This window comes from Mycobacterium europaeum, assembly GCF_034555895.2.
GTDB classification, from domain to species: domain Bacteria; phylum Actinomycetota; class Actinomycetes; order Mycobacteriales; family Mycobacteriaceae; genus Mycobacterium; species Mycobacterium europaeum.
Map to the genome: position 1 here is coordinate 3,709,550 of NZ_CP157315.1, position 113,128 is coordinate 3,822,677.

112 protein-coding genes and 2 pseudogenes (2 of these 114 cut by a window edge) are annotated in these 113,128 nt (G+C 69.5%); 43 read left to right on the forward strand and 71 right to left on the reverse strand.

Features of this window, described 5'->3' with window-relative positions; genetic code table 11:
- Positions 1–2,354, forward strand: the 3' portion of a protein-coding gene (locus U8D42_RS16930) for an ATP-binding cassette domain-containing protein (RefSeq protein WP_322859590.1). The gene continues 175 nt to the left of window position 1, outside the view; the window shows 2,354 of its 2,529 coding nt (coding positions 176–2,529); its start codon lies off the left edge, out of view; its stop codon occupies positions 2,352–2,354.
- 2 nt (positions 2,355–2,356) lie between these two features.
- Here U8D42_RS16930 and U8D42_RS16935 read toward each other — a convergent pair whose 3' ends face one another.
- From U8D42_RS16935 to U8D42_RS16960, 6 genes are all read right to left on the reverse strand, one after another.
- A complete protein-coding gene (locus U8D42_RS16935) occupies positions 2,357–2,920 on the reverse strand; it encodes a pentapeptide repeat-containing protein (protein ID WP_322859589.1) in 564 nt (187 codons plus the stop codon).
- Positions 2,917–3,513, reverse strand: coding sequence for a GTP-binding protein (locus U8D42_RS16940; protein ID WP_431523780.1), 597 nt, complete (start codon positions 3,511–3,513; stop codon positions 2,917–2,919). Before U8D42_RS16940 ends, U8D42_RS16935 begins: the two co-directional genes overlap by 4 nt.
- Positions 3,494–3,871: a DUF742 domain-containing protein gene (locus U8D42_RS16945; protein ID WP_085242218.1), complete on the reverse strand. Its 378-nt coding sequence runs from the start codon at positions 3,869–3,871 to the stop codon at positions 3,494–3,496. The genes U8D42_RS16940 and U8D42_RS16945 overlap by 20 nt, the downstream gene beginning before the upstream one ends.
- A 6-nt stretch (positions 3,872–3,877) precedes the next feature.
- A complete protein-coding gene (locus U8D42_RS16950; protein ID WP_090422760.1) occupies positions 3,878–4,300 on the reverse strand; it encodes a roadblock/LC7 domain-containing protein in 423 nt (140 codons plus the stop codon).
- Entirely contained in the window at positions 4,297–7,026 is a 2,730-nt protein-coding gene (locus tag U8D42_RS16955) for an ATP-binding protein (RefSeq protein WP_322860129.1), read from the reverse strand. Before U8D42_RS16955 ends, U8D42_RS16950 begins: the two co-directional genes overlap by 4 nt.
- Positions 7,027–7,276: 250 nt before the next feature.
- Positions 7,277–7,882 (reverse strand): class I SAM-dependent methyltransferase, encoded by a 606-nt coding sequence (locus U8D42_RS16960; RefSeq protein WP_085242215.1) that lies wholly within the window; start codon positions 7,880–7,882, stop codon positions 7,277–7,279.
- Positions 7,883–7,899: 17 nt separating this feature from the next.
- Between U8D42_RS16960 and U8D42_RS16965 the strand changes: the two genes are divergently transcribed.
- A complete protein-coding gene (locus tag U8D42_RS16965; RefSeq protein WP_085242214.1) occupies positions 7,900–8,364 on the forward strand; it encodes a tRNA (cytidine(34)-2'-O)-methyltransferase in 465 nt (154 codons plus the stop codon).
- A gap of 9 nt (positions 8,365–8,373) precedes the next feature.
- Here U8D42_RS16965 and U8D42_RS16970 read toward each other — a convergent pair whose 3' ends face one another.
- From U8D42_RS16970 to U8D42_RS16980, 3 genes are all read right to left on the reverse strand, one after another.
- Positions 8,374–9,018, reverse strand: coding sequence for a nitroreductase family protein (locus U8D42_RS16970; protein WP_085242213.1), 645 nt, complete (start codon positions 9,016–9,018; stop codon positions 8,374–8,376).
- An 88-nt stretch (positions 9,019–9,106) separates the two neighbouring features.
- Positions 9,107–9,466: a hypothetical protein gene (locus U8D42_RS16975; protein WP_090423392.1), complete on the reverse strand. Its 360-nt coding sequence runs from the start codon at positions 9,464–9,466 to the stop codon at positions 9,107–9,109.
- A 283-nt stretch (positions 9,467–9,749) separates the two neighbouring features.
- Complete coding sequence (locus tag U8D42_RS16980; protein ID WP_322859587.1) at positions 9,750–13,031, reverse strand: error-prone DNA polymerase; 3,282 nt, start codon at positions 13,029–13,031, stop codon at positions 9,750–9,752.
- A 167-nt stretch (positions 13,032–13,198) separates the two neighbouring features.
- Here U8D42_RS16980 and U8D42_RS16985 point away from each other — a divergent pair, with 167 nt between their 5' ends.
- Entirely contained in the window at positions 13,199–14,542 is a 1,344-nt protein-coding gene (locus U8D42_RS16985; RefSeq protein WP_322859586.1) for a wax ester/triacylglycerol synthase domain-containing protein, read from the forward strand.
- A 41-nt stretch (positions 14,543–14,583) separates the two neighbouring features.
- Positions 14,584–15,711, forward strand: a complete 1,128-nt coding sequence (gene otsB, locus U8D42_RS16990; protein WP_322859585.1) for a trehalose-phosphatase — start codon at positions 14,584–14,586, stop codon at positions 15,709–15,711.
- Here otsB and U8D42_RS16995 read toward each other — a convergent pair.
- A complete protein-coding gene (locus tag U8D42_RS16995) occupies positions 15,708–16,580 on the reverse strand; it encodes a MaoC/PaaZ C-terminal domain-containing protein (protein WP_085242209.1) in 873 nt (290 codons plus the stop codon). The genes otsB and U8D42_RS16995 overlap by 4 nt on opposite strands.
- Positions 16,581–16,664: 84 nt before the next feature.
- Between U8D42_RS16995 and U8D42_RS17000 the strand changes: the two genes are divergently transcribed.
- From U8D42_RS17000 to U8D42_RS17010, 3 genes are all read left to right on the forward strand, one after another.
- Positions 16,665–17,378, forward strand: a complete 714-nt coding sequence (locus U8D42_RS17000) for a histidine phosphatase family protein (protein WP_322859584.1) — start codon at positions 16,665–16,667, stop codon at positions 17,376–17,378.
- Between the two features lie 91 nt (positions 17,379–17,469).
- Complete coding sequence (locus U8D42_RS17005; RefSeq protein ID WP_322859583.1) at positions 17,470–19,467, forward strand: SDR family oxidoreductase; 1,998 nt, start codon at positions 17,470–17,472, stop codon at positions 19,465–19,467.
- Positions 19,468–19,510: 43 nt separating this feature from the next.
- Positions 19,511–20,251 (forward strand): 2OG-Fe dioxygenase family protein, encoded by a 741-nt coding sequence (locus tag U8D42_RS17010; protein WP_322859582.1) that lies wholly within the window; start codon positions 19,511–19,513, stop codon positions 20,249–20,251.
- A gap of 25 nt (positions 20,252–20,276) precedes the next feature.
- On the opposite strand, the gene cmaA1 is transcribed toward U8D42_RS17010, so the two are convergent.
- Positions 20,277–21,164 (reverse strand): cyclopropane mycolic acid synthase CmaA1, encoded by an 888-nt coding sequence (cmaA1, locus tag U8D42_RS17015; RefSeq protein WP_322859581.1) that lies wholly within the window; start codon positions 21,162–21,164, stop codon positions 20,277–20,279.
- Positions 21,165–21,203: 39 nt separating this feature from the next.
- Between cmaA1 and U8D42_RS17020 the strand changes: the two genes are divergently transcribed.
- From U8D42_RS17020 to U8D42_RS17030, 4 genes and pseudogenes are all read left to right on the forward strand, one after another.
- Positions 21,204–22,253, forward strand: coding sequence for a nucleoside hydrolase (locus U8D42_RS17020; RefSeq protein WP_322859580.1), 1,050 nt, complete (start codon positions 21,204–21,206; stop codon positions 22,251–22,253).
- The gene (locus U8D42_RS17025) at positions 22,234–22,692 is read left to right on the forward strand and encodes a hypothetical protein (RefSeq protein WP_322859579.1); all 459 of its coding nucleotides are present in this window, start codon (positions 22,234–22,236) and stop codon (positions 22,690–22,692) included. The genes U8D42_RS17020 and U8D42_RS17025 overlap by 20 nt, the downstream gene beginning before the upstream one ends.
- 45 nt (positions 22,693–22,737) lie before the next feature.
- A complete protein-coding gene (locus U8D42_RS29380) occupies positions 22,738–22,962 on the forward strand; it encodes a hypothetical protein (protein ID WP_431523781.1) in 225 nt (74 codons plus the stop codon).
- Positions 22,935–23,354: pseudogene (locus U8D42_RS17030) on the forward strand (alpha-hydroxy-acid oxidizing protein); the annotation flags it as partial. The gene U8D42_RS29380 and the pseudogene U8D42_RS17030, both read left to right, overlap by 28 nt.
- A gap of 4 nt (positions 23,355–23,358) precedes the next feature.
- On the opposite strand, the gene U8D42_RS17035 reads toward U8D42_RS17030, so the two are convergent.
- From U8D42_RS17035 to guaA, 3 genes are all read right to left on the reverse strand, one after another.
- Positions 23,359–24,903 carry a DNA polymerase Y family protein gene (locus U8D42_RS17035; RefSeq protein ID WP_322860128.1) on the reverse strand — a complete coding sequence of 515 codons (1,545 nt, stop codon included), beginning with the start codon at positions 24,901–24,903 and terminating at the stop codon, positions 23,359–23,361.
- Positions 24,904–24,941: 38 nt separating this feature from the next.
- The gene (locus U8D42_RS17040; protein WP_322859578.1) at positions 24,942–25,631 is read right to left on the reverse strand and encodes a hypothetical protein; all 690 of its coding nucleotides are present in this window, start codon (positions 25,629–25,631) and stop codon (positions 24,942–24,944) included.
- Between the two features lie 272 nt (positions 25,632–25,903).
- Positions 25,904–27,463, reverse strand: a complete 1,560-nt coding sequence (guaA, locus tag U8D42_RS17045) for a glutamine-hydrolyzing GMP synthase (RefSeq protein WP_348636924.1) — start codon at positions 27,461–27,463, stop codon at positions 25,904–25,906.
- 115 nt (positions 27,464–27,578) lie between these two features.
- On the opposite strand from guaA, the gene U8D42_RS17050 reads away from it, so the two are divergent.
- Both U8D42_RS17050 and U8D42_RS17055 read left to right on the forward strand, forming a co-directional pair.
- A complete protein-coding gene (locus U8D42_RS17050) occupies positions 27,579–28,319 on the forward strand; it encodes a beta-phosphoglucomutase family hydrolase (RefSeq protein ID WP_322859576.1) in 741 nt (246 codons plus the stop codon).
- Positions 28,316–30,682 (forward strand): glycoside hydrolase family 65 protein, encoded by a 2,367-nt coding sequence (locus U8D42_RS17055; RefSeq protein WP_322859575.1) that lies wholly within the window; start codon positions 28,316–28,318, stop codon positions 30,680–30,682. Before U8D42_RS17050 ends, U8D42_RS17055 begins: the two co-directional genes overlap by 4 nt.
- 3 nt (positions 30,683–30,685) lie before the next feature.
- On the opposite strand, the gene U8D42_RS17060 is transcribed toward U8D42_RS17055, so the two are convergent.
- Complete coding sequence (locus tag U8D42_RS17060) at positions 30,686–31,252, reverse strand: TetR/AcrR family transcriptional regulator (RefSeq protein ID WP_322859574.1); 567 nt, start codon at positions 31,250–31,252, stop codon at positions 30,686–30,688.
- 60 nt (positions 31,253–31,312) lie between these two features.
- On the opposite strand from U8D42_RS17060, the gene U8D42_RS17065 reads away from it, so the two are divergent.
- A complete protein-coding gene (locus tag U8D42_RS17065; protein WP_322859573.1) occupies positions 31,313–32,215 on the forward strand; it encodes a TauD/TfdA dioxygenase family protein in 903 nt (300 codons plus the stop codon).
- 122 nt (positions 32,216–32,337) lie between these two features.
- Here the strand turns inward: U8D42_RS17065 and U8D42_RS17070 are convergent, their stop codons facing one another.
- From U8D42_RS17070 to guaB, 3 genes are all read right to left on the reverse strand, one after another.
- A complete protein-coding gene (locus U8D42_RS17070) occupies positions 32,338–34,083 on the reverse strand; it encodes a GMC family oxidoreductase (protein ID WP_322859572.1) in 1,746 nt (581 codons plus the stop codon).
- A gap of 130 nt (positions 34,084–34,213) precedes the next feature.
- Positions 34,214–35,341 carry a GuaB3 family IMP dehydrogenase-related protein gene (locus U8D42_RS17075; protein WP_085242196.1) on the reverse strand — a complete coding sequence of 376 codons (1,128 nt, stop codon included), beginning with the start codon at positions 35,339–35,341 and terminating at the stop codon, positions 34,214–34,216.
- Positions 35,342–35,348: 7 nt separating this feature from the next.
- A complete protein-coding gene (guaB, locus tag U8D42_RS17080; RefSeq protein ID WP_322859571.1) occupies positions 35,349–36,947 on the reverse strand; it encodes an IMP dehydrogenase in 1,599 nt (532 codons plus the stop codon).
- Positions 36,948–37,110: 163 nt separating this feature from the next.
- Here guaB and U8D42_RS17085 point away from each other — a divergent pair, with 163 nt between their 5' ends.
- Complete coding sequence (locus U8D42_RS17085; RefSeq protein ID WP_046186907.1) at positions 37,111–37,518, forward strand: DUF5319 domain-containing protein; 408 nt, start codon at positions 37,111–37,113, stop codon at positions 37,516–37,518.
- Positions 37,519–37,532: 14 nt separating this feature from the next.
- On the opposite strand, the gene U8D42_RS17090 is transcribed toward U8D42_RS17085, so the two are convergent.
- The 3 genes from U8D42_RS17090 to U8D42_RS17100 all read right to left on the reverse strand — a co-directional run bounded on the left by U8D42_RS17090 (position 37,533) and on the right by U8D42_RS17100 (position 39,768).
- Positions 37,533–38,288 (reverse strand): anti-sigma-D factor RsdA, encoded by a 756-nt coding sequence (locus U8D42_RS17090; protein WP_208859431.1) that lies wholly within the window; start codon positions 38,286–38,288, stop codon positions 37,533–37,535.
- A complete protein-coding gene (locus tag U8D42_RS17095) occupies positions 38,275–38,850 on the reverse strand; it encodes a sigma-70 family RNA polymerase sigma factor (protein ID WP_085242193.1) in 576 nt (191 codons plus the stop codon). Before U8D42_RS17095 ends, U8D42_RS17090 begins: the two co-directional genes overlap by 14 nt.
- A 90-nt stretch (positions 38,851–38,940) precedes the next feature.
- A complete protein-coding gene (locus U8D42_RS17100; protein WP_322860127.1) occupies positions 38,941–39,768 on the reverse strand; it encodes a hypothetical protein in 828 nt (275 codons plus the stop codon).
- Positions 39,769–40,123: 355 nt separating this feature from the next.
- Here U8D42_RS17100 and whiB3 point away from each other — a divergent pair, with 355 nt between their 5' ends.
- The 3 genes from whiB3 to U8D42_RS17115 all read left to right on the forward strand — a co-directional run bounded on the left by whiB3 (position 40,124) and on the right by U8D42_RS17115 (position 41,853).
- Complete coding sequence (whiB3, locus tag U8D42_RS17105; RefSeq protein ID WP_085242191.1) at positions 40,124–40,432, forward strand: redox-responsive transcriptional regulator WhiB3; 309 nt, start codon at positions 40,124–40,126, stop codon at positions 40,430–40,432.
- A 76-nt stretch (positions 40,433–40,508) separates the two neighbouring features.
- Positions 40,509–41,279 (forward strand): superoxide dismutase family protein, encoded by a 771-nt coding sequence (locus tag U8D42_RS17110; RefSeq protein WP_322859570.1) that lies wholly within the window; start codon positions 40,509–40,511, stop codon positions 41,277–41,279.
- A 172-nt stretch (positions 41,280–41,451) separates the two neighbouring features.
- A complete protein-coding gene (locus U8D42_RS17115; protein ID WP_322859569.1) occupies positions 41,452–41,853 on the forward strand; it encodes a hydrogenase in 402 nt (133 codons plus the stop codon).
- A gap of 190 nt (positions 41,854–42,043) precedes the next feature.
- Here U8D42_RS17115 and groL read toward each other — a convergent pair whose 3' ends face one another.
- The 13 genes from groL to glmS form a co-directional block, all read right to left on the reverse strand.
- A complete protein-coding gene (gene groL, locus U8D42_RS17120) occupies positions 42,044–43,672 on the reverse strand; it encodes a chaperonin GroEL (protein ID WP_322859568.1) in 1,629 nt (542 codons plus the stop codon).
- 87 nt (positions 43,673–43,759) lie between these two features.
- Entirely contained in the window at positions 43,760–44,062 is a 303-nt protein-coding gene (gene groES / locus U8D42_RS17125) for a co-chaperone GroES (protein ID WP_007167930.1), read from the reverse strand.
- A gap of 200 nt (positions 44,063–44,262) precedes the next feature.
- Positions 44,263–45,285 (reverse strand): tRNA (adenosine(37)-N6)-threonylcarbamoyltransferase complex transferase subunit TsaD, encoded by a 1,023-nt coding sequence (tsaD, locus tag U8D42_RS17130; protein ID WP_322859567.1) that lies wholly within the window; start codon positions 45,283–45,285, stop codon positions 44,263–44,265.
- On the reverse strand, positions 45,282–45,749 hold the full coding sequence (gene rimI / locus U8D42_RS17135; RefSeq protein WP_322859566.1) for a ribosomal protein S18-alanine N-acetyltransferase: 468 nt from the start codon (positions 45,747–45,749) through the stop codon (positions 45,282–45,284). Before rimI ends, tsaD begins: the two co-directional genes overlap by 4 nt.
- Complete coding sequence (gene tsaB / locus U8D42_RS17140; protein ID WP_431523782.1) at positions 45,746–46,369, reverse strand: tRNA (adenosine(37)-N6)-threonylcarbamoyltransferase complex dimerization subunit type 1 TsaB; 624 nt, start codon at positions 46,367–46,369, stop codon at positions 45,746–45,748. Before tsaB ends, rimI begins: the two co-directional genes overlap by 4 nt.
- A complete protein-coding gene (gene tsaE, locus U8D42_RS17145; protein WP_322859564.1) occupies positions 46,366–46,830 on the reverse strand; it encodes a tRNA (adenosine(37)-N6)-threonylcarbamoyltransferase complex ATPase subunit type 1 TsaE in 465 nt (154 codons plus the stop codon). Before tsaE ends, tsaB begins: the two co-directional genes overlap by 4 nt.
- Positions 46,823–47,875, reverse strand: a complete 1,053-nt coding sequence (locus U8D42_RS17150; RefSeq protein ID WP_322860126.1) for an alpha/beta fold hydrolase — start codon at positions 47,873–47,875, stop codon at positions 46,823–46,825. Before U8D42_RS17150 ends, tsaE begins: the two co-directional genes overlap by 8 nt.
- Before the next feature lie 52 nt (positions 47,876–47,927).
- Positions 47,928–49,103: an alanine racemase gene (alr, locus tag U8D42_RS17155; protein ID WP_322859563.1), complete on the reverse strand. Its 1,176-nt coding sequence runs from the start codon at positions 49,101–49,103 to the stop codon at positions 47,928–47,930.
- Positions 49,104–49,329: 226 nt separating this feature from the next.
- A complete protein-coding gene (locus U8D42_RS17160) occupies positions 49,330–50,712 on the reverse strand; it encodes a glutamate decarboxylase (RefSeq protein ID WP_322859562.1) in 1,383 nt (460 codons plus the stop codon).
- A gap of 15 nt (positions 50,713–50,727) precedes the next feature.
- Complete coding sequence (locus U8D42_RS17165) at positions 50,728–52,149, reverse strand: NAD(P)H-hydrate dehydratase (RefSeq protein ID WP_322859561.1); 1,422 nt, start codon at positions 52,147–52,149, stop codon at positions 50,728–50,730.
- Positions 52,150–52,194: 45 nt separating this feature from the next.
- Positions 52,195–52,872 carry a rhomboid-like protein gene (locus tag U8D42_RS17170; RefSeq protein ID WP_322860125.1) on the reverse strand — a complete coding sequence of 226 codons (678 nt, stop codon included), beginning with the start codon at positions 52,870–52,872 and terminating at the stop codon, positions 52,195–52,197.
- Between the two features lie 74 nt (positions 52,873–52,946).
- The gene (locus tag U8D42_RS17175) at positions 52,947–53,846 is read right to left on the reverse strand and encodes a DUF4436 domain-containing protein (RefSeq protein ID WP_322859560.1); all 900 of its coding nucleotides are present in this window, start codon (positions 53,844–53,846) and stop codon (positions 52,947–52,949) included.
- A 91-nt stretch (positions 53,847–53,937) separates the two neighbouring features.
- Positions 53,938–55,803, reverse strand: a complete 1,866-nt coding sequence (gene glmS / locus U8D42_RS17180) for a glutamine--fructose-6-phosphate transaminase (isomerizing) (RefSeq protein WP_085242169.1) — start codon at positions 55,801–55,803, stop codon at positions 53,938–53,940.
- Between the two features lie 642 nt (positions 55,804–56,445).
- Between glmS and U8D42_RS17185 the strand changes: the two genes are divergently transcribed.
- The 4 genes from U8D42_RS17185 to U8D42_RS17200 are packed head-to-tail and all read left to right on the forward strand — an operon-like array spanning position 56,446 to position 59,000.
- Complete coding sequence (locus tag U8D42_RS17185) at positions 56,446–56,667, forward strand: Rv1535 family protein (RefSeq protein ID WP_085242168.1); 222 nt, start codon at positions 56,446–56,448, stop codon at positions 56,665–56,667.
- 23 nt (positions 56,668–56,690) lie between these two features.
- Complete coding sequence (locus U8D42_RS17190; RefSeq protein ID WP_090422739.1) at positions 56,691–57,530, forward strand: dienelactone hydrolase family protein; 840 nt, start codon at positions 56,691–56,693, stop codon at positions 57,528–57,530.
- Positions 57,531–57,555: 25 nt separating this feature from the next.
- On the forward strand, positions 57,556–57,906 hold the full coding sequence (locus U8D42_RS17195) for a nuclear transport factor 2 family protein (protein ID WP_322859559.1): 351 nt from the start codon (positions 57,556–57,558) through the stop codon (positions 57,904–57,906).
- Positions 57,907–57,956: 50 nt separating this feature from the next.
- Positions 57,957–59,000, forward strand: coding sequence for an LLM class F420-dependent oxidoreductase (locus U8D42_RS17200; RefSeq protein ID WP_322859558.1), 1,044 nt, complete (start codon positions 57,957–57,959; stop codon positions 58,998–59,000).
- Positions 59,001–59,004: 4 nt separating this feature from the next.
- Here U8D42_RS17200 and U8D42_RS17205 read toward each other — a convergent pair whose 3' ends face one another.
- From U8D42_RS17205 to rplM, 5 genes are all read right to left on the reverse strand, one after another.
- The gene (locus tag U8D42_RS17205; protein ID WP_322859557.1) at positions 59,005–60,363 is read right to left on the reverse strand and encodes a hypothetical protein; all 1,359 of its coding nucleotides are present in this window, start codon (positions 60,361–60,363) and stop codon (positions 59,005–59,007) included.
- Positions 60,364–60,365: 2 nt separating this feature from the next.
- The gene (locus U8D42_RS17210; protein WP_322859556.1) at positions 60,366–60,695 is read right to left on the reverse strand and encodes a type VII secretion target; all 330 of its coding nucleotides are present in this window, start codon (positions 60,693–60,695) and stop codon (positions 60,366–60,368) included.
- 43 nt (positions 60,696–60,738) lie between these two features.
- Positions 60,739–62,076 carry a phosphoglucosamine mutase gene (glmM, locus tag U8D42_RS17215; protein ID WP_322859555.1) on the reverse strand — a complete coding sequence of 446 codons (1,338 nt, stop codon included), beginning with the start codon at positions 62,074–62,076 and terminating at the stop codon, positions 60,739–60,741.
- Positions 62,077–62,227: 151 nt separating this feature from the next.
- Complete coding sequence (gene rpsI / locus U8D42_RS17220; RefSeq protein ID WP_090423388.1) at positions 62,228–62,707, reverse strand: 30S ribosomal protein S9; 480 nt, start codon at positions 62,705–62,707, stop codon at positions 62,228–62,230.
- A gap of 17 nt (positions 62,708–62,724) precedes the next feature.
- The gene (rplM, locus tag U8D42_RS17225; RefSeq protein WP_085242160.1) at positions 62,725–63,168 is read right to left on the reverse strand and encodes a 50S ribosomal protein L13; all 444 of its coding nucleotides are present in this window, start codon (positions 63,166–63,168) and stop codon (positions 62,725–62,727) included.
- A 442-nt stretch (positions 63,169–63,610) separates the two neighbouring features.
- Here rplM and U8D42_RS17230 point away from each other — a divergent pair, with 442 nt between their 5' ends.
- Entirely contained in the window at positions 63,611–64,948 is a 1,338-nt protein-coding gene (locus tag U8D42_RS17230; RefSeq protein WP_322859554.1) for a deoxyguanosinetriphosphate triphosphohydrolase family protein, read from the forward strand.
- Here U8D42_RS17230 and U8D42_RS17235 read toward each other — a convergent pair.
- From U8D42_RS17235 to U8D42_RS17280, 11 genes and pseudogenes are all read right to left on the reverse strand, one after another.
- Positions 64,945–65,220 carry a hypothetical protein gene (locus U8D42_RS17235; protein WP_322859553.1) on the reverse strand — a complete coding sequence of 92 codons (276 nt, stop codon included), beginning with the start codon at positions 65,218–65,220 and terminating at the stop codon, positions 64,945–64,947. The two genes, U8D42_RS17230 and U8D42_RS17235, sit on opposite strands and share 4 nt — an antisense overlap.
- 408 nt (positions 65,221–65,628) lie before the next feature.
- Entirely contained in the window at positions 65,629–66,072 is a 444-nt protein-coding gene (locus tag U8D42_RS17240; protein WP_322859552.1) for a hypothetical protein, read from the reverse strand.
- A 441-nt stretch (positions 66,073–66,513) separates the two neighbouring features.
- Positions 66,514–67,557 (reverse strand): hypothetical protein, encoded by a 1,044-nt coding sequence (locus U8D42_RS17245; RefSeq protein WP_322859551.1) that lies wholly within the window; start codon positions 67,555–67,557, stop codon positions 66,514–66,516.
- A 151-nt stretch (positions 67,558–67,708) separates the two neighbouring features.
- The gene (locus U8D42_RS17250; protein WP_322859550.1) at positions 67,709–68,107 is read right to left on the reverse strand and encodes a hypothetical protein; all 399 of its coding nucleotides are present in this window, start codon (positions 68,105–68,107) and stop codon (positions 67,709–67,711) included.
- Positions 68,104–68,346, reverse strand: coding sequence for a hypothetical protein (locus U8D42_RS17255; RefSeq protein WP_322859549.1), 243 nt, complete (start codon positions 68,344–68,346; stop codon positions 68,104–68,106). Before U8D42_RS17255 ends, U8D42_RS17250 begins: the two co-directional genes overlap by 4 nt.
- A 79-nt stretch (positions 68,347–68,425) precedes the next feature.
- Complete coding sequence (locus tag U8D42_RS17260; protein WP_322859548.1) at positions 68,426–69,205, reverse strand: hypothetical protein; 780 nt, start codon at positions 69,203–69,205, stop codon at positions 68,426–68,428.
- 85 nt (positions 69,206–69,290) lie between these two features.
- Positions 69,291–69,506: a hypothetical protein gene (locus U8D42_RS17265; RefSeq protein WP_322859547.1), complete on the reverse strand. Its 216-nt coding sequence runs from the start codon at positions 69,504–69,506 to the stop codon at positions 69,291–69,293.
- 486 nt (positions 69,507–69,992) lie between these two features.
- Positions 69,993–70,169 (reverse strand): annotated as a pseudogene (locus U8D42_RS29385) (hypothetical protein); the annotation flags it as partial.
- Positions 70,166–70,312, reverse strand: a complete 147-nt coding sequence (locus U8D42_RS17270) for a hypothetical protein (protein ID WP_322859546.1) — start codon at positions 70,310–70,312, stop codon at positions 70,166–70,168. The pseudogene U8D42_RS29385 and the gene U8D42_RS17270, both read right to left, overlap by 4 nt.
- A 1,306-nt stretch (positions 70,313–71,618) precedes the next feature.
- The gene (locus U8D42_RS17275) at positions 71,619–71,948 is read right to left on the reverse strand and encodes a hypothetical protein (RefSeq protein WP_322859545.1); all 330 of its coding nucleotides are present in this window, start codon (positions 71,946–71,948) and stop codon (positions 71,619–71,621) included.
- Positions 71,945–72,154, reverse strand: a complete 210-nt coding sequence (locus tag U8D42_RS17280; RefSeq protein WP_322859544.1) for a hypothetical protein — start codon at positions 72,152–72,154, stop codon at positions 71,945–71,947. Before U8D42_RS17280 ends, U8D42_RS17275 begins: the two co-directional genes overlap by 4 nt.
- A 315-nt stretch (positions 72,155–72,469) precedes the next feature.
- Between U8D42_RS17280 and U8D42_RS17285 the strand changes: the two genes are divergently transcribed.
- On the forward strand, positions 72,470–73,039 hold the full coding sequence (locus tag U8D42_RS17285) for a hypothetical protein (RefSeq protein WP_322859543.1): 570 nt from the start codon (positions 72,470–72,472) through the stop codon (positions 73,037–73,039).
- A gap of 579 nt (positions 73,040–73,618) precedes the next feature.
- Positions 73,619–73,741, forward strand: a complete 123-nt coding sequence (locus tag U8D42_RS17290; RefSeq protein WP_322859542.1) for a hypothetical protein — start codon at positions 73,619–73,621, stop codon at positions 73,739–73,741.
- 635 nt (positions 73,742–74,376) lie between these two features.
- On the opposite strand, the gene U8D42_RS17295 is transcribed toward U8D42_RS17290, so the two are convergent.
- The 5 genes from U8D42_RS17295 to eccCa form a co-directional block, all read right to left on the reverse strand.
- Positions 74,377–75,876 (reverse strand): recombinase family protein, encoded by a 1,500-nt coding sequence (locus U8D42_RS17295; protein WP_322859541.1) that lies wholly within the window; start codon positions 75,874–75,876, stop codon positions 74,377–74,379.
- Positions 75,877–75,945: 69 nt separating this feature from the next.
- Positions 75,946–76,242, reverse strand: coding sequence for a WXG100 family type VII secretion target (locus tag U8D42_RS17300; protein WP_322859540.1), 297 nt, complete (start codon positions 76,240–76,242; stop codon positions 75,946–75,948).
- A gap of 16 nt (positions 76,243–76,258) precedes the next feature.
- Positions 76,259–76,576 carry a WXG100 family type VII secretion target gene (locus U8D42_RS17305; RefSeq protein WP_322860124.1) on the reverse strand — a complete coding sequence of 106 codons (318 nt, stop codon included), beginning with the start codon at positions 76,574–76,576 and terminating at the stop codon, positions 76,259–76,261.
- A 49-nt stretch (positions 76,577–76,625) separates the two neighbouring features.
- Positions 76,626–77,858, reverse strand: coding sequence for a type VII secretion-associated protein (locus U8D42_RS17310; protein ID WP_322859539.1), 1,233 nt, complete (start codon positions 77,856–77,858; stop codon positions 76,626–76,628).
- Positions 77,855–81,544: a type VII secretion protein EccCa gene (gene eccCa, locus U8D42_RS17315; protein ID WP_322859538.1), complete on the reverse strand. Its 3,690-nt coding sequence runs from the start codon at positions 81,542–81,544 to the stop codon at positions 77,855–77,857. The genes U8D42_RS17310 and eccCa overlap by 4 nt, the downstream gene beginning before the upstream one ends.
- A gap of 77 nt (positions 81,545–81,621) precedes the next feature.
- Between eccCa and eccD the strand changes: the two genes are divergently transcribed.
- Both eccD and mycP read left to right on the forward strand, forming a co-directional pair.
- Positions 81,622–83,043, forward strand: a complete 1,422-nt coding sequence (eccD, locus tag U8D42_RS17320; RefSeq protein WP_322859537.1) for a type VII secretion integral membrane protein EccD — start codon at positions 81,622–81,624, stop codon at positions 83,041–83,043.
- Between the two features lie 23 nt (positions 83,044–83,066).
- The gene (gene mycP, locus U8D42_RS17325) at positions 83,067–84,338 is read left to right on the forward strand and encodes a type VII secretion-associated serine protease mycosin (protein ID WP_322860123.1); all 1,272 of its coding nucleotides are present in this window, start codon (positions 83,067–83,069) and stop codon (positions 84,336–84,338) included.
- Here the strand turns inward: mycP and eccB are convergent.
- Positions 84,309–85,673: a type VII secretion protein EccB gene (eccB, locus tag U8D42_RS17330; protein WP_322859536.1), complete on the reverse strand. Its 1,365-nt coding sequence runs from the start codon at positions 85,671–85,673 to the stop codon at positions 84,309–84,311. The genes mycP and eccB overlap by 30 nt on opposite strands.
- Positions 85,674–85,791: 118 nt before the next feature.
- On the opposite strand from eccB, the gene U8D42_RS17335 reads away from it, so the two are divergent.
- The gene (locus tag U8D42_RS17335; RefSeq protein ID WP_322859535.1) at positions 85,792–86,649 is read left to right on the forward strand and encodes a cutinase family protein; all 858 of its coding nucleotides are present in this window, start codon (positions 85,792–85,794) and stop codon (positions 86,647–86,649) included.
- 57 nt (positions 86,650–86,706) lie between these two features.
- Positions 86,707–87,327, forward strand: a complete 621-nt coding sequence (locus U8D42_RS17340) for a cutinase family protein (protein ID WP_322860122.1) — start codon at positions 86,707–86,709, stop codon at positions 87,325–87,327.
- Here the strand turns inward: U8D42_RS17340 and truA are convergent.
- The 8 genes from truA to infA all read right to left on the reverse strand — a co-directional run bounded on the left by truA (position 87,324) and on the right by infA (position 92,066).
- Positions 87,324–88,184: a tRNA pseudouridine(38-40) synthase TruA gene (gene truA, locus U8D42_RS17345; RefSeq protein WP_322860121.1), complete on the reverse strand. Its 861-nt coding sequence runs from the start codon at positions 88,182–88,184 to the stop codon at positions 87,324–87,326. The two genes, U8D42_RS17340 and truA, sit on opposite strands and share 4 nt — an antisense overlap.
- Complete coding sequence (gene rplQ / locus U8D42_RS17350; RefSeq protein ID WP_322859534.1) at positions 88,162–88,800, reverse strand: 50S ribosomal protein L17; 639 nt, start codon at positions 88,798–88,800, stop codon at positions 88,162–88,164. The genes truA and rplQ overlap by 23 nt, the downstream gene beginning before the upstream one ends.
- Before the next feature lie 119 nt (positions 88,801–88,919).
- The gene (locus U8D42_RS17355) at positions 88,920–89,963 is read right to left on the reverse strand and encodes a DNA-directed RNA polymerase subunit alpha (protein WP_068059401.1); all 1,044 of its coding nucleotides are present in this window, start codon (positions 89,961–89,963) and stop codon (positions 88,920–88,922) included.
- A gap of 77 nt (positions 89,964–90,040) precedes the next feature.
- Positions 90,041–90,646, reverse strand: coding sequence for a 30S ribosomal protein S4 (gene rpsD, locus U8D42_RS17360; RefSeq protein ID WP_085242151.1), 606 nt, complete (start codon positions 90,644–90,646; stop codon positions 90,041–90,043).
- A 10-nt stretch (positions 90,647–90,656) separates the two neighbouring features.
- The gene (rpsK, locus tag U8D42_RS17365) at positions 90,657–91,073 is read right to left on the reverse strand and encodes a 30S ribosomal protein S11 (protein ID WP_007167901.1); all 417 of its coding nucleotides are present in this window, start codon (positions 91,071–91,073) and stop codon (positions 90,657–90,659) included.
- A 6-nt stretch (positions 91,074–91,079) separates the two neighbouring features.
- The gene (gene rpsM / locus U8D42_RS17370) at positions 91,080–91,454 is read right to left on the reverse strand and encodes a 30S ribosomal protein S13 (protein ID WP_007167900.1); all 375 of its coding nucleotides are present in this window, start codon (positions 91,452–91,454) and stop codon (positions 91,080–91,082) included.
- Between the two features lie 234 nt (positions 91,455–91,688).
- Positions 91,689–91,802: a 50S ribosomal protein L36 gene (rpmJ, locus tag U8D42_RS17375; protein ID WP_003879483.1), complete on the reverse strand. Its 114-nt coding sequence runs from the start codon at positions 91,800–91,802 to the stop codon at positions 91,689–91,691.
- Positions 91,803–91,844: 42 nt separating this feature from the next.
- Complete coding sequence (gene infA, locus U8D42_RS17380; protein ID WP_003418601.1) at positions 91,845–92,066, reverse strand: translation initiation factor IF-1; 222 nt, start codon at positions 92,064–92,066, stop codon at positions 91,845–91,847.
- Positions 92,067–92,341: 275 nt separating this feature from the next.
- Here infA and U8D42_RS17385 point away from each other — a divergent pair, with 275 nt between their 5' ends.
- The 10 genes from U8D42_RS17385 to U8D42_RS17430 all read left to right on the forward strand — a co-directional run bounded on the left by U8D42_RS17385 (position 92,342) and on the right by U8D42_RS17430 (position 103,835).
- Positions 92,342–94,027: an FAD-dependent oxidoreductase gene (locus tag U8D42_RS17385; RefSeq protein WP_085242150.1), complete on the forward strand. Its 1,686-nt coding sequence runs from the start codon at positions 92,342–92,344 to the stop codon at positions 94,025–94,027.
- Positions 94,028–94,031: 4 nt separating this feature from the next.
- A complete protein-coding gene (locus tag U8D42_RS17390; RefSeq protein ID WP_085242149.1) occupies positions 94,032–95,507 on the forward strand; it encodes an ATP-binding protein in 1,476 nt (491 codons plus the stop codon).
- Between the two features lie 29 nt (positions 95,508–95,536).
- Entirely contained in the window at positions 95,537–96,391 is an 855-nt protein-coding gene (locus tag U8D42_RS17395) for an LLM class F420-dependent oxidoreductase (protein ID WP_322859533.1), read from the forward strand.
- A gap of 22 nt (positions 96,392–96,413) precedes the next feature.
- A complete protein-coding gene (locus U8D42_RS17400; protein ID WP_322859532.1) occupies positions 96,414–97,280 on the forward strand; it encodes an LLM class F420-dependent oxidoreductase in 867 nt (288 codons plus the stop codon).
- 26 nt (positions 97,281–97,306) lie between these two features.
- Positions 97,307–98,302, forward strand: a complete 996-nt coding sequence (gene rfbB / locus U8D42_RS17405) for a dTDP-glucose 4,6-dehydratase (RefSeq protein ID WP_322859531.1) — start codon at positions 97,307–97,309, stop codon at positions 98,300–98,302.
- A gap of 1 nt (position 98,303) precedes the next feature.
- On the forward strand, positions 98,304–98,912 hold the full coding sequence (gene rfbC / locus U8D42_RS17410) for a dTDP-4-dehydrorhamnose 3,5-epimerase (protein WP_322859530.1): 609 nt from the start codon (positions 98,304–98,306) through the stop codon (positions 98,910–98,912).
- 230 nt (positions 98,913–99,142) lie between these two features.
- Complete coding sequence (locus U8D42_RS17415; protein ID WP_322859529.1) at positions 99,143–100,321, forward strand: acyltransferase family protein; 1,179 nt, start codon at positions 99,143–99,145, stop codon at positions 100,319–100,321.
- Between the two features lie 85 nt (positions 100,322–100,406).
- Entirely contained in the window at positions 100,407–101,531 is a 1,125-nt protein-coding gene (locus U8D42_RS17420) for an acyltransferase family protein (RefSeq protein WP_322859528.1), read from the forward strand.
- Positions 101,532–101,631: 100 nt separating this feature from the next.
- The gene (locus tag U8D42_RS17425; protein WP_090422725.1) at positions 101,632–102,723 is read left to right on the forward strand and encodes an acyltransferase family protein; all 1,092 of its coding nucleotides are present in this window, start codon (positions 101,632–101,634) and stop codon (positions 102,721–102,723) included.
- Positions 102,720–103,835, forward strand: coding sequence for an acyltransferase family protein (locus U8D42_RS17430; protein ID WP_322859527.1), 1,116 nt, complete (start codon positions 102,720–102,722; stop codon positions 103,833–103,835). The genes U8D42_RS17425 and U8D42_RS17430 overlap by 4 nt, the downstream gene beginning before the upstream one ends.
- On the opposite strand, the gene U8D42_RS17435 is transcribed toward U8D42_RS17430, so the two are convergent.
- The 7 genes from U8D42_RS17435 to U8D42_RS17465 are packed head-to-tail and all read right to left on the reverse strand — an operon-like array spanning position 103,792 to position 108,836.
- Positions 103,792–104,184: a hypothetical protein gene (locus U8D42_RS17435; protein WP_322859526.1), complete on the reverse strand. Its 393-nt coding sequence runs from the start codon at positions 104,182–104,184 to the stop codon at positions 103,792–103,794. The two genes, U8D42_RS17430 and U8D42_RS17435, sit on opposite strands and share 44 nt — an antisense overlap.
- Positions 104,181–105,104, reverse strand: a complete 924-nt coding sequence (locus U8D42_RS17440; protein ID WP_322859525.1) for a metallophosphoesterase family protein — start codon at positions 105,102–105,104, stop codon at positions 104,181–104,183. The genes U8D42_RS17435 and U8D42_RS17440 overlap by 4 nt, the downstream gene beginning before the upstream one ends.
- Positions 105,101–105,493, reverse strand: coding sequence for a cupredoxin domain-containing protein (locus tag U8D42_RS17445; RefSeq protein WP_322859524.1), 393 nt, complete (start codon positions 105,491–105,493; stop codon positions 105,101–105,103). The genes U8D42_RS17440 and U8D42_RS17445 overlap by 4 nt, the downstream gene beginning before the upstream one ends.
- A gap of 30 nt (positions 105,494–105,523) precedes the next feature.
- The gene (locus tag U8D42_RS17450) at positions 105,524–106,225 is read right to left on the reverse strand and encodes a ubiquinol-cytochrome c reductase iron-sulfur subunit (protein WP_322859523.1); all 702 of its coding nucleotides are present in this window, start codon (positions 106,223–106,225) and stop codon (positions 105,524–105,526) included.
- Entirely contained in the window at positions 106,222–106,770 is a 549-nt protein-coding gene (locus U8D42_RS17455; RefSeq protein ID WP_322859522.1) for an RNA polymerase sigma factor, read from the reverse strand. The genes U8D42_RS17450 and U8D42_RS17455 overlap by 4 nt, the downstream gene beginning before the upstream one ends.
- A 45-nt stretch (positions 106,771–106,815) precedes the next feature.
- A complete protein-coding gene (locus U8D42_RS17460) occupies positions 106,816–108,243 on the reverse strand; it encodes an FAD/NAD(P)-binding protein (RefSeq protein WP_322859521.1) in 1,428 nt (475 codons plus the stop codon).
- A gap of 20 nt (positions 108,244–108,263) precedes the next feature.
- Entirely contained in the window at positions 108,264–108,836 is a 573-nt protein-coding gene (locus tag U8D42_RS17465; protein ID WP_085240482.1) for a TetR/AcrR family transcriptional regulator, read from the reverse strand.
- A gap of 85 nt (positions 108,837–108,921) precedes the next feature.
- Between U8D42_RS17465 and U8D42_RS17470 the strand changes: the two genes are divergently transcribed.
- The 4 genes from U8D42_RS17470 to mmsB all read left to right on the forward strand — a co-directional run.
- Positions 108,922–109,800 (forward strand): SDR family oxidoreductase, encoded by an 879-nt coding sequence (locus tag U8D42_RS17470; protein WP_322859520.1) that lies wholly within the window; start codon positions 108,922–108,924, stop codon positions 109,798–109,800.
- Positions 109,801–109,885: 85 nt separating this feature from the next.
- On the forward strand, positions 109,886–111,406 hold the full coding sequence (locus U8D42_RS17475; RefSeq protein WP_322859519.1) for a CoA-acylating methylmalonate-semialdehyde dehydrogenase: 1,521 nt from the start codon (positions 109,886–109,888) through the stop codon (positions 111,404–111,406).
- A gap of 5 nt (positions 111,407–111,411) precedes the next feature.
- Positions 111,412–112,572, forward strand: coding sequence for an acyl-CoA dehydrogenase family protein (locus U8D42_RS17480; RefSeq protein ID WP_322859518.1), 1,161 nt, complete (start codon positions 111,412–111,414; stop codon positions 112,570–112,572).
- 10 nt (positions 112,573–112,582) lie between these two features.
- On the forward strand, positions 112,583–113,128 hold the 5' portion of the coding sequence (gene mmsB, locus U8D42_RS17485; protein ID WP_090423384.1) for a 3-hydroxyisobutyrate dehydrogenase. Its footprint extends 330 nt past the window's final position; only the first 546 of its 876 coding nucleotides appear in the window; it begins with the start codon at positions 112,583–112,585; its stop codon lies beyond the right edge, outside the window.

Consider the following 113,128-nt stretch of genomic DNA (forward strand, 5'->3'; position numbering starts at 1 on the left):
CGCTGGACAACCATTCGCTGAACGGGATCTACCTCAACGGCCAGCGGGTGCCCCTGGTCGACATCGAGGACGGCCAGACCCTCAACATCGGAAAGCCCGACGGCCCCCGGATCACGTTCGAAATCGGCCACCACACCGGGACCGTGGGCATGCTCCCGCCGACCACGGAGTCGATCCCGGTCATCACACCGCCCGGCGACGCGCACCCGGCCCCCCCGACCGGCCAGCGGCCACCGGCCCCACCGCCGCGCCCCTGGCAGGGCCCGAACCGCACCACCGCCGTGCCGATCGTGCGGCCCGACGCCGCGACACGGTCGGTGCCGCAGACCGGCGGCCCGCCCCAGGCGAATCCGCCGACCGAGATCGGCGTGAGCGGCCAGGTCGCCGAGTTCCCGACCACGCGGGTGCAGAACCTCGGACCCGAATCCGAGCGGGTGACCGAACGACCGGGCCGCGCCGCCTGGATCGGCCGCGCGCTCGACAACGACATCGTCATCCACGACGTGCTGGCGTCACGCCATCACGCGTTTCTCACGCCGACGCCGGCGGGCACCGAGATCCGCGACGCCAACAGCAGCAACGGAACCTTCGTCAACGGGCTCAAGGTGGCGGCGGCGGTGCTGTCCGAAGGCGACGTGGTGACCATCGGGAACGTCGACCTGGTGTTCTCCGGCGGCATCCTGGTCCGCCGCCAGGAGGCGGCGGCGCGCACCGGCGGCCTGGAGGTGCGCGGCGTCGACTTCAGTGTCGGCGGCAAGAATCTGCTGGAACGGATCTCGCTGACCGCCCGCCCGGGCACGCTGACCGCCCTCATCGGCGGGTCGGGTGCGGGCAAGACCACGCTGTCGCGGCTGATCGCCGGGTACGCCACCCCGACCTCCGGGTTGGTCACCTTCGAGGGCCACAACATCCACACCGAGTACGCGTCGCTGCGGACCCGGATCGGGATGGTCCCGCAGGACGACGTCGTGCACCGCCAGCTCACGGTCAACCAGGCCCTCGGCTACGCGGCCGAGCTGCGGCTGCCGCCGGACACCACCAAGGCCGACCGCGAAGAGGTCGTCGCGCAGGTGCTCGACGAACTCGGGCTGACCCAGCACGCGGGCACCCGGGTCGACAAGCTCTCCGGCGGGCAGCGCAAGCGCGCCTCGGTGGCGCTCGAGTTGCTGACCGGGCCGTCGCTGCTGATCCTCGACGAGCCGACCTCGGGGCTGGACCCGGCGCTGGACCTGCAGGTGATGACCATGCTGCGCCAGCTGGCCGACGCGGGCCGGGTGGTGCTGGTGGTCACCCACTCGCTGACCTACCTCGACGTGTGCGACCAGGTGCTGTTGATGGCGCCCGGAGGGAAGACCGCCTTCCTCGGGCCGCCGGACCAGATCGGCGCCGCCATGGGGACCACCAACTGGGCGCAGATCTTCGCGAAGGTCGGCGCCGACCCCGACGAGGCCAACCGCCGTTTCCTGGCGCAGAACAAACCGCCGCCGGCCGTCCAGACGGAGGCGCCGGCCGACCTCGGTGTCCCGCCGCGCACCAGCACCCGTCGCCAGTTCTCCACCGTCGCCCGCCGCCAGGTGCGCCTGGTGGTCGCCGACCGCGCCTACTTCGTGTTCCTGGCGCTGCTGCCGTTCGTGATGGGCGCGCTGTCGCTGACCGTTCCCGGCCACACCGGTTTCGGCTACGCCGATCCGACGAGCGACTCGGCCGGCGAGGCCGCGACGATCCTGACGCTGCTCACCATGGCCGCGGCCTTCATGGGCACCGCACTGACCATCCGCGACCTGATCGGCGAGCGGCCGATCTTCCGGCGCGAGCAGGCGGTCGGGCTGTCGACCACGGCCTACCTGCTGGCCAAGATCGCGGTGTTCTGCGTGTTCGCCGTCGTCCAGGCGGCGATCGCCACGGCCATCGTGGTGATCGGCAAGGGCACGCCGACGCGCCCGGCCGTGCTGCTCGGCAACCCGACGCTCGAGCTGTTCGTCGCCGTCGCCGCGACCTGTGTGGCCGCGGCGATGCTGGGCCTGCTGCTGTCGGCGCTGGCGCGCTCCAACGAGCAGATCATGCCGCTGCTGGTGGTGTCGCTGATGGGCCAGATGGTGCTGTCCGGCGGGATGGTGCCGGTCACCAACCGGATCTTCCTCGACCAGCTGTCCTGGGCGGTGCCGTCGCGGTGGGGGTACGCCGCGCAGGCGTCGACGGTCGACTTGTGGACGGTGGCGCCCGGCCCGCAGAACCCGCGGGACAGCCACTTCCAGCACACGCCGTCCGCCTGGCTGTTCGACATGGGCATGCTCGCGGCGTTGTCGATCGCCTACGCCGGCCTGGTGCGGTGGCGCATCCGGCTCAAACACTGACCTCAGCCGTCCAGGGTCTCCCCGAGGCGCAGGCCGTGCGCCGCCGCGTAGGCCACCGCCTGGCCGACGTCGACGCGGGCGCCCGCCAGCGATGCGGTTCGCCACAACGAGGGATCCACGGTCGCCCCCCGCAGGTCGGCGTCGTCCAGCCGGGCGCCCGTCGCCCGGGCGCCGGACAGGTCGGCGCCGCGCAGCACCGCCTTGCGCAGGTCGGCCTCCACCAGGCTGGCCTCGCGCAACCGGCAGCCGCTCAGGTCGACGCCGCGCAGGTCGTTACCGCCCAGCACCGCCAGCGTGAAGTCGACCTCGTCGAAGGTGATCGGCCGCATCCGGCACTCGACGAAAACCGAGCCCAGCATGCTGCACTGTGCAAACGAGCTGTGCCATAACGACGTCCGCCGAAACGTGCAATTGCGGAAAGCCGACCCGCGGTGTTGCGACTCGGCCAGGTTGGCGCCGCCGAAGTTGCACTCGTCGAACACCACCCGTTCGGTGTGCAGCCGGCTGAGGTCCTCGTCGGTGAAGTCGTGGCCCAAGAATTGGCGGTCGACCCACCGCCCGGTCAATTGGCGGTCAGGGTGGCCAGGGCGTACTCGCTGACCGCGATCAGCGCGTCGGTCGCCGACCGGCGATCCCGGGCGTCGACGGTGATCACCGGGATGTGCGCGGGCAGGGTCAGCGCCTCGCGCACCTCAGCGACGGGATAGCGCGGCGCATCGTCGAATTCGTTGACCGCGACCAGAAACGGCAGGTTGCGGTGCTCGAAGAAGTCGACCGCGGCGAAGCTGTCCTCCAGCCGCCGGCAGTCCACCAGGACGATCGCCCCGATGGCGCCGCGCACCAGGTCGTCCCACATGAACCAGAACCGGCGCTGGCCCGGCGTGCCGAACAGGTAGAGCACCAGGTCTTCGTCCAGGGTGATCCGGCCGAAGTCCATCGCGACGGTGGTGGTCCGCTTGTCGGGGGTGGCCTCCAGCGCGTCGACGGCGGTCGAGGCGTCGGTGAGCATCGCCTCGGTGCGCAACGGCATGATCTCCGACACGGCCCCGACGAACGTCGTCTTGCCGGCGCCGAAGCCGCCCGCGATGACGATCTTGGTCGAGGCGTGGGCTCCGTCTTGCTGCATCTCGGGGTGTACCTCAGAGTGCCTTAAGGCCACGCAGCGTCCTTCCTATCAGTTCGTGGCGCTCATCTCTGGTCGAACGCTCGGACAACGTCCTGTGCACCCGAAGGTAGCCGGACAACACCAGATCGCCGACCAGGACGCGCGTGACGCCGAGCGGAAGATCCAGCCGGGCAGAGATTTCCGCGACCGACGGGCTGCCGACGCACAACTGGATGATCCTGCCTTTCGCATCCTCAGCGGGCCACCGGTGGGCCAGGCCGGCCTGCAGCGTCTGAATCGGCGCTTCCACGGGAAGCTCGACGTCGGTGCCGGTCCGCCCGGCCGTCAGGGTGTACGGGCGGACCAGATTTCCTCTACGTGTGGTCGTCGGCCGGGGCTCGGGTTCGTCCATCGCGGCTCACGAGACGCCGGACCGGCGGGTGGACTGGACCACGCCCCCGACCCGCTCGACCAGGATGGCCATCTCGTAGCCGATTTGACCGATGTCGCACGACGTCGCGGCCAGGGTGGCCAGATGGGAGCCGTCGCCGACGCGCATCAACAGCAGGTAGCCGTGCTGCATCTCGACCACGGACTGCAGCACCTGGCCGCCCTCGAACAGCTGCGCGGCGCCGGTCGCGAGGCTGGCCAGGCCGGAGGCGACGGCGGCCAGCTGGTCGGCGCGCTCGCGCGGGAGATGCTCGCTGGCGGCGATGGGCAGGCCGTCGACGGAGACCAGCAGGGCGTGCGCCACGCCGGGGACCTCGCGGGCGAACCGCGTCACCAGCCAGTCCAGTGGGGGGGCACCGCCCGCTTGCGGGGGAATACCGGGTGAGGTCATTGCTGATCGGACCCTTCTTCGCGGGCGTGCGACCGGCCGGTGCGCACCCCGCCGAAGTGATTGCTGAAGGAGGCGCGAACCGCCTCGGGATCGCGCGCGGCGGCCGCGTGCTGCGGCTCCCGGGCGGAGTCGGGCCGGTCCTGCTCGGGCAGGTCGGTTCCGTTGGCCGCGCCGGGCACCAGCCGGGCCCCGGGAGTGCGGACCGGCAGGCCGTGCTCGGCGGTGCGCGCCTCGACGGGCTTGTCCTCGGCCGCGGCGGCCAGTGTCCAGCCGCGGTCCCATACCGACTGCCAGTCCAGGTCGGGGCTGTTGACCAGGTCGTGCGGATCGCCGAGCATCTCCGACAGCATCCGCCGGTAGATCACGTCGTCGTCGGCCGGGGTGGCCGCACCCTGCGGGGCGGCCGGGATCGACAGGCCGGGTGCGCTCGGTGCGCGGGTGGCCGGCCTGTCGGCGTCCCGCGACCGCGCGGCGAAGAACGCCGACGTGTCCGACGCGGTCCGGGCGGGTTTGGGCTCCGGCTCGGCGGGGGCCGCCGGGGCGGCCGGTTGCGCCGGGGTCCCGCTCTCCCACCACGGGGTGGGCAGTTCGCGCCGGGGCCGCCGGGGCTGTTGCTCGGCGGGTGGGGCAGGCACGTCGGTGATGCCGCTGGACCCGGGGTTGCGGCGCGGCAACAGCGTGACCGGTGGCACGGGGTCGTCGGCGGCGGCGCGCACCGCCGGCTCGGGCGCGCGTTCCTCGGGGGCGTCCGCAGCGGCGGGTTGCGCGCTGGGTGACGAGACGGCCCTGATCCGCGCGACGCGAACCGGCTGGCCGGTGCCCTCGAGGATGGCCGGCGGCAGGTAGATCTCGGCGGTGGTGCCGGGGCCCGCCTCGTTGGCCGCCGGGCCGCGCAGCCCGACCCGGATGCCGTGTCGGGCCGCGATCCGGCCGACCACGAACAGGCCCATGTGGCGGGCGTTGTCCGGGCTGACCTCGCCCCCGGCCTGCAGCCGCATGTTGGCGATGCGCCGATCGGTGTCGTTCATGCCCAGCCCGGAGTCGGCGATCCGCACCACGACTCCGCCGTCGCCGCCGCGGGCCGCCGAGACCCGCACGGGCGTCGAGGGCGGCGAATAGCGCAGGGCGTTGTCGATCAGCTCGGCGAACAGGTGGATGGCGCCACCGGCGGCCGCGCCGATCAGCGTGCTGTTGTCGGGCAGCCCCACGATCTCGACGCGCCGGTAGTCCTCGACCTCCGACACCGCCGCGTTGAGCACGGTCGCCAGCGGCACCGGGTCGCGCTGGTCGCGGGCGAGCTGCGCGCCGGCCAGCACCAGCAGGTTGGCGCTGTTGCGGCGCAGCCGGGCCGCGAGGTGGTCCAGCCGGAACAGGCTGTCCAGGCGTTCGGGGTCCTCCTCGTTGCGCTCGAGCCGGTCGATGAGCGACAGCTGCTGGTCGACCAGCGAGCGGCTGCGCCGCGACATGGTCTCGAACATGTCGTTGACCAGCAGCCGCAGCCGCGCCTCGTCGCCGGCCAGCAGCAGGGCCTGGGTGTGCAGTTCGTCGACGGCGTGGGCGACCTGGCCGATCTCCTCGGTGGTGTACACGGGCAGCGGTTGCGGCGTCGGCTCGGCGCCGCCCGCCTTGACCCGGGCGATCTCCTCCTCGAGGTCGGTGTGGGCCACCTTGAGGGCGCCGTCACGCAGGACGCGCAGCGGCCGCACCAGGGCGCGCGCCACCAGCAGCACGACGACCAGCGCGATCACGATGGCGGCCAGCACCACGACCGTGTCGATGATCGCGGAGTTGCGCTTGTCGGCGGCCTGGGCGTGCACGGATTTCGTCACCGACGCGGTGGCGTCCTTGATGACCTGCTCGGCGATCTCGTCGGTGGTCTGGATCGAGCGCAGCAGGTCGGCGTTGTCGACGAGCACGCTGGCCGGATCGGACATGATCGCCATCCGCGTCACCAGCTGCTGCTGCAGCGTCTTGGCCTCGGGCGAGCCCGCGCCGAGGACTTCGCTCATCCCGAACAGCGTCGACGGCTCGGTCCCGGCCAGGGTGATCATCGACGTCCGCAGTTGCGGCTCGGGCAGGTCGGCGCCGCGGGTGACGAGGATCTTCTGCATCGTCATCTGGCCGCGGGCCCCGACCGCCCGGCTCAGGCCCTGGGTCTGGGCGCGGATCTTCTCGTCGTCGACGCGCACCGACGCGTTGATGACGTCCTCCGCGGTCAGCAGGATGGGGGCGTAGAGGGTCACCCGCTCCCGCAACCCGAGCCCGTTGTCGGTCGCCTTGTTCACCAGCATCTGACCGCCGTCGAGCAGATTGTTGACCCCCGACTGGACCTCGGGGCTCACGTCGGTGTCGCGCACCCGCGTGTCCAGCTCGTACTTGCGCGCGTCGAAGTTCTTCTTGGCCCCCTCGACGTCGCGCCCGGTGCCGCCCGCCACCAGGGCGACGTCCAGGGCCGACATGTACTTGGTGATCACCGGAACCAGGTCGGCGCGGGCCGCGGCCAGCCGCAGACCACTCGAGTTCGCCATCGCGCCCTCGATGCGCAGCGCCCCGAACACCGTTGCCAACGCCAGCGGGACCAGCACGATGGCCAGGACTTTCCACCCGACCGGCCAGTTGCTCAGCGACCAGGCCGGCGGGCGTTTGCCCGGCGCCGCGCCGGCGCTGCGGGGCTGTACGGACTCGGGTGCGGCCGCCTCGGCCGGGGCGGCCGGGCGGGCGAACATGGTCACGTCGCCGCGGCCGGGCGACCGGCCGCCGCGCTGATGGTCAGCGCTCGAGAAATCGAGAGGCTCATGAGACTTCCTGCTTTATCCACCCGTGCCACGCCAGATGGGCGCGAGCGCGTCAACGTGGCAATCCGACGAGTATGACAGCCCGCGGCCCAGGTCACCAGAATCCGTACTGAGCAGACCGGCCGCCCCAAGGCGCACCCCTGCGCGGACGCACGACCCTGGCAAACCGCGGCGAGACGGTCTACGCCGCCCGGAGGACCGCGACGAGGAAATCGGAGTCATCGGTGAACGGGCGCAGGTCCCAGGTGGACAGCAGCAGATCGGGCGCGAACCCGGCCGCCGCCGCGTCGTCGAGGAACTCGGCGAACGCATAGTCGCGGCCGGCGCCGAAGCCGATCGCCGCCCGGCCCTCGTCGGCGAGGTGGGCCCGCAGCCGGCTCAGCACCCGGCCCCGGGTGCTCGGCGCGAGGAACGCCATGACGTTGCCGGCGGACACGATGACGTCGAACGGCTCGGCGATGCCGCGGGCGGGCAGATCGAGCTCGGCGAGGTCGCCGACGAGCCAGCGCGGGCCGGGGTGATCGTGCTCGGCCGCCTCGATGAGCGCCGGGTCGACGTCGACGCCGACGACGTGGTGACCGGCGGCGGCCAGGTGCCCGCCCAGCCGGCCGGGGCCGCAGCCGGCGTCGAGGATCCGGGCGCCGCGGGGCGCCATCGCGTCCACGAAACGGGCCTCGCCGGCCAGGTCGTCACCCGCGCGGGCCATCGCCCGGAACCGCTCGATATACCACTGCGAATGTCCTGGATCGGCAGCGACTTTCTGCATCCAGAGGCTCTGCTCGACCATGCGACCATTATCGCGTTGTGTTCAAGCTGATGTTCTACTCCCCGCGCATCCCCCCGAACACGGGCAACGCCATCCGGACGGCGGCGGCCACCGGCTGCGAACTGCATTTGGTCGAGCCCCTGGGGTTCGACCTGTCCGAGCCCCAGCTCCGGCGGGCCGGGCTGGACTACCACGACCTGGCGTCGGTCACGGTCCACCCCTCGTTACCGGCCGCGTGGGACGCGCTCATGCCGGCGCGGGTGTTCGCGTTCACCGCGCAATCCAGCACGCGGTTCTCCGACATCGGCTACCGGCCCGGCGACGTGTTGATGTTCGGGCCCGAACCCGACGGGCTGGACGACGCCACGCTGGCCGACCCGCATGTCACCGAGCGGGTGCGCATCCCGATGCTGGCCGGCCGCCGCTCGCTGAACCTGTCCAACGCCGCGGCCGTCGCCGTCTACGAGGCCTGGCGGCAGCGCGGCTATGACGGGGCGGTCTGAGTCGGACGGCTACCAGGCGTTCCAGTGCGTGACCTGCTCGGCGGGCAACCGCTTGGCGGGGCGGAAATCGGTGCCCTTCGTGTAGGCGATCGGGAACAGCCCGCCCTGGCTGTACTTGTCGTAGGGAATGCCCAGCACGTCGGCCACCTGCTGCTCGCCGTCGCGGAGCAGGTGCAACGTCGTCCAGCACGAGCCCAGCCCACGGGACCGCAGCGCCAGGCAGAAACTCCAGACCGCGGGAAACAGCGACGCCCAGAACGACACCCCACCCAACGGGGTCTGGTCGTCGCGGCCTTCGATGCAGGGGATCAGCAGCACCGGCGCCTCGTGCATGTGCTCGGCGAGGTAGGTCGCGGAGTCGCGGACCTTGCCCATCCGCTCGCCGCGGGTGTCCCCCTCGCCGTACTGCGGCGCCGGCGCGCTCAGGTAACCGCGGGCGTTGGCCAGGTACACGTCGGCGATCGCCTTCTTCTTGTCGGCATCCTCGACGAACACCCATTGCCAGCCCTGCGAGTTCGATCCGGTGGGGGCCTGCAACGCCAGCTCGAGACATTCCATCAGGACTTCGCGTGGCACCGACTTGTCGAAGTCGAGGCGTTTGCGGACCGAGCGGGTGGTGGTCAGGACTTCGTCGACGGACAGGTTGAGGGTCATGCTCGGAGACTACCCGGGTACATGAGCGCCGAACTGACACAAGAGGTTCCGCGGGCTGCCGCGGCCCCCTCCGGCCGAGGTCGGGTTTCTAGGACGGTGCCGGCTGGTCGCGCGGAATCGCCCCGTCGCATCCACCGGGCGGCGGCGGGCCCGGGAGAGGTTCGTCTCCGCCGACGCAGTCGTAGTAGAACTGAGGCCCGGCTATCCAGGTCTTCATCCACTGGTGCCAAAACGACCCGTCCGGGTACTTCTCGCCGTCGCACACGGCCAGATTGCCGTAGCCCCACCGCCCACCCGGGCAGTAGCCCTTCGTCATGTCCGGCTGGTGCGGGTCGGGCGGGTCTGCGCTCGCGACCGCAGGGAAAAACACAAACGCCGCAGTACAACCCAATATTGCAGCGCCGTGGCGAGCAAGCCTGAACGTCACTTGTGGATGAGCCGCAGCCATGAAGCGCGGGCGGACGGGCCTTCCCGAGGACAATTTCAAGTCCGGCTCCTTCTGGTCGAGAGCAGGCACGATAGTTTACGACGCGGCGGATTTGCGGGTGTCAACTTTCGGCGTTTCAGCAACCGGATACGCGAAGCCGTGCCGTTCCCCCGCCGAGACGTGCGGCCTGCGGGATCTCGCCGAACGTGCACCCACGGCGAGAATTTCGCCAAAACTTCGCAGCCAGTGCACGTTCGGCGCGCGAGGCGGCGAGGCGGCGAGCCGCCGGTCGGCGACCCACGGCTCACCGGAAGTCGCGGGACTTCGACCCGACGGCCAGGGTGATGCGGCCCAGCCGCTCGGCGACGACGGTGACGGCGCCGCTGGCGTTTTGGACCTGGCCGCGCACCAGCATCGCCGGCGCGGCGTTGGCCAGCTTGCGGTGCCGCGCCCACACCGCCGGCGTGCAGAGCACGTTGACCATCCCCGTCTCGTCCTCCAGGTTGAGAAACGTCACCCCCTGGGCCGTCCCGGGCCGCTGCCGATGGGTCACCGCGCCGGCGATCAGCACGCGGTCGCCGTCGGGCACGTCCAGCAGCCTCCCGGCGGGCACCACGCCCAGGGCGTCCAGGTCTTCCCGCAGGAACTGCGTCGGGTAGCTGTCCGGGGAGACGCCGGTGGCCCACACGTCGGCGGCGGCCAGCTCCAGCTCGCTCATCCCGGGCAGCGCCGGCACGTGCGACGACGAGCCCACGCCGGGCAACCGGTCCGGCCGCTGGGTGGCCGCGGCCCCGGCCGCCCACAGCGCCTCCCGCCGCGACATGCCGAAGCAGCCCAGCGCGCCGGCCGTGGCCAGCGCCTCGGTCTGCGGCACGCTCAGTTGCAGCCGAGCGGTCAGGTCCAGCAGGGAGGCGAACGCGCCGTTGGCTTTTCGCTCGTCGACGAGGCGCTCGGCGAGGTCGTCGCCGATGTGGCGCACGGCACCCAGCCCGAGGCGGACCTCGGTTCCCGCGTTCTCGAGCGTGGCGTGGGCCAGGCTGGCGTTGACGTCCGGCCCGTGCACCGTCACGCCGTGCCGGCGCGCGTCGGCCACCAGCGACTGCGGCGAATAGAAACCCATCGGCTGGGCGCGCAGCAGCGCCGCGCAGAACGCCGCCGGGTGGTGCAGCTTGAACCACGAGGAGTAGAACACCAGCGACGCGAAACTCAGCGCGTGGCTTTCCGGGAAGCCGAAATTGGCGAACGCCTCCAGCTTTTCGTAGGTCCGGTCGATCACCTCGTCGGGGGCGCCGTGCAGCTCCCGCATGCCGTCGTAGAACCGCCCGCGCAGCCGGCGCATGCGCTCGGTCGAGCGCTTGGAGCCCATGGCGCGGCGCAGCTGATCGGCCTCGGCGGCGCTAAAGCCGGCGCAGTCGACCGCAAGCTGCATCAGCTGCTCCTGAAACAGCGGCACCCCCAGCGTCTTTCGCAGCGCCGGCTCCATCGACGGGTGGTCGTAGGTCACCGGGTCCAGCCCGTTGCGCCGCCGGATGTAGGGGTGCACCGACCCGCCCTGGATGGGACCGGGCCGGATCAGCGCGACCTCGACCACCAGGTCGTAGAAGATCCGCGGCTTCAGCCGCGGCAGGGTGGCCATCTGCGCGCGCGACTCCACCTGGAACACGCCGACGGAATCCGCGCGGGCCAGCATCTCGTAGACCGCCGGCTCGGCGAGGTCGAGCCGGGCCAGGTCGACCTCGATGCCCTTGTGCTCGGCCACCAGGTCGATGGCGTAGTGCAGCGCGCTGAGCATGCCCAGCCCGAGCAGGTCGAATTTCACCAGACCGATTGCCGCACAGTCGTCCTTGTCCCACTGCAACACACTGCGGTTCGCCATGCGCGCCCACTCCACCGGGCACACGTCGGCGATCGGACGGTCGCAGATCACCATGCCGCCGGAATGGATTCCCATGTGCCGCGGCAGGTTCCGGATCTGGTTGGCCAGATCGACCACTTGCGGCGGGATGCCCTCGACGTCAGCGGAGTCGGCCAGGCCGTTCCAGTGGCCGAGCTGCTTGCTCCAGGCGTCCTGCTGCCCCTGCGAGAAGCCCAGGGCGCGGGCCATGTCGCGCACCGCGATCCGGCCCCGGTAGGTGATGACGTTGGCGACCTGGGCGGCATAATCGCGGCCGTAGCGGTCGTAGACGTACTGGATGACCTTTTCACGTTGGTCGGACTCGATGTCCATGTCGATGTCGGGCGGCCCGTCGCGGGCGGGCGACAGGAAGCGCTCGAACAGCAGTTCGTTGGCCACCGGATCCACCGCGGTGACGCCCAGGGCGTAACAGACCGCGGAGTTGGCCGCCGATCCCCTGCCCTGGCACAGGATGCCGTTCTCCCGGCAGAACCGGGCGATGTCGTGCACCACCAGGAAATATCCGGGAAACGTCAGCTGGGCAATGACTTTCAGCTCGCGCTCGATCTGGGCGTACGCGCGCGGCGCGGCATCGGGGAGCCCGTAGCGCTCCCGCGCCCCCGTCATGGTCAGCTGCCGCAGCCAGCTGTCCTCGGTGTGCCCGGCGGGCACGTCGAAGGGCGGCAGCTGCGGGGCGATCAACGCCAGCCCGAACGCGCACTGCTCGCCGAGCTCGGCGGCGGCGCTCACCGCGTCGGGGCGCCAAGCGAACAGCCGGGCCATCTCCTCGCCGGACCGCAGGTGCGAGCCGCCCAGCGGGGCCAGCCAGCCGGCGGCGGCGTCCAGGGACTGCCGCGCCCGGATGGCGCCCATCGCCATGGCCAGCCGGCGCCGCGACGGGCCCGCGAAGTGCGCCCCGGTGGTGGCGACGACGCCGACGCCGAAGCGCGGCGCGATCCCGGCCAGCGCGGCGTTGCGTTCGTCGTCGAGCGGTTGACCATGGTGGGTCAGCTCGATGCTGACCCGCCCGGCGCCGAACCGGTCCACCAGGTCGGCCAGCGCCCGCTGCGCCGCGTCCGGGCCGCCGTCGGAAAGCGCCCGGCGGACATGGCCTTTGCGGCATCCGGTCAGGATGTGCCAGTGCCCGCCGGCGGCCTCGGTCAGCGCGTCGAGGTCATAGCGCGGCTTGCCCTTCTCCCCGCCGGCCAGGTGCGCGGCGGCCAGCTGCCGCGACAGCCGCCGGTAGCCTTCCGGACCGCGGGCCAGCACCAGCAGGTGCGGGCCGGGCGGGTCGGGCGTCTCGGTGCGCGCCCCGGGACCCAAGGACAGTTCCGCGCCGAACACGGTGCGCAGCTCGAGCTCGGCGGCCGCTTCGGCGAACCGCACCGCGCCGTACAGGCCGTCGTGGTCGGTCAGCGCCAGGGCGCGCAGCCCCAGCCGGGCGGCCTCCTCCACCAGCTCCTCCGGTGTGCTGGCCCCGTCGAGAAAGCTGAATGCCGAATGCGCGTGCAGTTCGGCGTATGGAACGGACGAGCCGGCCGCCCGGGCGCCGTCCGGCGGCCGGTACGTTCCGCGCTTGGGCGACAGCGGGGCGTCCTCACCCGGCGTCACCGGCACGCCGGCGTGGCGCGGCTTGCCGTTGAGCACCCGCTCCATTTCCGCCCAGCTCGACGGGCCGTTGAACCAACCCACGCCCCGCAGTCTATCGAATATGTGTTCGAATCGCCTACGGTCCTGTCCAACCGCTGTTAAACCGATCTTCAACTCCTAAACGAGGTCTTAACGCCGCGTGCCTACCGCGGACACCGGGCCGGGCAGACACTGGTAACACAGGGCGAGGTTTTCCGGCGGGGGCGAGCATGGCGCAGGTGAGGGCACTGGATACGGCACTCCTGAAAGCTCAGGATCCCGACCAGCACGCCGGCCTGGCCATCGGCGCGGTGGCCATCGTCGATGGCGGCGCACCCGATTACCGCCGCCTCGAACACCTTCTGGCCGAACGCATTCCGTCGATGCCGCGCTGCACGCAGGTACTGCGGCCGCACCCGACGCGCCACGAATGGGTCGACTGCCCGGGTTTCGACCTCGCCCGGCACGTGCGCCGGGTGGCGGTCCCCCGGCCCGGTGACGAAGCCGAGCTGGCCGGGGCCATCGCCCGCGCCCTCGAGCAACCGCTGCGCCCGGACCGGCCGCCGTGGGAATGCTGGGTGCTCGAGGGCCTGAAGGGCAACCGCTGGGCGATCCTGATGAAGACCCATCACCGCCTGCTGGACGGCAACTCGCCCGCCTACCTGCTCACCCGGCTGTGCGACGACGCCGACAGTACCGCATTCACCAACGTCTTTGCCGCCGAACGGGTTCCGTCGGACGCGGGGCCACGACCGGGCTGGCCCGACGCGCTGTGGCGGGCGTCCTGGGCCGCGACCGGCGCCCTCCTCGGTGCGGTCTGGCCCGGGCTGCGGACGCACGACCGGACCGCCGTCCCGCGGCGCTACGCCACGGTGCGCGTCCCGATCGCCGACGTCGACCGCGCCTGCCGCAGGTTCGGCGCCAGCGTCAACGACGTCGCCCTGGCCGCCACCACCGAGGGGTTCCGGACGGTGCTGCTCGGCCGCGGCGAGGAGCCGCGGGCGGACTCGCTGCGCGCCCTGGTGCCGACGCCGGTCCGGTCACCGTACCTGCCCGTCGAACACGACGACCCGGTGCGGCGGCTGCGCGCCGTGCAGGCCCGCTGGGTCGCCGGCGAAGCCGGCCCGCGATCCGGCGGCATCGTCGACTCGGCGCTCGATTCCCTGCCAAAGATGGTGCGGGACGGCGTGATCCAATTGCTGTCGCTACTGCCGCGGCGCCCCGTCGTGTCGTTGGCCACCAACGCCCCCGGGCCGCGGCACCCACTGCGGCTCATGGGGCAGACGATGGAGCGCGTGCTGCCCATCCCGCCGACCGCCGTTGCGCTGAGCACCGGGGTCGCGGTGCTCAGCTACGGCGACGAGCTCGTGTTCGGCATCACGGCCGAGCCCCGCGCCGCGTTCGGTGCCAAGGAATTGGCCGCCGGCATCGAGCTGGGCATGGCACGCCTCATCGCGCTCAGCCAGGACTCGGTCCTGCTGTTCGGCGATCGTCGCCGCAAGCGGTCGCCCCGCGCCGCCGCCCGTCGCGCACCGGGGCCGCGCCCGCCTTTCCCGGGCCAAGCGCGGCACTGACCCACTCCCGGCCGGACCGGGCCTCGTGAGAGGGTTGGGTCATGTCACAGTCGGGCCCGGTCGTCATCGACCCGCGTCGCCACGACGCGGTGCTGTTCGACGCGCCCGGGCCCGCGCTGGACGGGCGGCTGCGTGAGATCGACATGGCCACCGCGGTTTTCTCCTCACCCGAGGGCCCGGCGAGGGCGGCCGCCGACCTGGGCGTGCGACCCGGACGGTGCGTGGTCGTCACCGCCGACGAAGCGGTCGTCGAGGCGGCGCGCGCCGGCGGATTCGCGTTGGTGATCGGCGTCGGCCACGGCGACGCGCTGCGAGACGCCGGCGCGGATGCGGTTGTCGCCGACCTTCACGACGTCACCGTGCGCACCGGGGACCTGCGGATGTCGCAGCTGCCCGACGCGCTGACGGTCCTCGACGAGCTCGCCGAACGCCGGCCGGCGGTCTTCTTCGACTTCGACGGCACGCTGTCCGACATCGTCAACGACCCCGACGCCGCCATCCCGGTCCCCGGTGCCACCGAGGCGCTGCGGCAGCTGGCGGCCCGGTGCCCGGTGGCGGTGCTGTCCGGCCGCGACCTGGCCGACGTCACCAAACGCGTTGGAGTGCCAGGTATTTGGTATGCCGGCAGCCACGGTTTCGAGCTGACCGCGCCCGACGGCGCGCACCACCAGAACGACGAGGCGGCGACGGCCGTGCCGGTGCTCGAGCGCGCGGCCGGCGAACTGCGGGAACGGCTGGGCTCCATCCCCGGTGTGGTGGTGGAGCACAAGCGGTTCGGGGTCGCCGTGCACTACCGCAACGCCGCGCGCGACCGCGTCGGCGACGTGGCGGCCGCGGTGCGCGCGGCGGGCCGGCGCGACGGCCTTCGGGTGACCACCGGCCGCGAGGTCATCGAGCTGCGCCCGGACTTGGACTGGGACAAGGGAAAAACGCTGCGCTGGGTGCTCGATCACCTGACCGAGGCCGAGACCGGCGCCTTGACGCCGGTCTACCTCGGCGACGACATCACCGACGAGGACGCGTTCGACGCGGTGCGCGACGGTGGGGTCGCTATCCTGGTGCGGCACTACGACGACGGCGACCGTGCCACCGCGGCGCGGTTCGCGCTGGACAGCCCCGCGAAAGCCGGCGAGTTCACCGCCCGCCTGGCAAACCGGCTGTCCGGCTAGGTCTGGGCGTATTCCACCGCGCCGTCGTCGAGCACCACCCGGACGCCGCTGCCCTCCGCTCCCGACGCCTCAGTGCGGAACACCGCCTTGCCCGGCTCGGTGCGCCAGATCAGCGTGGTCAGCGTCTCGCCGGGGAACACCGGCGACGTGAAACGCGCGTCGATCGCCGTGACGTTGGCCGCGACGCCCTCGCCGAGCTCGGCGACCAGCGCGCGGCCCGCCACCCCGTAGCTGCACAGCCCGTGCAGGATCGGCTTGGGGAATCCGGCCAGCTCCCTGGCGAACCAGGGGTCGCTGTGCAGCGGGTTGCGGTCACCGGAGAGCCGGTAGATCAGGGCCTGATCCTCGCGGGTCGGCAGGGCGATGCGGGCGTCCGGCTCGCGGTCCGGGAACTCCGGGGCGATCGGGCGCTGGCCCGGCGACCCGCCGAACCCGCCCGCCTGGCGGATGACCAGCGTGGTCAGCGTCTCGGCGATCAGCTCGCCCGACTTCGGATCGGTGCCCCGGCCGCGCAGCACGATGATGGCGTTCTTGCCCTCGCCCTTGTCCTGAATATCGGCGACCTCCGAGACCACGGACAGCTTCCCGGCGGGCGGCAGCGGCGCGTGCAGCCGGATGCCCTGCGAACCGTGCAGCAGCAGTGCGTGGTTGAACGACCCGATCTTGCCCGCCGCCGCAAAGGCCGGGGAGCAGATCACCGCGTAGGTGGGCAGCACCTGCTGGTCGATGCCGTGGCTGTTCTCGGTGGTGAAGGACAGGTCGTCGAGGCCGGCGCCGACACCGAGCGCATAGAGCATGGTGTCCCGGTCGGTCCATTCGAACAGCATGGGTTCGGTCACCGCGCCGACGGCACTCGGGTCAATCGCCATCTGAGTCTCCTTCTGACGTATTTTCTCCACCTAACCATCGCAAACCCTTCCCCCCGACACCGTCGGCAGGGCAGGCTATCTCCCATGCCGAAGCGCAGCTTGGTCCGGAACGTCTCGAAGGCGGTCGCGGCGCTCACCGCGGCCGTAATCGTCGGCGCCTGTGGCGGATCGCCCCAGGCACGCAGCATCACGGTGACGTTCATCCGGCACGCCGAGTCCGAAGCCAACACCAGCGGGATCATCGACACGTCGGTGCCCGGGCCCGGCCTGAGCCCCGAGGGCAAGGGGCAGGCCCAGCAGGTCGCCCACCAGGCGGGCCACAAGGACTACGACGGCGTCTACGCCTCCACCATGGCCAGGGCCCAGCAGACCGCCGCGCCGTTGGCCGCCGAGCTGGGCAGGCAGGTCGAGGTGCTGCAAGGCATTCAGGAGATCTATGCCGGCTGGTTCGAGGGCAAGCCGGTTGCCCAGGAGGGTGCGACGTACCTGCTGGCGCCGGCGGACTGGCTCCGGGGCGACATGCACGACAGCATCCCCGGGTCGGTCGACGGCAAGGAGTTCAACGACAGCTTCACCGCGGCCATCCAGAAGGTCTACAACAGCGGCCAGCACAACCCGGTGCTGTTCTCGCACAAGTTCGCCATCGAGTACTGGACGCTGATGAACACCAAGAACGCCAAGAACACGCTGCTGACCACCCACCCGCTGCCCAACATCGGGCGCGTGGTGATCACGGGTAACCCGATGACCGGCTGGACCCTGGTGGACTGGGACGGCATCCGCGACTTCCACAGCTAGTTGATGGTGGCGACCCGCCGCGCCCGGCTGACGCCGCGCTTGCGATCGCCACGGGGTTGACGCGGCCCCAGCCAGCCGCCACGATGGCTGCATGCGGTATGTCGTTACCGGCGGTACCGGGTTTATTGGTCGCCGCGTCGTGGATCGTCTGCTGGAAACCCGGGCCGATGCGCAGGTGTGGGTGCTGGTCCGCCGGCAGTCGCTGGGCCGCTTCGAACGCCTCGCGGCCGACTGGGGCGAGCGGGCGAAACCGCTGGTCGCGGCCCTGCCGGAGCTGGACCTGAGCGACCAGACCCTCGCCGAGCTGGGGCGGGTCGACCACGTCGTGCACTGTGCCGCCGTCTACGACATCACCGCCGGCGAGGCCGAGCAGAGGGCCGTCAACGTCGAGGGCACCCGTGCCGTGATCGAGCTGGCGCGGCGGCTGGACGCGACGCTGCATCACGTGTCCTCGATCGCGGTGGCGGGCGACTTTCCGGGCGAGTACACCGAGGACGACTTCGACGTCGGCCAGCAGCTGCCGACCGCGTACCACCGGACCAAGTTCGAGGCCGAGCTGCTGGTGCGGTCGGCGCCCGGCCTGCGCTACCGGATCTACCGCCCGGCGGTGGTGGTGGGCGACTCGCGGACCGGCGAGATGGACAAGATCGACGGGCCGTACTACTTCTTCGGCGTCTTGTCGGCGCTGGCCGTCCTGCCGAAGCTGACGCCCATCCTGCTGCCCGACACCGGCCGCACCAACATCGTGCCGGTCGACTACGTCGCCGACGCGCTGGTCGCCCTGATGCACGCCGAGGGGCGCGACGGTCAGGCGTTCCACCTCACCGCGCCGAAAACCGTTGGGCTGCGCGGCATTTACCGCGGCGTCGCCAAGGCCGCCGGCCTGCCGCCGCTGCGCGGCTCGCTGCCGGGCTCGTTCGCCGCCCCGGTGCTGAAGGTGCGCGGGCGCGCCAAGGTGCTGCGCGACATGGCGGCCACCCAGCTCGGTCTCCCCGCCGAGATCTTCGACCTGGTCGACCTCAAGCCGACGTTCGTCAGCGACAAGACCCGAGAAGCGTTGTGCGGTAACGACATTGACGTACCCGATTTCGCCTCCTACGCGCCCGCGCTGTGGCGGTACTGGGCCGAGCACCTCGACCCCGACCGCGCCCGCCGTAGCGATCCGCTGCGCGGCCGGCACGTGATCATCACCGGCGCCTCCAGCGGGATCGGCCGGGCGGCGGCGATCGCGGTCGCGGAGCGCGGCGCGACGGTCTTCGCCCTGGCCCGCAACGCCGACGCGCTGGACCAGCTGGTCGCCGAGATCCGCGCGGGCGGCGGCGACGCGCACGCCTTCACTTGCGACGTCACCGATTCCACCTCGGTCGAGCACACCATCAAGGACATCCTGGGCCGCTTCGACCACGTCGACTACCTGGTGAACAACGCCGGGCGGTCGATCCGCCGGTCGGTGGTCAACTCGACCGATCGGTTGCACGACTACGAGCGGGTGATGGCGGTCAACTACTTCGGCGCGGTGCGGATGGTGCTGGCGCTGCTGCCGCACTGGCGCGAGCGCCGCTTCGGCCACGTGGTCAACGTCTCCAGCGCCGGTGTGCAGGCCCGCAACCCGAAGTACAGCTCGTACCTGCCGACCAAGGCGGCGCTGGACGCGTTCGCCGACGTGGTGGGGTCCGAGACGCTGTCCGACCACATCACGTTCACCAACATCCATATGCCGCTGGTTCGCACGCCGATGATCGCGCCGTCGCACCGGCTCAACCCGGTGCCCGCGATCAGCCCGGAGCATGCGGCCGCGATGGTGGTCCGCGGCCTCGTCGACAAGCCCGCACGGATCGACACCCCGCTGGGCACGCTCGCCGAAGCCGGCAACTACTTCGCGCCGCGCACGTCGCGACGCATCCTGCACCAGCTCTACCTGGGCTATCCCGACTCGGCCGCCGCGCGCGGCCTGACTACCGAGCTGCCCGCGCCCACCACCCCCGCGCCGCGCAAGCCGCGGCGACCGGTCCGCGCGGTGACCGCGGGCATCCGAACACCGCGGGGAGTCAAGCGGCTGGTGCGGTTGGTGCCCGGGGTGCATTGGTAGGCCAAAACGTTTCGGGCGCACCCGATTGCGGTATTCCGGCGCGATGACCCGGATTCTTTCCGAGAAGCGGGCGGACGCCGACCCGGTGGCCGCGGCGGCGCGGCTGGTCGCCACGACGGGCGCCGCGGTGGTGTCCTCGTTCGACGTGACGCGAAGCCTGGGCGCCGGCCGCGAGGAGTGGCCCCGGTTCGCCCGGCACTGGCAGCACCTGGGCCCCGACCCGTACGCGGCGGAACTCGGCGTGCAGCGGCAGCGCCGGTACGGCCAGTACTCGTTTCGCGATCGCGAGCTGCGCCCGATGCCCAGGGCCACCTTCGCGCAGCCGCAGAACTCCAATCCCCTCTACATCGGCAGGGGCCGCGACTTCGAGCCGCTGACCGACGCGTTTGCCCGGGATCGGTTGCTGCACAAGCTGATCGGGCTGTTGGCCCGGGTGGCGGGGGCCCTCGACGACGTGGCGGACTGGAACGTCAAGGTGCATCCGTTCCGGACCCGGTCGACGGATAAGGGCGGCCACCCCACGCCCGAGGGCATGCACCGCGACGGCGTCACCCTGGTGAGCTCGCTGCTGGTCGGCCGGCGCAACGCGATCGGCGGCCAGAGCACGGTGTGCGACCTCGACGGCCGGCAGCTGCTGGCGACCACGCTGGCCGTGCCCGGCACGCTGATGCTCGGCGACGATCGGCGCACCCTGCACGGGGTCTCCCCGATCCGCCCGATCGACGGCTCGGGACCCGCGCAGCGCGACGTCCTGGTCATCACCTTCGCCTCGGCCTGGCCGTAGTACCGCCGGCGTGGTGCGCCGGTGGTTACTTCTGCAGCGTGAACTGATTGACGTCGATGTATCCGACCCGAAATGCGTCGGCGCAACCGGTGAGGTATTTCATGTACCGCTCGTAGACTTCCTCGGACTGCACCGCGATGGCCTCGTCCTTGTGGGCTTGCAGCGCGGCGGCCCAGAGGTCGAGGGTCTTCGCGTAGTGCGGCTGCAGCGACTGCACGCGGCTCACGGTGAAGCCGTTGGCGGTCGCGCGCTCCTGGACCATCTGGATCGACGGTAGCCGCCCACCCGGGAAGATCTCGGTGACAATGAATTTGATGAATCGGGCGAACGTGAACGAGATGGGCATGCCGCGTTCCGCCATCTCCGTCGGGTGCAGCCCGGTGATGGTGTGCAGCAGCATGACCCCGTCGTCGGGCAGCAGGTCATGCGCCAGGGTGAAGAACGCGTCGTAGCGCTCGTGCCCGAAGTGCTCGAAGGCACCGATGCTGACGATCCGGTCGACGGGCTCGTCGAACTGCTCCCAGCCCTGCAGCAGGACACGGGCCGAACGCGGGCTCTCGGACTGGGCGACCAGTCGCTCGACGTGCTCGGCCTGGTTGCGGCTCAGGGTGAGGCCGATGACGTTCACGTCGTACTTTTCCAGCGCGCGCATCATGGTGGCGCCCCACCCGCAGCCGACGTCGAGCAACGTCATGCCCGGCTGCAGCCCAAGTTTGCCCAGAGCGAGATCGATCTTGGCGATCTGCGCTTCTTCCAGCGTCATGTCGTCGCGCTCGAAGTAGGCGCAGCTGTAGGTCTGCGTCGGGTCGAGGAATAGCCGGAAGAAATCGTCCGACAAGTCGTAGTGCGCCTGCACATCGTCGAAGCGCGGCGTTAGATCAGTCCCCTCGGGGGGCTCCGACGTCGTTGGCATCGTTTCAGCCTAATCGCCGAAATGAGTATGTTGGACACAATGAACGCTCCCGTCTTCGTTGACGTCGACACCGGCGTCGATGATGCGCTGGCGCTGATGTACCTGTTCGCCAGCCCGGACGCGGATGTGGTCGGCATCGCCTCCACCGGGGGAAACGTTGCGGTGCACCAGGTTTGCGAGAACAACCTGGGCCTGCTGCAGCTGTGCGGCGTCACCGGCGTCCCGGTCTCCAAGGGCTCCGACGAGACCCTGACCGGTCCGATGCGCCTGCCGTCAAAGGTGCACGGCCCCAGGGGTTTGGGCTATGCCGACCTGCCGCCCACCGATGGGCGGCTGACGAGTCACGACTCGGCGACCGCCTGGGTGCGCGCCGCGCACGCGTTTCCCGGCGAGCTCGTCGGCGTGGCGACCGGGCCGCTGACCAATCTGGCGCTGGCGCTGCGCGCCGAGCCGGCGCTGCCGACGCTGCTGCGCCGGCTGGTCGTCATGGGCGGTTCCTACGATCACCGGGGCAACACCACCGCGGTGGCGGAATGGAACATCAGCGTGGACCCCGAGGCCGCGGCCGAGGTGCTGGCCGCCTGGGACCCCGAAGTCGTTGGGCAAGAGCGCCTTCCGATCCTCTGCGGCCTGGACCTGACCCGCAAGGTGGCGATGACGCCCAGCCACCTGGCCAGGCTGGCGGCCGTCGCCGGATCGAGCGCGACGCCGATGAGCGCGGCCGACGAGCCGGGCACCCGCTCGACGGCGTCCAACCCGTTGGTTCGGGTGATCGAGGACGCGATGCGGTTCTACCTGGAGGCCTACCACGACATCGGCCACGGATATCAGGCGCACCTGCACGATCCGCTGGCCGCCGCCGTGGCGCTGGACCCGGGTCTCGTCGCGACCCGTCCCGCGGCGGTGGACATCGAGCTGACGGGCACCCTGACCCGCGCCATGACGGTGACCGACTGGTCCGGCCGGCGCGAACCCAACGCGCTGATCGGCGTCGACGTGGACGCGGCGGCCTTCTTCGACCGGTTCATCGACCGGGTTGGGTCCTTCGCGCGCGGGCTATCCAGGTCGCATGAAGATTCGGTTCATTGAGGTCCTGCGCGCGGGCTGGGGCGCCGTGCTGCTGGCCGCCCCGTCCCAGGTGCTCGATCACATCCACGGGGTAGAGGTCGACCGCAAGGCGCTCGTCGTCACCCGGATCCTGGGCGCCCGCCATCTCGGGCAGGCGGTGCTCTCGGGCGTCAACCCCGGGCCGGAGGTGCTGGCGGCGGGCGTCTGGGTCGACGCGGTGCACTCCGCCACCGCGCTGGGCCTGGCCGCCGTCGACCGGCGCCGGGCGCGCGGCGGGGTGACCGATGCCGCCGTCGCGGCGTCGTGGGCGGGTCTGGGCTGGCGCCACCTGCGCACCGGCCAGGCCAGGACCGACGGCGTCCGCGGGCGCGACCGGTTGGCCGCCACGGTCGTGGGCGCGCTGCCCGGCGGGGCCGGGCTGATGGCTCAGGCGCAGGCGGTGCGCGCCCGGCGACCCTAGGCGGCGATTCGTTTGGCCCTCGGGGCGCCGGGTACTGCCCCGGTCATGGCCTTCGCCGATTACCAAAACGAGTTGTACGACCAATCGCTGCACGGCAATCAGCCGCAGTATCCGATCAGATTCGAGGAGCTGGAGGCAAAAGCGTCGGCGGCCATGACGCCGAAAGTGCTGCAGTACGTCGCGGGCGGCGCCGGCGACGAGCACATCCAGCGCGCGAACTGCGAGGCCTTCAAGCGGTGGGGTTGCGGTCGGAGACCGACCTGCCGCTGATGGTCAAGGGCATCTGCCACCCCGACGACGTTCGGCGTGCGAAAGACATTGGGGTGGATGGTATTTACTGCTCCAACCATGGCGGCCGGCAGGCCAACGGCGGCCTGCCCGCCCTCGATTGCCTGCCCGGTGTGCTGGAGGCGGCCGAGGGCTTGCCGGTGCTGTTCGACTCGGGTGTGCGCGGCGGCGCCGACATCGTCAAGGCCCTGGCGATGGGGGCGACCGCGGTGGGCATCGGCCGCCCCTACGCCTACGGCCTGGCCCTCGGCGGGGTCGACGGCATCGTGCACGTGCTGCGCTCGCTGCTGGCCGAGGCGGACCTGATCATGGCCGTCGACGGGTATCCCCGCATCAAGGACCTGACGCCGGACGCGTTGCGGCCCGTCGGATGAGCCGCTACTCGTAGCTGCCCTCGAGGTACCAGCGCCGCTGGCGGTAGCACAGCAGGAACGCCCGCTCGCCTTCCAGCAGGACCTGCGCGCGGGCGGTGCGACCACCCCCTTGACCGCCCTCAGGCCGGTCGTCCCACCACCGTTCGTCGACCGGCCACGGCCCGGCCCACCAGTCCAGTCGCTCGTCCCGACCGCGCACGGTCAGCCGCACCGGGTCGGCGGAGAACAGCCCCCGGTTGGTCACCCGCACCGGATTCCCTTGGGCATCAAGGATTTCCACCGGATCGTCGAGCAACACCGCCGGTGACGGCTCGGGCAGCCGGCCGGGCCACGGCAGGCCCGGGTCGGCCCGCGGGAGGACTTCGTCGCCCAGCGGGGTCAACGTGATGCGTTCGGCCGGCCCGCGCCCGCCGGACAGCACCGGCACCCGTACCGCCTCCGGGCCGAGCAGGCCCTGCACCCGCACCAGGGCCCGGCGGGCCCGCAACCGGTCCTCTTCACCCAAACCGCCCCACAGCGGCAACTGCAGCGCCTCGGCCGACACCACCTCGACCGCCCGCAGCCGCAACAGCGTCACCGCCGCCGTAGGCCGCGGGTTGCGCGCGGTCCGGCTGCTCAACCAGCCGTCCAGTTGCCAGCGCACCCGGTCGGCGGTGGCGTCCTCGGTCAGCGGCTCGGCGCACCGCCACACCCGGTTCAGCTCTTCGCCGTTGGCGGTGACGGCGTGGATGGCCAGCCGGGTGCAGCCCACCCCGGCGGCCATCAGCGTCCGATGCAGCGCGCCGGCCAGCGAGCGCCCGGCGAAGGCCGCCGCGTCGACCCGGTCGATCGGCGGGTCGCAGTCCAGCACGGCCTCCAGCTCCTCGGGCGGTTCCCGCCCGGACGGTCCCCGCTCGGGTTCGCCGCGGGCCATCCGGTGCGCGGTCACCCCCTCGGCGCCGAACCGGGACGCCACGTCGGTGGCCGGCAGCGCGGCGAACTGGCCGATGGTGCGAATCCCCAACCGCCACAACAGGTCCGTCAGCTCTTCGCGTCCCGGACCGCACAAGCTGGGCTCGGTGGCGAGTTGGCGGATCGACAGCGCCGACAGAAACTTCGCGTCACCGCCCGGCGGGACCACCCGGCCCGCCCGCGCGGCGAAGACCGCGGTGGACAGCCGGTCGGCGATTCCGGCCTGGCACTCGGCGCCGGCTGCGGCCACCGCGTCGATCAGCCGCTCGGCGGCGTCGGCCTCGGAGCCGAAATAGCGGGCCGCCCCGCGCACCGGCAGCACCAGGAGCCCGGGCCGCAGCACCTCGGCGCGCGGCACCAGGTCGTCCACCGCCGCGATGACCGCTTCGAAGAAGCGGGCGTCGCGGTCCGCGTCGGCGGCGCCGACGTGCAGTTGCGGGCACCGGGCCGCCGCCTCCCGGCGCCGCAGGCCCCGCCGCACCCCGGCCGCACGGGCGGCCGCCGAGCAGGCGATCACCCGGTTGGCCAACGTGACCGCCACCGGGGCCGTCGCGGACAGACCGGCGGCGGCGGCCGCCGCGACCGCGGGCCAGTCCATGCACCAGATGGCCAACACCCGGGACGCCACCGGAGAATTCACCCGGCTCGCGCCCGGACGGTCACCCGTCGTCCCGCACACACCCCGCTGACCTGCAGCCGCACCCGGCTGATCCGGCCGAATCCGGGGCGGCTTCCCGGGGTGATCTCGTAGCCGCAGACCCGGGCCTGAAGCCGCGTGGGCGCCCCCTGCCAGTCGCCGTCGGTGACCAACACGGTGCATCCCTTGGTGCGGGCCCGCGCCACCACCGCCCGCGCCCGGGAGTGCGGCACCCGCCGCCCGCCCAGGCCGAGGACCACCAGATCCATGCCGTCGACGAGCACCGCGGCCACCTCCACCGGATCATTGCCGGGATCCGGTATCACGGCGACGCGGCTCAGGTCCGCACCCATCTCCGCGGCGGCCAGCAGCCCGATGTCCGGCTGGCCGACGATTGCCGCGTTGCCACCCGCCGCCGTCACCGCGGCCACCATGCCCAGCAGCAGCGACCGGGCGCCCGAGAGTACCGCCACCGTCCCCCTGGGCAACGGCGCGGGAAGCGACTCCGCCAGCCACCCCGGCAGCGCCAGCCGGGCTTCCGATTCCGGCAGCAGGTCGTCGTCGCGGGAGGCCGGGCAGGATGCGGGCCCCGGCGCCTTGCCGGTGATCACGGCCATCCGTCGGCGCAGCGATTCCAGCTGCTCAGCCCGGTTTTCCGGGCGGCGATCGGGCGCGAAAGCCGCAGTCATGTCAGCCTCCTCGCACCGCGCTCGCACGACTATTTTCGAAAGTATGTTCGATCTGATGGAGAGTAAACACCCGCCCTCCGACAACCGTCAAGAAACGAAAGGGGCGCTTTATGCGATCGGTACGGATGGGGCGAATGGGGCCGTTTTTGGGCCTTCTGAGGCGGCGCGAATCCGCGAGACATAAACCACTGCGACCCCCGTCGGGGCAATGTCAACCGGTTATGTGTCGCGACGACGGCCGGCGCGCACGACCCCCGTCAGCGGCGCGAAACCTACTCCCACTCGATGGTGCCGGGGGGTTTGCTGGTGATGTCCAGCACCACGCGGTTGACCTCGGCCACCTCGTTGGTGATCCGCGTCGAGATCCGCTCCAGCACCTCGTAGGGCACCCGGGTCCAGTCAGCGGTCATGGCGTCCTCGCTGGACACCGGCCGCAGCACGATCGGGTGCCCATAGGTGCGGTTGTCGCCCTGCACGCCGACCGAGCGGACGTCGGCCAGCAACACCACCGGGCACTGCCAGATCAGCTTGTCCAGGCCGGCGGCGGTGAGTTCCTCGCGCGCGATCGAGTCGGCGCGACGCAGGGTCTCCAACCGCGCCGCGGTGATCTCGCCGACGATCCGGATGCCCAGGCCGGGGCCCGGGAACGGCTGGCGCGCAACGATTTCCTCCGGAAGGCCCAGCTCCCGCCCGACCGCGCGCACCTCGTCCTTGAACAGCAGCCGCAGCGGCTCGACGAGCTTGAACTTCAGGTCGTCGGGCAGGCCGCCCACGTTGTGGTGGCTCTTGATGTTGGCGGTCCCGCTGCCCCCGCCGGATTCCACCACGTCGGGGTACAGCGTGCCCTGCACCAGGAACTCGACCTCAGACCCGGTGTCGCTCAGGATGTCTCGCACCGCGCCCTCGAACGCGCGGATGAACTGGCGGCCGATGATCTTGCGCTTGCCCTCGGGATTGGTCACCCCCGACAGCGCCCGCAGGAAGGTCTCCGCGGCGTCGACGGTGACCAGGTTGGCGCCGGTGGCGGCGACGAAGTCGCGCTGCACCTGGTCACGCTCGCCGGCGCGCAGCAGCCCGTGGTCGACGAAGACACAGGTCAGCTTGTCGCCGATGGCGCGCTGCACCAGCGCGGCGGCCACCGCCGAGTCCACGCCGCCGGACAGCCCGCAGATCGCGTGGCCGTCGCCGATCTGGTCGCGCACCTGCTCCACCAGGGCACTGGCGATGTTGGCCGGCGTCCACTCCGCGTCCAGGCCGGCGAAGTCGTGCAGGAAGCGGCTGAGCACCTGCTGCCCGTGCGGGGTGTGCATGACCTCGGGGTGATACTGCACCCCGGCCAGGCGGCGGCCCCGGTTCTCGAAGGCGGCCACCGCCGCACCCGCGGTGCTGGCGACCACGTCGAACCCGTCCGGCGCGGCCGTGACCGCGTCACCGTGGCTCATCCACACCGGCTGGACGCTGGGCAGCCCCGAATGCAGTTCGCCGCCAACCACTTTCAGCTCGGTGCGACCGTACTCGCTGGTTCCGGTGTGGGCGACGGTCCCGCCCAGTGCCTGCGCCATGGCCTGGAACCCGTAGCAGATGCCGAACACGGGCACCCCGAGGTCGAACACCGCAGGATCGAGCTGTGGGGCGCCCGGTTCGTACACGCTGGAGGGCCCCCCGGACAGCACCAGCGCCGCCGGCTCGCGGGCCTTGATCTCCTCGATCGAGGCGGTGTGCGGGATGACCTCGGAGAAGACCCGCGCCTCCCGGACGCGCCGGGCGATCAACTGCGCATATTGGGCGCCGAAGTCGACCACCAATACGGGCCGCGGCGAGGGTGTTTCCACGGCAGCCAGCTTAGTGGCCGCCGTTGTCCGCCCCCCAACGCTGGCGACAGACATGTCGGCATGATGGAGTGGGTATCGCTTGACTAGTCCGCTCAGACCAGGAAGCGAGGTCCCCATGCTGGGTCTGCCCGAGAAGGTGCATGCCTGTCTGTTCGACCTCGACGGTGTGCTCACCGACACCGCCAGCGTGCACACCAAGGCCTGGAAGGCCATGTTCGACGACTACCTGTCGGAGCGGGCCAAGCGCACCGGGGAGGAATTCGTCCCCTTCGACGCGGCCGCCGACTACCGCAAATACGTGGACGGCAAGAAGCGCGAGGACGGGGTCCGGTCGTTTCTGCAGAGCCGCGGGATCGAGTTGCCCGACGGCAGTCCCGACGATCCGGGGGACGCCGAGACGATCTACGGCCTGGGCAACCGCAAGAACGAGATGTTCCAACGGGTCCTGCGCAAGGACGGCGTCGAGGTCTTCGAGGGGTCGCGGCGATACCTGGAGGCGGCCTCGGCGGCCGGCCTGGGCATCGCGGTGGTGTCCTCGAGCGCCAACACCCGCGACGTCCTCGAGATCACCGGTCTGGACCGGTTCATCCAGAAGCGGGTGGACGGTGTCACGCTGCGCGACGAGCACATCGCCGGCAAGCCGGCCCCCGACTCCTACCTGCGGGGGGCCGAGTTGCTCGGCGTCGGCGCCGACGCCGCAGCCGTGTTCGAGGACGCGATCTCGGGCGTGCAGGCCGGGCACGCCGGAAACTTCGGCTACGTGGTGGGCGTCGACCGGGTGGGCCAGGCCGAGGATCTGCGCCGCAACGGCGCCGACGTGGTGGTCACCGACCTCGCCGAGCTGCTGCAGTCATGATCGACGACGAAGCCTTCCCCGTCGATCCCTGGCACGTCAGCGAGACCAAGCTCGACCTGAACCTGCTCGCCCAGTCCGAATCCCTGTTCACCCTGTCCAACGGGCACATCGGGCTGCGCGGCAACCTCGACGAGGGTGAGCCCTACGGCCTGCCCGGCACCTACCTGAACTCCTTCTACGAGATCCGGCCGCTGCCCTACGCCGAGGCCGGCTACGGCTACCCGGAGGCCGGCCAGACCATCGTCGACGTCACCAACGGCAAGATCATCCGCCTGCTGGTCGAGGACGAGCCGTTCGACGTCCGGTACGGCGAATTGCTTTCGCACGAAAGGGTTCTCGACATGCGCGCGGGGACGATGACGCGCAGCGCGCACTGGCGCTCCCCCGCGGGCAAGGAGATCAGGCTGGTGTCCACCCGGCTGGTGTCGCTGGTGCAGCGCGGCGTCGCCGCCCTCGAATACGTCGTGGAAGCGGTCGGCGATTTCGTGCGCGTGACGGTGCAGTCCGAACTGGTCACCAACGAGGACCAGCCCCAGACCTCGGGTGACCCGCGGGTGTCGGCGATTCTGGAGAGTCCGCTGGTGGCCGTCGACCACGAGAACACCGAGACCGGCGCGCTTCTCATGCACCGCACCCGTAGCAGCGCCCTGATGATGGCGGCCGCGATGGATCACGAGATCGACGTGCCCGGCCGCGTCGAGTTCAGCACCGACGCCCGCGACGACCTGGCGCGGACCACGGTCATCTGCGGGCTGCGCGCCGGGCAGAAGCTGCGCATCGTCAAGTACCTGGCGTACGGCTGGTCCAGCATGCGATCGCGCCCCGCGCTGCGCGACCAGGCCGCCGCCGCCATCCACAGCGCCCGCTACAGCGGATGGCAGGGCCTGCTGGACGCGCAGCGGAAATATCTGGACGACTTCTGGGACAGCGCGGACGTCGAGGTCGAGGGCGACCCCGAATCCCAGCAAGCGGTGCGGTTCGGGCTTTTCCACCTGTTGCAGGCCAGCGCGCGCGCCGAGCGCCGCGCGATCCCGGCCAAGGGGCTCACCGGAACCGGCTATGACGGTCACGCCTTCTGGGACACCGAGAGTTACGTGCTGCCGGTGCTCACCTACACCGCGCCGCATGCGGTGGCCGACGCCCTGCGGTGGCGGGCGTCCACCCTGGACCTGGCCAAGGAGCGGGCGGCCGAGCTCGGCCTGCGCGGCGCCAGCTTCCCATGGCGGACCATCCGCGGGCAGGAGTGCTCGGCCTATTGGCCCGCCGGCACCGCGGCCTGGCACATCAACGCCGACATCGCCATGGCCTTCGAGCGGTACCGCATCGTCACCGGCGACGAGGAACTCGAAAAGTGTTGCGGCCTCGGGGTACTCGTGGAGACCGCCCGGCTCTGGGTCTCCCTCGGCCATCACGACCGGCACGGCGTCTGGCACCTCGACGGCGTCACCGGCCCCGACGAGTACACGGCGATCGTGCGCGACAACGTCTTCACCAACCTGATGGCCGCGCACAACCTGCGCACCGCGGCCGAGGCCTGCAACCGCCACCCCGAGGCCGCGGAGGCGATGGGCGTCACCACCGAGGAGACGGCATCGTGGCGCGACGCCGCCGACGCCGCCAACGTCCCCTACGACACCGGCCTGGGGGTCCATCAGCAGTGCGAGGGCTTCACCACCCTGGCCGAATGGGACTTCAAGGAGAACCACGCCTACCCGTTGCTGCTGCACGACCCCTACGTGCGGCTCTATCCCGCGCAGGTGATCAAGCAGGCCGACCTGGTGCTGGCGATGCAGTGGCAGAGCCACGCGTTCACCCCGGAGCAGAAGGCACGCAACGTCGACTACTACGAGCGGCGCATGGTGCGCGACTCGTCGCTGTCCGCCTGCACCCAGGCGGTGATGTGCGCCGAGGTCGGGCACCTGGAACTGGCGCACGACTATGCGTACGAGGCCGGGCTGATCGACCTGCGCGATCTGCACCACAACACCCGCGACGGCCTGCACATGGCCTCGCTCGCCGGCGCCTGGACGGCGCTGGTGGGCGGCTTCGGCGGCCTGCGCGACGACGAGGGCATCCTGTCACTGAATCCCGCCCTGCCCGACGGCATTTCACGGCTGCGGTTCCGGCTTAGGTGGCGCGACTTCCGGGTGACCGTCGACGTGAACCATTCCGACGTCACCTACACGGTGCGCGACGGCCCGGGCGGCCAGCTGACCATCCGGCACGCGGGCGAGGAGGTCACCCTGAGCACCGACGCGCCGAAAACCATTGCCGTGCAACCGCGCAAGCCGCTGTTGCCGCCGCCACAGCAGCCACCGGGCCGCGAGCCACTCCACCGCCGGGCGCTCACCCGCAACAAGTGAGCGTCAGCCCGGATTGAGGATCCGCCCCACCTCGGCGCCGGTCGCCTGACGGATCTCGGCGTCCGTCAACTCCTCGATCCCGGTCGCCGACCGCAGGATCGGCGCGAAGAGCCGCCAACCGAATTGCAGCGCAAGGGCGTTGGCGACGGCCAGCCGCCCCTCGGTCTCGTTGTGGTAGAGCGGCAGCACCCACTCGAGGAGCGTCGCGATGTTGGGAAAGCGCTTCTGCAGCTGCCCCGCCGGATACCCGTCGAGCACGGTGCGGGCCATCACGCGCATCTGCCGGTCCAGCGCCCGGTCCAGTTCGTCGGCGGGCGCCCCGGCGTCGAGCAGCGCGGTCAGGTTGGTGCCCAGGTGATCGAGCACGGCGCCGACCAGATTCTCCTTGGTGCCGAAGTGCCGGAACACCAGCCCATGGTTGACGTTGGACCGGGCGGCGATGTCGCGGATCGAGGTCGCGGCGGGCCCGCGTTCGGCGAACAGGTCGGTGGCGGCCTCGAGGATGGCCGCGGCCACCTCGGCGCGCCCCGTGGGCATGTTCGCGCGGCCACTTGCGGAACCCGTAGTCATGTGACTACAGTACTCGATGTAGTCAGTTGACTACAGACCATCACACTAGGATCGAAGAAAATGACAGGTCAGATCACAGTCACCAAGCTGGGAAGCCGCATCGGCGCCAGGATCGACGGCGTGCGCCTCGGCGGCGACCTCGCCCCCGAGGCGAGCGAAAAGATCCGCCAGGCGCTGTTGGCCCACAAGGTGATCTTCTTCCGCCACCAGCACCACCTCGACGACCAGGCGCAGTTGGCCTTCGCCGGCCTGCTGGGCACGCCCGTCGGCCACCCGGCCGCCGAGGTGCTCGCGGCCAAGAACGCGCCGGTCATCACGCCGATCAACTCCGAGTACGGCAAGGCCAACCGCTGGCACACCGACGTCACGTTCGTCGCCAACTACCCCGCGGCCTCGATCCTGCGCGCCGTCACCCTGCCCCGCTACGGCGGCTCCACGCTGTGGACGAACACCGCCGCCGCCTACGAGCACCTGCCCGAGGCGCTCAAGGGCCTGGTCGAAAACCTGTGGGCGCTGCACACCAACCGCTACGACTACGTGACCGGCGAATCCGTGCCGGCGATGAGCGACGCGCAGCGCGCGTTCCGCCAGGCCTTCGAGAAGCCGGACTTCCGGACCGAACACCCGGTGGTGCGGGTGCACCCGGAGACCGGCGAACGCACCCTGCTGGCCGGCGACTTCGTGCGCAGCTTCGTCGGCCTGGACAGCTACGAATCAAGCGTGCTGCTGGAGCTGCTGCAGCGGCGAATCACCCAGCCGGAGAACACGATTCGCTGGAACTGGGCACCGGGTGACGTCGCCATCTGGGACAACCGGGCCACCCAGCACCGGGCCATCGACGACTACGACGACCAGCCCCGGCTGATGCACCGCGTCACGCTGATGGGCGACGTGCCCGTGGACGTACACGGACAGCGCAGCCGCGTGGTCAGCGGCGCACCCCTCGAGGCGATCGCGAGCTAGGCGCAGCCGAGCGCGGCGGGTCGCCGACCGACCAACCAGCGAGGCGATCGCGAGCTAGGCGCAGCCGAGCGCGGCGGGTCGCCGACCGACCAACCAGCGAGGCGATCGCGAGCTAGACGCAGCTAGCCGGCCGAGGACACCGGCGTGATCGGCAACCAGCGCAGCGCACCGGGCGCGGTGGCCGGCACCACCGGGTGTTCCGGCGCGATCGGGTCCAACCGGCGATACGGCTGGCCCTGCGGCGGGCGCTGATCGCTCTCGCCCTTGTTCGGCCACAGCGACGCGGCCCGTTCGGCCTGCGCGGTGATCGACAGCGACGGGTTGACGCCCATGTTCGCCGAGATCGCCGCGCCGTCCACCACGAACATCGTGGGGTAGCCGTAGACCCGGTGGTAGGGGTCGATAACGCCGTGCTCGGGGCCGTCGCCGATCGCCGCGCCGCCGAGGAAGTGCGCGGTCAGCGGGATGTTGAACAGCTCGCCCCAGGTGCCGCCGGCCACGCCGTCGACCTTCTCGGCGATGCGCCGGGTGACCCTGTTCCCGACCGGGATCCAAGTCGGGTTGGGCTCCCCGTGTCCCTGCTTGCTGGTGTACCAGCGGATGCCGAGCTTCCCGCGCTTGGTGTAAGTGGTGATCGAGTTGTCCAGGTGCTGCATGACCAGGGCGATCAGGGTGCGCTCGCTCCACTGGTGGACGTTGAGCATCCGCATCATCCGGCGCGGGTCCTCGCGGGCCTGGTCCAGCAACTGCTTCCAGCGCGGCACGAAGGTTTCATCGGGCCCCTCGGGCCCAGGGCCGTCGGTCATCAGCGTCTGCAACAGGCCCATCGCGTTGGAGCCCTTGCCGTAGCGGCAGGGTTCGATGTGGGTGTCCGAGGTCGGATGGATCGACGACGTGATCGCCACCCCGTGCGTCAGGTCCAGGTTGGGGTCGACCTCGAGCTTGCCGGCGCCGACGATGGACTCGGAGTTGGTGCGGGTCAGCACGCCCAGCCTCTCGGAGAGCCGCGGCAGCTTGCCCTTGTCGCGCATCTTGAACAGCAGGTGCTGCGTGCCCCACGTGCCCGCCGCCAGGATCAGGTGCGTCGCGGTGTAGGTGCGCCGGTCCCTGCGCAGCCAGCTGCCGGTGCGCACGGTGCGGACCTCCCACATCCCATCGGGCCGCTGCTGGAAGCCCTTGACCGTGGTCATCGGGATCACTTGCGCCCCAGCCGATTCGGCCAGGCCGAGGTAGTTCTTCAGCAGCGTGTTCTTGGCGCCGTAGCGGCAGCCCGTCATGCAGCAACCGCACTCCAGGCAGCCGGTGCGCTCCGGTCCCGCGCCACCGAAGTACGGGTCCGGCACGGTCTTGCCCGGGGTCTTGCTGCCGTCGGGGCCGAAGAACACCCCGACCGGGGTGGGCACGAAGGTGTCGCCGCAGCCCATCTCGTCGGCGACCTCCTTCAGGATGCGGTCCGCGTCGGTGAAGGTGGGGTTCGTGACCACCCCGAGCATGCGTTTCGCCTGCTCGTAGTGCGGCATCAACTCGTCGCGCCAGTCGGTGATGTGCGACCACTGTCGGTCCGTGAAGAACGGCTCCGGCGGCACGTAGAGCGTGTTGGCGTAGTTGAGGGAGCCGCCGCCCACCCCGGCTCCGGCCAGGATCATCACGTTGCGCAGCGGGTGGATGCGCTGAATGCCGTAGCAACCCAGCCTCGGCGCCCACAGGAACTTGCGCAGGTCCCAGGACGTCTCGGCGAAGTCCTCGTCGGCGAACCGCCGCCCGGCCTCCAATACGCCTACGCGGTAGCCCTTTTCGGTCAGCCGCAGCGCGCTGACGCTGCCCCCGAACCCCGAACCGATGATCAGAACGTCGTAATCCGGCCTCATCGCACCAGTATGGCCTTACTCACAGGTAACTAGCCAGCGGCCCCCGGCCCCGCCGCGAGTGCGCGCCCAGCCGCACACTGGGCGCCGAATGTGAGGCTAGCTGCACACTCGGCGGAGCGACCCCGGGCCGTCAGCCGCCGACCGTCAGCCCGACCTTCTGGAACTCCTTGAGGTCGCAATAGCCCGCCTTGGCCATGGACCGGCGCAGGCCGCCGACCAGGTTGAGGGAACCGAACGGGTCGTCGGAGGGCCCGTTGAGCACCCGCTGCAGCGGCGGGCGCTCGCCGAGGGCGATCTGCAGCAACGCCCCGCGCGGCAGCGACGGGTGCGCCGCCGCGGCCGGCCAGAACCAGCCCTCGCCGAGGGCCTCGGCGGATTCGGCGAGCGGCGTGCCGAGCACCACCGCGTCGGCCCCGCAGGCGATCGCCTTGGCCAGCTCGCCGGAGGTGTGGATGTCGCCGTCGGCCAGCACGTGCACGTAACGGCCGCCGGTCTCGTCGAGGTATTCGCGCCGCGCGGCGGCGGCGTCGGCGATGGCGGTGGCCATCGGCACGCTGATGCCCAGCACCTCGTCGCTGGTGGTCACGCCCCGGGTCGAGCCGTAGCCCACGATGACGCCGGCGGCGCCGGTGCGCATCAGGTGCAGCGCGGTGCGGTGATCGAGCACCCCGCCGGCCACCACCGGGACGTCGAGCTCGGAGATGAAGGTCTTGAGGTTCAGCGGTTCCCCGTCGCTGGCCACCCGCTCCGCCGACACGATGGTGCCCTGGATGACGAGCAGGTCGATGCCTGCCTGCAGCAGCACCGGGGTCAGCGCCTGGGCGTTTTGCGGGCTGACCCGCACCGCCGTGGTCACCCCGGCCTCCCGGATGCGGGCGACCGCGGACCCCAGCAGGTCGGGGTTCAGCGGCGCGGCGTGCAGTTCCTGCAGCAGCCGGATCGACGCCGACGGTTCGGGCTCCTTGCTGGCGGCCTCGACGAGCTGGGCGATCTTGGCCTGCACGTCGGCGTGCCGGCCGATCAACCCCTCGCCGTTGAGCACGCCCAGCCCGCCGAGGCGGCCGAGCTCGATGGCGAACTCCGGGGACACCAGCGCGTCGGTCGGGTGGGCCACCACCGGGATCTCGAACCGGTAGGCGTCCAGCTGCCAGGCGGTCGACACGTCCTGCGACGACCGGGTGCGCCGCGACGGCACGATGCTGACTTCGCTCAGCTCATAGGTGCGACGGGCGTTGCGGCCCATGCCGATCTCGACCATGCCGCCCTCAGCGCGCAAAGTAGTTCGGCGCTTCGACGGTCATGGCGACGTCGTGCGGATGGCTTTCACGCAGCCCGGCCGAGGTGATCCGGACGAACTGCGCCTGTTGCAGCGCTTCGATGGTGGCCGAGCCGGTGTAGCCCATCGCGGCGCGCAGGCCGCCGGTGAGCTGGTGGATCACCGAGGACAGCGGGCCGCGGAACGGCACCCGGCCCTCGATTCCCTCCGGCACCAACTTGTCCTCGCTCAGGGCGTCGTCGGCGAAGTAGCGGTCCTTGGAGTACGACTTCGCCCCGCCCCTGCCTTGCATCGCGCCCAGCGAACCCATGCCGCGGTAGCTCTTGAATTGCTTGCCGTTGACGAAGATCAGCTCGCCGGGGGCCTCGGCGGTGCCGGCCAGCAGCGAGCCCAGCATGGCCGTCGAGGCGCCGGCGGCCAGCGCCTTGGCGATGTCGCCGGAATACTGCAGCCCGCCGTCGGCGATCACCGGCACGCCCGCCGGCCCGCACACCGCGACGGCCTCCAGGATCGCCGTGATCTGTGGCGCGCCGACCCCGGCCACCACCCGGGTGGTGCAGATCGAGCCCGGCCCCACGCCGACCTTGACCGCGTCGGCACCGGCGTGGATCAGCGCCAGGGCCGCGGAGCGGGTGGCGACGTTCCCGCCGATCACCTCGACCTTCTCGCCCACCTCGGCCTTCAGCTTGCCGACCATGTCGAGCACCAGCCGGTTGTGCGCGTGCGCGGTGTCGACGATCAACACGTCGGCCCCGGCGTCGACGAGCATCATCGCCCGGACCCAGGCGTCGCCGCCGACGCCGACGGCGGCGCCGACCAGCAGCCGTCCGTCGCTGTCCTTGGTGGCCAGCGGGTGCTGCTCGGTCTTGACGAAGTCCTTGACGGTGATCAGCCCGGTGAGCCGGCCGTGGCCGTCGACGACGGGCAGCTTCTCGATCTTGTTGCGCCGCAACAGCCCCAGCGCGGCGTCGGCGCTCACGCCCTCCTGGGCGGTGATCAGCGGGGCCTTGGTCATCACCTCGGCGACCTTGCGGGTCTGGTCGACCTCGAAGCGCATGTCGCGGTTGGTGATGATGCCGACCAGCGCCCCGGTGTCGTCGACCACCGGCAGGCCCGAGATGCGGAAGCGGGCGCACAGGGCGTCGACCTGGGCCAGGGTGTCGTCCGGGCGGCAGGTGACGGGGTCGGTCACCATACCGGCCTCGGAGCGCTTCACCATCTCGACCTGGCCGGCCTGTTCGGCGACGGGCAGGTTGCGGTGCAGCACGCCCATGCCGCCCGCCCGGGCCATCGCGATGGCCATCCGCGACTCGGTGACCGTGTCCATGGCCGAGCTGACCAGCGGCACCTTGAGCCGGATCTTCTTGGTGAGCTGGCTGGACGTGTCCGCGCTGGCGGGGACTACGTCGGAAGCCGCGGGCAGCAGCAAGACGTCGTCGAAGGTGAGGCCCAGCATCGCGACCTTGTGCGGGTTGTCACCCCCGGTGGGCACCAGGTCGTCGACCAGCCCGCCGATGCGTGGATCGCGCATGTAGGGGCCGCCGACGAGGTCGGAGCTGTCTTCCAGGTGGGACATGCCACGGGTCATCGGTGGGGCCCTCCATACGATGCGGCGCGAGAACCCCATCCTATCGGCTCGGCCACCCCGTCCCACCGCTTGCCGGGGCGCGCCGCGGCGGCCAACCCGCACGGAAACGGCGGGCGGCCTGCCTGCTGGCGTTATCCGGGCCCGGCTGCGTAGGCTAGTGTGCGTGCGCGATCACCTCCCGCCGGGCTTGCCACCCGATCCCTTCGCCGACGACCCCTGCGATCCGTCGGCGGCGCTGGAAGCCGTAGAGCCGGGGCAGCCCCTGGACGCCCAGGAGCGGATGGCGGTCGAGGCCGACCTCGCCGACCTGGCGGTGTACGAAGCCCTGTTGGCGCACAAGGGCATCCGCGGGCTGGTGGTGTGCTGCGACGAATGCCAGCAGGACCACTACCACGACTGGGACATGCTCCGGGCGAACCTGTTGCAGCTGCTGATCGACGGCACCGTGCGCCCGCACGAGCCGGCCTACGACCCCGAACCGGACGCCTACGTCACGTGGGACTACTGCCGGGGATACGCGGACGCCTCGCTCAACGAGGCCACCTCAGACGCCGACGGCTACCGCCGCTAACGGCTGGGCCCCCGTCAGGGAGTGTTCGGCGTCACCGTTGAAGTCTGGCCGTGATGCCGGTGCTTGCTCCACGACTGACTCGGCGACGGCGTCGCTGACGCGGCCGGGGAACCCTCGGACGGCGTAGCGGCCGCCGTCGGGACCGGGGTGGGCGGTGTCGACCAGGCCGATGGCGTGTTCGCCGGGGGCGGCAGCGTCGCGTTCGGGTTGCGCGAGGCGACCCTGAGATTCAACAGCTTCAGTTGATTGGTCAGCTCCTGTTTGCCGGCCGGGTCGTCGATCGACTGGACCAGGCTGCTCACCTCGGTCAGCTGATTCTTGGCCTCGTCCCAGCGGCCCTGGTCGATCGATTCCTGCACCTTGGCCAGGTCCGCCCTGGCCGACAGCAGGGCCTGATGCTTCTCGTTGACCCGGGGCTGGTCGAAGAACATCGCGTGCATCCCGTACAGCGTCGTCCCGGGGCGGGCCTCGACCACCATCGCGCCGAAGCCGCTCAGGACCAGCAGCGCGGCGGCCACCGAACCGATCGTCGCGAGGCCGCGGCGACCGCGGCGGCGGTCGGCCAACCCGGTGCGCAGGGCGGTGACCGCCTCTTCGGCCGACACCAGCGCGCTGGCCGGCGGCCACCGCAGGTTGTCGCGCCAGTCCTCCAGCAAGGTGGCCATCGCGTCCACGTCGGGGTCACCCACGTGCACCGGCCGCCGCTCGGCGAGTGCGTCGAGGAGCAGATCGGTGCGGGCGAATTCGTCCAGGGGTTCAGGCACAGTCACCTGCCGCGATCATCTCGGACTTCAACCGCGACAGCGCGCGGTGCTGGGCCACCCGGACCGCTCCGGTGGTGCTGCCGACGGCGGACGCGGTCTCCTCGGCGGACAGGCCGACGACGACACGCAGGATCAGGATCTCCCGCTGCTTGGCGGGCAGGATTTCCAGCAGTTCACTCATCCGGCTGACCGAATCCGCCTCGATGGCCCGCTGTTCCGGGCCCGCTTCGGACGACCAGCGCTCGGGGATCACCTCGGTGGGGTAGGACAGATCGCGGCCGGCGGCGCGATGGGCGTCCGCGACCTTGTGCGCCGCGATGCCGTACAGGAAGGCGAGAAAGGGACGTCCCCGGTCCCGGTAACGCGGCAGCGCCGTGATAGTCGCCAAGCACACCTCCTGTGCCACATCATCCGCTGACAGGCCACCCCGCTCGACTGTCCCGACCCGCGCGCGGCAATATCGCACGACAATCGGACGGATGGTCTCCAGCACCTCCCGTAGTGCGTTGCTGTCCCCCGCCACGGCCTTGGCCACCACGGCGTCGAGACGATCCCCTTGAATTGTCATCGACGGCGGTATCTCCAACGTTACGAACCGGGCACATCGCGGGCTAACCGGGCTAACTAACTAAATGACAATAACGGGCACAGGGCCATTTCAAGCGGAACGCCACGTCCCACCGGCGCGCCGCACTTGGCCTGCGCAGACATCGCGAATTTCGCGCATCTGTTGTGTCGAATACGTGACGCTACCGACATCAATCAGCAAGCACGCCAACGCCCACCGCAGCGGGACGAGCCCGAGCGCGCCCGCGGCGTCCGCGGCGGCCTCCGCCACCGCGCGGGCGCGCTGGACGGCCCCGGCGCTGCACAGGGCGGCCGCCAGCACCACCTGGCTCTTGACCGCGTGCCGCTCCGACGGGATGGCCATGGCGCCCGCGAGTTGCACCGCTTCGTTGGCCTGCCGGACGGCGAGGGCCCCGTCGCCGCGGGCCATCGCCAGCTCGGCGGCCACCCACGCGCGGCGCACCGGCTGCCGGTCGGGCACCGGGCCGGCGCCGAGCTCGGTGTCCGCGCGGGCCAGCAGTGCCGCCGCGGCCGGGAAGCGGCCGACACCCAAGGCGTCGGCCGCCAACCCGATCAGGGCGTCGGCCCGCGCCTCGGTGGCGTCGTCGCCCCCACCCGCCAGCGCCAGGGCGCGGCCATCCCAGCCGCGCGCCACGGAATGCCAACCGAGTTGGCGCAGAAAGGATCCCTGTGTGCTGTGGGCCAGGGAGACCAGCGGACCAGCGGGGGCGCTGCGCCGCAGCACCGCCAGATCGCGGTAGGCGCTGCCGTAGTGGCCCTGCCCGCCCGCGGCCACGGCCCGCAGCCACAAGTCGCGCAGCGTCTGCGCCGACGGCAGCGGCCAAGTCCCGGGCCGGTCACCGAAGGCGGCGGCGGCCAACGTTTGCCCAATCACGGAAGTGTGACGAGTTTCAATCACCACGATGGGAGTAAACAGTTTGTGCTGTTCGCGTTACCGAACTGTTAATCACGATAGGTCCTGTACTAATCGCGGTTGGCTGCCCCTTGGCCCGTGAGCTGGGAAATCTTGTTTCGGTCAAGTGCCTGATAGCACGGTGCGCGTTTCGTCTTCGGGTGGCAGATGAACGCGACGTTAATTCTTTTATAACCATTACATACTTTGTCGGGCTAAGTGGCTATTGACGCAAATTCGCCGTCCGCCCTAACGTCTACGCATGACGGGTAGTCATCGGTGACGCCGCTTCATTTTCAGTTGCACAATCGCTTCGCGATCATGACCTTACTGGGCGTGCCGTGCAGAGAGGGAAACACCAATGCCACAGCTCGAGCAGCTACCTGGACCCAACGCCGACATCTGGAACTGGCAACTTCAGGGCTTGTGCCGTGGCGTGGACTCGTCGATGTTCTTCCATCCCGACGGCGAGCGCGGCCGCGCCCGCATGCAGCGCGAGCAGCGCGCCAAGGAGATGTGCCGGCGGTGCCCGGTGATCGAGGCCTGCCGCTCCCATGCGCTGGAAGTCGGTGAGCCCTATGGGGTTTGGGGTGGCTTGTCCGAGTCGGAGCGCGACCTGCTGCTGAAGGGCGACATCGGCCGCACCCGCGGCATCCGCCGTTCGGCCTGAGCCCGGGCCCGAGCGGGCCTGCCGCCGTGCGCGGCCGGCCCGTTTGGGCTGCGGCCAATGCGGGTAGGCCCGGCCCATGAAAAGGGGCGTATCCTTCGCGACCGCAATGCTTGCCGCAGCCGTTGCGCCGTTGGCCGCATGCGCAAATCAGCAGGGTGGCCAGGCCACCAGCTCGACGTCCTCGAGCGCGCCGCCCGGCACGGAGCGGATGACGACGCAGTTGAAGAGCGCCGACGGAAACCAGGTCGGCACCGCCACCATCGATTTCGCTAACGGTTATGCCACGGTCACCGTGGAGACCGGACCCAACCAGGTTCTCAGCCCCGGCTTCCACGGGCTGGAAGTCCATTCCGTGGGCAAGTGCGAGGCCAATTCGGCCCCGCCCGCGGGGGGCTCGACCGGGGACTTCGACTCCGCGGGAAGCGTCTACCAGGCGCCGGATCACACCGGTTTCCCGGCCAGCGGCGACCTGACCGCATTGCAGGTGCGCAACGACGGCTCGGCGAAGCTCGTCACCACCACCAACCTGTTGACGGCCTCGGACCTGCGCAGCAGCTCGGGGACCGCGCTCATCGTCCACCAGACCGCGGACAACCTGAGCAACGGCGCCACCGGTGAGTCCGGCAAGCGGGTGGCCTGCGGTGTGCTGGCCGCGGCCTCCGCGACGACGACCTCGTCCACCTCGACGACGACCAGCGTCACGACGATCACCACCACGACCGCCGTGCCGCCGCCGTCGACGAGTACGAGCACGAGCACCGTCACGGTCACCAGCGGCCCGCCGTCCACGTCCACGCTGCCGACCACGACGGGGACCACTCCGCCAAGCCTTCCGCCCAGCCCCTGACACCCGCGGCGTCCGGCGTGGCTTGCCGGCGTCCGTCGTGGCTTGCCGGCGTCCGCGACACATAAACGGCTGCGACGACCCGCCGAGAACGCCCGCAACGGTTTCTGTCTCGTGGAGAAGCGGATCGCCGTAAGCGGGGACGCGCGCCGTCCGGCGCCCCTACCCTGCTGACATGCAGAAGGTGCTGTTCACCCTCGGGTTGGTCCTGTTCCTGCTCGGCTTGTTCACCGGCTTCGCCGTCCCGGCGCTGAAAAACCCACGCATGGCGCTGTCGAGCCACCTCGAGGCAGTCCTCAACGGCATGTTCCTCGTGCTGCTCGGGCTGCTCTGGCCGCACATCCACCTGCCCGCGGCGTGGGGGGTCACGGCGGTCGTGCTGATCGTCTACTCCGCCTACACGAACTGGCTGGCGACCCTGCTCGCGGCGGCCTGGGGCGCCGGCCGCAGACTCGCGCCCATCGCGGCGGCCGACCACGAGGCCGCCGCGGCCAAGGAGCGCATCGTCAGCTTTCTGTTGGTGTCACTCGCGGTGGCGATCGTGGTCGGTGTCGGCATCGTCATCGTGGGGCTCTGACACGCGGCGCCGATGCTCGAGGCCGGCCGCCGCGGGCCGCACCGATGTCGGCGCACGGCCGTAGGAGAAGTCGGGAATCTGTAGGCCGAGGCCCCCGACGTCGTGGTGCGGCCGGCTTGGCGATCGGCGCAGACCCCGAACACGAAAACACCCCCGACGCGGGGCCGGGGGTGTTTTCGTAGCGGACCTTCTAGTGGTGATGATGACCGTGACCGTGACCGTGGCCGTGGTCGTCGTGCTCGTCGGCGGGCTTGTCGACGATCGCGGTCTCGGTGGTCAGCACCATGCGCGCCACCGACGCCGCGTTGAGCACCGCGGACCGGGTCACCTTGACGGGGTCGATCACGCCGTCGGCGATCAAGTCGCCGTAGGTGAGCTTGTCGGCGTTGAGCCCGTGGCCGCGCGGCAACTCGCTGACCTTGCTCACCGCGACGGCACCGTCCAGGCCGGCATTGGTGGCGATCCAGTACAGCGGCGCCGAGAGCGCCTCGGCGAACACCTCGACGCCGGCCGCCTGGTCACCGGTCAGCGACCCGCGCAGCTCCTCGAGCGCGGTCCGCGCGCCGATGAGCGCCGACCCGCCGCCCGCGACGATGCCCTCCTCGACGGCGGCCTTGGCGGCCGCGACGGCGTCCTCGACGCTCTCCTTGCGTTCCTTGAGCGCCGTCTCGGTGGCCGCGCCCACCTTGATGACGGCCACGCCGCCGGCCAGCTTGGCCAGCCGCTCCTGCAGCTTCTCGCGGTCCCACTCGGAATCGCTCTTCTCGATCTCGGCGCGCAGCTGCTTGATCCGGTCGGCGACCGCATCCTTGGAGCCGCCCCCGTCGACGATGATGGTGTCGTCCTTGCTGACCACCACGCGGCGGGCCGAGCCCAGCACGTCGGTGCCGACCTCGCGCAGCAGCAGGCCGGCGTCGGGGTTGACCACCTGGCCCCCGGTGACCACGGCCAGGTCCTCGAGGAAGGCCTTGCGCCGGTCACCGAAGAACGGCGCCTTCACGGCAACCGCCTTGAGCGTCTTGCGAATCGAGTTGACCACCAGTGTCGCCAGGGCCTCGCCCTCGATGTCCTCGGCGATGATCAGCAACGGCTTGCCGGACTCGGCGACCTTTTCCAGCATGGGCAGCAGGTCGGGCAGCGAGCTGATCTTCTCCTGGTGCAACAGGATCAGCGGGTCGTCCAGCACGGCTTCCTGCGAGTCGAAGTCGGTGACGAAATACGCCGACAGGAAGCCCTTGTCGAAACCGACGCCCTCGGTGAACTCCAGCTCGGTGCTCAGCGTCGAGGACTCTTCGACGCTGACCACGCCGTCGGCGCCGACCTTGGTCATCGCCTCGCCGACCAGGTCGCCGAGGTGCTGGTCGCGCGACGACACGGTCGCCACCTGAGCGATCCCGTCCTTGCCGGACACCGGGGTGGCCGCCGCCAGCAGCGCCTCGGACGCGGCGTCGGCCGCCTTGGAGATGCCCAGGCCGAGCTCGATCGGGTTGGCGCCCGCCGCGACCAACCGCAGGCCGCCCTTGACCAGCGCTTGCGCCAGCACCGTCGCGGTCGTCGTGCCGTCACCGGCCACGTCGTTGGTCTTGGTGGCCACCGACTTCACCAGCTGGGCACCCAGGTTCTCGAACGGGTCTTCCAGGTCGATCTCACGCGCGACGGTCACGCCGTCGTTGGTGACGGCCGGGCCGCCGAATGCCTTGGCCAGCACCACATGCCGGCCGCGCGGCCCCAACGTCACCCGGACCGCGTCGGCGAGCGCGTTGACGCCGGCCTCGATGGCGCGGCGCGCGGTCTCGTCGTACTCAATGATCTTGCTCATCAGGCTCCTTTAAGAGGGGCGATAACGCGTGCCGCCCCGGAAATCACCCGCGCGAAGCGCGGGGATCGCCGGGGCGGACCACGGTGCTTACTTCGATACGACGGCCAGCACGTCGCGCGCCGACAGGATCAGGTACTCCTCGCCGTTGTACTTGATCTCGGTGCCGCCGTACTTGCTGTAGATGACGGTGTCGCCTTCGGAGACGTCCAGCGGGATCCGCTTTTCGCCGTCCTCGTCCCAGCGGCCGGGACCGACTGCGACGACGGTGCCTTCCTGCGGCTTCTCCTTGGCGGTGTCAGGAATGACCAGACCGGACGCGGTCGTGGTCTCGGCCTCGTTGGCCTGCACGAGAATCTTGTCCTCGAGTGGCTTGATGTTCACCTTCGCCACGATTGGAGCCCTCCACTAGTTAGATCGGGTCCGGGGCGGCTGCCCCGGAATTATCAAGGGATTCGGCAGTCGTCCGTGCCCGAGCGCCGTCGTCGCGGGTGCCGGCACAGGGTTTGGCCGATTGCCACCTAGCACTCTATACACGAGAGTGCTAGCACTCAAGGGCACCCCGCTGCGTATCGGGTATTCGCTATGAGCGATCAGCTGACCTGGGCTTTTACCACCGGCAGGCCGGGGTCGCTGGGCACGTCCAGCGGGGAGGGCCGCGCCCCGGCGGCCACCAGGTGCGCGGCGAAGGAGGCGATCATCGCCCCGTTGTCGGTGCACAGGCGCGGCCTGGGGATCCGCAGCGTCAGCCCGGCCGCCGCGCAGCGCTGCTCGGCCAGCTCCCGCAGCCGCGAGTTGGCGGCCACTCCCCCGGCGATCAGCAGCGTCGAAACGCCGAGCCCCGTCGCGGCGCGCACCGCCTTCATCGTCAGCACGTCGGCGACGGCCTCCTGGAACCCGGCGGCGACATCGGCGTTCACCGCATCGGGGTGACTCTCCAGGTAGCGGGCCACGGCCGTTTTGAGCCCGGAGAAGCTGAAGGCGTACGGGTCGTCGGCGGGGCCGGTCATGCCGCGCGGGAAGGTGATGGCGTCGCGATCGCCGCTGCGGGCCAGGTCGTCGAGCACCCTGCCGCCGGGATAGCCCAGACCCAGCAGCCGCGCCACCTTGTCATAGGCCTCGCCGGCGGCGTCGTCGACCGTGCTGCCGAGCTCGACGATCGGTTCGCCGAGGGAACGCACGTGCAGGAGGTGCGTGTGGCCGCCGGACACCAGTAGCGCCACGCACTCGGGCAGCGGACCGTGCTCGTAGACGTCGGCGGCCAGGTGGCCGCCCAGGTGGTTCACGGCGTAGAACGGCACCCCCCACGCGGCCGCATACGCCTTGGCCGCGGCCACTCCGACCAGCAGCGCACCGGCCAGGCCGGGCCCGATCGTCGCGGCGACGATGTCGGGCTTGTCCACGCCGGCCGCCGCCAGCGCGCGGCGCATGGTGGGGCCGAGCGCCTCCAGGTGCGCCCGCGACGCGATCTCGGGGACCACGCCGCCGAAGCGGACGTGTTCGTCGACGCTGGACGCCACCTCGTCGGCCAGCAGGGTCACGGCGCCGTCGTGGTCGAGCCGCGCAATCCCGACTCCCGTTTCGTCACAAGAGCTTTCGATGGCCAAGATGATCATTGGGCCCCCCGGCGCATGGTGTAGGCGTCGGCGCCGCTGGCCCGGTAGTAGCGCCGGCGCAGGCCGATCCGCTCGAATCCGACGCTTTCGTACAGCGCGATGGCCGCCTCGTTGTCGATGCGGACCTCCAGGAAGACGACGCCCCCCTCGGCGAAGGCCAGCAGCTCGTCGAGCAACCGGCGGCCGATGCCCCGCCCCTGATACGCGGCGTCCACGCCGATGGTGTGCACCTCGTACTCGAAGGGTGGGGTGCGGCCCAGCCGCGAGATTCCGGCATACCCGACGACCGCGCCGCCGGCGCGCGCTGCCACGTAATGGTTGTGCGGGCTGGCCAGTTCCCGGTTGAAGGCCGCCGCGGGCCACGGGTCGTCGCCGTCGAACAGCTGCCGTTCCAGCTGCGCGCAGCGCGCCGCGTCGGCGGGGGTCAGCGCGCCGAGCGTCACGGGCTCGCTCGGGGCCGTCACCCGCGCGCCGCCATCGGTTTGGCGTCCGGGCGGCGCAGATACAGCGCCACCAGCGGCGCCGGGGGCTGCGACCAGTCGGGCACCGCGGCCACCAGCCCGGCCGGCGTGGGGTGGACCGGCCCGCAGTGCGGCAGGCCGAACAACGCCGCGTGCTCCTTCGAGCCGGCCACCGCCTGCGCTGCGCCCGGATCGACGTCGGCGGGGGCGTCGACTCCCGGCCCTTCCACGCGGAACCCGTCGCGGTAGCGCGCCCAGTAGACCTCGCGGCGGCGGGCGTCGGTGACCACCAGCACCTCGCCGGTGGTGCGCACCCCGATGGCGTCCAGGCTGCACACGCCGTGCACGGGGATGCCCAGCGCGTGGCCGTAGGCCGCGGCGGTGGCCATACCGGCGCGCAGGCCGGTGAACGGGCCGGGGCCGCAGCCCACCACCACGGCATCCAGGTCGTCCATGGTCAGCCCGGCCTCGGCGAGGGCGTCCAGCGCGTTCGGGGTGAGCCGCTCGGCGTGCGCCCGGGCGTCGACGGTGACCCGCTCGGCCAGCACGGCCAGGTCGTCGCGGCGCACGATCCCGGCGGTCACCGCGGGGGTGGCGGTGTCGAGGGCGAGCACAAGCGTCACGAACGCACCCACTGCCAGGAAGCGATCCGCACGTCGGATCCGCTGAGGCGTTCCAGGCGGATGTCGAGGTGACGCTCGGCGAGGCGTTCGACGATGCCCTCCCCCCACTCCACGACGACGACCGCGTCGTCGAGTTCGGTGTCGAGGTCCAGCGAGTCGAGCTCGCCGAGCAGGTCGGCGCCGTCGGTGTCCAAGAGGCGGTACATGTCGACGTGAATCATCGCCGGTGCGCCGGGCCGCCGCGGCGGGTGCACCCGCGCCAGCACGTACGACGGTGAGGTGACCGGGCCGTCGACGTCCATCGCCGCGGCAATCCCCTTGGCCAGCACGGTCTTTCCCGCACCGAACGGACCGGTGAGCACCACCACGTCGCCCGCGCGCAGCTGCTCACCGAGGCGCGACCCCAGGGCGACGGTGTCCTCGACGCGATCCAGCATGACCGCGCCCCCGGAATCATCCATGGCGCCGCAACCGTTCCCACGCACGCCGCAACGCGAGCCTCGCGCGGCCCGGAGTCGACCGTTTGACCAGCCGGATCAGGCCGTCGTTGATGGCCTCGGGCTTGTCCAGCAGCGCGAGGTGGCTGGCGCCGGAGACGATGACCAGCTCGGATTGGGGAAGGGAGGCCGCCATCTTGCGGGAGTATTCGTCCGGGGTCAGCAGGTCGTGGTCGCCGCAGGCGATCAGGGTCGGGATGCGCAGCAGGGTCCACAGGCCTCCGGTTTCGTCGTGCGCCTCCAGGGCCTCCAGGAACTCCACCATGGTCGGGATGGGCGTGCCGTTCATCATCCGCTGGGAGAAGGCGTCCAGGCTGCGGCTGACGTGCAGGTCGCTGTAGGAGGCGGCCCGCAGGACGGGGCCGATCAGCGAGCGAGACACGTTGCGACCGCGGTGCATCAGCTTGGGTGCCGACCGCGCGGTGAACCGGAACGCTTCCAGCGCCGGGTTTTTCAGGATCTCGCCCAGCGGGGACCTGGCGACGCCTTCGGCCGCCGACGAGATCAGCGCGGCCCCGACGATCCGGCGCCCGTACTGGTCCGGGAATTGGCGGGCGTGCGACAACACCGTCATGCCGCCCATGGAGTGGCCCACCAGCACCACCATCCCCCGCGGCGCGACCACCTGCAGCACGCTTTGCAGGTCCTTGCCGAGTTGGGTCAGCGTGTAGGTCTCCGGCGGCGCCTCGTCGGATTGCCCATGCCCGCGCTGGTCGTAGAAGACCATCCGGATGTCCGGGCCCAGGTGCTCGGGCAGCCGCGTCCGCTGGAAATGGAAGGAGCCCATGCGCAGACAGAATCCGTGAACGAAGACCATGGTCAGCGGGGCGTCCGCGGGCCCGGCCTCGCGGATCGCCAGGGACACCCCGTCCGGGGTGGTGACCACCGAGCGGCGGTCGTCGTCGATCCGGTCGAAATCCTCGTCGGCGTAAGGGTCTTCGGCGCCGCGGGCGCGCTGGATCATCGAGCGGCGGGCCGAGGCTCCGACGATGGTGGCCAGGGCGGTCACCCCCGCGCCGCCCGCGAGCCACGCCCTCCCGTTCTGGCGCCCGCGGGTTTTCTCACGGCTCAATGGTTTGCGCCTCGCGGTAGGTCCGGGTGATGCGCCCACGGGGGCTGGTCACCACCTCGTAGTGGATGGTGCCGAGCAGGTCGGCCCAGTCCTGCGCGGTGGGTTCCCCGCTGCTGCCGGGCCCGAACAGGATCGCCTCGTCGCCCTCGGTTACGTCGGTCGGGCCGGGGCCGAGGTCGACGACGAACTGGTCCATGCAGATCCGGCCGACCCCCGGCCGCCGCCTGCCGTTGATCAACACGTCCAATCGTCCTCCCAGCGACCGGAAGACACCGTCGGCGTAGCCGACCGGCAGCAGCGCCAGGTTCGTGTCGCGTTCCGCGGTCCAGGTGTGCCCATACGACACGCTCTCGCCGGCGCGGATCGACTTCACCAGCGCGACCGGGCATTTCACCGTCATCGCCGGCACCAGCCCCATGTCGCCGAGCTGGGGCACCGGGCTCAGCCCGTACACCGCGACCCCGGGCCGCACCAGGTCGAAGGCCAGGTCCGGCCGCGACATGGTGGCCGACGAGTTCGCCAGGTGCGCCACCTCGAACCGCACCCCCTGCTCGCGCGCCTGCTCGAGCATGTCGCTGAAGCGTTGGGCCTGAAGGTCGTTGACGGGGTTGGCCGGTTGATCGGCGAACACCATGTGGGACATCAGGCCGCGCAGCCGAACGGCCTCGTCGGCGACGGCCCGGCGCAGCGCGGTCAGCATCGACGGGTACTGGCTGGGGTGCACGCCGTTGCGGTTCAGCCCGGTGTCGACCTTGACGCTGACCGTGGCGGTCCGGCCCGTGCGGCGCGCCGCGTCCAGCAGCTCGTCGAGCTGACGCTCCGAGGAGACCGCGATCTCCACGTCGGCCAGCAGCGCCGGCCCGAAGTCGATGCCGGGCGGGTGCAGCCAGGCGAGCACGGGCGCGGCGATCCCGTCGGCGCGCAGCGCCAGCGCCTCCGCGACCGTGGCGACGCCCAGCTCGGCCGCGCCCCCGGCCAGCGCCGCCCGCGCGGCCTGCGTGGCACCGTGGCCGTAGCCGTCGGCCTTGACGACGGCCATCACCTGCGCGCGGCCGGCGTGCTCGCACAGCAACCGCACGTTGTGCTCGATCGCGCCCAGGTCCACCAGGGCCTCGGCGACCAGGCCCGGCGTCAGGGATATCGGCGTAACGGCCCACCCTTTCATGGCCGCCATTGTCCCAGAACCGGCCGCAGATGCCGCCCGCCCACCGCCGCACGATGCCCCAGTAGCCACAGGAGCCCCACGCGCCCCCGTGCCGGGCGGCACCGCGTGTGCCGCCTCCGAGCGACACGTCGGCCGCCGGCGAGCTGGGGACATGTCCGGTTCAAACCGTCTGGTGCCGCCCGAAGTACTTGTGATCTTCGCTATAGCGGCCGAGCGTCGGGTTGCTTCAGTGCGCGAAATGCTGGGCGTCGTAGTGACCGCCGGGCTTGAGCTTGTCCAGCGAAGTCAGCGCCGAGACGGCGTCGTCGTGCAGCGCGCGGGCCAGGTCGGCCGAGAGTCCCTCGCGCACCACGATGCGCAGCACCGACACGTCGGTGGCGTTGTCGGGCATGGTGTAGGCCGGCACCTGCCAGCCATAGGTCCGCAGCTCGTGCGACACGTCGAACTCGGTGTACCCGCGGTCGCCGGCGAGCCGGAACGCGACCACGGGGATCGCCGAGCCGTCCGAGATCAGCTCGCAGTGGTCGCTGACCCGCAGCTGCTCGGCCAGCCACCGCGCCGTCCCGGACAGCGCCTGCATCACCTTGCTGTAGCCGTCGCGGCCCAGCCGCAGGAAGTTGTAGTACTGGCCCACCACCTGGTTGCCCGGCCGGGAGAAGTTCAGCGTGAATGTCGGCATGTCGCCGCCCAGGTAGTTGACGTGAAAGACCAGATCCTCGGGCAGGTACTCCTTGCTGCGCCACACCACGAACCCGACGCCGGGATAGGTCAGCCCGTACTTGTGCCCGCTCACGTTGATCGACACCACCCGCGGCAGCCGGAAGTCCCACTTGAGCTCCGGGTGCAGGAAGGGCACCACGAACCCGCCGCTGGCGGCGTCGACGTGCACCGGGACGTCCACGCCCCCGCCGGCGGCGAGCTTGTCCAGTGCGCCGCAGATGTCGGCGACGGGCTCGAGCTCGCCCGTGTAGGTGGTGCCCAGGATGGCGACCACGCCGATGGTGTCCTCGTCGACGGCGTCGACGACCTGTTCGGGGGTGATGACGTAGCGCCCCTCTTCCATCGGCAGGTAGCGGGGCTCGACGTCGAAGTAGCGGCAGAACTTCTCCCAGACCACCTGGACGTTGGAGCCCATCACCAAGTTCGGTCGACGGCCCTCCCAGCCCTTCCCGACCTTGGCCCGCCACCGCCACTTCATGGCCAGCCCGCCCAGCATCACGGCCTCGCTGGAGCCGATGGTGGACACGCCGCAGGCGCTGGAGGGGTCGGCGTCGTTGAGGCCGTCGGCGTGGAACAGGTCGGCGACCATGCACACGCAGCGCTGCTCGATGGCCGCGGTGGCCGGGTACTCGTCCTTGTCGATCATGTTCTTGTCGAACGTCTCGGCCATCAGCTTCCCGGCCTCGGGGTCCATCCAGGTCGTCACGAAGGTCGCCAGGTTCAGTCGCGAGCTGCCGTCGAGCATCAATTCGTCGTGGATGAAGCGGTAGGCCGCCTCGGGGTCCATCGACTCGTCGGGCATCCGCAGCGCGGGCACCGGCGAGGTGAACAACCGGCCGGTGTAGGCGGGGGCGATCGCGTGGGCGGGCAGGGAAGGATGTTGGGGCACTGCGGAAAGTCCTTTCTAGAGGGCGGCCAGCGCGGCCCTGATGTGCGGAACCATGCGGGACGATGACGTCGGCGCGTCACCGGGCCCCGGGTCGGCGGCCGACAGCGCCGCCGCCCGGGCGTGGACGAACGCCGCCGCCGCGGCCGCCTCGACCGCCGGCAGGCCCGCCGCGAGCAGCGCGCCGATCATGCCGGAGAGCACGTCGCCGGAGCCCGCGGTGGCCGCCCAGGATTGCCCGGCCGGGTTGAGGTACACCGGGCCGCCCGGATCGGCGATCACGGTGACGTTCCCCTTGAGCAGCACCGTGGCGCCGAAGGTGTCGGCGAGCTTGCGGCACGCGCCCACCCGGTCGTCCCCGGGGGGGTTACCCGCCAGGCGGGCGAATTCACCGGCGTGCGGGGTCAGAACCGTGGGCGCCTTGCGGCTGGCGACCAGCTCGGGGTGCGCCGCCAGGATGGTCAGCCCGTCGGCGTCCACGATCACCGGCAGGTCGGTCTCCAGCGCGAACCACAGCGCCGCGGCACCGGTGTCGTCGGTGCCCAATCCGGGCCCGACGACCCAGGATTGGACCCGCCCGGCCGATGCCGGGGTGGGTGACGCGATCACCTCGGGCCAGTGGGCGAGCACCTCGCGGTGCGCGCTGCCCGCGTAACGGACCATCCCGGACGTCGCCGCGACGGCGGCCCCGGTGCACAGCACGGCCGCGCCCGGATACGTCGACGAGCCGGCCATCACCCCGGTCACGCCCTGGGTGTACTTGTCGTCGTGCGGGCCGGGCACCGGCCAGCGCGCGGCGGCGTCGGCGGCCTCGAAACCGAGCACGTCGGTGTCCGGAAGGTCGAGGCCGATGTCGATCAGCTTCACCCGGCCGCAGTCGGCGAGCGCGTGCACGGGCTTGAGGCCGCCGAAGGTGACGGTCAGGACGGCGTGCACCGCGGGGCCGGCGATCGCCCCGGTCGCCACGTCGATGCCGCTGGGGATGTCGACGGCCACCACCGGGATGCCCGCCCCGTCGACCGCGGCGAACACCTCGGCCGCGGCCGGGCGCAGCGGTCCGGAGCCGGAGATGCCCACCACCCCGTCGATGACCAGATCCGTTGTGGGCGGGACGCTTTCCACCACGCGGCCGCCGGCCTTCCGGAACGCCGCCAGCGCCTTGGGGTGGGTGTGCTCCGGGTTGAGCAAGACCGCGTCGGCGGCCGCACCGCGACGACGCACGAACGTGGCGGCCCACAACGCGTCGCCGCCGTTGTCGCCCGAGCCGACGACCGCGCACACCCGGCGGCCGGCCACGCCCCCGGTTCGGGCGCGCAATTCGGCGACGATCTCGGCGGCGAGGCCGAAGGCCGCGCGCCGCATCAGGGCCCCGTCGGGCAGGCTGGCCAGCAGCGGCGCCTCGGCCTGGCGGATCGCGTCTACGGAGTAGTAGTGCCGCACCTGAGCCACATTACGGGTAGGGGCGACGCGGTTGGGCGGTGCCGCTCAGGCCGATGCCTCGGGCGAACCGCGCCGGCGCGCCATGGCCCGCAGCCGCGCGGGGCTCAGCTGTCGGGGGTCTTGGTGGCGGGTCATCGGGTAGAAGCAGAGCCCGACGAGAATCGAGGTGAAATGCCCGATCGCGGTGAAGTTCAACTCGATCCGGTCCATCGCGATCAGCGGGAAGCCGAAGATGACGAACAGCACGCCGAGATAGCCCCAGCGCCACGGTCGCGCGATGTGATAGGCGAGCACGGCCATCACCCCGACCAGGAAGTAGCTCACGCCGATGTCGCGGGCATGCACCAGCCGTTCCGACGCGTCGTGCTCCTCGATCGCCAGATACAGCAGGCCCTCGCTGAAATAGGTGGACAGGATGTGTGCGCTCAATCCCACCGTCAGCCAACGCAATTGCCCAAGCCAGTGTTCGGCGGGCGCCAGGAACAACGAGAACAGGATCAGGTAGGGCGCGAGATTGTCCCCGTCGATCCACAACAGGCTGGAGAACAAGACGTCGAGCGGATCGCGCGCCAGGCCATGGATGTTGGTGGAATGGTGCATCAGCATCCAGTGCAATTGCCGCTGGGGAAGCCAGTGCTGGATGAAGGTCGTGATCAGCAGGACGAGCAGCCACCCGTAGGTCAACGGCGCGCTGCTGACGTAATGCCAGACCGCGAGCCCCATGCTGCGCAGTCGGGGCCGCGCCGGTGCATTCGTCACGTCATCACCTTCGCACGCCGGTTGCTGCGTCGCGCGAGTTACCCGGCGGTGCGCGACGCTTTCATCGGCTCGGCGGTTGCCGGGAGCGGATCGGGCGCCGCCGCGGCGGGCGCGGCGGCTTCCGGCCGCAGGTGCCGCCACCAGCACATGATGTAGAGCAGCATCGAGATCACCAAGACGACGAGCACCCACAGCACGAGCGTGATGTCAATCCAGCCACCGAAGGGCGGCGAGCCCGGCAGCGCGTTGCGCAGCGGTACCACCGCGAACAGCATCGCCGCGTACCACGTGGTCATCGGCGGCTGGAATTTCCGTCTGTCACGCAGGGTCTGGACGGCGACGAAGAGGCCGAGGCCGGCGATGGCGATGAGCACCCCGCAAATGACGATGCCGAATGCCGCCGCGCTGAGCGAGCGGTGCAGGCTCACCCGGTAGGGGCCGGACCCGTCGACGGACACCTGCCATCCGGAAAGGTGATTGACGAACGTCACCGGCAGACGTTCGGGCACGTTCCCGGGGCCGTGCAAGAGCTCGATCTCGACCGGCCCCGAGCTGTAGCGGTCGAACGGCCACTTCTCGATCTCCCCCGCGATGGTCAGCGGGACGGGGAAGACACCGGGGAGCATGCCCTTGGTCCAGGTGCGGTGGGTCGGCGTTGCCACGGATCGCACTCGCAGACTGACGTCTTGGTTGAAGTGCTGGGTTTGCGGATCCAGCAGGGCCGACCCCGGCGAGATGGACAGGTCGGCCATCAGCACGCTGTAGTTGGACTGGACGTCCTCGATGACCAGCGTGGCCGTGTTCTGTTGACCGCCGGGCGGGATTTCGGGGTGGCGGTGCCCCCCACTCATGGCGTAGAGCGCCACCGAGGCGATGTATGCCCCGACGACAACCAAGACAAGACCTGCGAAGCCGAACCTGATGGCCGCCGACCGCATGCTGCTCCTACCCCTGTGGAGTGCGTTGTTCCTAAGGCAATCTAACGGAACCGCGGGGGGTGTGACGGCGATACGGTCGAAGCGGTGCTGCCTACTCGACGGTGACGGACTTGGCCAGGTTTCGCGGCTTGTCGACATCGTAACCGCGGGCCTGCGCCACCGACGCGGCGAACACCTGCAGCGGGATGGTCGACAGCAACGGCTGCAAAAGGGTTGACACCGAAGGGATTTCGATCAAGTGGTCGGCGTAGGGCCGCACGGTGTCGTCGCCTTCCTCGGCGATCACGATGGTGATCGCGCCGCGGGCCTGGATCTCACGGATGTTGGACAGCAGCTTGGAGTGCAGCGTGGCCTGCCCCTTGGGCGAGGGCATGACGACGATGACCGGCAGGTCGTCCTCGATCAGCGCGATCGGGCCGTGCTTGAGCTCGCCGGCGGCGAACCCCTCGGCGTGCATGTAGGCCAGTTCCTTGAGTTTCAGCGCGCCTTCCAGCGCCACCGGGTAGCCGACGTGGCGGCCCAGGAACAGCACGGTCGAGGACTGGGCGAACCGGTAGGCCAGCGCGGCCACCGGCTCGATCATCGCGAGCATCCGCGCGACCAGGTCCGGCATGGCCTCCAGCTCCTGGTACTCCCGCTCGACCTCGTCGGGGTACTTGGTGCCGCGGGCCTGCGCCAGCGCCAGGCCGACCAGATAGTTCGCGGTGATCTGCGCCAGGAACGTCTTGGTCGAGGCGACGCCGATCTCGGGGCCGGCGCGGGTGTAGAGGACGGCGTCGCACTCGCGCGGGATCTGCGAGCCGTTGGTGTTGCAGATGGCCAGCACCTTGGCCTTCTGCTCCTTGGCGTGCCGGACGGCCTCGAGGGTGTCGGCGGTTTCCCCGGACTGCGAGATGGCGACCACCAGGGTGCTGCGGTCCAGCACCGGGTCGCGGTAACGGAACTCGCTGGCCAGTTCCACCTCGACCGGCAGCCGGGTCCAGTGCTCGATGGCGTACTTGGCGAGCAGCCCGGAGTGATACGCGGTGCCGCAGGCGACGACGAAGACCTTGTCGATCTCGCGCAGCTCCTGGTCGGAGAGCCGCTGCTCGTCGAGCACGATCCGGCCGTCGACGAAATGCCCGAGCAGGGTGTCGGCCACCGCGGCCGGCTGCTCGGCGATCTCCTTGAGCATGAAGTACTCGTAGCCGCCCTTTTCCGCGGCGGCCAGGTCCCAGTCGATGTGAAACTCGCGGTACTCGACGTCGGGGTTGCCGTGGAAGTCGGTGATCCGGTAGCCGTCGGCGGTGAGCACCACGGCCTGGTCCTGGCCGAGTTCGACGGCGTTGCGGGTGTGCGGGATGAACGCGGCGACGTCGGAGCCGACGAACATCTCGCCGTCACCGATCCCGAGCACCAGCGGCGTGGAGCGGCGGGCGGCCACGATGGTGCCCGGCACGTCGGCGTTGGTGAACACCAGGGTGAAGTGGCCCTCCAGCCGGCGCAGCACCGCCAGCACCGAGGCGGCGAAGTCGCCCGCGGTCGCGCCGTGCCGATATGCCTGCGCCACCAGGTGCACCGCGACCTCGGTGTCGGTGTCGCTGGCGAATTCCACGCCCTGGGCCTCTAGTTCGTGGCGCAGGCTCGGGTAGTTCTCGATGATGCCGTTGTGGACGACGGCGATCTTGCCGGCGGCGTCGCGGTGCGGGTGCGCGTTGCGGTCGGTGGGGCGCCCGTGCGTGGCCCAGCGCGTGTGGCCCAGGCCGGTGGTGCCGGCCAGCGACTCCGGCGGCATGTGCGCGACCGCGTCCTCCAGATTGGCCAGCCGGCCGGCGCGGCGGCACACGGTCAGCATCCCGGCGCCGTTGACCAGTGCGATCCCCGAGGAGTCATAGCCGCGGTACTCCATCCGGCGCAGCGCGTCCATGACGACCTTGCAGGCGGGCTGCTGCCCGACGTAGCCGACAATTCCGCACATTCGAACCAGGGTAGTGCAGGCGGACCCCCAGCCCCGCACTCCGCGGTTGTGGTTAGCCCGCCCACCTGCACGGAAGGCCCGTTCAGAGCGACCCGCCCCGCGCTCGGCCTTCGGTCCGCCGCCGGGGTGGTACGGCGACCCCTCGGGGCCCGGGCACCGCTACGGGGACGGGGCCCGGCTGACGTGGTCGACACATCCGCCCGGCTTTCCACCGCACCGCCGCTGACCGTCCTCATGCCGTCTTCATAAAGAGGAGAGGCGTTTTTCACCTGATGTATTCGTGGCGTTTTCATCTGCGTCATCGCTCAAGCAATTCAGCTACTTAACATTCTGCTTATCGGCTCCGATGGCAACCGCCAGAGCCAGCAGAAAGGACAGATCGTTGACGCCCGCCTGATCGTCACCGGCTGGATGATCCACCCGGTTCAACAGCTAATATGCGCGCAGCGCAACCCAATCCTTAGAGCAATAACCGTTTATGACAGACATCAATGCCGATTGTCCAGCTATCCGGTAATCGCGTTTCTCACCGTCGTAATTAATTCGATTTGTTGCGGAAATTCGATGAACGCTTAAGCCACCGGATAGGCAACCGTTAATCGTTGTTAATCCGAAATTTCGCAGACCTTCAAGGGGAAAATCATGACTGCTGTTCTGTTCGACGATGTGGTGGCTCGTTCGTCCGCGCCCGCGCCGGGTCTGACGCTGGCTCCGGCGCCGCAACCGGCGCCCAAGCGGCGTCACCGCGAGCCGATCGGCGGCGGGGACCCGATGGTGGACGCGGCCGCCCGGTTGCTCAGCATCCCGCTGCGCCACATGTATGCGGCGCTCTGGCGGGTGGGCGTCATCGAGGTCAGGGCCTAGCGCCGATGCGCTAACGTCGACGCGTGGCCCGCACCCGCAAGCTGTTCGCAGCCCTCAGCCGCCGCGGCCCGCATCGGGTTCTGCGGGGTGACCTGGCCTTCGCCGGTCTGCCGGGCGTGGTGTACACCCCGGAGGCGGGGCTGGGACTGCCCGGGATCGCGTTCGGCCACGACTGGCTTACCCGGTCCGCCAACTATTCGGGTCTCCTCGAGCACCTGGCGTCGTGGGGCATCGTGGCCGGCGCCCCCGACACCGAACGCGGCCTGGCGCCTTCGGTCCTCAACTTCGCCTTCGACCTGGGCACCGCGCTGGACATCGTGTCCGGTGTGCGGCTCGGGCCGGGCAAGATCAGCGTGCACCCCGCCAAGCTGGGCGTCGTCGGGCACGGTTTCGGCGGCTCGGCCGCCGTGTTCGCCGCGGCCGGCATGCCGAACAAGCTGGCGGCGGCGGCCGCGTTGTTCCCCGCCGCCACCAGCCCCCCGGCCGAACAGCCGGCCGCGACGCTGAAGCTGCCCGGGTTGATCCTGACCGCGCCCGGGGATCCGCATTCGCTGAACTCCAACGCGCTGTCGCTGAGCCGCGCGTGGGACGCCGCCACGCTGCGCGTCGTGAGCAAGGCCCAGCCCGGCGGGCTGGTTGAGGGCCGGCGGCTGGCCAAGGCGTTCGGGCTGGCCGGCCCGCACCGGCGCACGCAGCGGACGGTGCGCGCGCTGCTGACCGGTTACCTGCTCGCCACGCTGGGCGGCGACAAGGCGTATCGCGAGTTCGCCGATCCCGACGCCCACCTGCCCAAGACCGATCCGCTGGATCCCGACGCGCCGCCGGTTGCCCTGGAAGAGAAGATCGTCGCGTTGTTGAAGTGACGCGGCAACGGGGTACTCGCCCACCGTGTCGACCGTCGAAGCGCTGTACGACCGCTGGATCACCGAGTTGTGGGCCGGACGGCCCGTCGCGTCCGAGATCGTCACCGACGACTTCGTGGGGCACTGGCCGGGCCGGGACGTGCACGGGCCGGAGGAACTTCAGCGGATCGTCGCCGAGACACGAAACATGTTCGCGGACTTGACGTTTGCCGTCGAGATCGGTCCGCTGCACGAGGGTGACCTGGTCGCGGGCCGATGGGTGGGCACGGGCCGCGGCCCCGACGGGCCGGTCTCCTTCACCGGCAACGACATCCTGCGCCTGGCCGGCGACGGCCGGCGGTTCGCGGAGTACTGGACGGGCACGTCGGCGGGCTGAGGCTGCCGCGTCCCCGCGGACGGCGGGCGCGGTCGTGGTATCTGTCGTTGATGCGAATCGGGATCGCCCTGGATTATTCGGGCGGATTTCATCAGGCCGTGGACCGCGTGGTCGAACTCGAGAAGGCCGGCATCGACATCGCCGTGGTGGCCGAGGCGTACGCCTTCGACGCGGTGAGCCAGCTCGGGTATCTGGCCGCCAAGACCACCACCGTCGAGCTGGCGTCGGGGGTGTTTCCCATCTACATCCGCACGCCCTCGCTGCTGGCGATGACGGCCGCGGGCCTGGACTACGTGTCCGACGGGCGCTTCCGGTTGGGGATCGGCACGTCCGGGCCGCAGGTGATTGAGGGCTTCCACGGCGTGGAGTTCGACGCCCCGCTGGGCCGCACCCGCGAGATCGTGGAGATCTGCCGCAAGGTGTGGCGCCGCGAGCGGCTGCAGCACGACGGCAAGCACTACCAGATCCCGTTGCCGCCCGACCGCGGAACGGGCTTGGGCAAGGCCCTGCAGCTTATCAATCACCCGGTGCGCGAACGTATCCCGATCACCATCGCCGCGCTGGGCCCGAAGAACGTCGAGTTGACCGCTGAGATCGCCGAGGGCTGGCAGCCCGTCTTCTACCTCCCGGAGAAGGCCGCGTCGGTATGGGGCGACGCGCTGGCGGCCGGGACCGCCAAGCGCGACCCGGCGCTGGGCCCACTGGACGTCATGGTGCACGCGTCGGTGGCCATCGGCGACGACGTCGACGAACGGCTGGCATGGGTCAAGCCGCAGCTGGGACTGTACCTGGGCGGGATGGGCGCCAAGGGCCGCAACTTCTACCACGCCCTGGCGACGCGTTACGGGTTCGGCGAGGTCGCCGACCGGATCCAGGAGCTGTACCTGTCCGGCCGCAAACGCGAGGCCATCGACGCGGTGCCCGACGAACTGGTGCGCGGCATGTCGCTGGTGGGCCCGCGCGGGTACGTCGCCGAACGCCTGGCCGCGTTCGCCGAGTCCGGCGTGACGACGCTGCTGCTCAGCCCCCTGGCCACCGACCGCGCCGAATCCGTGCGCTTCGTCGAGGACGTGCTGCGGCTGCGCCCCGCCTGAACGGTCACGGCCCCGCCTGCGGCAGCTGGTCCGCGGCGATTTCGCACGGCGTCTTCCCCTCGGTCGCCGCGGGGGCCGGCTCACCCGCCGCGGGCGCCGCAACCGGTGCGGGCCCGTCGATCGGTGGTGCAGCCGCCGGTGGCGGCTCCCCCTCTGCCGGCGCGGGCGCGTCCGCTGGCGGTGTTCCGTCCGCGGGCGCGTCCGCGGGGAGCGCCGCGTCGAGCGGTTGAGCCGCGCCGGGCTCGGCCACCTCGGTGTCGCCAGCGTCTTCCGCCTTCGCCGGCTCGTCATCGGTGTCGTCGGCGTCAAAGGGGTTGTCGTCGAAGGGTTTTCCCGCATCGAAGGGGTCGGTCGGTTCGGAGCCGTCGGCTACCGACCCGATCAGGCCACCGACCGCGTCGACGATCCTGCCGGCCAGCCCGAGGAGACCTGCACCGCCGCCGCTGCCGAGCCCGCTACCGATTCCGCCGCCCAGATCGCCCGCCGGCATGCCGGCCCCGTCCCCGAGCGCGGATCCCCAATCCGGTTGCGGGGTGGCGGGAACCGGAGACGGCGCAACGGTCGGCGCGGTCGGTGCCGGATCCGACGGCGGGCCCGGGGCGGCGGCAACGGGCGTGACCGCCGCGGGCGGCGAGGCGGGCGGGGCCGGCCGCAGGGGCTGGTAACCGGGCCCGAGTTCGCCGGGAGCTTCAAAGCGTGCGGCCGGGGCGGCCGCCATCCTCTCGGTGACCATGTCGTAGGAGGTCGCCACACCGTCGCGCGTCGAGCGCATCGTGGTCAGCCAGTCGTCGCGGATCTCGTTGTCCACGTAAGGCATCACCTGCTCACGCACCACCCCTTCGGCGGCTGGCCGATCCCCGGCCCCGGTCGTGACCGTCGCGGCGGCGGCCAGCCACGCCGGCCGTAGCGCCTGTGCGCGGTCGTCGACGGCGATGGCGGTCGCGACCTTCGAGTCGACCAGGTACCACAGGTTGTCGCGCAGTGATTCACACCGTTGCGCCGCCGCGCGCAGCTCGGTCGCCACCGCGCTGGCGGCGTCGCAGTGGCGCTCCACGAACCGGACGGCGGCGTCCCCGCCGGGCCCGGTCCACGCCGCGGACAGCTCGGCCACCTGGGCGCGCTGCATGCGCAGCGCGTCGAAGACCGCGTCGCCCGCGGCCCGCAACTCCGCGCAATCACGGTCGAGGGCGCGCAGGTCCAGACCCTCTTCGGTGTCGTACCAGTCGCGGACCTGCGAGGGATGCGCCGTGAGGTCGGGATGCTGGTAGCCGAGGGCGTGGCAGGCCCGCACGTAGCGCTCGGTGTGCTCGACCGCGGGCAGTCCTTCGGAGAGGCGCGCGGCGACGTTCAACCGGTCGGCCATGGTCAGGCGATCCGCGCCGCGGCATACAGTTCGGCGTCCGCGTACTGGTCGGCGCTCGCGCGCAGGGCGGCCGCGATCTCCACGGACGCGCGTGACCACTGCGCCACGTCGGCGGCCAGCCGCTCCAGCTCCGCGCGCAGCGCCTCGCCGTGGGCGGTGTGCGCCCGCCCGGCGCTGGCCCCACCGAAGGCGAGCCGGCCCAGGTGATCGCTGACGGCGCGGTCGATAATGTCGGCGGCGGCACAGAATTGGTCGGCGACTCGGTGCGTCGCCGGGACGTCGATCTCGGTGCGTGCCACGGTGGCCGGCCGTACTCCCCTGTCGAATCTCATGCCTAATCCGACGCCCGGGAACACGCCCGGGTTCCCGGGAGATTCAGCGCGCGGAGCTGACCGCCTCGGCGACCCGGCTCGCGACGCGCTGGGCGACGTGGGCCTCGGGCGCCTCCACCATGACCCGGATGACGGGCTCGGTTCCCGACGGCCGCAACAGGATTCGGCCGGTGTCGCCGAGTTCGGCCGCGGCGTCGTCGACCGCGGTGCGCACCGCGGGGGCCGCGGCGGCGATGTCCTTGTCGGCCACCCGGACGTTGATCAGCACCTGCGGCAGCGTCTGCATGGGCGCGGCCAGCTCGGTCAGCGACGAGCCGGTCTGCACCATGCGCGTCATCAACCGCAGCCCGGTGACGATGCCGTCGCCGGTGGAGCCCAGCGCCGGCATCACGATGTGACCGGACTGCTCGCCGCCCAGGCTGTACTCGCCGGCGCGCAGCTCCTCGAGGACGTAGCGGTCTCCGACGCCGGTGGTGCGCACGCTGATCCCGGCCGAGCGCATGGCCAGGTGCAGCCCGAGGTTGCTCATCACGGTGGCCACCAGCGTGTCCGAGGCCAGCTCGCCGGCCTCGCGCATCGCCAGCGCGAGCACGACCATGATCGCGTCGCCGTCGACGAGTTCGCCGTTGGCGTCGACGGCCAGGCAGCGGTCGGCGTCGCCGTCGTGGGCCAGGCCGAGGTCGGCCCGGTGCGCGATGACGGCGGCGCGCAGCGAATCCAGGTGGGTGGAGCCGCAGTTGTCGTTGATGTTCAGCCCGTTGGGCTCGGCGTTGATCGCGATGACCCGCGCGCCGGCCGCGCGGTAGGCGCGCGGCGCCACCGACGACGCGGCGCCGTGGGCGCAGTCGACCACCACGGTCAGGCCGTCGAGCCGCATCGTGCTGGCCTTGCTCAGGTGGCGCAGGTAGCGGTCGGCGGCGTCCTCGGCGTCGATGACCCGGCCGATCCCCGCGCCGACCGGCCGCAACCCGGCCTCGGCGGCCAGTAGCGCCTCGATCCGGTCCTCGGTGTCGTCGTCGAGCTTGCGGCCGCCGGGGCCGAAGATCTTGATGCCGTTGTCGGGCATCGGGTTGTGCGACGCGGAGATCATCACCCCGAAGTCGGCGTCATACGCGCCGGTCAGATAGGCCACCGCGGGGGTGGGCAGCACGCCGACCCGCAGCGCGTCGACGCCCTGGCTGGTCAGCCCGGCGATCACCGCGGCCTCCAGCATCTCGCCGCTGGCCCGGGGGTCGCGCCCGATCACGGCGACGCGCCGGCCCGGCCCACCCGCGCTGGCCAGGTGCCGCGCGGCCGCGGCGCCCAGCGCCAGCGCCAGCTCGGCGGTCAACTCCCGGTTGGCGACCCCACGGACACCGTCGGTGCCGAATAGTCGACCCATGCGGACAAACCTCTCACAATTGACGGTTCAGCACCTAACGTGCCCGTTCTTTTCTGACCGAAACGGGGCGCGTTTGCGCGCAGACACGCCGACGAAGGCGCGTGACTACCCCGTTTGAGGCCCCGTTTTGGCCAGAAAGTGATGTGGTTGATCAGCGCTTGCTGTACTGAGGCGCCTTGCGGGCCTTCTTCAGGCCGTACTTCTTGCGCTCGGTGGCCCGCGGGTCGCGGGTGAGGAATCCGGCCTTCTTCAGCGCGGGCCGGTCCTCGGGCTGCGCCAGGATCAGCGCCCGGGCGATGCCCAGGCGCAGCGCACCGGCCTGCCCCGACGGCCCGCCGCCGTGCAGCAGCGCGAAGATGTCGAAGCTCTCCAGCCGGTCGACGGTGACCAGCGGGGCCTTGATCAGCTGCTGATGCACCTTGTTGGGGAAGTAATCCTCCAGGCTGCGGCCGTTGAGGTCGAACTTGCCGGTGCCGGGGACCAGGCGCACCCGCACCACGGCCTCCTTGCGGCGGCCGACGGTCTGGATGGGCCGGTCGAAGACGAAGGAGTCGGCGGCCGCGGGCGCGGGCGCCTCGGCCGGGACGTCCGGGGTTTCCGGGGTCTCGGCGGTGGCCGTGGTGTCGTCCAGGGCCTCGGTCGTTTCGGTCACTGGGCCACCTGCTTGATCTCGTACGGAACCGGCTGCTGAGCGGCGTGCGGGTGCTCGGGGCCGGCGTAGACGTGGAGTTTGCGCTGGATCTGACGGCTGAGCTTGTTCTTGGGCAGCATGCCGACGATCGCCTTCTCGACGACCCGGTCGGGGTGCTTGTCCATCAGCTCGCCGATGCTGCGCGAGTGCAGGCCGCCGGGATACCCCGAGTGGCGGTAAGCCAGCTTGCTCTGCAGTTTGTCGCCGCTCAGGGCGACCTTGTCGGCGTTGATGACGATGACGAAGTCACCGCCGTCGACATTGGGGGCGAACGTCGGCTTGTGCTTGCCGCGCAGCAGGGTGGCTGCCGCGACGGCAAGGCGGCCAAGCACCACGTCCGTGGCGTCGATGACGTACCACGACCGCGTGGTGTCACCCGCCTTTGGCGCGTAGGTGGGCACAGCGCTTACCTTTTCTTTCTCGAGGTGGATCCCGGGTCGAGCCGGGTGCCGGTCAGGCGTTGGCGGTGGGTCCAAAAGGAAGGGTTCTCGGCGACCGACATTGACCCGAGTCCCGGCGTACCGCACGCCAACCGAGCAGCTTACCGATGCACGTCCCCGCAGGTCAAAACGACTGTGTGGTCCCAGCGGCTCTCCTCAAGTTGGACGGTTACACACAGAAGGCCTGCCGCCCGGATCGCCAGGTGGTGACCGGTTTCCGCCACCTTTGGCGTGTTGACGGCCGTCATGTTGGTCAGTACCGAGACGATGAGATCGCCGGGTGACGACGGTGTCGGTTCTGGGTACTGACGAAACTACAATGATTAGCTGAACTCGGCGTCACCGTTTGTACGCCAGGCACTGCTAACGAACTGGTTTGATCGCCCCAGCACGGGAGGCAACGTTGCCCGCAACACCTTTGGAGGGTCAGAACACGCCTGATGGCCGGACGCCCACCGAACACGACTGCGACCGGATCCTCTACTCCGATGAGTTGCGGCGACTCGGCGGCGTCACGCAGGTTGTGGCCGTGGGCGAAATCCCACTTTTTCACACGCGGCTTACACACACCCTAAAGGTGCAGCAGCTCTCCCGGCGGCTCGCAGAGCATTTGCAACGGGACGAAGCCCAGAAGGACAAGCTCGAGGCGGTCGGCGGAGTCGACGTCGCCGCCGCCGAGGCCGCTGGCCTGGCACACGATCTTGGCCACCCGCCGTTCGGCCACGTGGGGGAGGAAGAGCTCAACAAGCTGTGCGGGCCCCACGGGCTGGACGGCTTTGAAGGCAACGCCCAGACTCTGCGGATCCTTGCCAAGCTCGGTGCACACCCCAACATCGAGCAGGGCAAAGGGCTTGGCGTGTCGGACCGCACGCTACGAGCGGTCATCAAGTACCCGTATCAGCGCCACGGAAAGCACGAGCAGAGCGGCAAGTGGAATGCCTATCCGACCGAGTCCGACGTTTTCAACCGCGTCCGGGAAGGGCTGGGGGACGGTGAACGCTCCCTAGAGGCCGAAATCATGGACTGGGCCGACGATGTGACTTACGCTGTGCATGACCTTGAGGATTTTGTACGGGCACAACACATTCCGATCGGTCCGTTGATCCAGAATCCGACCGAGCGGTCGGAGTTCATCAACGCGTCCTGGAAGCGTGTCATGGACAAGATGCCCGAGGCGCAACGAGATCTCGTGGACCGAGAGACTGTCGTCGCAAACTTCAGCGCCGTCATGGCCGTCGCTTTCGGTAATGCCTACCCGCAGCGCGAGTTTCAGAACTCGCGGGAGGTCGCTCGCGGCTGCCGGTGGCTCATCGATCAGTTTGTATCCAGCGTTCGTGTCGGGGTCCGGCCTAACCCGCTGGATGTGCCTCCCACCATTCGGGCCGAGGTCGAGTTGTTCAAGCAGCTGACGTGGCACTATGTGATCCACGACCCACGACTCGCCACCCTGCAGGAAGGCCAGCGACAAGTGGTGATTGCCCTGTTCGAGAAGCTGCACCCCATCCTAGAGAAAGCGCACAAAGCCGGGGCTCTCAATCGTCTACCGCGACAACTGAAATGGGCGTTTGAGATAACTGGGGTTGAGGGGGGAAGCGACCGCTACCCTCACCCCGACGCTCGTTACGCCCGTGCGGTGGCTGACTTCATCGCTTCCCTGACTGAGGAGCAAGCAGTAGATCTGTACCAGCGCCTGGTTGGCACCGGCGGCAAGTCAGTGCTAGACCCCTGGATGCTGTACTAACTTTGCTCGGTGCTGAGAAGATGCAGTCGGCGGTCAGGTGTGAGAGCGATCAACCGTCTGCTGAACATCTCAAGCATCGCCGCACTTAGCGCCGGCACGGTGAGCCGGGTCCACAGCTCCTCGAGCACCTCGGGTAGGTAGATTCCTTCGGGATGGTCCGAAAGAACGTTGCGGATCTCTTTCTCGACGTATTCGTAGTCCTGACCGTGGCCACCTTCCCCGGCCAGTGGTGAAGCCGCGAAGCGCGGCGACGCGATCAAAGTGCTTGTCATGAGACCTCCGTACCCGCTCATGTCCGTTCTACACCAGTGCGGACGCACCCATACTGACTGGGTACACCGACAAAATTATGCTGAAACGCTGTAGCCCCAGCGTAACGAGACTGAAAAATCTCGCTTCGCTTGGACGATCAAAACAGAAAGTAGCCTGTTCCGGACTGGTTTTGATCGCCACTTCTATAACTTCTATTCCCAGGTAAGCGGCAGCCGCCTCTCAGGTTATCCATGGCAGGGCCTCAAATCAGTCGAGACCGGCCGCCCTCTCGTAGTCGCAGAAGGTCGGGGCAGTCGTACAACCGGGGCTCGCCAGGAGCTGCCGGTAATAATCGGCCATGGTGAGCGCAGGTCCGTCCTGGCTGCGCTCACGTCGGCGGCGGTCGCGCCGAACTATCTTGGGGTTGCTCATGTTGCGGTGCCTCCTCGGCTTTTCTGCCACCTGGCAGCGGCAGCCTTGCGGCCTGCCTCGCTACGGGTCATGGGCCGAGTGCGTCCTGGGGCTGAGTCCTCGTCTTCGTCCTCGTCGTCCTCAGGGGCCGGCAGGTCCAGTTGCTTGATCAGCGCCGCGAACTGCGCCCGGTACTGGCGGAGCTCGGTCAGCTCGGGGATCGCTACCTCCTGCCCCTTGCTTCCTTGGCAGCGAAGCGATTCGGCAGTATCCACGGCCCGCTGTAGCCGTGCCACGACATCAGCCGTACGGGCGGCCTGCTCGACCAGCATGAGCATGTCGAAGGTACGGATCTCGCACTCTGAAGTGATCTCCCGCCAGAAGCGCTTACCGGCTGCATTGAGGCCAGCCGGTGCGCGGGGGATCGGCCTCTGATCGTCGTTTTCGCCGGTTTCCGGCATGTTCCTACCTTCTTTCTGGGGCCTCGTGTTCGTTGCTGGGAAGGCTGGCGTGGTCGCCCAGCCGCCTTTGCTGGCCAGGGAGAACCGCAGTGCCGATGCGTCGCATCCGGTCCGGCATCCGCATTACGGACCGGTCGGGATGTGCGGGGGCAGGGATGCCCCCGTGGGGGTCTGCCTGCGGGTGCCGCCCACTCCGGGCGCCCGGCGGGGCAGTGCCCTGCCCACTGCCCCTGCCCGATGCCGGCCAGTGCCCTGTCCCTTTGGTCAGTGCAGCACCTAAACTCGCCCGGACTACCTACCGCCCGGCGGTCCCAGGTGGCGACGGCTTTGAATAGCGACTACATCCGCCGAGGATGTCTAGCAGCACCGAAAGTTGGCCGGCCGAGGCGCGGCGCAGGCACCGAATGTTGTGAACCTGCAGACGCGGAAGGCTCGTAGCGCCTACACCCATGGACTTGAGCCGAGGACCCACTTCACAGACTTCTCATTCTGGTTGTGCAGCGCGATCCGTTCAATATGGGAGGGCGTCCAGCCGCCTAACGGCTGTTGGTCCCTGAACAGCATGTCAGCAACGAGCTTGTTGGTCGGGAACGACAGGCCGGACCTCAGCGGTGCGTTGACGGTAATCACCAACGTCTTCGTGTTGACGCTGTCGTGGTCCTCCACGATTCTTCGCAGTTCGCCGCGCACATCGGTCTGCGTGACGGTTGCGTGGTATCCAACTGCCAACTCGAAGCCCATTCGGTCGTGGAATGGACTGGAGTACCACGGTGGCAGCGGAGTCCACGTGAAGAAAATCGACCTGTCCGATGACCACTGGATTACCTCAGATTCGTTCAAGGTTGGGTGCGAGGTAGCGGCGGCCATGGGGTCTCGGATGACCGGCTGTGATGTCCGCAATGCTGCGATTGCGCTTCCCAGGTTGGCTCGCCTTGGTGGCAGTCGCTCAGTTGGAGTCGCACCGGTTTGTCCGAAGTGCATGACCACAAGCAGCCCTCGGTGCTGCCGTACGTTTCCCCAATCTTCTTCTATAACCTTGTCCCTAAACGCCTCGAAGCTCTTCCAGCGTCCAACGATTGAGTTGGACCTGTCCACGCCGCAATCGGGCGGTAGCAACTGGGCGGCTTCGATGCCGAACTCTTGCTCGTCGACGTACGCGAGGACGTCTGGGGGGTCGTTGTGGTTCACGACTGAGGGGCTAGTGATCCGGCAACGGGCCACTGAGTCACGTAGGAACGCATCCACGTCTCGCGTTTCTTGCACCGGTTTGCTCACGGGGTTGGCCGTGATCTCGGGAAAGTCAAACGCGACGACCAACGCGGGTTCAGCTGGCCGGTCGTCGGTTTCGGTAGTCGTCCCGAACGCAGCCAAGCAGCGTGGGATGGCCGTTCCAGGCAGCGCCGTGAATGCCACACCCTTGATGGTCATGCTCGTCGACGGTGAGAAGAACGCGAAAGACGAGAACCCGACCTGTCCCTCTGTCACCCCAAGACCGTACGTCGCGGTACCGACACTTCAACCTCATCCCCCACGTTGATACCGACATCGAGAGCCAACGCGGATACCCGAGGATTGCCCGAGGGCATTGCTGCTTCCTCGGGCTGGCTCCGCTGCGGCGCCTTAGATCCGTCGTGGGTCATCGTGCGGGCTGACCGTTGATCGTGGAATTGCCTGCCCCGCCGATCGCCTGGCGCAGTAGTGCAGTGCCGTTCAAAGGCAGGGGGCCTGCGGTGTTGTGCCCGCCGATCGCCCGAGCCAGCCGCTGAGCCGGCGACAACTGCGCCTCGGCCTCCCGGGCTTCGCGCTCGGCCTTCTCGGCTTGGTACCGCTCTTGCCATTCGCGATCTTCTCGGAGGACCCGGAGCACTCGCTTGTCCCACGGCTCGTCGTCATCGTTGACGACTGCGCCGCTGATCACGCTGCGCTGTGCCAGCAGTTCGGCGAAGGCCTGGGCCGCTGGATCACCTTCCACGGTCTCCCGCTTCGCGGGGGTACGGCTCAGCCACTGTGCGAAGCTGCGTGCTGCGTTGGTCATGCCGCACCTGCTAGGCCATCGCAGATGGCCGACGCCACGGGCTCACCGCTGCGCGCGGTGCCGCGTATCGCATCCAGGTCGTTGGTCAAGCCTATGGGGGGTGCCGGCCTTTCGTAGCGTCGAGCCCAAAGCTTCTGGCGCTCTTCGATGCTGGCCGTCCACGGGGTTCCACCTTGCTCGATCACGGCAGCCTCGTAAGGCTGGCCGTAGTTCTCCCACCACGCTTCAAAGTCGCTCACGGGTACAAACTTTCCTATCGGTCGATGCAGAAAAGCCCCCAGCGATGAACTGGGGGCCTCTCCGAGGGTTTCTGCTAGATCAGGCGATGGCTCGGCGGTGCTCACGCTCCGCGTGGGCTCGGCCCCTGGCTTCGATGCCCGCCCTGATCTGCGCCGCCTCTTGTGGTGTGTTCAAGGCGAACTCGACGCCTTCACGTACCGCGACAACGTAGAGCGGATTGAGCTGGCCGTACCGCTTGGTCTGCGCGTTGTCCAGGTGTGAGAGCTGGCTGACACTGACCGGACGCAGCACTCGCGTAACCGGGTCGACCTGGCCCACACCGAGACCCGGCAACGATCTCAGCGAGGCAATCCAGTGGTCGAAACCGCCGATAACGGTCTGAGCCTGCGCGGCCCGCTGGTACTCACCCAGCACCGCCGGCCCCGCTTGCACGATTGCGGCGTCGGACAAGTCATCCGGCAGCCCTGACACGGCCTCGGTGAACTCCGATGCCGCGCGGTCGAACTCGGGGGTCACTTGCTCGATGACCCCGGGCACAGCCTCAGCTGCCTTCACCAGAACGTCTCGGGCTGCGGCGTTCACGGCGTCTTGCTTCGCTACATCGAGCGCGGACAAGTCCACCGCACCGACCCTGGATACCAGACCCAGCGTCGGCACGAGCTGCTCGGCGTACGAGCGGATCTTGGCCTCGGCGTTGGCCGGTGTGACGCCCGCCAGGTCGAACACGGGGCGGTGTCCCGGCTCGGCGCAGCGGATGGCGTCGAAAGTTTCGATCGCCGTGGCCAATTTCTTCGGGAACTTGATGCCGAGGTCGGTCCAGCGGGTGATGCCGTCCACGATGAATGCTTGATCAAACATGGTTCGTTCTCCTATTTCGGTACAGATGGAAAACCCGCCTGCCGGACGGCAGACGGGCGGTTGGGGATTCGGTTGGGATGTGCCGTCAGCGGCTCAGCGGTTCTCCCGTCTCCGCGTCCACGTACGTCACGAACGGGTCGAACGTGCCCGGCTCCGGCGGCCAGGGCCTGCCCTTGGGCCACACTTGCCTGGCGCACTCGGCCACGGGACCGGACTCCCACGGCTTCGGCTCGTCGGAGACGGCGGTCACCGACTGAACAAGGCTGAGCATCCCGTCCTCGCGGTACTCTTCCGGGTTCACAGGTTCAGGTTCACCACGAACAGATCCCACCTGAGCCGAGCTGTCGCTCGGCGACTGCGAGGCGAAGGGATCGGTAGCACCACGAAAACGATGAGTGGTGCTGTAGCACTGGGGAGATGACGAGACAGATTCCCAATCTGGCTCGGACTCCCTTTGTGGGTCGTCCTCCCCGGACCTGTCCGTCGGGCGGACAGGTTCCTCTTCACTCCTATGGTCGGAGTGCACTTCTGGTGCACTCCTCCCCTTCACTTCTACGGTGTCCGTCCCGTGGACAGGTACCTGTCCGTCTGGCGGGCATACCCCTGTCCGTTTGAGGGACAGGGTCTGTTCCTCGGTGAACGGGGCGTTGGTCATCCGCAGGTGCCACACCTCGCGGTCCCAGACGCGGTTGCCCTTCTCGCTGATCTTGTGGTGGACCTCCCGGACGAGCCAGCCTCGCTCCTCAAGCTCGGCCAAGGCGGGATACACCGTCTTCCGGTTGATCCCCAGGGCGTCGGCCACCGATGAGGCCGACTGGTGTCGCCCTTCGGCGTGCGACCAGACCTCCAACGCCACGGCCTTCGTGATCGCTGACAGCTTGCCGTCTCGGACGAGCCCCATCGGCAAAGCAGTGTTCAACAGATCCCTCACATTCCCTTGATGGCGGACTAGGTTGCGGTTCATGCGCCGCAGGCGGCCAGCTCAGCGCGGAGGCGTGCGGCCTCTTCGCGTGCTCTGTTGCGCTGTGTACGGGCGCGGGCTGCCTCCTGCCGCAGCTTGGCGATATACACGACGACCTCGGGGTCTAGTTTGGTCGCGTCGATCATGCGGCTTTCCTTTCGTTGACGGTGCACCCCCTGGGTGCCTCCGGTCGCGGCATGCCTTGTGCCGCAACAAAACCGCTCAGCGGAACGCTGACGGTTGGATCGAGACGAGCGTGCGTTAGCCCGCTAAGGCGGACTGAACTGCCTTCAAACGCCTACGGGCGTCCCGGCACGCATCGCGGTAACGCTTCTGCGCTTCACGCTGGCAGTGGATGCACCGGCCATTGGGCCGGCGATCCTGGGGGCCACGGTGAAGGTGGCGGGTACAAGCGATGGCGGGCATCTCGCCCCTCCTTTCATTGCGGACTATGGCTATTCGTTCGGGATAAAGAGAGAACCCCCGGCCCAGGAGGTAACCGGGGGTCCTCGACATGGCGGCGCTCACGGCGAGAGATTGGCACCGGGCAGCACGCCAGGAGGCTGGGCGCCACTGCCCGGGCCTTCACCAGTTACGGAATACTTCGGCGCAGTCATGCCCTCGGCAATTCCCACCTGTGTCCGTTGGCTGCGGTGTACCGGCGCCCGTGACCTTCGACGCCGGAACGTAGTCCCCGCGCATGGCGCAACTTAAGCCCTTTGTCCTCGGGGGGCGGCGGTGGCTCCTCGCCACGCTTCTCGGCTCGCCGGACGGCCCGCTTCCAGGCATTGCGTTCGTTGTCGGCCCACCTCTGGCAGTTCTCAGAGCAGTACTTTCGGGGATTGCCACGATTGCGCTCGTGTCCGTGCAACACCAACCACCGCAGCTCGCACCCGGAACACTCGCATTCATGGGTATCGCCAGTCGCGAAGCGACGCCTCTGGGCCGGGGTAAACCTTCGCCAGACTTCCAGTGGGGGCCGTACAGCCCCGTCCGCCATCGGCGGCACCTCGTCGTAGTAGGCGGGTGGGTCGAACTCGCAACGGTACTTCTCATGGCTGGCGTTTGGCGCTGGTAACGGCCCGCCGCAGTGGGCGCAGTGTGTACGCTTCGCTGTCTTCCATGGGCGGCTGCGCGGATCGTTGACGATGAATCCGTGGCCCGCTTCGACCAGTTGCCCAGTTGCGATCCGGTCGGCCGTCTGGTCGATCTGTATCGGGTCGCTGATGTCACCGGCTTCAAGCTTGGCGGCGTCGAACCGTGGCTTGGGAGCTAGATATGCCGGGCTGTCGTCTCTATCCGTGCCCATCTCCGGGCCATGCTTGGACTCGAACGGGTTGCGCTCGGGGTCAGCAAAGTCTCTACGTTCGTCCTCGGTCTCGTCGGTGAGCTCGCCGATGAGGACTTCGCGCCACGGTTCTCGGCCGCGCCGGCCTCTCCGCCCTTGGGTTGTCATCTGGCCGGCTCGGCGACGTTGGGATGTGGCTCGTATATTGACAATTCAGCCTCCCCAAAGATCATGTCAAGGTCGGCAAGGGTTCTCGCTTCGATCTGTACTGCCCCGTTCAGGTAGTCGAGGATCTGCTGATACAGCGGCTGGTGTTCTTGCACTCCTGCGCTCCGATACACCCACTGCCACGACTGGCCGGTATCCAGGTCGGTGATCCGACCTGTGTAAAGGAAGCAGGGCTCGCAAATGTCCATCGTGAGCGACCTGCCATCCAGCAGGTCGATAGTCGGGAGTTCGGGTGCGGTGTCAGCCGCCCCCCTGCTTCCAGTCATCGATTGGCCAGCCGTTCGCTCGGCGGCACGTACAACGACGCGATGGCCGAATCCGGGACGATGGCTGTGAAGGTGACTATCCCGTCATGGACTTTGACCGACCCCGGCTTAACCGGCACAAGCAACCCGTGCTCCTGGGCGGGCTCGGTGTCCAGAAATACACCCGAGACTTGCGAGTAGCTCGCTTTTGGATCGTTAATTTTCATTTGCGTTGCCTCTCTTGATGATTGGTTGGTAGCAGTTCGCTGCGCTGGCGCGGAGGTTGCTCGACTTGAGCGCTGTCATTGATTCCGTCGGCTGTACGTCGCACGCTCGGCTACCTCGCCTCCCGGCGATGCAGTACGTGGCCGCCACTGGCCCGTGTCCCGGGCTGGCCTTCGGGGGTACGGCCTGCCGGGATTGGTCATCCCGGCGGTTCCTCGCCTCCGTCGTCGTCGCTGACTCTCGAACTAAAACACGATGCCAACCTGTTTGTCAAACCGTCACGACATACCGGTTGGGTATTGTGTTACGATCTGGCTATGCTCGATTGGGACGAGATACGGATTCCACAACAGATCGGCGGCTGGACAGTCGAGATGTATTGGAAAGAGGACGAAATACAGGGTGGGCCAATAAAGCTCGTCGTCCGACCAACTGATGAGGAGAACGTCCCCCCAGGCGGCATCTCCAGCACAGTGCTTCGGGAGATCGACTTCCGAACGGGTGCCGCTGACGCCCGCATGAAACTGGCTGCGGAGGATCGTGCCTATGCCCAGACCACCAAGAGACCGCTACAGGTGTCGATGCCGCTTCTGAAGTCGATCTTGGATATGGGCGGGATCACTGATGTCTACCTAGTGTTACTGGCGGCTGAGTACGTGGGACGGGTGGCCGATGGTGAGGCGAAGCCTGTTGACCACATCGCAGAAGAACTGGGGAAGTCGCCCGGTACCGTTAAAAACCACCTATGGCAGGCACGTAACCGTGGGCTGCTCAAAGGCGGCTCTGCGGGCCGTAAGGGTGGATACGTTCCCCCGGAGGCAGCGCAGATTGCTATCGACTTCTTAGACGAGGCGAACAACGCCCTGGAGGATTCTCAATTAGGCTGAAACTTGACGCGGAACGAGCTCGCCCGCGCGCGTTGACCACACTCTCCCCATTGGCGAAAGCGGCGGTCCCCCAGTGCCGTAGGCGTTAGAATCGGCGATGTCTATGAAGAAGTTTGCCGCATATATCGTGGCGTCTGCGCTTCTCGGTTGTCCACTGGCCACTGCAGAGCCGTCTGGCGCTCAGCAGTCGCGGCTATTCCCCGGGGTTTTTGTACCTGCCAGCGCGGAACTAGAACCGTCAGAAGACACAGCGGCTGGTGCCGAACGGTGGGATATCCGCCTCGCATACCGCGATGCGGTCACGCAAGAAACAGCCTTGTTGCCCATAGGAAAACCCTTGAGTGGTTTGCCTTGGTGTCGGACTCAAGTGGATAGGGACGATGTCATGTGGATATGGGGCAAAGGCCCCAATGCACTCATCGTGGGGGTGAACACGATTACCTCCGATATGTCCGACATAGTTGTTCGGGGCGGCACGAATGTGGCAGGCGGGTCTGCTTACGCCTACGATTGCCCCGGCTAAGGTTCCCAGGACAGCTCTGCCGGAACCGGACGGATCTCGACCGCGTCTAACCCGGCATGGACGATTACGAACGAGAAGTGATACGGGCCGAGGGGTACGACCCCGAGGATCTGGCCGTGCGAGCGGCGATTGACCTCGTGCGCTGGGAGCTGGAGCTCTGCGCCCGCCAACGGGCGTAGGCCGTCAACGCGCTTAAGATTGCCTGCGTGGACCTACGCCGCATCCAACTCGCAGTTGACCAGCTACGCCACGCCGACCACGACTACCGGAGGGCCCGTGATATCCGAGCCGAGGGGCTCGCCGACGCAGGCCATGCCGACGACGATTTCGCCGAGGCTGCTGATGTTTTGCTCAGGTGCTTGAGCACGGCAGTTACCGTAATCGGCGAAGAACTCACGAATACCGGCCCATCTAGCCTGAATTGAACGACGAAGCTGCGAGCCATTCCTGACCCAGGCCAGCAGTCACCCTTGCGACCTATTGCTACGGGTAGCGCAGCTCAAGCACATGCTCCTCGCCGTCCTGGTGATTGGCAGCCAGGACCGGCTCCAGAAAGCCCAACGCGATCAGCTCCTCAACGGAGTCCGTGACGGACTCGGGTCGGCCCTTTGAACCCCCGCGTCCCCGCTGGCAAGGGCCGTCGCCACGACAAGATCGGTGTTGAGGGTCTCGGGGTGAGCGTCGATGGCCATGAGCCATGCGGCGGTGTTGACGCCACCACCGGTGGATGGTGGCTCTAGCCGGCTCCCGTGCTGCGTCACAGCAGGCATTGGTCAGGCATTCTTCGGATCGGTTCGTCCATGAGTTTCGGTCCTCACCTCTCGATGCGACCCCGGACATCCGAGGGAATGTTCAGGTGGCAGTACAGGTCTTTGCCTAGGCCCCCCGCCACGGCTGCGCGGATGCCCGAGTCGAGCAGCAACGCTCGACGTTCGGCAACATCCATCCGCTGCCATGCCTGACCCCACGTCTCGCCTACGTCGCGCCACTGGAACCCCGAGGGCTCTGTGGGCAGGGCTGCCAATTCCGTTCGACGGGCAGTGAGCCGCTGTAGGCGCTCGAAATACTCGTCCTCCGTGCCGTCGTAGAGGCCGAGGTCAAGCTCTTTCCTGGCGGTTCTCAGGGCCGTTTGGATGGCCTCTAGGGCCTCGGTATGGTCCGAGCCTTGGACGTACACCCGCTCACGGCGGGGCACGTCCCCGATCTCTCGGAGCAGGTGCTCTTCCACTAGCTCTAGGACGATGTCGGAGCGGACCGCCGACGAAGCACAACGCCGGGAACGATCCGAGCATCGGTAGTACGAATACTCGCGGTCTGGCATCCGCTGCGCGTATACGGCGGCACCGCACAAAGGACAGCCGCACGAGCGGCTTTCCGTGCGCTGGCAGTCGGGTTGATGTCTGATGCCGTGGCAAGTGAGCACCCCGGACAGCTGGTTTTGGTTCCGCTCGCCGGTCCTGATCGACCGGGAGCTGAGGGAGGTCTGGATCCTGGCCCACTCGTCGGTGGTCACCAAAGGTTCCCCACGCTGGACCGGCAGCCCGTCCTGGTCGACGACCAACCGGCCCTTGTGCTCATGCTGCCCGAGCAAGGCCCGGTTGCGGAGGATGGACAACACTGACTGGACATGCCAAGATCCGCCCTTGCGGGTCGTGAAACCGGCCGCGTTCAACGCAGACGCAATCGAGCGCGCGGATTCGTGGGCCAGTGCCCTGGGAAGTATCTCCTCCCGCAAGATGCGCTTCTCGGCTTCGTTGTGGACCAGATACCAGCCGTCTTGTCGCTTCTCAGGCGAGAACCCGTAAGGCACTCCTGCACCGTGCCAGCGCCCGAGCTGGCGCAGCTTGGCCTGCGAGCTGAGGTTGCGTTCGCGGATGGCCTCCAGTTCCCCCTCGGCCACGCCAGCGATGACGTTGGCGACAAGCCGGCCGATCCACGTCGACAGGTCAATGGACTCCGAGACCGACGCCAAGGTCTTGCCGTGCTCTTGTATGAACCCGAATAGCCGGTTGAGCGGGATCACCCTGCGGGACAAGCGATCCAACCTGTAGGCCACGAGGGCATCCCACTCTTTCAACCGGGCAGGGGCCAACCACGGTCCCAGCCCCGGGGTATCGAACGGATCGACCGAGCCAGAGACGCCGGAGTCAATGGCCCATCCGACGATGGTGTGCCGATGCAGCGCGGACCACTGTTCGATGTCCTCGCGCTGGCGCTCGATGCTGGTTCCGGTCTCACCCGCTTCACGGGAGAGACGGATACGGCCCAGCACCCGGAGAGATTGCTCGGGGCTCTCCTGGATTCCTGGTCGCATCGGCTGAGTGTATAACCGTCGAAAGTGAGTCCCCCGCCGGGACCACACAGACGATCATGGGTGTTGCGGCTACCTACCCCAGACTCCGGCCGCCCGCCGGTCGGCGTTTTCCACCTCTTCCGCGCCGTCGCGCACGGCGTTTCCGAGATCGACGAGGATCTCGTTGAGGGCGGTCGCCGACTGGTGCCATTTCTGCTGCTCGACCTGGTAGGCGGCCGCCGCCTCACGGGTCCAGAACTGCTGCAGCGGCGCGATCTGCGACCGCAGTTCCTCCAGCGCCGCATTCAGCCGGGCCGACGTGGTGTGGATTTCCTGGCGCACCGAATATTCGATCTCGCCGAAGTCATAGGACAGCGCCGATTCCATGGATGACTCCTGTCGACTAGAGGTTTCCGCCGGCGGCGGCGATGTGGGTCGCGTGGTTGTGGCCGGCGTCCTGCAGGGTGGCCGCGTTGTGCCGGATGGTCTCGCCGATCGCGTGCAGGACGTGGTAGAGGTGCAACGACTCGGCGTTCCAGCGGTCCACCACGTCTTTGAACCGCCCCGCGGCGACCCCGCCCCATACCGAAGGCGGCACTTGGCTCATCCGGCCGATGAACGCCTGCAGCATGGCCCGGATCTCCTCGTTGCGGGCGTCCGTGGTTCCCGCGACCGACCGCATCAGGTCGAAGTCGGTGGTCAGTGTGTTCGGTGTAGCCATATTGGATTCGACCGCGACGACGTTCATTTGGTTCCATCCGATCCGGAGCTCATCCGATCGCGTGCGCCGACCGCACCGCCTGCTCACAGACAGCGCGGACGGCCTCTTCGTTGCCGGGCCGGCTCTGGCATCCGAGGCTGATCCGCACCGGCCCGTCCACCAGCACCGTCCACCGCACGTCGTGGCCGGCGCGGGCTTCCCGGTATGTCACCGCCGGCCTGCCGGCGCTGGTTGCGGTGGGATTGAAGTCCACGAACGTTCCCGCGGGCTCGGCGTCGATGGCCCGTTTCAACCGCTCGGCGGCGCCACTCAACGTCTCGCCGGCCACCGGCGACTGTGTGACATGCAAGGCCACTTCGGGATCCGACGGCGAGGTGACCTGCACGCGCGCCGATCCCGGCCCACCGGTCACCCGCTGCGTTGACCAGTCCGCGGGCACCGTCACCGCCACCCGGCCTTCCACGAGGAATGTGGTGGGCGGGGCTTTTACCGGCCGTGGGGCCGGCGGGCCGTGCCGGCCCACCGTGATCACGGCCGGGGCCGCCGCGGCGAGCACAATGGCGGCCGCACCGACGCCGCCCAGGGTCCGGGCGCGGCACGGGAGACGGTCACGGCGATCGCGCCGCCCGGTCGGCTCATCGAGCTCGGACGCCGCCGATCGGGCCAGCCGGGTCAGTCGGGCCCCGCCGATGCGCACCGCCGTCCGCCCGATGCCGCCCGCGCCGTCAGCGATCGCCGCGGCCAGAGCCGACGCCCCGGGGACCGCGCTCGGCGTGTCGATGAGCACGACGGTCGCGGGCATGCCCGCGATGGTGGCCAGCACCTCGTCGGCTACCGGACGCCGCGGGGGCCGTCGCGGTACCGCGACGGCGTGGTCACCGTCGATCACCACCATTCCCCCGGTGATCTCCACGAGCGTCGACCCGGCACGGGCATGGGCGGCCCGCCGGAGCAACCACGACCGGGGCCGCACGAGCACGTCGTCGGACACGGTGGCCGCGGCCGAGCTCAAGACCCGGATGCGCGACGACGACCACCAGGATGGGTGCAGCACGACGATGCCGTTGCCGTCGGCGCAGATCGCCGACCGCAGGACAGCGCTCCACAGCGAGGCCACGGCAACCGGGTGCTCGGCCACCAGCGCCACGCGGTCGTCTATCGCGCCGAGCGCGGCCCTGACAACCTCGGACGGCGGGCTATCGTCGTCGACCTCGCTTGTGCCGCAACATAATCGGCGGATCGTGCCGGGGCCCACCTCGATGACGCCGCGATGCGCTTTCACGGTGCGCTCCAGGCCACCTGGACGAGCCGTTCGTCGCCGTCGCGGGAAAGCAGGACACCTCGCCCGGGCGGCAACCGCGCGGGGCGACGGCGCCCGAACGGCACGTCGTCGCCGGCGGATCCGCTCATCGCCAGGGTCATGCAGCCCAGGTCATGCAGCCCGGCGAGCATGGGCTCGAACAGCGCGCGCTCCGCTCCGCCGCTGCGCCGGGCCAGCACCAGGTGCAGGCCCAGATCCGCGGCGTAGGGCAGGTATTCGGTGAGCGGCGACAACGGGTTGCCGGCCGGGGCGGTGACCAGTTCGTAATCGTCGACGACGACGTAGATGTCGGGCCCCGACCACCAGGACCCCGTCCGCAGTTGCGCCTGGGTGGCGTCGGGCGCAGGCATGCGGCTCCGCAACAGATCGAGCAGATCGGGCAGCAATGCGCGCAGGGCGCCCGGTGACACCGCATAGCCGCCGAGATGCTCCGACTCGACGACACCGAGCAGCGAGCGCCGGAAATCGATGATCACCACGCGGGCTTGCGCCGCGGTCTTCGTCCGGACGATCTCGCGGCACAGCGTCCGCAGCGTCGCGGTCTTCCCGCACCCGTTGTCGCCGAGCACCAACAGGTGCCCCTGCCGGTCGAAGTCGCACGTCACCGGCTGCAGTCGACGCTCGTCGATGCCCAGCAGGATGCGGTCGCCCGCCCGGTCCACGACGGTGTCGCGCTCCACCCGCTCCGGAAGCAGCGGGATCGGCGGCGCAACAGCGTCACCCCCGTCAATGTGGGTGAGCGGCAACGCGATCATCATGTGCGCCCCGTCCCCGCACAGACCGCGACCCGGTTTGCCCTGGGGCACATGTTGGGCCGCTTTGCGGTCCAACTCGGAATCGGCGGGATCACCCAACCGCAGCTCGATGCGGGTCCCGATCTGGTCGCGCAGGGCGGGCCTGATCTCGGCCCACCGCGACGCCGCCAGCACCACATGCACACCGAACGAAAGTCCTTGACTCGCAATGGCGGTGATCGATGCCTCCAGCGCACCGAATTCGTCGCGTACGGTCGCCCAGCCGTCGACGACGAGGAAAACCTCCCCGAACGGATCGTCGTCGAACGGCTGGTGCTGCGCCCGGAGCCGACGGTATTCGGCGATCGAGCCGATTCCACGGTCGCTGAAAATGGCCTCCCGCGAGCGGATGACCGACTCGCACTCGGCGACGATCCGCGTGACGAGCCCCGGTTGAGCCCTGCCGGCAACCGCACCGACATGCGGGATCGTCCGTGTCGATGTCAGCGTTCCGCCACCGAAGTCCAGACAGTAGAACTGCACCCGCACCGCCTCATGAGTGGCCGCCAGCGCCGTCACCAGGGTGCACAGCGCCGTTGACTTGCCCGACCGGGGCGCCCCGACCACCGCCACATTGCCCGCGGCCGCACGCAGATCGACCACCAGCGGCGTGCGGCGCTGCTCGAAGGGCCGGTCGACGATGCCCAGGGGAACCGTCAATTCACCCGGCGCGGGCACCGCGTCGCGAAGCAGCGTGTGCAGCCCGGGCGCCGCGTCCAGCGGTGGCAGCCAGACGGGGTGCGCGAGCGGTCCGTGACCGGCCAGCCGATCCAGGACGGACTGCAGGACCGTCCGTTCCGACGGCGCAGGGTCCTCGACGGTGCGGGCGGTCTCGCCGACCCTACGAGTGCCGAACCGCTGCACGGAAGCCGTCACCACGGGCCCTCCGGCCGGCGCGCGGGCCGCAGTCGGTCCCGAAACATACGCCGAGGAGAACCGAATCAGCTCTCCCACGCTCGTGCGCAGGTAGCCCGCCCCCGGTTCGTTCGGCAATTCGTACGCGTCGAGTGTTCCCAGCACCCCGCGTGACTCGTTGGCCGACAGGGTTTTCAGGCAGATCCGATACGACAGGTGGGCGTCCAGTCCCCGCAGCCTGCCCTCGTCGAGCCGCTGGCTGGCCAGCAGTAGGTGCATGCCCAGCGAACGGCCGAGCCGCCCGATCGCCACGAACATGTCGGTGAAATCCGGATGCTGGCTGAGCAATTCGGAGAACTCGTCAACGATGATGAACAAGGTGGGCAAGGGCGGTGCTGCCGCACCCGCGCGCCGCCGGGCTTCATACGCCGCGGCGCTGACGCAGCCCGACGCCCGCAGCAGCCGTTGCCGGCGATTCATCTCACCGGCCAAGGCGTCGCGCATCCGGGCCACCAGCGGTGCCTCGTCGGCGAGATTCGTGATCACCGCCGCCACGTGCGGAGCCCGCACGTAATCGAGAAAGGTTGCGCCACCTTTGAAGTCGACGAGCAGCAGATTCAACGCGGCTGGAGAGTTGCGTGCCATCATGCCCAGCGCGATCGTGCGCAACAGCTCCGACTTGCCCGACCCCGTGGCGCCGACGCAGAGCCCGTGCGGGCCCATGCCGCTTTCGGCGGCTTCCTTGATGTCCAGTTCCAGCGGCGTGCCGTCAGCGGCGGTCCCGATGGGGACCCGAAGCCGATCGCGGTGCGATTTGCTCTGCCACAACGCGATTGGATCGAATCGGTCGACGTCGTCGATTCCCAATAGCGCCGGCCAGTCCGCGCCGTCGCCGCCGAGAAGGGACGCGCCGGCCCGGTATCTCGCCAGCCGGCGGGCGCAGGCCAGCGCGTCCACGGGCTCCATCCGGTCCGGCCGGGAAAGCCGATGAGTCTCGTCCCCCCGGCTGATGGCGACCGGTGCGCCCGCAGGACCGCCGACGACTTCGACAACGGTCGCGCCCGCGCACCCGGCAACGGATTCGTCCAGGTCGGCGACCAGCACCGCGTGTGCCGGCCGCCCACGGGCGAGCGCGTCTTGCGCCTCGCCGATGCTGCGGTACACCATCCGGACCGCGCCCACCCCGTCGGCCGCGGCCGGGTGCTGGTTGTGCGGCAACCATTTCAGCCACTCCCACTGCCGGCGGTTCCGCTCGCTGATCGCCGCGACGATCAGCAGCTGATCGGGGGGATGGCAGACGGCGAGTTGGCAGATCATCGCGCGGAGCAGCCCGCGCGCCGCGGGCGCGTCGCCGTCGATCCTGACGCACGGGATTCCGCGCAGGCCGACGGCGATCGGCGCGTCGATCGTCGAATACGTTCGCAGGAAGCGATGCAACGCGGCCGCGGTGACCGGATCACCGGACTCGCGCACCAGCGGGGCTACCAATGGGGTGGCGAGCGGCCGGGCTCCGATGCCCACTCGGACGAGGCAGAAATCGGGGTCGGCCGCTCGTCGCTCCCACATCCGGGGGCCACCGATCAATGTCCACAGGGTGTCCGGGTCGGGGTGGCTCCACTGCAGTGAGAGCCGCTGCGCGGCAGCCGTTTCCACCACCGTGGTGCGCAGCCTACTGAGGTATCCGAGGTAGTCGAGGCGATCGGCTTGGATGCCGGCGCCCCGGCGGCGAACGCGCCCGGACAGCATTGTCACGAGCGATGACGCCAGCATCATGATGGGGACGGCCCACACGGCGGGGGTGCGGCCGCCACCCGGCCCCGACCTCCATGCCGCGGCCATGACGCCCGCACCGGCCAGCGCCAGCACGGCCGGCAACAGCAGTGGCAGGAGGCCCGCCCCGGCCAGAGCCGGTGGTTCGGGCGGCGCGTCGACGACGAGGTCCGCGGTGGCCACCGCGGGCGGCGGCTGCCGCGCCACCGGCACGAAACGCTGGGTCATCTCGGTCCTCCCCGTGGGACGAACGGTAGGCAGCACGCGGAACGGGGACAACTCACCTGTGGACAGCGGCAGACCCGATGCCCGAAACCCGGCTAGATTCGCGGCATTCCGATCAAAAGGGGTCACCGTTGCCTGCAACCGATCCGGGGCTGCGCCGGGTGTCGGTCCACTCCGGCACCACCGCCGCCGACGTGGCGCTGCCGGCCGGGATCCCCGTCGCCCTGCTGACCCCGTCGATCGTGGATCTGCTGGACGCCGGCGACGCCCGCATTGCCGGGCGCTACCACCTGTCGCTTCCCGGGTCCGCGGCCCTGGACCCGTCGAAGACACTGGCCCAGAGCGGAATCGCGGACGGTGACATCCTGCTGCTGAGCCGGCCGTCGGCCCCGCCCCCCGCCGCTCGCCACCACGACGTCGCGGAGGCCGTGTCGGGGGCGCTGATCGTGGATTCCGGGGCCGGCGTGCGGCGCCGGACGGCGGCCCGGCTCGCCGGTGCGATCGCCGGGAACTGTCTGACCGCCGTCGGCGTACTGGCGTTGGCCCACAACGCTGTCGGCGCCCGCGACGCCCCGGCCACGGTGGGGGTGGCGACGGGCGCGGCCCTGGTCGCCCTGCTCTGCGCCGCCGTCGCCCAGCGCGTCTACCGGGACGCGGGTGCCGGGCTGGCGCTCAGCGCGATCGCCGCCGCGTTCGCCGCGGTTGCCGGGTTTCTGGCCGTGCCCGGCCGCCCGGGCGTCAGCCACCTGCTGCTGGCCGCGACCGCCGCGGCGGCCACCTGCGTATTGGCGGCGCGATCCGCGGGCCGCTTCGTGGTCGCCTTGACCGCGGCGTCATGCGTCGCGACGGTCGTCGCAGTGGCGGCGTTGGCGGGTGTCCTCACCGCAGCCCCGCCGCACGCCATCGGCGCGGTATCGGCGCTGGTGTCGCTCGGCGCGCTCGGGGGCGCGGCACGGATATCGGTCGTCTTGGCGGGCTTGTCGCCCCGGCTGCCGCCGACCCCGGACACCGACGAGACGGAAGCGGATGAGGCCCGCGTCGCGGGCCAAACGCTTCGCGCCGACGCCTGGTTGTCGAGTCTGCTCGCGGGGTTTTCGTCGTCAGCGGCCGTCGGTGCCGCCGTCACCGTCGTGGCCGGAGCGCCGCGCCTGTCGTGCATGGCGTTCGGCGGCATCACCGGCGCCGTATTGCTGCTGCGGGCGCGCTGCGCCGACAGCAGGCGGATAACGGCGTTCGTCGTCACCGGGATGGCCGTCATCGGAACGACTTTCGGGGTCGCCGCCTTCGGCAGCCCCGGGCGCGGGCCATGGGTAGCCGTGGCGACGGCAACGCTGGCGGCCGCGGCGATGTACCTCGGCATCGCCGCCCCCGCGATATCGCTTCCGCCGCTTGCCCGCCGAACGGCCGAGGCGCTGGAGTGGCTGGCGCTGGCCGCGCTGGTCCCGCTGACCTTTTGGATCTGTGGCCTGTATGGCACCGTCCGGGGATTGAGTGTCCCGTGAGGGCGCCACGCCGCGGCGCGTGCATCCTGTCGGTGTCGGCGTTGGTCGCGGTGTCGGTCACCGGAACGCCACCGGCGCATGCGGTTTCGCCGCCGCGGGTTGACGACCGGTGGTTACCGAAGCCCGCGCGCCCCGCCCCGCCGTGGCCCACGGTGCAACGCGAGACGTGCGCCACGATGACGACGGAATCGGCGCCCAACCGGCCGGCGGAACCCCGTGACCTGGCGCCGGTCTGGCGGCTCACCCGCGGCGCCGGACAACGCGTCGCGGTCATCGACACCGGTGTCTCGCGGCACCCCCTGCTACCCGAAGTGGTCCCCGGCGGCGACTACGTGTCCGGCGGTGACGGCACCCAGGACTGCGACGCGCACGGCACCCTGGTGGCCGGGATCATCGCCGCGACAGCCGATTCGCCGACGGCCGGCTTGAGCGGGATGGCGCCCGAAGCCACCCTGATCGGCATTCGCCAGTCCAGCGGGAAGTTCTCCCCCGCCGCCGATCGGTCCCGCGCCGGCGTCGGCGACGTCGACACCATGGCGAAAGCCGTCCGCACCGCCGCCGATCTCGGCGCTTCGGTGATCAACATCTCCTCGGTCGCCTGCGTTCCGGTCGCGGCGGCGCTCGATGACCGCGCGCTGGGCGCCGCGCTGGCCTACGCCGTGGACGTCAAGAACGCCGTCGTCGTGGCCGCGGCCGGCAACACCGGCGGAGCCGGGCAGTGCCCACCCCAGCGGCCGGATGCCGGCTGGGAGAACGTCACGGTCGCGGTCAGCCCGGCATGGTACGACGACTATGTGCTGACGGTCGGTTCGGTGAATGCCGAAGGCGCGCCGTCGGCATTCACCCTTGCCGGCCCCTGGGTGGACGTCGCCGCCCCCGGCGAGGCGGTGACGCCGCTCGGCTCGCAACCGGTGTCGGGCACCAGTTATGCCACACCGGTGGTCAGCGGGCTGGCCGCACTGATCCGGTCGCGGTTCCCGGCGTTGACCGCACGCCAGGTGATGCGGCGCATCGAGTCGACGGCGCATCACCCGCCCGCCGGCTGGGATCCGCTGGTCGGCAGCGGCACCGTCGACGCGCTGGCGGCCGTCAGCACCGATGTCGGCTCCCCCGCGACCACGCCGCCCGCGGCGCCCGCGCCCATCACCCCGCCGGCGGCGGTTACGCCGCCGGATGCCCATGCGCGCAACACCGCGTTCCGCGGCGCCGCCGTCTGCCTCGCGGTACTGGGCATGGCGCTGGCCGCCGGGCTGGCCGGGAGCCGGCTACGGGGCCGCCGAGTCACGGGCGATTGACGCCTTCTCCCGGCTCAGCTCCGGTCCCGTCGGCAGCGCTCCGAGGACCGACCAGGGCGCAGGGTTGGGCTCGGGCAGGCCGAGGGCATGCGCGGCGTCGTCGTCGTGGATAGCGAACCGCACCCCGCTGTCGGTGATCAGGTAGCGCGTGCCGGCGCGCACGTAGGCGCTCCGGCCGGGCGGCATATACACCGCGTCCAGTGCGGGGCCGTCGCCGTCGGCCTGTGACAACGTCAGCGGCGCCCGACCGGCCGGCAGCGGGAGCCCGGCGCCCCCGAGGAACGTGACGCCGGATTGGCCCGACGGCGCTGCCTGCCAGGAGACGCACAACACGGCCCCGGCATCCGACAGCGTCGGCGCCCGGTCGGGAAAACCGGCCACCGGCAGCGAGTCGGCGATCGGAGCCGCGCGGATGGCGTCGGGCGCCACGGTCACGACATCGGCGGCGCCCCGGGAGTCGGCGAAGCGCAACAGGTCGGCCGCCACCGCACCGATGCGCTGGACCCCGGCCGCCAGCACCGCGTAATACTCGTCACCCCCGGCCCGCATGACGCGCAGCACACTGCCCACCGCAAATCCGGGCATCGCGGCCGCCTTGTCGCCGGCGCCGCGAATCCGCGGCGGCCTGATCGGAGGCATCTCGGGAATCGCGTTCAGCAACGACGGCGAGACCGTCCGCGGCGCGCGCCCCTCCAACCTGAGCGCGCGCACCACCGCGGCGTCGCTGACATCCACCACGGCACGCTGACCGTCGTAGAGCAGGTAGGCCGGCGAGCCCCCGGCGGGCGCGACCAGAAGGGCCTGCCCGGGACTCGGGCGACGAACCGTCGCCTCGTCGGGCCGGCCGACGATCACGGTGGTCGCGCCGGCACCGTCCGAGTCGCAGATCGTCCACGCCGATTCGTCCGCCGCCAACGGCCGGCCGACGAGCTCCGGTGCGCCGGGGATGCCCAGCAGCGGCCCGCGTTTGGCCCGCGCCAGATCCGCTTCGGGCACCCGCAGGGGGTTGGCCGCCGTCGCCGCGACCAGCCGCGCCGACGCCAGGTTCAGCACCGGGTGCCAGGTATCGCCGACGCGCACGTACAGCGCCCCGGAGTCCCGGCCCATCACCAGTTCGGCGCCGTCCAGCGTCACCCGTGGCCGCAGCATCGCGAGGAGCGCGGCTGCCGCCACGGCGATCACCGCCAGCACGCACCCGACCGTCAGCGCCGCGGCCGGTGCGCGCGAACCGGCGCCGAGGGTGTGGATGTTTCCGCCCAGCAACGCACATTCGACACGACGCAGCAGGAATCGGTAGCCGCTGACGTGCAGCCACATGGTCGGCCGACCCGGCACCGATCCCCTCCCTGCGCAGTCGTTGCGCACACGTTAAGGCGGCCGGCCGCGGGAGCGCTTAACTGATCCACAGGTCAGCGAAGTTTCAAACCCTGCCCAGGGTGGGTACAGTAGCGCCGTGTTTTCTCACCGCATGGGTCGCGGCATCGGGCTCGGGGCCTCTGCACTGGTCACTGCGTCTGGCCTGCTGTTATCCCCCGCGGCGGCGCCGATCGCGCATGCCTTCGACTGCCCGGACGTCGAGGTCATCTTCGCCCGCGGCACCAACGAGCCGCCCGGCCTGGGCCGGGTCGGCGATGCCTTCGTGGACTCGCTGCGCCAGCAGACCGGCCTGAACATCCTGCCCTACGGCGTCAACTACGCCGCCAGCAAACTGCAGCTGCACGGCGGCGACGGCGCCAACGACACCATCGACCGCGTCAAGAAGAGCGTGGAAACCTGCCCGAACACCAAGATCGTGCTGGGCGGCTACTCGCAGGGCGCGTCGGTGATGGACATCGTGGCCGGCGTCCCGATCGGCGGCATCAGCTGGGGCAACAAGCTGCCCGAGCAGTACGCCAACAACATCGCGGCCGTCGTCACGTTCGGTGACGTGGCCGACCGCGCCGGCGGCACGCTGCCCACCCAGAGCGCGCTGCTGGGCTCGAAGGCCGCCGACTACTGCAACCCCAACGACCCGATCTGCCACGCCGGCCCCGGTAACGAGTGGAGCGGGCACACCGAGGGCTACGTCCCCGTCTACACCACCCAGGCCGCGGCGTTCGTCGCTCAGAAGCTGGCCGGCTCGAGCCCGTCCAGCCCCGCGTTCGGGCCGCCGCTGGGCCCCGTTCCGAACCAGCCCGGCTCCACGCCGTCACCGGTGTACGGGCAGCAGACCCCGCCCGGGTCGCCGCCCTCGATCCACGGCGGAACGGCCCCCGGGCCCGCGGCACCCGCCGCACCCACCACGGTGACTCCGCAAGCACCTCTCGTCTGAATCGTTACCGGCGCGAGACCAACGCGCCCCTAACATCGTGGGGTGCGGCTGATTCCATTGACGCTGGGCGCCGGGCTGCTCGCCGGCGCCGCGATAGTGGTTGCTCCGCAACTGCTTCCGCAGGCCTTCGCCTCCTGCCCCGGCGTTGAGGTGGTGTTCGCCCGCGGAACCGACGAACCGCCCGGTGTCGGCAAGGTCGGCGGCGCCTTCGTCAACTCGCTGCGTCAGCAGACTTCCAAAAGCGTTGGGGCGTATGGGGTGAACTACCCGGCGAACAAGGACTTCCTGGCCGCGGCCGACGGCGCCAACGACGCCAGCAACCACATCCAGCAGATGGCCGGCAACTGCCCCAACACCAAGCTCGTGCTCGGCGGATACTCGCAGGGTGCGGCCGTCGTCGACATTGTCACGGCAGCGCCGTTGCCCGGGCTGGGCTTTCGCCAGCCGCTGCCGCCCGCGGCCGCCGATCACGTCGCGGCCGTCGCGCTGTTCGGGAATCCGTCGAGCCGGGCGGGCGGGCTGATGAGCGCCCTGACCCCGGAGTTCGCCGGCAAGACCATCGACCTGTGCAATCCCGGGGATCCGATCTGCTCGGGCGGCACGCGGTGGGCGTCGCACCTGAGCTATGTGCCCGGATTGACCAATCAGGCCGCCAGGTTCGTCGCGAGCAAGGTCTAGCGGGTGCGCAGGTCCCGGGTGATCAGGTTGCGCGCCTCCAGCTGGTCGTCGGGCGGATAGTCCACGCTCTGTAGCGTCAGCCCGTGCGCGGGCGCGGCCGCAAAATCGCTGGAACGGCTTGTGGCGGTGAGCAATTCGCGACACCACGACACCGGGCGGCGGTGCTCGCCCACGGCCAGCAGCGCCCCCACCAGCGAGCGCACCATCGACCAGCAGAACGCGTCGGCGGTGACATGCGCGGTGATCAGGTCACCGTCGCGCGACCAGTCCAGGCGCTGCAGGTCGCGGATGGTGGTGGCGTTCTCCCGGTGCCGGCAGAACCCGGCGAAGTCGTGCAGGCCCAGCAGTTCTCGCGACGCGGCGGCCATCGCGTCCACGTCCAGGGGCCGCGGCCAGGCGGTGACGTAGCGGGCCTGCTGCGGCTGCACACCGTAGGGCGCCGTCGACAGCCGGTAGACGTAGTGGCGCCGCAGCGCCGAGAACCGCGCGTCGAAACCCGCTGGGGCGCGCGCGATGTCGAGCACCCGGACGTCGTTGGGCAAGAACCGGCCGAGCCGGCGCACCAGCGGCTCGAATTCCGACGCGCCCGCGCGCGACGAGCGCGGGTAGGCGTTCGGCAGCGCGTCCGGGGGCACGTCGACGTGGGCCACCTGACCGGTGGCGTGCACGCCGGTGTCGGTGCGCCCGGCCGCCCGCAGCCGCATCGGCGTGCGGAAGACGGTGGTCAGCGCCTCGTCGAGTACACCGGCGACGGTGCGCTGATCGGACTGGGGCGCCCAGCCCGCGAACTCCGTTCCGTCGTAGGCGATGTCGAGCCGCAGACGGACGGCCTCGCTAACTCTCGTCAGCCTCGTCAGCCTCGGCGGCCTTTTCGGCTTCGGCCCGCGCGGCGACGGCCTTGTCGGCCTTCTCCTCGGCCTTGGCCTGGGCTTCGGTGGCCTCGCCGGCCTCGGTCTCGGCCGGCTCGGTCACCTCGTCGGCCGTCGGGCCGACGGCTTCCTCGGGCTCGACCGCCGCCTGGGGGGCGGCAGCCGCGGCGACGGGCGCGTCTTTGGTTTCGTCAGACTTCTTGGAAGCCTTGACGCGACGCGCCCGGTCGGCCTCGGAGGTCACCGTCTTCTCCCGCACCAGCTCGATGACCGCCATCGGGGCGTTGTCGCCCTTGCGCGGCTCGACCTTGATGATGCGGGTGTAGCCGCCGTTGCGGTCGGCGAAGAACGGCCCGATCTCCGCGAACAGGGCGTGCACCACGTCCTTGTCGCGAATCTTCTTGAGCACCTCTCGACGGTTGTGCAGCGTCCCCTTTTTCGCATGCGTGATCAGCTTTTCCGCATACGGCCGCAGGGCGCGCGCCTTGGGCTCGGTCGTCTTGATCCGGCCGTGCTCGAACAGCGACGTGGCCAGGTTGGCCAGCAGGGCCTTCTGGTGCGAAGACGACCCGCCGAGGCGGGGGCCCTTGGTGGGCTTGGGCATTGCACTATCTCCTCATCGGGGCCGGCCCCCGTATCAGGTAGGGCCGGGACGGACTTTCGTCAGTTGTGTCCGGTTCCTCAGCGGCCGCTGCACGGCCGCATCGTCACCGGACGGCCTTTTTACAGCTGTTCGGTTTCCGCGTAGTCCTGGTCGTCGTAGGCTCCCTCGGTGGACCACGTGCCGGTGGCCACGTCGTAGCCCGCGACCTGCGACGGGTCGAAGCTCGCCGGGCTGTCCTTGAGCGACAGGCCCAGCTGGTGCAGCTTGACCTTCACCTCGTCGATCGACTTCTGCCCGAAGTTGCGGATGTCGAGCAGGTCGGACTCGGTGCGGCTCACCAGCTCGCCGACGGTGTGCACGCCCTCGCGCTTGAGGCAGTTGTACGACCGCACCGTCAGGTCCAGGTCGTCGATCGGCAGCGCGAACGATGCGATGTGGTCGGCCTCGGCCGGCGACGGCCCGATCTCGATGCCCTCGGCCTCGACGTTGAGTTCCCGTGCCAGGCCGAACAATTCGACCAGGGTCTTGCCGGCCGACGCCAGCGCGTCACGCGGGGTGATCGAGCTCTTGGTCTCGACGTCCAGGATCAGCTTGTCGAAGTCGGTGCGCTGCTCGACACGGGTCGCGTCGACCTTGTAGGTCACCTTGAGCACCGGCGAGTAGATGGAATCGACCGGGATGCGGCCGATTTCGGCGCCCGAGGCCCGGTTCTGCACCGCCGGCACGTAGCCGCGGCCACGCTCGACGACGAGCTCGACCTCGAGCTTGCCCTTGTCGTTCAGCGTCGCGATGTGCATGTCGGGGTTGTGCACGGTGACACCGGCGGGCGGCACGATGTCACCCGCGGTGACCGCGCCCGGGCCCTGCTTGCGCAGGTACATGGTGACCGGCTCGTCCTCCTCCGAGGACACCACCAGGCTCTTGAGGTTCAGGATGATCGCGGTGACGTCTTCCTTCACCCCGGCGACGGTGGTGAACTCGTGCAGCACGCCGTCGATGCGGATGCTGGTGACGGCCGCGCCGGGAATCGACGACAGCAGCGTCCGGCGCAGCGAATTGCCCAGGGTGTAGCCGAATCCGGGTTCCAGGGGCTCGATGACGAACTGCGAGCGGTTGTCGGAGAGGACTTCTTCCGACAGTGTGGGTCGCTGAGAGATCAGCATGGTGTTTCTTCTTCTCCTTCTCGGCACCCGCTATTTGATGCCGGTAAGACCTACGCCGGGTTCAGCGCAGGGGGTCTTTACTTCGAGTAGAACTCGACGATCAGCTGCTCGGCGAGGGGCACGTCGATCTGCGCCCGCTCGGGCAGCTGGTGGACGAGGATGCGCTGACGCTCCCCCACCACCTGCAGCCAGCTCGGGATCGGGCGGTCGCCCGCCGTCTCCCGGGCGATCTGGAACGGCACCGTGTTCAGTGAGCCCTCCCGCACGTCGATGATGTCGTACTGCGACACCCGGTAGCTGGGCACGTTGACGTGCACGCCGTTGACGCTGAAGTGGCCGTGGCTGACCAGCTGGCGGGCCATCCGGCGCGTGCGGGCGAGCCCGGCGCGGTAGACGACGTTGTCCAGCCGGCTCTCCAGGATGCGCAGCAGTTCCTCACCGGTCTTGCCGGGCTGGCGGGTTGCCTCTTCGTAGTAGCGGCGGAACTGCTTCTCCATGACGCCGTAGGTGAAGCGGGCCTTCTGCTTCTCCTGCAGCTGCTGCAGGTATTCGCTTTCCTTGATCCGCGCGCGGCCGTGCTGGCCGGGCGGGTAGGGACGCTTCTCGAAGGCCTGGTCGCCACCGATCAGGTCGGTGCGCAGCCGCCGCGACTTGCGGGTGATGGGTCCGGTGTAACGAGCCATGATTTCTTCCCTAGACCCTTCTGCGCTTGGGCGGACGGCAGCCGTTGTGCGGCTGGGGGGTGACGTCGGAGATCGCGCCGACCTCCAGGCCCGCGGCCTGCAGCGAGCGGATCGCCGTCTCCCGGCCCGAGCCCGGGCCCTTGACGAACACGTCGACCTTCTTCACGCCGTGCTCCTGCGCCTTGCGCGCGGCGTTCTCGGCGGCGAGCTGCGCGGCGAACGGGGTCGACTTGCGCGAGCCCTTGAAGCCGACGTGGCCCGACGACGCCCAGGCGATGACGTTGCCCTGCGGGTCGGTGATGCTCACGATCGTGTTGTTGAACGTGCTCTTGATGTGCGCGGCGCCGTGCGGGATGTTCTTCTTTTCCCGCTTGCGGGTCTTCTGCCCCTTCTTGGGCGCAGAGGCTGCCTTCTTGGCTGGTGGCATGGGCGGTTACCTGGCCTTCTTCTTGCCTGCGATGGTGCGCTTGGGGCCCTTGCGGGTGCGCGCATTGGTCTTGGTCCGCTGGCCGCGCACCGGCAGGCCGCGGCGGTGCCGCAGGCCCTGGTAGCAGCCGATCTCGATCTTGCGGCGAATGTCGGCCTGCACCTCGCGGCGCAGGTCACCCTCAACCTTCAGATTCGCTTCGATGTAGTCACGCAAGTGGGTCAGCTGGTCGTCGGTCAGGTCCCTGGTGCGCAGGTCCTTGTCGATCCCCGTCGCTGCCAGGATCTCGTTCGACCGGGTGCGGCCGACGCCGAAGATGTAGGTCAGCGCGATCTCCATCCGCTTGTCGCGCGGAAGATCGACGCCTACTAATCGAGCCATAGGTGGCGTTTCCTCTTTTTTCTAGGCGGAGGTCTGTTCCCAGCCCGTTCCCGCTCCCAGTTGGGGGCGGGGCCCGGCCTCCGTCCGGGCGTGGATGAACTGGCCTATCTCTAAAGATGCGAGCCGTTCAGTGGTGCTGGGAGGTCTGCATTCAGTTGTGCGGCAAACGCTGGGGTTGGGTTGTCCGGCTCCTCCTCAGGCCGTTTCACGGCCTGCATCGTCACCGGACAAGGTCTAGCCCTGGCGCTGCTTGTGGCGCGGATCGGAGCAGATCACCATGACCCGCCCATGCCGACGGATCACCCTGCACTTGTCACAGATTGGCTTGACGCTCGGGTTCACCTTCACGGCTGTTCGATCCTGTTCTTCTCGTGATCCAAATTCGGGCTGTTACTTGTACCGGTACACGATGCGGCCCCGGGACAGGTCGTAGGGAGACAGCTCCACCACCACCCGGTCCTCGGGCAGGATGCGGATGTAGTGCTGCCGCATCTTGCCGCTGATGTGGGCGAGCACCTTGTGACCGTTCTCCAGCTCAATGCGGAACATCGCATTGGGCAGAGGCTCGACCACGCGGCCCTCAACCTCTATGGCACCGTCCTTCTTGGCCATAACTGTTCAGCAATCCTCGTCTTTGGTTTCGTATCCTTGATGTGCGCCCATTCCGGCGCAGCATTCGCCCGACTAGAAACGTGAGCCAAGGGCAGGAAATTCCAGGGAATTCCTAAGACAGGGCACGCAAAAAGTCGGCGCGGATGACGCACCGTTGTCCCACGATACCTGGTCCGGGGCCCTGACCCAAAATCGCCGACGGCGAAATCGGGCCGGCCATCCAGCCGCCGCCTCGACCTGCCGCGAGGGCCCTGACGAGGGCATACTTGAACCCGATGACGAGCCCCGCGAGCCCCGCAGCCCCCTCCCCCCAGCCTCGCAAGCCGGTCCTGCTGACTGTCGACGACGATCCCTCGGTCTCGCGTGCGGTCGCCCGCGATCTGCGCCGTCAATACGGTGACCGGCACCGCATCGTGCGGGCCGACTCCGGACCCGACGCCCTGGAGACGCTCAAGGAGCTCAAGTTGCGGGGCGAGACCGTCGCGGTGCTGATCGCCGACTACCGGATGCCGCAGATGAGCGGCATCGAATTCCTCGAGCAGGCGATGGACCTGTACCCGGCGGCGCGCCGCGTGCTGCTCACCGCCTACGCCGACACGCACGCCGCAATCGACGCGATCAACGTCGTCGACCTGGACCACTACCTGCTCAAGCCGTGGGACCCGCCGCAGGAGAAGTTCTATCCCGTCATCGACGGACTGCTGGAGGCCTGGCGGGCGGCGCCGGAACACCCGGTCCCACACACCAAGGTGATCGGGCACCGCTGGTCGGAGCGGTCCTGGCAGGTGCGCGACTTCCTGGCCCGCAACGGCCTGCACTACTCGTGGTTCATGGCCGACGACCCCGACGGCCAGCGGTTGCTCAAGGCCGCGGGTGAAGACGGCCTGCGGCTGCCCGTCATCGTCACCGAACGCGGCGACACCCTGGTCGAACCCACCGACGCGCAGCTGGCGGACACCCTGGGCCTGAGCACCACGCCGTCACAGGAGTTCTACGACCTCGTCGTCGTCGGCGGCGGGCCGGCGGGCCTGGCCGCCGCCGTGTACGGCGCGTCGGAGGGGCTGCGCACGGTGCTCATCGAACGCACGGCGACGGGCGGTCAGGCGGGCCAGAGCTCGCGGATCGAGAACTACCTGGGCTTCCCCGACGGGGTGTCGGGCGGCCAGCTGGCCGACCGGGCGCGGCGGCAGGCCGAGAAGTTCGGGGCCGAGTTGATCACCGCCCGCACCGCGACGGCGCTGGAGGTCAACGGCCCCAAGCGCACCGTGCGGTTTGCCGACGGCGGCTCGATCGACGCGCACGCGGTCATCCTGGCCACCGGCGTCGCCTACCGCCAGCTGCCGGCGGAGGGCTGCAGCGACCTGACCGGGCGCGGCGTCTACTACGGGGCGGCCGTCTCGATCGCGTCGGACTGCGCGGGCGAAGAGGTCTACGTCGTCGGCGGGGCCAATTCCGCCGGCCAGGCCGCGATGTACCTGTCCCGTGCGGCCAAGTCGGTGACGATCGTGGTGCGTGCCCCCTCGCTGGACGCCTCGATGTCCTACTACCTCATCCAGCAGATCAAGCAGCGGCCCAACATCACCGTGCGCACCTGCACCGAGGTGCATCGCGCCGTCGGCGACGACCACCTGGAGCGGCTCACCCTGGTCGACAACCGGACCGGGGACACCGAGGAGGTCACCTGCGCGCGGATGTTCATCTTCATCGGCGCCGCCCCGCGCACCGAATGGCTGGACGGGGTGCTCGCCCGCGACAGCCACGGCTTCGTCCTGACCGGACCGGACCTGCGCAACGTGTGCGGGTGGACGCTGGACCGGCCGCCCCACCACCTCGAGACCAGCGTGCCGGGGGTGTTCGCCACCGGCGACGTGCGGGCCGAGTCCGCCAAGCGCGTCGCGGCCGCGGTCGGCGAGGGGTCGATGGCCGTGATGCTGGTGCACCGCTACCTGGCCGAGTCGTGACGGCATGACGACCCGAGTGCCGTGCGAGCCCGACGAGCTGCGCACCCTCTTCCTGTTCGAGGCGCTCACCGACGAGCAGCTGGCCGTGTTGTGCGCCAACGGGCACGTCGAGGACTATCCACCGGGCCCGATCTGTGTCGAGGGCGAGCCGGCGACCTGCCTGTACGTCCTCCTCGACGGCGAGCTGTCGATGGCCAAGTTGTCGGGCGGCCAGGAGATCGAGACCAACCGGACGTCCCAGCGCGGGGTGTACTGCGGCGCGTGGCGGGCGTTCACCGGCCAGCTGCAGCAGCAGAGCTACGACGCGTCGGTGTACGTCACCAAGCCGTCGCGCTTCTTCGTGCTCGACGCGCCGGCGTTCGCCCGATTCATGAAGGACCAGTTCCCGATGGCGGTCCACCTGCTCGACGGGATGGCGGTCGGACAGGAGCGCACCCGCCGGATCATCGACAACCGCGAGAAGCTGCTGGCGCTGGGCCAGCTGTCCGCCGGGCTGACCCACCAGCTGAACAACCCCGCCGCGGCCACCGTCCGAGCGGCTTCGGAGCTGCGGCAGCGAGTCGCCGGCATGCGCCAGAAACTCGCGATGCTCGCCGACGGGACCGTCAGCCCGGAGGCCCTGCGGGCACTGGTGCGCCTGCAAGAGGAGGTTGCGGCCCAGGTCGCCAAGGCGGCCTCGGCGAACATGAGCGCGATCGAGACCGCCGACGCCGAAGACGCCGTCGGCGAATGGCTCGACGGCCACGGCATCGAGGGTGGTTGGGACATCGCGCCCACCTTCGTCGAGGGCGGCATCGACACCGATTGGCTGGAGCGCATCGCCGCGGCCACCGAGGAGCTCGGTGCGTCGGCGTCGCTGCAGAAAGCCATCGGCTGGTTGACGTACACCGTCGAGAGCGAGCTGCTGCTGAACCAGATCCTGGAGGCGAGCAAGCGGATTTCGGCGCTGGTCGCCGACGCCAAGCAGTATTCGCAGATGGACCGGGCCCCCTTCCAGGTGGCCGACGTCCACGAACTGCTGCGCAGCACGCTGGTGATGTTCGCCGACCGGCTGGGCAAAGACACCGGCGTCCAGGTGGTCAAGGAATTGGACCGCTCGCTTCCCGAAATCCCTTGCTATCCAGGCGATCTCAACCAGGTTTGGACCAACATCATCGACAACGCCATCGCCGCGATGGGCGAAGCGGGCGGCACGCTGACCATCCGCACCGCCCGGGAAGGCGAGAACATGGTCCGCGTCGAGATCTGCGACACCGGCCCGGGGGTGCCCGACGAGGTGCGCGAGCGCATCTTCGAGCCGTTCTTCACCACCAAGCCGTTCGGGGAGGGCACCGGCCTGGGGCTGGACCTGGCGTTCAACATCGTCGTCAAGAAGCACCGCGGGGATCTGCGGGTGGAGTCCAAGCCCGGTGACACCCGATTCGTCGTGCTGCTGCCGCTGGAGGCCCCGCCGATCGTGGACATGGAGCCTGCGGAATAGGGCACCCGCTGTGCCGGTTGGGAACAACCATGACCGATGCAGCGAGCAAGCCCGATCTCGGCCGGTTCGGAGTTTTCGGACGCGGCGTCACACCTGCGCAAGCCAAAGACATCGAAGCCCTGGGCTACGGGGCCGTCTGGGTGGGCGGTTCACCGCCGGCCGAGCTGGCCTGGGTCGAGCCCCTGCTCGAAGCGACGACCACCCTGCAGGTGGCCACCGGAATCGTCAACATCTGGACCGCGGCCGCCGAACCCGTGGCGCAATCGTTTCGCCGCATCGACAAGGCCTACCCCGGGCGCTTCCTGCTCGGCATCGGCGTCGGCCATCCCGAGGCGCACACCGAATACCGCAAGCCGTACGACGCGCTGGCCGAGTACCTCCAGCAGCTCGACGAGTACGGGGTGCCCGCGAACCGCCGGGTGGTGGCCGCGCTCGGTCCCCGCGTGCTCAAGCTGTCGGCCGAGCGCGCCGCCGGGGCGCACCCGTACCTCACCACCCCCGAGCACACCGCGGGGGCCCGCGAGCTGATCGGCCCGTCGGCCTTCCTGGCGCCCGAACACAAGGCGGTGCTGACCACCTCGGACCAAGAAGGGGCCGCGAAGGCCCGTACGGTGGGCCGCAGGGCGCTCGACATCTATTTCCAGCTCGCCAACTACCGCAACAACTGGAAGCGGCTCGGCTTCACCGACGAGGAGGTGACGAAGCCGGGCAGCGACCGTCTGGTCGATGCGGTGGTCGCCTACGGCACGCCGGAAGCGATCGCGGCCCGGCTGAAGGAGCACCTCGACGCGGGCGCCGACCACGTGCCCGTGCAGGTCCTGACGCGGGATGACAACCTGGTGCCGGCGCTGGCCCAATTGGCGGGGCCGCTCGGACTGGGCTAACAGACGCAGAGGGGGACTTTCGATGACCGAGTCAGTAGCACTCAAACCCGACCTGGGCCGATTCGGCGTATGGCTGCCGACCCGCTCCATCACCCCCGAGCTGGCGGCACGCATCGAGTCGCTGGGCTACGGCGCCGCCTGGATCGGCGGTTCACCGGATGCCGAGCTGTCCTGGGTGGAACCGGCCCTGGCGCAGACGGCGTCGTTGCAGCTGGCCACCGGGATCGTCAACATCTGGACCGCGCCCGCCAAGCCGGTGGCCGAATCCTTCCAGCGCATCGAAAGCGCTTATCCGGGAAGGTTTTTGCTGGGCGTCGGCGTCGGGCATCCCGAGCACACCCAGGAATACGTCAAGCCGTACGACGCGCTGGTCGCCTATCTCGACGAGCTCGACGCGGCGGTGGTGCCGACCAGCCGCCGGGTGCTCGCGGCGCTCGGGCCGCGCGTGTTGCGGCTGGCGGCGCAGCGCAGCGCCGGCGCACACCCGTACCTGACCACCCCGCAGCACACGGCCAAGGCGCGCGAGCTGCTGGGCGGGTCGGTGTTCCTGGCGCCGGAACACAAGGTGGTACTGACTACCGACGCCGAGGAAGCCCGGGCGGTCGGCCGGCGGACGGTCGAGTTCTACCTGGGCCTGAGCAACTACGTGAACAACTGGCTGCGGCTCGGGTTCAGCGAAGCCGACGTCCGCAAGCCGGGCAGCGACAGGCTGATCGACGCGGTGGTCGCGTACGGCACCCCCGAGGCGATCGCGCAGCGACTCCGCGAACACCTCGACGCCGGGGCCGATCACGTGGCCGTCCAGGTGCTGGGCAGCCAGGACGAGGACGCGCTGGTCTCGGCGTTGGCCGGATTGGCCGGGCCGCTGGGGCTGACTCCCGCAAGCTGACCAGCCCGCTCGGTTAGGGTTTGAGCATGCGGCTACTGGTCACCGGCGGCGCTGGCTTCATCGGCGCGAATTTCGTGCACAGCACCGTCCGCGAGCACCCGGAGGATTCCGTGACGGTGCTCGACGCCCTGACCTACGCGGGCCGGCGGGAGTCGCTGGCCGACGTCGAGGACGCCATCCGGCTGGTGGTGGGCGACATCTGCGACGCCGAGCTGGTTTCGCGGCTGGTCGCCGAGTCCGACGCGGTGGTGCACTTCGCCGCCGAAAGCCACGTGGACAACGCGTTGGACGACCCGGGGCCGTTCCTGCACACCAACGTGGTCGGGACGTTCACCATCCTGGAGGCGGTGCGGCGCCACGGTGTGCGGCTGCACCACATTTCGACCGACGAGGTCTACGGCGACCTGGAGCTCGACGACCCCCACCGGTTCACCGAGTCGACGCCGTACAACCCGTCGAGCCCCTACTCGGCGACCAAAGCCGCCGCCGACATGCTGGTCCGGGCCTGGGTGCGGTCCTACGGCGTGCGCGCGACGATTTCGAACTGCTCCAACAATTACGGGCCCTACCAGCACGTCGAGAAGTTCATTCCGCGCCAGATCACCAACGTGCTCACCGGCCGGCGGTGCAAGCTCTACGGCAGCGGCGCCAACGTCCGCGACTGGATCCATGTCGACGACCACAACAGCGCTGTGCGCCGGATCCTGGAAAAGGGCGAGATCGGCCGCACGTACCTGATCAGTTCCGAGGGCGAGCGCGACAACCTCAGCGTGCTGCGCACCGTGCTGACGATGATGGGCCGCGACCCCGACGACTTCGACCACGTGACCGACCGGGTCGGTCACGACCTGCGCTACGCCATCGACCCGTCGCTGTTGTACGACGAACTGTGTTGGGCGCCAAAGCATACCGATTTCGAGGAGGGCTTGAGCGCCACCATCGACTGGTATCGTGCCAACGAATCATGGTGGCGCCCTTTGAAGGACGCCGCGGAAGCCCGTTACGAAGAGCGTGGTCAGTGAGATGAAGGTTCGCGAACTCGCCATCCCCGGCGCATGGGAGATCACCCCCACCATTCACGGCGATTCCCGTGGCCTGTTCTTCGAATGGCTTACCGACCACGGGTTCACCGAGTTCGCAGGTCACCGCCTGGATGTTCGGCAGGCAAACTGTTCGGTTTCGTCGGCCGGCGTGTTGCGCGGCTTGCATTTCGCTCAGCTGCCGCCGAGCCAGGCCAAATATGTGACGTGCGTGCGCGGCTCGGTGTTCGACGTCGTGGTGGACATCCGCGAGGGTTCGCCGACGTTCGGCCAGTGGGATTCGGTGCTGCTCGACGACAAGGACCGCAGGACGATTTACCTGTCCGAAGGCCTGGGGCACGGCTTCCTTGCCCTGCAGGACGATTCGACGGTGATGTATCTGTGCTCGGCCGAATACAGCCCGCAGCGCGAGCACACCATTTGCGCGACCGATCCGGCGATCGGGGTGGACTGGCCGCTGGTGAACGGCGCGGCCCCCAGTCTCTCCGACCGCGACGCCGCGGCCCCCAGCCTCGAAGAAGTGCGCGCCGCTGGGCTTTTGCCCAGCTGGGAGGAGACGCAGCACTTCATCGCGGAATTGCGCAACCGATAAGCGCCCGGTCGGACAATTCCGCCGAACGCGACGGCCGTTATCCCACAACGCACTTGGCGCCTAATCGCGGACAAAAATGTATTCAACAGTCAACCGGCTCCATTCGCCGGTGAGGGTCCAGCACGTATTTGTCATTGCGCGATACCTCAGGTACCGTGAACCAGCTCATTTTGGTGCATGGTCGCGATACGATACGCCGATAGGCCCTGTGCGGACTACGGGGGAGGCGGATGAAACTCGGGCAGGTCTTCGATCCGCGCAACAATGCACTGAACGCCTGGCGGCTGGCACTGGCGGGCGAGGTGATCTTTTGGCACACCTTCCCGATCAGGGGCCACCTTCCCAACATTCGGGCTGTTCTGCAGCTTCTCCTATGCGGAGGGGTGGACGGGTTTTTCGCCATCTCGGGATTCCTGATCACCGCGAGTTGGCTCGGCAACCCGCGCCTGCGTGAGTATCTCGCCGCCCGCGCGCTGCGCATTCTGCCCGGGTTCTACGTCTGCCTGCTGGTGACCGCGTTCGTCTTCGCACCGCTCAGCGTGGCGATCCAGGGCGGCTCGCCCGGCAAGCTCGTCGCCTCGGGTGCGCCACTGGAGTTCGTTTTGATGAACAGCGCGGTGGCGCTGATCAAATTCGATGTCGGCGGCACACCCACGGGGATTCCCAGCGCGGGCGTCTGGAACGCTTCCCTGTGGTCGCTGATCTGGGAAGTGATGTGCTATCTCATCGTGGCCGTCATCGGTGTCGTCGGGCTCGCCAACCGCCGGTGGGTTTCCCCGGTGTTCTTATTGCTGGCGACGGCCGGGGCGATGACGCTGCCGGGTCTGAAATTCCCCGACGTAATGACGCAACACGAGGGCGACGTCCGCACCGCCCTGTTTTTCCTGGCCTGCCGGACCGCCATCATGTTCGCGGCGGGCGCGCTCCTTTATCAATGGCGCGAGGTGATCCCCGCCCGCTGGTCGCTGGTGGCGGTGAGCGTGGTGATCGTCCTCGCGTCCGGCTTCCTGCCCGACTACCGGGTGGTCGGCGCCCTTCCCCTGGCCTACGCCGTGGTCGTCTCGGGCGCCCTGATCCGCAACAAGCACCTGCGGCTGCGGACGGACCTGTCCTACGGCATGTACATCTACGCGTACCCGACCCAGCAACTGCTACTGGTCTGCGGGCTCGTCACGCTGAACCCGCTGCTGCTGACCGGCGTCACGGCCGCCGCCACGGTGCCGCTGGCCGCGGCGAGTTGGTTCTTGATCGAGAAGCCGGCGCGCCGCCTCAAATCCCGGTTCAGGAAAAACCTGCCCGCCCCACAGGACCAGTTCCAAGACCAAAGCCAGGGACAACCGGCGATGGTGCGACCGACCCACGAGGCCGCCGAATCCGCGCTTCCCCCGGAATTGCCGGGCACCGCCTAGCCGGCGACGGCCAACCGATCACACCGACGACCGCGGGCCGATACGATGACGCGGACAGTTCGATGGGGACGACGGTCGGAGACGGATGAAGCTCGGACAGGTATTCGATCCGCGCAGTAATGCCCTGAACGCGCTGCGGTTAGCCCTCGCGTCCGAGGTGATGCTCTTCCACTCGTGGGCCATCACGGGACGCCAGCCGCCCGCAGCGATCAATCAGCTGTTCTTTTCCGTGGGTGTCGACGGCTTCTTCGCGATCTCGGGCTTCCTCATCACCAGGAGCTGGCTCACCGACCCGCGCGTGCGTGACTATCTCACCGCGCGGGCCCTGCGCATCCTGCCCGGCTACTACGTCTGCCTGCTGGCGACGGCGTTCGTCTTCGCGCCCATCAGTGTGCTGATCCAGGGCGGGTCGGCGCTCAAGCTGCTGGGCTCCATCGCGCCGATCGAGTACGTCCTGAAGAACAGCGCGGTGGCCTACCTGAAGCCGGACATCGCCGGCACATTGCGTGACCTGCCCGGCGGACCCACGTGGAACGCTTCGCTGTGGTCCCTCATCTGGGAATTGCTGTGCTACCTCGCCGTTGTCCTCATCGGCGTCGTCGGGCTCGCCAACCGCCGGTGGGTTTCTCCCGTGCTGCTGGTGGTGGCCGTGTGTGCGGCGCTGTCGTTTCCGCCGCTGACCTTCCCCGGTACGTGGACCATCCCCCAACTCGCGGCGCGATCGGCCATCATGTTCGCCGCCGGAGCGGTGATGTATCAGTGGCGCGACGTCATTCCCGCCCGCTGGTCGCTGGTGGCGGTGTGCGCGGTCATCGTCGCGGCGGCCGGATTATTGCCCGATTACCGCGTCGTCGCCGCACTCCCGCTGGCGTACGTCGTCATCGTGACGGGTGCCCTGCTGCACCACAAGCGGCTGCGGTTGCGCACGGACCTGTCCTACGGCGTGTACATCTACGCGTATCCCACTCAGCAAATGCTGGCCGTCTGCGGGCTCGCGACTTTGACTCCGTTCGTGTTCTTCGGTGCCAGCGCCCTGGCCACGCTGCCGCTGGCCGCGGCGAGTTGGTTCGTCATCGAAAAGCCCGCGATGTCCCTGAAACGCCGGCTCAAGCAGAAGTGGGGCGTACCCGCGCCCGCGGGCCCCGGCGGCGAACAACCCGACGAACTCGTCGCCGACCGGCCCGCTGGCCAGGCCCCGGGCGCCGCCTAGGCCCGGGCCAGTAGGGTCAAAACGTCAAAATTCCCAACGCGCCCGGCGGCGTGACATAGTATGCCGCGGACGGCTGCGGGGGCGACGTGGGCGGAGGCCAATGACCCTCGGGCAAGTGTTCGATCCGCGCAGGAACGCGCTCAACGCGCTGCGTTTGGCCTTGGCGGCCGAGGTGATGCTCTGGCACTGCTGGCCCGCGACCGGCCGCATACCACCCGCGCCGATCCTTCAGGTCTTCTTCTCGGCGGGAGTCGACGGTTTCTTCGCCATCTCGGGCTTCCTCATCACCAGGAGTTGGTTGACCGACCCGCGCGTGCGTGACTATCTCGCCGCGCGGGCCCTGCGCATCCTGCCCGGCTACTACGTCTGCCTGCTGGTGACGGCGTTCGTCTTCGCACCCCTCAGCGTGCTCATCCAGCGCGGCTCGGCGTGGCAGCTCCTGCGCTCCACGGCGCCCCTCGAGTACGTCCTGAAGAACATCGGCGTGGCCTACCTCCATCACGACGTCGGCGGAACACCGCGCGGGATCCCGCATTCCGGCGTCTGGAACGCCTCGATGTGGTCGCTCATCTGGGAAGTGCTGTGCTACGTGGCCGTCGCCGGCATCGGCCTGGCCGGGCTGGCCAACCGCCGATGGGTGCCCGCGGCAATATTGGCGCTGGGGGTGGTCGCGGCCACGCAGCTGCCGCCGTTGACCTTCCCGGGCGTTTGGACCGCGCCGCAGCTCGCCGCCCGATCGGCCATCATGTTCGCGGCCGGCTCGCTGCTGTATCAATGGCGCGACGTTATTCCGGCCCGGTGGTCGTTGGTCGGGCTGAGCGTCGTGATCGTGTTCGCGGCCGGGCTGCTGCCGGATTACCGGATCGTCGCGGCCCTTCCGCTCGCCTATGCCGTCATCGTGTCGGGTGCCCTGCTGCGCCACAAGCGGCTGCGGTTGCGCACGGACCTGTCCTACGGCCTGTACATCTACGCGTTCCCCACTCAGCAGATGCTTGCCGTCTGGGGCCTCGCGGGCCTGAATCCGTTCCTGTTCTTCGTCTTCAGCGCCCTGGGCACGCTGCCGCTGGCCGCGCTGAGCTGGTTCGTGATCGAGAAGCCCTCGCTGTCCCTCAAGCGCCGACTCAAACAGAGATGGACCGCACCTTCGAATGAAGGTGATCGCGCTCCCGCATCGATGGCGGTTGAGACATGAACCTCGGACAGGCCTTCGACCCCCGGCAGAATGCGCTCAACGCCTGGCGGCTGACGTTGGCGACCTCGGTCATCGTCGGTCACTCGTTCATCCTCACGGGCCACGAATGGCCGGGCGCGCATTACATCGCCGACGGCGGGGTCGACGGCTTCTTCGCCGTCTCGGGCTTCCTCATCACCGCGAGCTGGCTTCGGCACCCGCACCTGCGGGATTATTCCGCGGCCCGAGCCCTGCGTATCCTTCCCGGCTACTACGTCTGCCTGGTCGTCACCGCGTTCGTCATCGCGCCGATCGGCGTGGCGATGCAGGGCGGCGCCGCGCTCAAGCTGCTCCTGTCCACTGCGCCGTTCGAGTACGTCGCCATGAACAGCGCGGTGGTCCTGCTCAAGGCCGATGTCGGCGGGACGCCCCGGGGGATCCCCTATCCGGGGAGCTGGAACAGTTCGCTGTGGACATTGGCTTTCGAGCTGGCGTGTTATGCCGTGGTCGCCGCTATCGGCATGGCCCGGCTTGCCCACCGCCGGTGGGTCTCTCCCGTGATATTGGCGGTGGCGGTTGTCGGCGAGGTGTTATCGCCGCCCATCGCTTTGGGCCAGCCGTGGGCAGGCCAGTTCGCTTCGGTGGCCTCGCGCTTCGCCGTCATGTTCGCGGCGGGGGCGTTGCTCTACCAGTGGCGCGACAAGATCCCCGCCCGCTGGTGGCTCGTCGCCGTGAGCGCAGTCGTGGTCGCGTTAGGCGGCACCCTGCTTCCGCATTACCGGCTGCTGGGCGGGATTCCGCTCGCGTACGCCGTCATCGCCTCCGGTGCGCTGCTGCGGACCAAACGCCTGAGGCTACGCACGGACCTGTCCTATGGCGTGTACATCTACGCCTTCCCGATTCAGCAGTTGCTGGTGATCTGTTGGCCCGGCAAGCCGAATGCGGTCGCGCACGCGATCGTTGCGACGATCGCCACGCTGCCGTTGGCCGCGTTGAGCTGGTTCCTGGTCGAGAAGCCCGCCATGTCGCTGAAGTCTCGGCTGTTGCGGAAGTGGGCGGCCGAAGAGGAAGCCGTCGCTGCGACGGACCTCATCGCTGAAAAGCCGATCGACGAACTCCCCGAGCCCGCCTAGCCGCCGACTCCCCCGCCCACAACAGCACCGTCAGCACTTCGGCACCCACACTGATCGCCGCGTGCGGCGCCGGATCCCAGCCCCGCTCCGAAAAACCATCCAGGCCAACGGTTCTGGACAGAAGGAACGCCACCAGGGAGCCGGCCGCCACGGCCGCGCCGGCCCAACGCAGCCATCCGGGACCGCCGGCAAGGATCAGCACAGCTATCGCGAACGAAACGCTGGCCTGCACCAGGAACGCGGTACCGATGTCGGGGATGTGCCGGTAGCCGTGGACGTACAGGTAGGCGTGGCCGGCGGCGCTGACCGCCAGCGACGCGGGCAGGCCGAGGCGGATCAACAGAGTCATTGCAGCGCCTGCTCTTTCAATGCCAGGGCGGTCTCGCCCCGGGTGTAACTCACCTCGCGTATACCTAGCGCGTCGCGGAGCCTGCCGGCCGGCAGGGTGACCGGCTTGGGCGCCGGCCCGTCGCCGGGTCGCGGCAGCGGGTACGCGGTCGCCGTCCCGCTGTAGAACGTCACCTTTCCCTCCGTCTTGGAAAACAGTTGGTGCACATGCCCGTTGAGGCAGGTGACCGAGGAGAACCGGCGCAGGTAGGACAGCGCCCGGCCCGCGTCGTCGGTGCCCCAGCCCCAGTCGGGGTACATCGCGAACAACGGGATGTGGCTGAACACGATGATGGGGGTGTCGCTCGACAGCCGCGCGACATCTTTCTCGACGAAGTTGAGTTGGTCGGTGCCCAGGTGGCCGAGCTTGCGCAGGTTCAACGTGTTCACCAGTGCGATCACGTGCACGCCGGCGATGTCGAAGCTGTACCAACCGTCGCCAACGGATCCCGCGCCGAAGGCGTTCCGGTATTTCTGCCCCGCGTCGTCGACCGAGTCGTGCTCACCGGGCACGGTGAACACGTGCGGCGTCTTCAGGGCGCTCATCATCTGTTTCACCTGGTCGAACTGATCGGGGCTGGACAGGTGCGTGAGGTCGCCGGTGTGGACGACGAAATCCGGGGTGTAGCCGAGGTTGTTGACCCGGCCGATCGCGTGGCCGAACGTGGCGGAGACGTCGGGGTTGGGCGCGCCGGTGAAGCCGATGTGGCTGTCGCTGATCTGCGCGAACCGCAGCGTGGGTCGGGCCTGCGCGTGTTGCCCGGTCGCCCCCGCGCCGGCGACATGTGAGATCACCTCGCCGCCGACCACGGCGAAGCTGACCGCTGCGCCGAACCACGCCGTGTGCCGCATCAGCTGGCGGCGACTCATGTTGGGGTTCATTGCGTCACCACCACGGTCCCGCGCATCATCGGGTGGATCGAGCAGACGTAGTCGAAAGCCCCGGGGGCGGTGAAGGTGTGGGTGAACGTGGCCCCGGTGCCCATCCCGGGTGAGTGGAACGAACCGTCGCTTGCGGCCACCGTGTGCGGTTCTTCGTCGCGGTTGGTCCACGTGACGGTGGTGCCGACCGCGACCGTCAGCGTGGCCGGCGCGAATGCGAAGCCGTCGATGTTGACCCGGTCGCCGCTCACCGGCGCCGCCGGCGCGGTGACGGACGTGGAGCCCAGGGACATGCTGGTGCCGGAGCCCGCGGCGGGCCGGGAAGCCGAGCAGCCCGCCAGCAGGACGGCGGCGGCCAGCGCGGCCGCCGAAGGTTTTCCATAGTTCATGCCCTGGAATAGGGCGGCGCGTTACACCGCTCAGGCAGGCTGGTGGGGGCCGGCGGGTGCGAACACCTCGATGACGCCGTCGACCTCACGAACCAGCAACGCGGGCAACGGCTTCGGCGCGATCGGCAGTTGATGGGTGAGCACCTGGCCGCCGGGTGAGAAGGAGGTCGAGTGGCACGGGCAGCGCAGAGTGTCGTCGGGCGCGTCGAACCAGAGCCGGCACCCTTGGTGCGTGCACACCCCGGAGATGGCCTGGGGCTTGCCGTCGACGCGGCGGACAAAGCCGGTGACGGAACCGAGGTCGAAGGGATGCATGACGCCGTCCGGCACATCCGAGCTGGCCGCCACCCGCTGCCAGCTTCCGGCGTTGGGCTTCAGCGGCGCGTTGTCGGCGGCGGGGACGCCGCCGGATTGACCGGTGATCACCGCTCGGTCGATCGACACCGCCGTGACCGCGGCAGCCGCGGCGGCCGACGTACCGACGATGACCTGGCGGCGGGTGCTGTTGTGCGTGCGCACGGGTTGCGGTCGCGCGCCGGACATCTGCTCGCCGAGCCGACGGTGCAGGTGGTCGAGGAATGCCTGCCTCGGGGCCTGGTCCCTGCGCCCGGCGGCGCGCAGTTCGATCGCCGTGCGCAGCTGTGCGGCCTCGAAGGCGTCGGGGGCGAACGGCTTCGGCCGCCGGCCCCGCACCAGGTCGTCGACGTATCGGCGCAACCCTCGCGCGTTCATGCTGGGCCTCCCTCGTTGACCTGCGCCGCAAGCCGCAGCGCCCGATGCTGGAGCACCTTGGCGTTGGCGACGCTGACCCCGAGCTCCGCGGCCGAGTCCTTGATCGAACGTCCTTGCAGGAAACGCAATTCCAGGATCCGCCGGTAGCGGTCCGGCAGGTTGTCGAGCACCCGGGCGACACGCTGGGGCGCGGTGCTGATCGCTTCCTCGCTCTCCGGTGGCTGTTCGACGTCGTCGATCGAGGTTATCTCCCGGCCCAGCGTCTGCCGCCAGTGCGCGGCCAGCACCGTGCGCGCGGTGACCCGCAGGTAGGCGCGCACCTCGGCGACGCTCGCGGTCAGCCGCAGCGGCCGCAGCGCGGCCATGAAGACCTCCGCGGTGAGGTCCTCGGCGTCGGCCCGGTTGCCCACCCGGGCGAACAGCGTGCGGTAAACCCAGGATGCGTTGTCCTGATATACGGCCTCCCAGTCGGGGTAGCCATCGTCAAAGCCGCTGTCGGGCACCGCCCGCAGGGGTCGTTCGACAAACTCGTTTCGTGCCGCCACGTGCCTCCTCCACCCGATGAATATCGAGTCGGGTTACACCGGGTATCACGGCGCGGCGAGCGAGGTTTGTTCACTGAGCAGCTGGTCGAGTTTGGTGGCGGTGGCCGAGAACACCGACTTGGCGATGCCCAGCATCCGCTCGCGCACCCGGGGCTTCGCCGACGCCGGCGGCAGCAGATGGCCGATCAGGTGACCGAACAGGTCCAGGCGCGCGGCGGACATCCATGCGGTGAGCTCGGGGTCGGCGAGCCAGCGCAGTTGATTGCTGTAGTCGGCCAGCGCCACCCGCAGCCAGTCCAGGTCCGTGTCGGGGTGCGGCAACGGCACGCACAGCTCGTTCCTCGCCGGGTCGTCGTGGTACGCGGATTCGACGTGGGCGATCAGCGCGGCGCTGAAGATCTGCTGGCATCCGCGCACGCTTTGCAGCGTGATCCGGCCGTCATCGAAAATAGATGTCGCCGGACGCTTTTCGGCGCCGTCGGCGGTGCAGTCAATGTACAGGGCGTCGGGGTCACTCGCCACCGCGCCGTCGTCGAGGACCATCCGGTCCGCCTCGACGCGCAGCAGGTGGCCCAGCCGCACCACGTCGGCGATGCGTCGCAGCTGCTCGAGTTCCAGGCGGGTGACGGTCGCGCAGCGATACATGGTCGGACGGACCGCCGGGTCTATCCGCAGCAGACCGCCGGACTCCTCGAGCCGCGCGAACAGGTCCTCGACGGACATGGCGTCGTTGATGGCGCGAAGCTGCGCGATGAAGCTGGTTTTGATCTGGTCGGCGAACAACGACCCGGGCTGCATCCTCGCGCGGTCCAGCAGCCAGGAGTCGCGCGGCATGATCCAGGTCAGCCGTTCGGGCGCGATGCCCTGGCCGAGCAGCCACAGGCAGGTGTCGATGCCGGTCTTGCCCGCCCCGACGATCACGTAACGCTCGTGCGCGCCGAGTTTCGTCAGGTCGTTGGGCGGCACGCAGGTGACCCCGGGCGCGACCGGGTAGGGCGGCGGGCGCATGGCCGGCACCGTGACGCGCATGTAGGTGGCGTCGACGATGCGGCGCGCCGCGGCGACGGTGTAGTCCACGCCGGCCAGCGTGGTGAAGTGGCCTTCACCGCCCTCCTGGCCGCGGTATTCGCTCATCGGGAAGTACGTGACGCGTCCGCTCGCCAACAGCTGCCTGCGCAGCACGTGGTCGTAGTACGCGCAGACCTCGGCCGCGGTGGCCAACTCGTAAAGCCCTTGGTTCCAGCCGATACGGTCGATCGAGTCGCCGCCCAACCTCAGCGAGTTGACGCCGTAGAACGCCGAGGGCTGGTGCAGCCGCACGAACGGGTAGGCCATGGTCCAGTGCCCGCCCGGCTGGTGGTTGCGGTCGACCAGCACCACGCGTGCGTCCGTCTCGGACACCAGCGTGTCGACGAACGCCATCCCCATGGCACCCGCGCCGACCACCAGGTAGTCGGCCTCGATGGTGTGCATACGCCTGAAGGCTAGCGCGCTCAGCCGATGTCGGCGGCCGCGGCGCGGAGGTCATCCAGCGCTTTACGAGCCAGTTCGCCCAGGTCTTGGTCGTCATCCGCGGCAAGCCACGCGGCGAATGCCTCCTTGAAGGCGAGCACTCCCATCTCGGCCGCCAGAGTCGCCGCCCGGTCGGCCACCCCCCGCGCCCGCAACGCGTCCGCCATGGCCGCGGCGAGGCCGACCTGTTTGAGGGCGTCGCGCTCCTGCAACTCGGTGCTGGTGGCGATGACGGCCTGCACTCGGGGAGCGAGCTCGCGATTGAACGGTGCCATCGGCCCGGCCGCCCGCACGAGCCCGGCCGCGATCGCGGCGAGCGGGCTCGCATCCGCGGGCGCAGAGGCGATCCCGTCGGTCAGCAGTCGCGCCAGGGTCTCCTGACCGGCCGCCAGCACTTCCCGCTTGTCGGGGAAGTACCGGAAAAAGGTGCTCTTGGTCAGCCCGGCGTGATCGGCGATCTCGGCAACCGTGGTCCGGTCGTAGCCCTGCTCGGAAAACAGCTGCAGCGCGGCGGCGACCAGCCGTGCACGTGCATCAGGTTCCCATCGCGGCATCCCGACATCGTAAGCGATGGGACATTTGTCTCATCACTTTGGTAGGGTGATGAGACAAATGTCCCATCACCCGAAGGAGTTGCTCATGCGGGTTTTCGTCACGGGCGCCACCGGCGGCATCGGCTCCGCCGTCGTCCCCGAGCTCATCGGCGCGGGCCACGAGGTTTTCGCGCTGGCCCGTTCCGACGCGGCGGAACGGGCCGCCCGGTCCCTGGGCGCCGAGGTGTTGCGCGGCGATCTCGATGATCCAGAGAGCCTGCGCAAGGGTGCCGCGGAGTCCGATGGGGTCATTCACCTCGCCTTCCTGCATTTTGACGATTTCGGCAAGGCGGTCGCCCAGGAAGCCGGCGCCGTCGAGGCCTTCGGCACCGCTCTCGAGGGCAGCGGCAAGCCGTTCGTCATGGCCTCGGGCACGCCCGTGATCCCCGGCCGCGCCGCCACCGAACGGGACGCAGCGCCGACCGAGGGACCCATCGGCGGCCGCGGCCGAAACGCCGCGGCCGCGCTGGAACTGGCCGCCAAGGGAGTCCGGTCGGCAGTGGTCCGCCTCCCCCGGTCCGTGCACCGGGCGGGCGGCCCGTGCGGGTTCGCGTCCCTGCTCATCGAGGCCGCTCGCCGCAGCGAGGTGTCGGGGTATGTCGGCGACGGCAGCCAGCGCTGGCCGGCCGTGCACGTTCTTGACGCCGCGCACCTGTTTCGTTTGGTTCTCGAAGAGGGCGCTCCCGGCACCGTGGCGCACGCGGTCGCCGATGAGGGGGATCCGATGCGCGCGCTCGCCGAAGCCATCGGGCGCGAACTGGGCGTGCCCACCAAAGCGGTCCCGGCCGACCATTTCGGGTTCCTCGGCTCGGTCTTCGCGATGGACCAGCCGGCGTCGAGCGAGCTGACCCGGGAGAAATTCGGCTGGCAACCCACCCAGCCGAGCCTGCTGGCCGACCTCGGGGCGGGCAACTATCCGGCGTGAGCCCTGGCGTCCTTGCGGCTCCCGGCGGCGGTTACTAGGATATCCAAGTATCCGCCTCTCACGCGCGTACGAACCCGAGGACACCATGACCACACAGATCCCGCACTTCATCGACGGGAAGCGCACCGCCGGCCGGTCCACCCGCACCGCCGACGTCTACAACCCCAGCACCGGTGAGGTGCAGGCCCAGGTGCCGATGGCGGGCAAGGCCGAGATCGACGCCGCGGTGGCCTCGGCCGTCGAGGCCCAGAAAGGTTGGGCGGTTTGGAATCCGCAGCGCCGCGCCCGGGTGATGATGCGGTTCATCGGGCTGGTCAACGACCACATGGACGAGCTGGCCGAGATGCTGTCCCTCGAGCACGGCAAGACGGTCGCCGACTCGCGCGGCGACGTCCAACGCGGCATCGAGGTGATCGAGTTCGCCATCGGCATCCCGCACCTGCTCAAGGGCGACTACACCGAGGGCGCCGGCCCCGGGATCGACGTCTACTCGCTGCGCCAGCCGCTGGGCGTGGTCGCCGGCATCACGCCGTTCAACTTCCCGGCCATGATCCCGCTGTGGAAGGCCGGGCCAGCCCTCGCGTGCGGGAACGCGTTCGTGCTCAAGCCGAGTGAGCGCGACCCCTCCGTCCCGGTGCGGTTGGCCGAACTCTTCTTGGAGGCCGGTCTGCCGCCCGGCGTGTTCCAGGTCGTGCACGGCGACAAGGAGGCCGTCGATGCCATCCTGCACCACCCCGACATCCAGGCCGTGGGCTTCGTCGGCAGCTCCGACATCGCCCACTACATCTACTCGACTGCCGCCGCGACCGGCAAGCGGTCCCAGTGCTTCGGCGGCGCCAAGAACCACATGATCGTGATGCCCGACGCGGACCTCGACCAGGCCGTCGACGCGCTGATCGGCGCCGGGTACGGCAGCGCCGGCGAGCGCTGCATGGCGATCAGCGTCGCGGTGCCGGTCGGCGAACAGACGGCAAACCGGCTGCGCGCCAGGCTCATTGACCGGATCAACAACCTGCGGGTCGGGCACAGCCTGGACCCCAAGGCCGACTACGGCCCGCTGGTCACCGAGGCGGCCCTGGCGCGGGTACGCAATTACATCGGCCAGGGCGTCGAGGCGGGCGCCGAATTGGTGATCGACGGCCGCGAACGCGCCAGTGACGACCTGACCTTCGGTGACGCCAACCTCGAGGGCGGCTTCTTCATCGGCCCGACGTTGTTCGACCACGTCACCCCCGACATGTCGATCTACACCGACGAGATCTTCGGTCCGGTGCTGTGCATCGTGCGCGCCCACGACTACGAAGAGGCGCTGCGGCTGCCCTCGGAACACGAGTACGGCAACGGCGTGGCAATCTTCACCCGCGACGGCGACGCCGCCCGCGACTTCGTGTCCCGCGTGCAGGTGGGCATGGTCGGCGTCAACGTGCCGATCCCGGTGCCGGTGGCCTATCACACATTCGGCGGCTGGAAGCGCTCCGGGTTCGGGGACCTCAACCAGCACGGCCCCTCGTCGATCATCTTCTACACCAAGACCAAGACCGTCACGTCGCGGTGGCCGTCCGGCATCAAGGACGGCGCCGAATTCGTGATTCCCACAATGGATTAGCCAATATGTTCACCTTGAACGACGACGAGCGGGTCATCACCGAGACGGCGGCAGCGTTCGCGGCCAAACGCCTCGCCCCGCACGCCCTGGAATGGGACGCGACGCAGCACTTCGCGACCGACGTGCTGCGCGAGTCCGCCGAGCTCGGCATGGCGGCGATCTACTGCCGCGAGGACGTCGGCGGCAGCGGACTGCGCCGGCTCGACGGGGTCCGCATCTTCGAGCAGCTGGCGATCGCCGACCCGACCACGGCCGCGTTCCTGTCCATCCACAACATGTGCGCGTGGATGATCGACACGTTCGGCACCGCCGAACAGCGCAAGGCCTGGGTGCCGCGGCTGGCGGCGATGGACGTCATCGCGAGCTACTGCCTCACCGAGCCGGGCGCCGGGTCGGACGCCAGCGCGTTGAGCACCCGCGCCGTCCGGGAGGGCGGCGACTACGTGCTCAGCGGCGTCAAGCAGTTCATCTCCGGCGCGGGCGCCTCGGACGTCTACGTGGTGATGGCCAGGACCGGCGGGGACGGTCCGCGCGGCATCTCGGCATTCGTCGTCGAAAAGGGTACTGCGGGGCTCAGTTTCGGGGCGCTGGAAGAGAAGATGGGCTGGCACGCCCAGCCCACCGCGCAGGTGATCTTCGATGGCGTCCGCGTGCCCGCCGACGCGATGCTGGGCGGCGCCGACGGCGAGGGCGCCGGCTTCGGCATCGCGATGAACGGCCTCAACGGCGGCCGGCTCAACATCGCGGCGTGCTCGCTCGGCGGCGCGCAGTCCGCCTTCGACAAGGCGGCCGCCTACGTACGGGATCGCGAGGCGTTCGGGAAGGCCCTGCTCGACGAGCCCACCATCCGGTTCACCCTGGCCGACATGGCCACCGGGCTGGAAACCTCGCGAATGATGTTGTGGCGGGCCGCCGATGCGTTGGACAACGACGACCCAGACAAGGTCGAGCTGTGCGCGATGGCCAAGCGCTACGTCACCGACACCTGCTTCGAGGTGGCCGACAAGGCTTTGCAGCTGCACGGCGGTTATGGCTACCTGCGCGAGTACGGCCTCGAAAAGATCGTCCGCGATCTGCGGGTGCACCGAATCCTGGAGGGCACCAACGAAATCATGCGCGTGGTCATCGGCAGGGCCGAGGCCGCGCGGGTGCGTGCGGGCGCGTAGAAAGGCGACCATGACGAGCATCGCTTTTCTTGGCCTGGGCCACATGGGCGGGCCGATGTCGGCGAACCTGGTGGCCGCGGGTCACCCGGTGCGCGGGTTCGACCCGGTGCCCGCGGCGGCGGCCGCCGCGGCCGGCAACGGGGTCACGACGTTCGACAGCGCGGCCGACGCGGTGGCGGGGGCCGAGGTAGTGATCACCATGCTGCCCAACGGCGACCTGGTGAAGCGCTGCTACACCGATGTGCTGCCCGCCGCCAAAGCCGGTGCGCTCTTCATCGACAGCTCGACGATCTCGGTCGACGACGCCCGCGAGGTGCACGCGCTCGCCCAATCGCACGGCGTTCCGCAGCTGGACGCTCCGGTTTCCGGTGGCGTGAAGGGCGCCGTCGCGGGCACGCTGGCGTTCATGGTGGGTGGTGACGAGGCCGCCGTGGAGCGCGCCCGGCCGGTGCTGGAACCCATGGCGGGCAAGGTCGTTCACTGCGGCGGCCCGGGGGCCGGGCAGGCCGCCAAGGTGTGCAACAACATGGTGCTGGCGGTGCAGCAGATCGCCATC

Coding starts and splice junctions, on each gene's coding strand:
- U8D42_RS16945 (WP_085242218.1), bottom strand. CDS start 3,871: ATGGACGAACCCGAGCCCCGGCCGACGACCACACGTAGAGGAAATCTG.
- U8D42_RS16950 (WP_090422760.1), bottom strand. CDS start 4,300: ATGACCTCACCCGGTATTCCCCCGCAAGCGGGCGGTGCCCCCCCACTG.
- U8D42_RS16955 (WP_322860129.1), bottom strand. CDS start 7,026: ATGTTCGCCCGCCCGGCCGCCCCGGCCGAGGCGGCCGCACCCGAGTCC.
- U8D42_RS16960 (WP_085242215.1), bottom strand. CDS start 7,882: ATGGTCGAGCAGAGCCTCTGGATGCAGAAAGTCGCTGCCGATCCAGGA.
- U8D42_RS16970 (WP_085242213.1), bottom strand. CDS start 9,018: ATGACCCTCAACCTGTCCGTCGACGAAGTCCTGACCACCACCCGCTCG.
- U8D42_RS16975 (WP_090423392.1), bottom strand. CDS start 9,466: ATGGCTGCGGCTCATCCACAAGTGACGTTCAGGCTTGCTCGCCACGGC.
- U8D42_RS16985 (WP_322859586.1), top strand. CDS start 13,199: ATGGCGCAGGTGAGGGCACTGGATACGGCACTCCTGAAAGCTCAGGAT.
- otsB (WP_322859585.1), top strand. CDS start 14,584: ATGTCACAGTCGGGCCCGGTCGTCATCGACCCGCGTCGCCACGACGCG.
- U8D42_RS16995 (WP_085242209.1), bottom strand. CDS start 16,580: ATGGCGATTGACCCGAGTGCCGTCGGCGCGGTGACCGAACCCATGCTG.
- U8D42_RS17000 (WP_322859584.1), top strand. CDS start 16,665: ATGCCGAAGCGCAGCTTGGTCCGGAACGTCTCGAAGGCGGTCGCGGCG.
- U8D42_RS17005 (WP_322859583.1), top strand. CDS start 17,470: ATGCGGTATGTCGTTACCGGCGGTACCGGGTTTATTGGTCGCCGCGTC.
- U8D42_RS17010 (WP_322859582.1), top strand. CDS start 19,511: ATGACCCGGATTCTTTCCGAGAAGCGGGCGGACGCCGACCCGGTGGCC.
- cmaA1 (WP_322859581.1), bottom strand. CDS start 21,164: ATGCCAACGACGTCGGAGCCCCCCGAGGGGACTGATCTAACGCCGCGC.
- U8D42_RS17020 (WP_322859580.1), top strand. CDS start 21,204: ATGAACGCTCCCGTCTTCGTTGACGTCGACACCGGCGTCGATGATGCG.
- U8D42_RS17025 (WP_322859579.1), top strand. CDS start 22,234: ATGAAGATTCGGTTCATTGAGGTCCTGCGCGCGGGCTGGGGCGCCGTG.
- U8D42_RS29380 (WP_431523781.1), top strand. CDS start 22,738: ATGGCCTTCGCCGATTACCAAAACGAGTTGTACGACCAATCGCTGCAC.
- U8D42_RS17035 (WP_322860128.1), bottom strand. CDS start 24,903: ATGGACTGGCCCGCGGTCGCGGCGGCCGCCGCCGCCGGTCTGTCCGCG.
- U8D42_RS17040 (WP_322859578.1), bottom strand. CDS start 25,631: ATGACTGCGGCTTTCGCGCCCGATCGCCGCCCGGAAAACCGGGCTGAG.
- U8D42_RS17050 (WP_322859576.1), top strand. CDS start 27,579: ATGCTGGGTCTGCCCGAGAAGGTGCATGCCTGTCTGTTCGACCTCGAC.
- U8D42_RS17055 (WP_322859575.1), top strand. CDS start 28,316: ATGATCGACGACGAAGCCTTCCCCGTCGATCCCTGGCACGTCAGCGAG.
- U8D42_RS17060 (WP_322859574.1), bottom strand. CDS start 31,252: ATGACTACGGGTTCCGCAAGTGGCCGCGCGAACATGCCCACGGGGCGC.
- U8D42_RS17065 (WP_322859573.1), top strand. CDS start 31,313: ATGACAGGTCAGATCACAGTCACCAAGCTGGGAAGCCGCATCGGCGCC.
- U8D42_RS17070 (WP_322859572.1), bottom strand. CDS start 34,083: ATGAGGCCGGATTACGACGTTCTGATCATCGGTTCGGGGTTCGGGGGC.
- U8D42_RS17075 (WP_085242196.1), bottom strand. CDS start 35,341: ATGGTCGAGATCGGCATGGGCCGCAACGCCCGTCGCACCTATGAGCTG.
- guaB (WP_322859571.1), bottom strand. CDS start 36,947: ATGACCCGTGGCATGTCCCACCTGGAAGACAGCTCCGACCTCGTCGGC.
- U8D42_RS17095 (WP_085242193.1), bottom strand. CDS start 38,850: ATGACAATTCAAGGGGATCGTCTCGACGCCGTGGTGGCCAAGGCCGTG.
- whiB3 (WP_085242191.1), top strand. CDS start 40,124: ATGCCACAGCTCGAGCAGCTACCTGGACCCAACGCCGACATCTGGAAC.
- U8D42_RS17110 (WP_322859570.1), top strand. CDS start 40,509: ATGAAAAGGGGCGTATCCTTCGCGACCGCAATGCTTGCCGCAGCCGTT.
- U8D42_RS17115 (WP_322859569.1), top strand. CDS start 41,452: ATGCAGAAGGTGCTGTTCACCCTCGGGTTGGTCCTGTTCCTGCTCGGC.
- groL (WP_322859568.1), bottom strand. CDS start 43,672: ATGAGCAAGATCATTGAGTACGACGAGACCGCGCGCCGCGCCATCGAG.
- tsaD (WP_322859567.1), bottom strand. CDS start 45,285: ATGATCATCTTGGCCATCGAAAGCTCTTGTGACGAAACGGGAGTCGGG.
- tsaE (WP_322859564.1), bottom strand. CDS start 46,830: ATGGATGATTCCGGGGGCGCGGTCATGCTGGATCGCGTCGAGGACACC.
- alr (WP_322859563.1), bottom strand. CDS start 49,103: ATGAAAGGGTGGGCCGTTACGCCGATATCCCTGACGCCGGGCCTGGTC.
- U8D42_RS17170 (WP_322860125.1), bottom strand. CDS start 52,872: ATGGGGCTCGCGGTCTGGCATTACGTCAGCAGCGCGCCGTTGACCTAC.
- U8D42_RS17175 (WP_322859560.1), bottom strand. CDS start 53,846: ATGCGGTCGGCGGCCATCAGGTTCGGCTTCGCAGGTCTTGTCTTGGTT.
- glmS (WP_085242169.1), bottom strand. CDS start 55,803: ATGTGCGGAATTGTCGGCTACGTCGGGCAGCAGCCCGCCTGCAAGGTC.
- U8D42_RS17185 (WP_085242168.1), top strand. CDS start 56,446: ATGACTGCTGTTCTGTTCGACGATGTGGTGGCTCGTTCGTCCGCGCCC.
- U8D42_RS17200 (WP_322859558.1), top strand. CDS start 57,957: ATGCGAATCGGGATCGCCCTGGATTATTCGGGCGGATTTCATCAGGCC.
- U8D42_RS17205 (WP_322859557.1), bottom strand. CDS start 60,363: ATGGCCGACCGGTTGAACGTCGCCGCGCGCCTCTCCGAAGGACTGCCC.
- U8D42_RS17210 (WP_322859556.1), bottom strand. CDS start 60,695: ATGAGATTCGACAGGGGAGTACGGCCGGCCACCGTGGCACGCACCGAG.
- glmM (WP_322859555.1), bottom strand. CDS start 62,076: ATGGGTCGACTATTCGGCACCGACGGTGTCCGTGGGGTCGCCAACCGG.
- U8D42_RS17235 (WP_322859553.1), bottom strand. CDS start 65,220: ATGACAAGCACTTTGATCGCGTCGCCGCGCTTCGCGGCTTCACCACTG.
- U8D42_RS17240 (WP_322859552.1), bottom strand. CDS start 66,072: ATGCCGGAAACCGGCGAAAACGACGATCAGAGGCCGATCCCCCGCGCA.
- U8D42_RS17250 (WP_322859550.1), bottom strand. CDS start 68,107: ATGACCAACGCAGCACGCAGCTTCGCACAGTGGCTGAGCCGTACCCCC.
- U8D42_RS17260 (WP_322859548.1), bottom strand. CDS start 69,205: ATGTTTGATCAAGCATTCATCGTGGACGGCATCACCCGCTGGACCGAC.
- U8D42_RS17270 (WP_322859546.1), bottom strand. CDS start 70,312: ATGATCGACGCGACCAAACTAGACCCCGAGGTCGTCGTGTATATCGCC.
- U8D42_RS17275 (WP_322859545.1), bottom strand. CDS start 71,948: ATGACTGGAAGCAGGGGGGCGGCTGACACCGCACCCGAACTCCCGACT.
- U8D42_RS17280 (WP_322859544.1), bottom strand. CDS start 72,154: ATGAAAATTAACGATCCAAAAGCGAGCTACTCGCAAGTCTCGGGTGTA.
- U8D42_RS17285 (WP_322859543.1), top strand. CDS start 72,470: ATGCTCGATTGGGACGAGATACGGATTCCACAACAGATCGGCGGCTGG.
- U8D42_RS17290 (WP_322859542.1), top strand. CDS start 73,619: ATGGACGATTACGAACGAGAAGTGATACGGGCCGAGGGGTACGACCCC.
- U8D42_RS17295 (WP_322859541.1), bottom strand. CDS start 75,876: ATGCGACCAGGAATCCAGGAGAGCCCCGAGCAATCTCTCCGGGTGCTG.
- U8D42_RS17300 (WP_322859540.1), bottom strand. CDS start 76,242: ATGGAATCGGCGCTGTCCTATGACTTCGGCGAGATCGAATATTCGGTG.
- U8D42_RS17305 (WP_322860124.1), bottom strand. CDS start 76,576: ATGGCTACACCGAACACACTGACCACCGACTTCGACCTGATGCGGTCG.
- eccCa (WP_322859538.1), bottom strand. CDS start 81,544: ATGACCCAGCGTTTCGTGCCGGTGGCGCGGCAGCCGCCGCCCGCGGTG.
- eccD (WP_322859537.1), top strand. CDS start 81,622: ATGCCCGAAACCCGGCTAGATTCGCGGCATTCCGATCAAAAGGGGTCA.
- rplQ (WP_322859534.1), bottom strand. CDS start 88,800: ATGCCCAAGCCCACCAAGGGCCCCCGCCTCGGCGGGTCGTCTTCGCAC.
- U8D42_RS17355 (WP_068059401.1), bottom strand. CDS start 89,963: ATGCTGATCTCTCAGCGACCCACACTGTCGGAAGAAGTCCTCTCCGAC.
- rpsD (WP_085242151.1), bottom strand. CDS start 90,646: ATGGCTCGTTACACCGGACCCATCACCCGCAAGTCGCGGCGGCTGCGC.
- rpsK (WP_007167901.1), bottom strand. CDS start 91,073: ATGCCACCAGCCAAGAAGGCAGCCTCTGCGCCCAAGAAGGGGCAGAAG.
- rpsM (WP_007167900.1), bottom strand. CDS start 91,454: ATGGCTCGATTAGTAGGCGTCGATCTTCCGCGCGACAAGCGGATGGAG.
- infA (WP_003418601.1), bottom strand. CDS start 92,066: ATGGCCAAGAAGGACGGTGCCATAGAGGTTGAGGGCCGCGTGGTCGAG.
- U8D42_RS17385 (WP_085242150.1), top strand. CDS start 92,342: ATGACGAGCCCCGCGAGCCCCGCAGCCCCCTCCCCCCAGCCTCGCAAG.
- U8D42_RS17390 (WP_085242149.1), top strand. CDS start 94,032: ATGACGACCCGAGTGCCGTGCGAGCCCGACGAGCTGCGCACCCTCTTC.
- U8D42_RS17395 (WP_322859533.1), top strand. CDS start 95,537: ATGACCGATGCAGCGAGCAAGCCCGATCTCGGCCGGTTCGGAGTTTTC.
- U8D42_RS17400 (WP_322859532.1), top strand. CDS start 96,414: ATGACCGAGTCAGTAGCACTCAAACCCGACCTGGGCCGATTCGGCGTA.
- rfbB (WP_322859531.1), top strand. CDS start 97,307: ATGCGGCTACTGGTCACCGGCGGCGCTGGCTTCATCGGCGCGAATTTC.
- rfbC (WP_322859530.1), top strand. CDS start 98,304: ATGAAGGTTCGCGAACTCGCCATCCCCGGCGCATGGGAGATCACCCCC.
- U8D42_RS17415 (WP_322859529.1), top strand. CDS start 99,143: ATGAAACTCGGGCAGGTCTTCGATCCGCGCAACAATGCACTGAACGCC.
- U8D42_RS17420 (WP_322859528.1), top strand. CDS start 100,407: ATGAAGCTCGGACAGGTATTCGATCCGCGCAGTAATGCCCTGAACGCG.
- U8D42_RS17425 (WP_090422725.1), top strand. CDS start 101,632: ATGACCCTCGGGCAAGTGTTCGATCCGCGCAGGAACGCGCTCAACGCG.
- U8D42_RS17430 (WP_322859527.1), top strand. CDS start 102,720: ATGAACCTCGGACAGGCCTTCGACCCCCGGCAGAATGCGCTCAACGCC.
- U8D42_RS17435 (WP_322859526.1), bottom strand. CDS start 104,184: ATGACTCTGTTGATCCGCCTCGGCCTGCCCGCGTCGCTGGCGGTCAGC.
- U8D42_RS17440 (WP_322859525.1), bottom strand. CDS start 105,104: ATGAACCCCAACATGAGTCGCCGCCAGCTGATGCGGCACACGGCGTGG.
- U8D42_RS17445 (WP_322859524.1), bottom strand. CDS start 105,493: ATGAACTATGGAAAACCTTCGGCGGCCGCGCTGGCCGCCGCCGTCCTG.
- U8D42_RS17450 (WP_322859523.1), bottom strand. CDS start 106,225: ATGAACGCGCGAGGGTTGCGCCGATACGTCGACGACCTGGTGCGGGGC.
- U8D42_RS17460 (WP_322859521.1), bottom strand. CDS start 108,243: ATGCACACCATCGAGGCCGACTACCTGGTGGTCGGCGCGGGTGCCATG.
- U8D42_RS17465 (WP_085240482.1), bottom strand. CDS start 108,836: ATGCCGCGATGGGAACCTGATGCACGTGCACGGCTGGTCGCCGCCGCG.
- U8D42_RS17470 (WP_322859520.1), top strand. CDS start 108,922: ATGCGGGTTTTCGTCACGGGCGCCACCGGCGGCATCGGCTCCGCCGTC.
- U8D42_RS17475 (WP_322859519.1), top strand. CDS start 109,886: ATGACCACACAGATCCCGCACTTCATCGACGGGAAGCGCACCGCCGGC.
- U8D42_RS17480 (WP_322859518.1), top strand. CDS start 111,412: ATGTTCACCTTGAACGACGACGAGCGGGTCATCACCGAGACGGCGGCA.